The 115,343-nt window shown below is 71.8% G+C and carries 101 protein-coding genes, 1 tRNA gene, 1 pseudogene and 1 riboswitch (2 of these 104 cut by a window edge); of the genes and pseudogenes, 90 read left to right on the top strand and 13 right to left on the bottom strand.

What is annotated here, in order from left to right; all coding sequences use genetic code 11:
• The 8 genes from AB0950_RS22995 to AB0950_RS22960 form a co-directional block, all read left to right on the top strand.
• Positions 1-1,049, top strand: partial view of an extracellular solute-binding protein gene (locus AB0950_RS22995; RefSeq protein WP_360573933.1) — the 3' portion only. It extends 238 nt beyond the left edge of the window; the window shows 1,049 of its 1,287 coding nt (coding positions 239-1,287); its start codon lies off the left edge, out of view; the stop codon is at positions 1,047-1,049.
• Positions 1,050-1,060: 11 nt separating this feature from the next.
• Positions 1,061-2,020 carry a sugar ABC transporter permease gene (locus AB0950_RS22990; protein ID WP_361986937.1) on the top strand — a complete coding sequence of 320 codons (960 nt, stop codon included), beginning with the start codon at positions 1,061-1,063 and terminating at the stop codon, positions 2,018-2,020.
• On the top strand, positions 2,017-2,898 hold the full coding sequence (locus AB0950_RS22985; RefSeq protein ID WP_360573931.1) for a carbohydrate ABC transporter permease: 882 nt from the start codon (positions 2,017-2,019) through the stop codon (positions 2,896-2,898). The genes AB0950_RS22990 and AB0950_RS22985 overlap by 4 nt, the downstream gene beginning before the upstream one ends.
• An 11-nt stretch (positions 2,899-2,909) precedes the next feature.
• Positions 2,910-3,500: a hypothetical protein gene (locus AB0950_RS22980; RefSeq protein ID WP_360157353.1), complete on the top strand. Its 591-nt coding sequence runs from the start codon at positions 2,910-2,912 to the stop codon at positions 3,498-3,500.
• 86 nt (positions 3,501-3,586) lie between these two features.
• Positions 3,587-6,325: a Tat pathway signal sequence domain protein gene (locus AB0950_RS22975; RefSeq protein ID WP_360157356.1), complete on the top strand. Its 2,739-nt coding sequence runs from the start codon at positions 3,587-3,589 to the stop codon at positions 6,323-6,325.
• A 124-nt stretch (positions 6,326-6,449) separates the two neighbouring features.
• On the top strand, positions 6,450-6,896 hold the full coding sequence (locus tag AB0950_RS22970; RefSeq protein ID WP_360157359.1) for an SRPBCC family protein: 447 nt from the start codon (positions 6,450-6,452) through the stop codon (positions 6,894-6,896).
• Positions 6,897-6,935: 39 nt separating this feature from the next.
• Positions 6,936-7,007 (top strand) — tRNA-Val (locus tag AB0950_RS22965).
• 150 nt (positions 7,008-7,157) lie between these two features.
• Positions 7,158-8,867 (top strand): DUF2207 domain-containing protein, encoded by a 1,710-nt coding sequence (locus AB0950_RS22960; RefSeq protein WP_366779313.1) that lies wholly within the window; start codon positions 7,158-7,160, stop codon positions 8,865-8,867.
• A 42-nt stretch (positions 8,868-8,909) separates the two neighbouring features.
• Here the strand turns inward: AB0950_RS22960 and AB0950_RS22955 are convergent, their stop codons facing one another.
• Positions 8,910-9,635, bottom strand: a complete 726-nt coding sequence (locus AB0950_RS22955; protein ID WP_366779312.1) for a 3'-5' exonuclease — start codon at positions 9,633-9,635, stop codon at positions 8,910-8,912.
• Positions 9,636-9,803: 168 nt separating this feature from the next.
• Between AB0950_RS22955 and AB0950_RS22950 the strand changes: the two genes are divergently transcribed.
• The 4 genes from AB0950_RS22950 (at position 9,804) to AB0950_RS22935 (ending at position 14,343) form a co-directional block, all read left to right on the top strand.
• Positions 9,804-10,370 carry a DUF4365 domain-containing protein gene (locus AB0950_RS22950; RefSeq protein ID WP_360157368.1) on the top strand — a complete coding sequence of 189 codons (567 nt, stop codon included), beginning with the start codon at positions 9,804-9,806 and terminating at the stop codon, positions 10,368-10,370.
• On the top strand, positions 10,367-11,599 hold the full coding sequence (locus tag AB0950_RS22945) for a hypothetical protein (RefSeq protein ID WP_366779311.1): 1,233 nt from the start codon (positions 10,367-10,369) through the stop codon (positions 11,597-11,599). Before AB0950_RS22950 ends, AB0950_RS22945 begins: the two co-directional genes overlap by 4 nt.
• A gap of 121 nt (positions 11,600-11,720) precedes the next feature.
• Entirely contained in the window at positions 11,721-13,700 is a 1,980-nt protein-coding gene (gene thrS, locus AB0950_RS22940) for a threonine--tRNA ligase (RefSeq protein ID WP_360573923.1), read from the top strand.
• 85 nt (positions 13,701-13,785) lie between these two features.
• A complete protein-coding gene (locus AB0950_RS22935) occupies positions 13,786-14,343 on the top strand; it encodes an HIT domain-containing protein (protein WP_360157377.1) in 558 nt (185 codons plus the stop codon).
• 31 nt (positions 14,344-14,374) lie between these two features.
• Here AB0950_RS22935 and AB0950_RS22930 read toward each other — a convergent pair whose 3' ends face one another.
• Both AB0950_RS22930 and AB0950_RS22925 read right to left on the bottom strand, forming a co-directional pair.
• Positions 14,375-16,021, bottom strand: coding sequence for a hypothetical protein (locus AB0950_RS22930; RefSeq protein WP_360157379.1), 1,647 nt, complete (start codon positions 16,019-16,021; stop codon positions 14,375-14,377).
• Positions 16,022-16,230: 209 nt separating this feature from the next.
• Positions 16,231-18,429, bottom strand: coding sequence for an elongation factor G-like protein EF-G2 (locus tag AB0950_RS22925; protein ID WP_360573921.1), 2,199 nt, complete (start codon positions 18,427-18,429; stop codon positions 16,231-16,233).
• 242 nt (positions 18,430-18,671) lie between these two features.
• On the opposite strand from AB0950_RS22925, the gene pgsA reads away from it, so the two are divergent.
• The 15 genes from pgsA (at position 18,672) to relA (ending at position 34,568) form a co-directional block, all read left to right on the top strand.
• Positions 18,672-19,388, top strand: coding sequence for a phosphatidylinositol phosphate synthase (gene pgsA, locus AB0950_RS22920; RefSeq protein WP_360157741.1), 717 nt, complete (start codon positions 18,672-18,674; stop codon positions 19,386-19,388).
• On the top strand, positions 19,385-20,293 hold the full coding sequence (locus AB0950_RS22915; RefSeq protein WP_360157385.1) for a phosphatidylinositol mannoside acyltransferase: 909 nt from the start codon (positions 19,385-19,387) through the stop codon (positions 20,291-20,293). Before pgsA ends, AB0950_RS22915 begins: the two co-directional genes overlap by 4 nt.
• The gene (locus tag AB0950_RS22910) at positions 20,290-21,453 is read left to right on the top strand and encodes a glycosyltransferase family 4 protein (protein ID WP_360157388.1); all 1,164 of its coding nucleotides are present in this window, start codon (positions 20,290-20,292) and stop codon (positions 21,451-21,453) included. The genes AB0950_RS22915 and AB0950_RS22910 overlap by 4 nt, the downstream gene beginning before the upstream one ends.
• 120 nt (positions 21,454-21,573) lie before the next feature.
• Positions 21,574-22,116: a hypothetical protein gene (locus AB0950_RS22905; RefSeq protein ID WP_360573919.1), complete on the top strand. Its 543-nt coding sequence runs from the start codon at positions 21,574-21,576 to the stop codon at positions 22,114-22,116.
• 152 nt (positions 22,117-22,268) lie between these two features.
• Positions 22,269-23,174: a pyridoxal 5'-phosphate synthase lyase subunit PdxS gene (gene pdxS, locus AB0950_RS22900; RefSeq protein ID WP_360157394.1), complete on the top strand. Its 906-nt coding sequence runs from the start codon at positions 22,269-22,271 to the stop codon at positions 23,172-23,174.
• 30 nt (positions 23,175-23,204) lie between these two features.
• Positions 23,205-23,813, top strand: coding sequence for a pyridoxal 5'-phosphate synthase glutaminase subunit PdxT (pdxT, locus tag AB0950_RS22895; RefSeq protein ID WP_360157397.1), 609 nt, complete (start codon positions 23,205-23,207; stop codon positions 23,811-23,813).
• Between the two features lie 77 nt (positions 23,814-23,890).
• Positions 23,891-24,643, top strand: a complete 753-nt coding sequence (locus tag AB0950_RS22890; protein ID WP_360157400.1) for a YebC/PmpR family DNA-binding transcriptional regulator — start codon at positions 23,891-23,893, stop codon at positions 24,641-24,643.
• 127 nt (positions 24,644-24,770) lie between these two features.
• Complete coding sequence (gene ruvC / locus AB0950_RS22885) at positions 24,771-25,310, top strand: crossover junction endodeoxyribonuclease RuvC (protein ID WP_360573917.1); 540 nt, start codon at positions 24,771-24,773, stop codon at positions 25,308-25,310.
• Positions 25,307-25,909: a Holliday junction branch migration protein RuvA gene (ruvA, locus tag AB0950_RS22880; protein WP_360157406.1), complete on the top strand. Its 603-nt coding sequence runs from the start codon at positions 25,307-25,309 to the stop codon at positions 25,907-25,909. The genes ruvC and ruvA overlap by 4 nt, the downstream gene beginning before the upstream one ends.
• A 23-nt stretch (positions 25,910-25,932) precedes the next feature.
• Positions 25,933-27,027 (top strand): Holliday junction branch migration DNA helicase RuvB, encoded by a 1,095-nt coding sequence (gene ruvB, locus AB0950_RS22875; RefSeq protein ID WP_360157409.1) that lies wholly within the window; start codon positions 25,933-25,935, stop codon positions 27,025-27,027.
• Positions 27,028-27,216: 189 nt separating this feature from the next.
• Positions 27,217-27,720, top strand: coding sequence for a preprotein translocase subunit YajC (gene yajC / locus AB0950_RS22870; RefSeq protein ID WP_360157412.1), 504 nt, complete (start codon positions 27,217-27,219; stop codon positions 27,718-27,720).
• Between the two features lie 140 nt (positions 27,721-27,860).
• A complete protein-coding gene (gene secD / locus AB0950_RS22865) occupies positions 27,861-29,669 on the top strand; it encodes a protein translocase subunit SecD (RefSeq protein WP_360157415.1) in 1,809 nt (602 codons plus the stop codon).
• 3 nt (positions 29,670-29,672) lie between these two features.
• The gene (gene secF / locus AB0950_RS22860) at positions 29,673-30,773 is read left to right on the top strand and encodes a protein translocase subunit SecF (protein WP_360573915.1); all 1,101 of its coding nucleotides are present in this window, start codon (positions 29,673-29,675) and stop codon (positions 30,771-30,773) included.
• Positions 30,770-31,309 (top strand): adenine phosphoribosyltransferase, encoded by a 540-nt coding sequence (locus AB0950_RS22855; protein WP_360573913.1) that lies wholly within the window; start codon positions 30,770-30,772, stop codon positions 31,307-31,309. Before secF ends, AB0950_RS22855 begins: the two co-directional genes overlap by 4 nt.
• A 724-nt stretch (positions 31,310-32,033) precedes the next feature.
• Positions 32,034-34,568 (top strand): GTP pyrophosphokinase, encoded by a 2,535-nt coding sequence (relA, locus tag AB0950_RS22850; protein WP_366779310.1) that lies wholly within the window; start codon positions 32,034-32,036, stop codon positions 34,566-34,568.
• Positions 34,569-34,659: 91 nt separating this feature from the next.
• On the opposite strand, the gene AB0950_RS22845 is transcribed toward relA, so the two are convergent.
• Together AB0950_RS22845 and AB0950_RS22840 are read right to left on the bottom strand one after the other, a co-directional pair.
• On the bottom strand, positions 34,660-35,889 hold the full coding sequence (locus tag AB0950_RS22845) for a DUF349 domain-containing protein (protein ID WP_360157427.1): 1,230 nt from the start codon (positions 35,887-35,889) through the stop codon (positions 34,660-34,662).
• A 154-nt stretch (positions 35,890-36,043) separates the two neighbouring features.
• Positions 36,044-36,877 (bottom strand): peptidylprolyl isomerase, encoded by an 834-nt coding sequence (locus tag AB0950_RS22840; protein WP_360157430.1) that lies wholly within the window; start codon positions 36,875-36,877, stop codon positions 36,044-36,046.
• Between the two features lie 180 nt (positions 36,878-37,057).
• Here AB0950_RS22840 and AB0950_RS22835 point away from each other — a divergent pair, with 180 nt between their 5' ends.
• The 5 genes from AB0950_RS22835 (at position 37,058) to rpsD (ending at position 42,382) form a co-directional block, all read left to right on the top strand.
• Positions 37,058-37,771 carry an MBL fold metallo-hydrolase gene (locus tag AB0950_RS22835; protein WP_361986889.1) on the top strand — a complete coding sequence of 238 codons (714 nt, stop codon included), beginning with the start codon at positions 37,058-37,060 and terminating at the stop codon, positions 37,769-37,771.
• A 13-nt stretch (positions 37,772-37,784) separates the two neighbouring features.
• Positions 37,785-39,047 carry a histidine--tRNA ligase gene (hisS, locus tag AB0950_RS22830; RefSeq protein WP_360157436.1) on the top strand — a complete coding sequence of 421 codons (1,263 nt, stop codon included), beginning with the start codon at positions 37,785-37,787 and terminating at the stop codon, positions 39,045-39,047.
• Between the two features lie 359 nt (positions 39,048-39,406).
• Positions 39,407-40,063, top strand: a complete 657-nt coding sequence (locus AB0950_RS22825) for a vitamin K epoxide reductase family protein (protein ID WP_360157438.1) — start codon at positions 39,407-39,409, stop codon at positions 40,061-40,063.
• A gap of 44 nt (positions 40,064-40,107) precedes the next feature.
• On the top strand, positions 40,108-41,463 hold the full coding sequence (locus tag AB0950_RS22820; protein WP_366779309.1) for a replication-associated recombination protein A: 1,356 nt from the start codon (positions 40,108-40,110) through the stop codon (positions 41,461-41,463).
• Between the two features lie 304 nt (positions 41,464-41,767).
• Entirely contained in the window at positions 41,768-42,382 is a 615-nt protein-coding gene (rpsD, locus tag AB0950_RS22815) for a 30S ribosomal protein S4 (RefSeq protein WP_360157444.1), read from the top strand.
• A 113-nt stretch (positions 42,383-42,495) separates the two neighbouring features.
• Here rpsD and AB0950_RS22810 read toward each other — a convergent pair whose 3' ends face one another.
• The gene (locus AB0950_RS22810; protein ID WP_366779308.1) at positions 42,496-44,688 is read right to left on the bottom strand and encodes a regulator; all 2,193 of its coding nucleotides are present in this window, start codon (positions 44,686-44,688) and stop codon (positions 42,496-42,498) included.
• A gap of 152 nt (positions 44,689-44,840) precedes the next feature.
• Between AB0950_RS22810 and AB0950_RS22805 the strand changes: the two genes are divergently transcribed.
• From AB0950_RS22805 to nusB, 13 genes are all read left to right on the top strand, one after another.
• Positions 44,841-45,275, top strand: a complete 435-nt coding sequence (locus AB0950_RS22805) for a DUF948 domain-containing protein (protein ID WP_360157450.1) — start codon at positions 44,841-44,843, stop codon at positions 45,273-45,275.
• Positions 45,276-45,291: 16 nt separating this feature from the next.
• Positions 45,292-45,648 carry a hypothetical protein gene (locus AB0950_RS22800; RefSeq protein WP_360157453.1) on the top strand — a complete coding sequence of 119 codons (357 nt, stop codon included), beginning with the start codon at positions 45,292-45,294 and terminating at the stop codon, positions 45,646-45,648.
• Positions 45,648-48,320 carry an alanine--tRNA ligase gene (alaS, locus tag AB0950_RS22795; protein ID WP_366779307.1) on the top strand — a complete coding sequence of 891 codons (2,673 nt, stop codon included), beginning with the start codon at positions 45,648-45,650 and terminating at the stop codon, positions 48,318-48,320. The genes AB0950_RS22800 and alaS overlap by 1 nt, the downstream gene beginning before the upstream one ends.
• 26 nt (positions 48,321-48,346) lie before the next feature.
• On the top strand, positions 48,347-48,811 hold the full coding sequence (ruvX, locus tag AB0950_RS22790) for a Holliday junction resolvase RuvX (RefSeq protein ID WP_360157459.1): 465 nt from the start codon (positions 48,347-48,349) through the stop codon (positions 48,809-48,811).
• A 123-nt stretch (positions 48,812-48,934) separates the two neighbouring features.
• The gene (gene mltG, locus AB0950_RS22785; RefSeq protein ID WP_366779306.1) at positions 48,935-50,584 is read left to right on the top strand and encodes an endolytic transglycosylase MltG; all 1,650 of its coding nucleotides are present in this window, start codon (positions 48,935-48,937) and stop codon (positions 50,582-50,584) included.
• Positions 50,565-51,404 carry a shikimate dehydrogenase gene (locus AB0950_RS22780; protein WP_360157463.1) on the top strand — a complete coding sequence of 280 codons (840 nt, stop codon included), beginning with the start codon at positions 50,565-50,567 and terminating at the stop codon, positions 51,402-51,404. The genes mltG and AB0950_RS22780 overlap by 20 nt, the downstream gene beginning before the upstream one ends.
• A gap of 165 nt (positions 51,405-51,569) precedes the next feature.
• Entirely contained in the window at positions 51,570-52,754 is a 1,185-nt protein-coding gene (gene aroC / locus AB0950_RS22775) for a chorismate synthase (RefSeq protein ID WP_360157466.1), read from the top strand.
• Positions 52,755-52,786: 32 nt separating this feature from the next.
• A complete protein-coding gene (locus AB0950_RS22770; RefSeq protein WP_360157744.1) occupies positions 52,787-53,269 on the top strand; it encodes a shikimate kinase in 483 nt (160 codons plus the stop codon).
• The gene (gene aroB / locus AB0950_RS22765; RefSeq protein ID WP_366779305.1) at positions 53,266-54,357 is read left to right on the top strand and encodes a 3-dehydroquinate synthase; all 1,092 of its coding nucleotides are present in this window, start codon (positions 53,266-53,268) and stop codon (positions 54,355-54,357) included. The genes AB0950_RS22770 and aroB overlap by 4 nt, the downstream gene beginning before the upstream one ends.
• A gap of 182 nt (positions 54,358-54,539) precedes the next feature.
• A complete protein-coding gene (locus AB0950_RS22760; RefSeq protein ID WP_360157472.1) occupies positions 54,540-55,427 on the top strand; it encodes a Pro-rich N-terminal domain-containing protein in 888 nt (295 codons plus the stop codon).
• A 148-nt stretch (positions 55,428-55,575) separates the two neighbouring features.
• Positions 55,576-56,682 (top strand): aminopeptidase P family protein, encoded by a 1,107-nt coding sequence (locus AB0950_RS22755; RefSeq protein ID WP_360157475.1) that lies wholly within the window; start codon positions 55,576-55,578, stop codon positions 56,680-56,682.
• A 60-nt stretch (positions 56,683-56,742) separates the two neighbouring features.
• The gene (gene efp / locus AB0950_RS22750) at positions 56,743-57,309 is read left to right on the top strand and encodes an elongation factor P (RefSeq protein WP_070030057.1); all 567 of its coding nucleotides are present in this window, start codon (positions 56,743-56,745) and stop codon (positions 57,307-57,309) included.
• A gap of 2 nt (positions 57,310-57,311) precedes the next feature.
• Positions 57,312-57,746, top strand: a complete 435-nt coding sequence (gene nusB / locus AB0950_RS22745; RefSeq protein ID WP_360157478.1) for a transcription antitermination factor NusB — start codon at positions 57,312-57,314, stop codon at positions 57,744-57,746.
• A gap of 153 nt (positions 57,747-57,899) precedes the next feature.
• On the opposite strand, the gene bldD is transcribed toward nusB, so the two are convergent.
• Entirely contained in the window at positions 57,900-58,403 is a 504-nt protein-coding gene (gene bldD, locus AB0950_RS22740) for a transcriptional regulator BldD (protein ID WP_043498969.1), read from the bottom strand.
• A 253-nt stretch (positions 58,404-58,656) separates the two neighbouring features.
• Between bldD and pyrR the strand changes: the two genes are divergently transcribed.
• The 14 genes from pyrR to AB0950_RS22670 all read left to right on the top strand — a co-directional run bounded on the left by pyrR (position 58,657) and on the right by AB0950_RS22670 (position 75,316).
• Complete coding sequence (gene pyrR, locus AB0950_RS22735) at positions 58,657-59,235, top strand: bifunctional pyr operon transcriptional regulator/uracil phosphoribosyltransferase PyrR (RefSeq protein ID WP_360157482.1); 579 nt, start codon at positions 58,657-58,659, stop codon at positions 59,233-59,235.
• Positions 59,236-59,326: 91 nt separating this feature from the next.
• Positions 59,327-60,313: an aspartate carbamoyltransferase catalytic subunit gene (locus tag AB0950_RS22730; RefSeq protein WP_360157485.1), complete on the top strand. Its 987-nt coding sequence runs from the start codon at positions 59,327-59,329 to the stop codon at positions 60,311-60,313.
• A gap of 5 nt (positions 60,314-60,318) precedes the next feature.
• Positions 60,319-61,605: a dihydroorotase gene (locus tag AB0950_RS22725; RefSeq protein WP_360157488.1), complete on the top strand. Its 1,287-nt coding sequence runs from the start codon at positions 60,319-60,321 to the stop codon at positions 61,603-61,605.
• Complete coding sequence (locus tag AB0950_RS22720) at positions 61,602-62,162, top strand: hypothetical protein (protein WP_360157491.1); 561 nt, start codon at positions 61,602-61,604, stop codon at positions 62,160-62,162. Before AB0950_RS22725 ends, AB0950_RS22720 begins: the two co-directional genes overlap by 4 nt.
• A complete protein-coding gene (gene carA, locus AB0950_RS22715; RefSeq protein ID WP_360157494.1) occupies positions 62,159-63,301 on the top strand; it encodes a glutamine-hydrolyzing carbamoyl-phosphate synthase small subunit in 1,143 nt (380 codons plus the stop codon). Before AB0950_RS22720 ends, carA begins: the two co-directional genes overlap by 4 nt.
• Complete coding sequence (carB, locus tag AB0950_RS22710; protein ID WP_360573897.1) at positions 63,294-66,602, top strand: carbamoyl-phosphate synthase large subunit; 3,309 nt, start codon at positions 63,294-63,296, stop codon at positions 66,600-66,602. Before carA ends, carB begins: the two co-directional genes overlap by 8 nt.
• Positions 66,603-66,654: 52 nt before the next feature.
• A complete protein-coding gene (locus AB0950_RS22705) occupies positions 66,655-67,761 on the top strand; it encodes a quinone-dependent dihydroorotate dehydrogenase (RefSeq protein ID WP_366779304.1) in 1,107 nt (368 codons plus the stop codon).
• Entirely contained in the window at positions 67,758-68,603 is an 846-nt protein-coding gene (pyrF, locus tag AB0950_RS22700; protein WP_366779303.1) for an orotidine-5'-phosphate decarboxylase, read from the top strand. Before AB0950_RS22705 ends, pyrF begins: the two co-directional genes overlap by 4 nt.
• Positions 68,604-68,903: 300 nt before the next feature.
• The gene (locus tag AB0950_RS22695) at positions 68,904-69,227 is read left to right on the top strand and encodes an integration host factor (RefSeq protein WP_003977346.1); all 324 of its coding nucleotides are present in this window, start codon (positions 68,904-68,906) and stop codon (positions 69,225-69,227) included.
• 72 nt (positions 69,228-69,299) lie between these two features.
• Complete coding sequence (gene gmk / locus AB0950_RS22690) at positions 69,300-69,857, top strand: guanylate kinase (RefSeq protein ID WP_360157506.1); 558 nt, start codon at positions 69,300-69,302, stop codon at positions 69,855-69,857.
• Positions 69,858-69,908: 51 nt separating this feature from the next.
• Positions 69,909-70,181, top strand: a complete 273-nt coding sequence (gene rpoZ, locus AB0950_RS22685; RefSeq protein ID WP_003982715.1) for a DNA-directed RNA polymerase subunit omega — start codon at positions 69,909-69,911, stop codon at positions 70,179-70,181.
• A 115-nt stretch (positions 70,182-70,296) separates the two neighbouring features.
• Complete coding sequence (gene coaBC, locus AB0950_RS22680) at positions 70,297-71,499, top strand: bifunctional phosphopantothenoylcysteine decarboxylase/phosphopantothenate--cysteine ligase CoaBC (protein WP_360157509.1); 1,203 nt, start codon at positions 70,297-70,299, stop codon at positions 71,497-71,499.
• A gap of 242 nt (positions 71,500-71,741) precedes the next feature.
• Positions 71,742-72,950 carry a methionine adenosyltransferase gene (gene metK, locus AB0950_RS22675; RefSeq protein ID WP_360157512.1) on the top strand — a complete coding sequence of 403 codons (1,209 nt, stop codon included), beginning with the start codon at positions 71,742-71,744 and terminating at the stop codon, positions 72,948-72,950.
• 218 nt (positions 72,951-73,168) lie between these two features.
• Positions 73,169-75,316, top strand: a complete 2,148-nt coding sequence (locus AB0950_RS22670; protein ID WP_360157515.1) for a primosomal protein N' — start codon at positions 73,169-73,171, stop codon at positions 75,314-75,316.
• A gap of 162 nt (positions 75,317-75,478) precedes the next feature.
• Here the strand turns inward: AB0950_RS22670 and AB0950_RS22665 are convergent, their stop codons facing one another.
• Positions 75,479-76,021 (bottom strand): hypothetical protein, encoded by a 543-nt coding sequence (locus tag AB0950_RS22665; RefSeq protein ID WP_360157517.1) that lies wholly within the window; start codon positions 76,019-76,021, stop codon positions 75,479-75,481.
• Positions 76,022-76,277: 256 nt separating this feature from the next.
• Here AB0950_RS22665 and fmt point away from each other — a divergent pair, with 256 nt between their 5' ends.
• The 9 genes from fmt (at position 76,278) to AB0950_RS22620 (ending at position 85,679) form a co-directional block, all read left to right on the top strand.
• Positions 76,278-77,210 (top strand): methionyl-tRNA formyltransferase, encoded by a 933-nt coding sequence (gene fmt / locus AB0950_RS22660; RefSeq protein WP_366779302.1) that lies wholly within the window; start codon positions 76,278-76,280, stop codon positions 77,208-77,210.
• Between the two features lie 81 nt (positions 77,211-77,291).
• Positions 77,292-78,710 carry a transcription antitermination factor NusB gene (locus AB0950_RS22655; protein WP_366779301.1) on the top strand — a complete coding sequence of 473 codons (1,419 nt, stop codon included), beginning with the start codon at positions 77,292-77,294 and terminating at the stop codon, positions 78,708-78,710.
• 94 nt (positions 78,711-78,804) lie between these two features.
• Positions 78,805-79,488, top strand: coding sequence for a ribulose-phosphate 3-epimerase (gene rpe / locus AB0950_RS22650; protein WP_360157526.1), 684 nt, complete (start codon positions 78,805-78,807; stop codon positions 79,486-79,488).
• Positions 79,489-79,578: 90 nt separating this feature from the next.
• A complete protein-coding gene (locus tag AB0950_RS22645; RefSeq protein WP_360157529.1) occupies positions 79,579-80,622 on the top strand; it encodes a sugar-binding domain-containing protein in 1,044 nt (347 codons plus the stop codon).
• A gap of 452 nt (positions 80,623-81,074) precedes the next feature.
• Positions 81,075-81,482, top strand: a complete 408-nt coding sequence (locus AB0950_RS22640; RefSeq protein WP_360574030.1) for a ribonuclease — start codon at positions 81,075-81,077, stop codon at positions 81,480-81,482.
• Positions 81,479-81,817 carry a barstar family protein gene (locus AB0950_RS22635; protein ID WP_360157535.1) on the top strand — a complete coding sequence of 113 codons (339 nt, stop codon included), beginning with the start codon at positions 81,479-81,481 and terminating at the stop codon, positions 81,815-81,817. The genes AB0950_RS22640 and AB0950_RS22635 overlap by 4 nt, the downstream gene beginning before the upstream one ends.
• Positions 81,818-81,950: 133 nt before the next feature.
• A complete protein-coding gene (locus AB0950_RS22630; RefSeq protein ID WP_360157538.1) occupies positions 81,951-83,393 on the top strand; it encodes a GuaB1 family IMP dehydrogenase-related protein in 1,443 nt (480 codons plus the stop codon).
• A 318-nt stretch (positions 83,394-83,711) separates the two neighbouring features.
• A complete protein-coding gene (locus AB0950_RS22625) occupies positions 83,712-85,199 on the top strand; it encodes an amino acid permease (protein ID WP_366779300.1) in 1,488 nt (495 codons plus the stop codon).
• A 27-nt stretch (positions 85,200-85,226) separates the two neighbouring features.
• Entirely contained in the window at positions 85,227-85,679 is a 453-nt protein-coding gene (locus AB0950_RS22620; protein ID WP_030343799.1) for an Lrp/AsnC family transcriptional regulator, read from the top strand.
• Positions 85,680-85,771: 92 nt separating this feature from the next.
• Here the strand turns inward: AB0950_RS22620 and AB0950_RS22615 are convergent, their stop codons facing one another.
• Entirely contained in the window at positions 85,772-86,512 is a 741-nt protein-coding gene (locus AB0950_RS22615) for a GntR family transcriptional regulator (protein ID WP_360157543.1), read from the bottom strand.
• A 204-nt stretch (positions 86,513-86,716) separates the two neighbouring features.
• Between AB0950_RS22615 and AB0950_RS22610 the strand changes: the two genes are divergently transcribed.
• The 10 genes from AB0950_RS22610 to AB0950_RS22565 all read left to right on the top strand — a co-directional run bounded on the left by AB0950_RS22610 (position 86,717) and on the right by AB0950_RS22565 (position 98,600).
• Positions 86,717-87,877 (top strand): ABC transporter substrate-binding protein, encoded by a 1,161-nt coding sequence (locus AB0950_RS22610; RefSeq protein WP_366779299.1) that lies wholly within the window; start codon positions 86,717-86,719, stop codon positions 87,875-87,877.
• Positions 87,874-88,773, top strand: coding sequence for an ABC transporter permease subunit (locus AB0950_RS22605; protein ID WP_360157549.1), 900 nt, complete (start codon positions 87,874-87,876; stop codon positions 88,771-88,773). The genes AB0950_RS22610 and AB0950_RS22605 overlap by 4 nt, the downstream gene beginning before the upstream one ends.
• Positions 88,758-89,579 (top strand): ABC transporter permease subunit, encoded by an 822-nt coding sequence (locus AB0950_RS22600; protein ID WP_361990188.1) that lies wholly within the window; start codon positions 88,758-88,760, stop codon positions 89,577-89,579. Before AB0950_RS22605 ends, AB0950_RS22600 begins: the two co-directional genes overlap by 16 nt.
• Before the next feature lie 5 nt (positions 89,580-89,584).
• Positions 89,585-90,655 (top strand): ABC transporter ATP-binding protein, encoded by a 1,071-nt coding sequence (locus AB0950_RS22595; RefSeq protein WP_360157555.1) that lies wholly within the window; start codon positions 89,585-89,587, stop codon positions 90,653-90,655.
• Between the two features lie 14 nt (positions 90,656-90,669).
• The gene (locus tag AB0950_RS22590) at positions 90,670-92,133 is read left to right on the top strand and encodes an HAD-IA family hydrolase (protein WP_360157558.1); all 1,464 of its coding nucleotides are present in this window, start codon (positions 90,670-90,672) and stop codon (positions 92,131-92,133) included.
• Between the two features lie 94 nt (positions 92,134-92,227).
• Positions 92,228-95,032: a nitrate- and nitrite sensing domain-containing protein gene (locus AB0950_RS22585; RefSeq protein ID WP_366779298.1), complete on the top strand. Its 2,805-nt coding sequence runs from the start codon at positions 92,228-92,230 to the stop codon at positions 95,030-95,032.
• A complete protein-coding gene (locus tag AB0950_RS22580) occupies positions 95,022-95,459 on the top strand; it encodes a roadblock/LC7 domain-containing protein (protein WP_360573877.1) in 438 nt (145 codons plus the stop codon). The genes AB0950_RS22585 and AB0950_RS22580 overlap by 11 nt, the downstream gene beginning before the upstream one ends.
• A gap of 7 nt (positions 95,460-95,466) precedes the next feature.
• Positions 95,467-95,850, top strand: coding sequence for a DUF742 domain-containing protein (locus AB0950_RS22575; protein WP_360157567.1), 384 nt, complete (start codon positions 95,467-95,469; stop codon positions 95,848-95,850).
• Between the two features lie 214 nt (positions 95,851-96,064).
• A complete protein-coding gene (locus AB0950_RS22570) occupies positions 96,065-96,853 on the top strand; it encodes a carbon-nitrogen hydrolase family protein (RefSeq protein ID WP_360157747.1) in 789 nt (262 codons plus the stop codon).
• Between the two features lie 49 nt (positions 96,854-96,902).
• Complete coding sequence (locus AB0950_RS22565) at positions 96,903-98,600, top strand: NAD(P)/FAD-dependent oxidoreductase (RefSeq protein ID WP_360157570.1); 1,698 nt, start codon at positions 96,903-96,905, stop codon at positions 98,598-98,600.
• Positions 98,601-98,718: 118 nt separating this feature from the next.
• Here the strand turns inward: AB0950_RS22565 and AB0950_RS22560 are convergent, their stop codons facing one another.
• Together AB0950_RS22560 and AB0950_RS22555 are read right to left on the bottom strand one after the other, a co-directional pair.
• On the bottom strand, positions 98,719-99,405 hold the full coding sequence (locus tag AB0950_RS22560) for a DUF5995 family protein (protein WP_366779297.1): 687 nt from the start codon (positions 99,403-99,405) through the stop codon (positions 98,719-98,721).
• 163 nt (positions 99,406-99,568) lie between these two features.
• Positions 99,569-100,975, bottom strand: a complete 1,407-nt coding sequence (locus AB0950_RS22555; RefSeq protein ID WP_366779296.1) for a solute carrier family 23 protein — start codon at positions 100,973-100,975, stop codon at positions 99,569-99,571.
• A gap of 135 nt (positions 100,976-101,110) precedes the next feature.
• Here AB0950_RS22555 and AB0950_RS22550 point away from each other — a divergent pair.
• Positions 101,111-102,390: pseudogene (locus AB0950_RS22550) on the top strand (alginate lyase family protein).
• 77 nt (positions 102,391-102,467) lie between these two features.
• Positions 102,468-102,926, top strand: coding sequence for an acyl-CoA thioesterase (locus tag AB0950_RS22545; RefSeq protein ID WP_360157580.1), 459 nt, complete (start codon positions 102,468-102,470; stop codon positions 102,924-102,926).
• On the opposite strand, the gene AB0950_RS22540 is transcribed toward AB0950_RS22545, so the two are convergent.
• Positions 102,886-104,100 carry an MFS transporter gene (locus AB0950_RS22540; RefSeq protein WP_361984700.1) on the bottom strand — a complete coding sequence of 405 codons (1,215 nt, stop codon included), beginning with the start codon at positions 104,098-104,100 and terminating at the stop codon, positions 102,886-102,888. The genes AB0950_RS22545 and AB0950_RS22540 overlap by 41 nt on opposite strands.
• A gap of 129 nt (positions 104,101-104,229) precedes the next feature.
• Between AB0950_RS22540 and AB0950_RS22535 the strand changes: the two genes are divergently transcribed.
• The 10 genes from AB0950_RS22535 to AB0950_RS22490 all read left to right on the top strand — a co-directional run bounded on the left by AB0950_RS22535 (position 104,230) and on the right by AB0950_RS22490 (position 113,937).
• Positions 104,230-105,945 carry an ROK family protein gene (locus AB0950_RS22535; RefSeq protein WP_366779295.1) on the top strand — a complete coding sequence of 572 codons (1,716 nt, stop codon included), beginning with the start codon at positions 104,230-104,232 and terminating at the stop codon, positions 105,943-105,945.
• A gap of 335 nt (positions 105,946-106,280) precedes the next feature.
• Positions 106,281-106,411, top strand: a riboswitch (FMN riboswitch).
• 154 nt (positions 106,412-106,565) lie between these two features.
• Complete coding sequence (locus AB0950_RS22530; protein ID WP_360157589.1) at positions 106,566-107,174, top strand: riboflavin synthase; 609 nt, start codon at positions 106,566-106,568, stop codon at positions 107,172-107,174.
• Positions 107,171-107,812, top strand: coding sequence for a nicotinamide mononucleotide transporter family protein (locus AB0950_RS22525; protein WP_360157592.1), 642 nt, complete (start codon positions 107,171-107,173; stop codon positions 107,810-107,812). The genes AB0950_RS22530 and AB0950_RS22525 overlap by 4 nt, the downstream gene beginning before the upstream one ends.
• Positions 107,809-109,092, top strand: coding sequence for a bifunctional 3,4-dihydroxy-2-butanone-4-phosphate synthase/GTP cyclohydrolase II (locus AB0950_RS22520; protein WP_366779294.1), 1,284 nt, complete (start codon positions 107,809-107,811; stop codon positions 109,090-109,092). Before AB0950_RS22525 ends, AB0950_RS22520 begins: the two co-directional genes overlap by 4 nt.
• 29 nt (positions 109,093-109,121) lie before the next feature.
• On the top strand, positions 109,122-109,607 hold the full coding sequence (gene ribH, locus AB0950_RS22515; protein WP_360573865.1) for a 6,7-dimethyl-8-ribityllumazine synthase: 486 nt from the start codon (positions 109,122-109,124) through the stop codon (positions 109,605-109,607).
• A 34-nt stretch (positions 109,608-109,641) separates the two neighbouring features.
• On the top strand, positions 109,642-109,914 hold the full coding sequence (locus AB0950_RS22510) for a phosphoribosyl-ATP diphosphatase (RefSeq protein WP_023552153.1): 273 nt from the start codon (positions 109,642-109,644) through the stop codon (positions 109,912-109,914).
• A gap of 54 nt (positions 109,915-109,968) precedes the next feature.
• A complete protein-coding gene (gene hisG / locus AB0950_RS22505) occupies positions 109,969-110,817 on the top strand; it encodes an ATP phosphoribosyltransferase (RefSeq protein WP_360157601.1) in 849 nt (282 codons plus the stop codon).
• 15 nt (positions 110,818-110,832) lie between these two features.
• The gene (locus tag AB0950_RS22500; RefSeq protein ID WP_360157604.1) at positions 110,833-111,297 is read left to right on the top strand and encodes a PH domain-containing protein; all 465 of its coding nucleotides are present in this window, start codon (positions 110,833-110,835) and stop codon (positions 111,295-111,297) included.
• Between the two features lie 235 nt (positions 111,298-111,532).
• Positions 111,533-112,867 (top strand): hemolysin family protein, encoded by a 1,335-nt coding sequence (locus tag AB0950_RS22495; RefSeq protein WP_360157606.1) that lies wholly within the window; start codon positions 111,533-111,535, stop codon positions 112,865-112,867.
• The gene (locus AB0950_RS22490) at positions 112,864-113,937 is read left to right on the top strand and encodes a hemolysin family protein (protein WP_366779293.1); all 1,074 of its coding nucleotides are present in this window, start codon (positions 112,864-112,866) and stop codon (positions 113,935-113,937) included. Before AB0950_RS22495 ends, AB0950_RS22490 begins: the two co-directional genes overlap by 4 nt.
• A 104-nt stretch (positions 113,938-114,041) precedes the next feature.
• Here the strand turns inward: AB0950_RS22490 and AB0950_RS22485 are convergent, their stop codons facing one another.
• On the bottom strand, positions 114,042-115,343 hold the 3' portion of the coding sequence (locus tag AB0950_RS22485) for an AAA family ATPase (RefSeq protein ID WP_360157612.1). 564 nt of this gene lie beyond the right edge of the window; the window shows 1,302 of its 1,866 coding nt (coding positions 565-1,866); its start codon lies beyond the right edge, outside the window; its stop codon occupies positions 114,042-114,044.

The raw sequence follows: 115,343 nt of genomic DNA, 5'->3' as shown, positions 1-115,343 counted from the left end.
CGTACGCCTCCTTCTGGGAGAAGTTCCAGACGCAGGCCGCCGGCGGAAATCCCCCGGACGTTTTCCAAAACGCCGTCACCTTTCTCCGGAAGTACGACAAGCGCGGAATTCTCCTCGACCTCAAAACTCAGGTGCAGGCAGGTAATCTGACTCTGGATCACTTCCGGGACGGAGTGACGAAGGTCGGCGAGGTCGACGGAAAGCAGCTCGGAATTCCCGTCGGCTCCAACACCATGGCACTCGTCATCGACAAGAAGGTGTTCCAGAAGGCCGGCGTCGAGCCGCACCCGGGATGGACCTGGGACGACTACTTCAAGGCCCTGAAGACCGTCCACGACCGGACGAAGGTCCCCGGGGACACCGGCTACTTCACCATCATGTACCTGTACGACCTCTACCTTCGGCAGAACGGCAAGGCGTTCTTCACCAAGGACGGTCTCGGCTTCGACAAGGCCGATCTGACGGAGTGGTGGACCGACGGCTACAACCGCGTCAAGGCGGGCATCGTCACCGACCCGAAGGTCGTCCAGCAGGACCTGCCCAAGTCCTCCCTCTCCGCCGGTCACGGCGCCTCCGAGTTCACCTGGGACAACTTCACCGTCCGCTACCAGAGCGAGGGCGACAGCACCTACGGCCTCGCGCCGATCCCCACCACGGACGGCAAGCACACCGGGCAGTACCTCGCCTCGCTGATGCTCAGCGCCTCCGCCCGCACCGCGCACCCGAAGGAGGTCGCCCAGTTCATCGACTTCATGGTCCACGACCCCGAGGTCGGCAGGATCATGGGCTACGACCGGGGCATCCTCGCGAGCACCGAGCAGTACCAGGCGTACCAGCCGACGGACGCGGTCAACAAGGAGATCGCTCAGTACGAGGCCGACACCGCCAGGGCGGGCGTCCTCGGCACGATCACCCCGCACCCCTCGGGCGCCGACACCGTCGAGGCCGCCTTCCTGCGCATCGGCGGCGACCTCGGACAGGGCAAGACCAAGGTCGCGGACGCGGTGAAGCAGTTCTTCACCGAGTCCGAGGCCGCCTTCCAGGCCTGATGGGAACCGCCGTGACGCTCGTCAAGGACTCCGTGCCCGCGACCCGCACAGCACGCCCGGCCGCCACCGCCGCCTCGGGGCGGCCGGGCCGCCGGCGGGAGAACCTCGCCGGTTACCTCTTCATGTCCCCGTGGATCGCCGGCTTCCTGCTGCTGACCGCGGGCCCGATGGTCGCCTCGCTGTACTTCGCGTTCACCGACTACAACCTGTTCAACACCCCGAAGTGGGTCGGGCTGGACAACTTCACGAAGATGTTCCACGACCCCCGCTGGCAGAAGTCGGTGGAGGTGACCGCCAAGTACGTGATCATCGGCACCCCGCTCAAGCTGCTGCTCGCCCTCGGGGTGGCCCTCCTGCTCGCCCAGAGCCGTCGCGGCCAGGCCTTCTACCGGGCCGCCTTCTACGCCCCCTCGCTCATCGGCGCGAGCGTCTCGGTCGGCTTCGTCTGGCGGTCCCTGTTCTCCGACGGCGCGATCGTGGACCGTACCCAGACGTTCTTCGGCTGGCACGTCGGCGGCTGGGTCGGCAACGCCGACTGGGTGCTGTACTGCCTGGTCGCGCTGACGGTGTGGCAGTTCGGCGCGCCCATGGTCATCTTCCTGGCCGGCCTGAAGCAGGTGCCGAGGGAGCTGTACGAGGCGGCCGAGATGGACGGCGCCGGAACGTTCCGGAAGTTCTGGAACATCACCCTGCCGATGATCTCTCCGGTGCTGTTCTTCAACGTGCTCCTGGAGACCATCCACTCCTTCCAGATCTTCGGCTCGGCCTATGTCGTCTCCAACACCTCCTGCGGCCCGGCCGACGCCACGCTCGTCTACACCTGCTACCTGTACCAGCAGGGCTTCAGGAACGCCCAGATGGGCTTCGCCTCCGCCATGGCCTGGATGCTGCTGCTCGCCGTGGCCCTGGTGACGGCCGTCCTCTTCTGGTCCCAGAAGAAGTGGGTGCACTACGAGGAGGACGCCCGATGAGCGCGACCACCCCCACCAAGACCCTCGGCCGCGGCCTGGGACGCAAGCGCACCGGCTCCCTGGCCTGGCACCTCGGCGCCCTGCTGCTCCTGGCCGTCATCCTCTACCCGGTCGTCTGGGTGATCGGCGCCTCGTTCAAGCCCAGCAAGGACATCATCAACAGCCTCACGCTGCTCCCGTCCCACCCGATCCTGGCCAACTTCAAGGGACTCGCCGACGGCATCGCGGACGTCCGGATCTGGACCTTCTTCGAGAACTCGCTCTTCTACGCCCTCGGCGCCGTCGTCGGCGTCCTGATCTCCTGCTCGCTGACCGCGTACGCGTTCGCCCGCATCCGCTTCGCCGGCCGCAACCTGCTGTTCTCCCTGATGATCGGCACCCTCCTGCTGCCGTACCACGTGCTGCTGATCCCGCAGTACGTGATGTTCCAGAAGCTGGGCTGGATCAACACCTACACCCCGCTGCTGATCGGCAAGTACCTCGCCACGGACGCCTTCTTCGTCTTCCTGATGGTGCAGTTCATGCGGGCCCTGCCGCGCGAGCTGGACGAGGCGGCGCGGCTCGACGGCTGCGGGCACCTGCGCATCTACTGGTCGATCGTGCTGCCGCTGTCCCGGCCCGCGCTCATCACCAGCGCCATCTTCACCTTCATCAACGCCTGGAACGACTTCATGGGCCCACTGATCTATCTCAACGAGCCCGGCAAGTACACGGTCTCCCTGGGTCTGATGATGTTCCGCGACTCCGACGGCGTGGCCGCCAACTACGGCGGCATGATCGCGATGTCCCTGGTGGCGCTGCTGCCGGTGCTGCTGTTCTTCCTCGCCTTCCAGCGCTACCTCATCGACGGCATGGCGACCTCCGGACTGAAGGGCTGAGGCGACCCGGCATGGCCGAAGCACGCGTGAAACCGCGCAAGGAGTCCGTGTTCGCCGAGCGGTTCGCCCTCTTCGCCGAGTCCCTGCTGACCGGCGTCTGGATCGCGGTGGCCTCGCTCGGAGTCGTCACCTACCCGGCCGCCTTCGCCGCCGGCGCCCGGCATCTGCGCCGCCGTACCGGCCACCGCGCGGGCGGGTGGCGGGAGTTCGCCGCCGACTTCCGGGCAGCGCTGCGCGGGGGCTGGGCGGTGGGGCTGGCCGGCTGGACCGTCGCGGCGCTGGCCTGGGTGGACATGCGGGCCGTACGCGCCGGGCTGCCCGGCGGGCCGCTGATGGGGGCCGCCGGGCTGTTCGCGCTGATCGGGCTCGCCGTGGCCGGACTGCGCGCGGCGTCCCTGTGGGCGCCGGGGGAGCGCTGGCGGTCGCTGCTCGCCGCGGCCGGGCGCCGCACCGTACGCGACCCCGCGGGCTCCTTCCTGCTGGTCGGCGGGGCCGTCCTCGTCGTCTGCTCCGCTCTGCTCATCGCCCCGCTGGCGGTCCCCGTGCTCGGGGCCGTCGCGGCGGCGGCCGTCGCCGTGGAGGAGCGGTACCGGCGCCGCTGAGCCTGCGGTGCCCGCATTCAAGGTCGGCGCCCCGAGCGCCGCACCTCTCTCTGTCATGCCCCTGACCATCCCTTGGAAGGAAGGCCATGTCTCCCATCCCGCGCAGATCCCTCCTCAAGGCGGCCGCCGCGGCCGGCGCCGCCGCCCAGTTCAGCTGGGCGCTCGGCGCCCAGAACGCGCAGGCGGCGCCCGCCGCGGGGGCCGGCGGCGCCGACCCCGTGACCCTGGACTGGCTGGAGGACGGCGGCCTCGGCGCCGCGCCCGGCTCCACGGTCGGCGTGCCCTGGCCCATGGGCGCCTATCAGGAGGACCAGGCCTTCGCGCTCACCGACGAAGGCGGCAAGGCCGTCGCCGTACAGACCTGGCCGCTCGCCTACTGGCCCGACGGCTCCCTCAAGTGGACCGCGCACGCGGTGAGTTCGGGCAGCGGCAAGCTGACGCTGACGGCCGGCACACCCGCCGAGCCCGCGAAGAAGGTCACCGTCGACTCCGGCGGCGGCACCATCGACGTCTCCACCGGGGTCATCACCGCGAAGATCGGCAAGAACGGCGCCACCCTGATCAAGTCCGTCACCCGCGGCTCGACCGAGATCGCCAAGGACGGAAAGCTCGTCCTCGTCCGGCAGCCCGAGATCGAGGACGAGGACCAGGGCACGGTGAAGACCGAGCGGTTCGACGGCGCCATCGACGCGGTGACCGTCGAACAGGACGGCCCGGTCCGCGCGGTCGTCCGCATCGACGGCAAGCACCGCAAGGGCGACCGGAGCTGGCTGCCGTTCTCCCTCCGCCTGTACTTCTACGCCGGCGCCGACTCCTTCCGGATGGTGCACACCATCACCTACGACGGCACCCAGGAGCCCGGCAAGGCGAGCGGCGACTTCATCCGCGGACTCGGCGTCCGCTTCACCGTGCCGATGCGGGACGCGGCGTACGACCGGCACATCCGCCTCGGCGGCGAGGGCACCGGGCTGCTGCGCGAGGCCGTCCAGGGCATCACCGGACTGCGCCGCGACCCGGGCGCCGCCGTGCAAACGGCCCAGTACGAGGGCAAGAAGCTGCCCGACCCCGCCACCTGGGACCAGCGGGTCACCACCCGCCTGCAGTACATCCCGCACTGGGGCGACTACACCCTCTCCCAGCTCTCCGCCGACGGCTTCACCGTCAAGAAGCGCACCAGGAAGGGCTACGGCTGGATCGCCGCCGGCGGCGGCAGGCGGGCCTCCGGCTTCGGGTACGTCGGCGGCGCGAGCGGCGGACTCTCCTTCGGCCTGCGGGACTTCTGGGAGAAGTTCCCCGCCCAGCTCGACATCCGCGACGCCCACACCGACGCGGCCACCGTCACCCTCTGGCTCTGGTCGCCCGAGGCGCAGCCGATGGACCTGCGCTTCTACCACGACGGCATGGGCCAGGACACCTACGCCGAGCAGCTCGAAGGCCTCAACATCACCTACGAGGACTACGAGCCCGAGTTCGGCACCCCCTACGGCATCGCCCGCACCTCCGAACTCCTCTTCTGGGCCAACGACTCCACCCCCGACGCCGGCGCCCTCGCCGCGCAGGTCCAGGCGGTACGCGTGCTGCCGCAGCTCGCCGCCCCGCCCAAGCAACTCGTCAAGGCCAAGGTCTTCGGCCCCGGCCTGTTCTCCGAGCCCGACCGCTCCACCCCGGCCAAGGCCAAGATCGAGGACCACCTCGACTTCCTCTTCACCTACTACAAGGACCAGGTGGAGCAGCGCCGTTGGTACGGCTTCTGGGACTACGGCGACTTCATGCACACCTACGACACCGTGCGCCACCAGTGGCGCTACGACGTCGGCGGCTACGCCTGGGACAACTCCGAGCTCTCGCCGGACCTGTGGCTCTGGTACGCGTACCTGAGAAGCGGCCGCTCCGACCTCTTCCGCTTCGCGGAGGCGCTCACCCGGCACACCGGCGAGGTCGACGTCTACCACCTCGGCAAGTGGGCCGGTCTCGGCACCCGGCACGGCGTGCAGCACTTCGGCGACAGCGCCAAGCAGCAGCGCATCGCCAACACCACGTACCGGCGCTTCTACTACTTCCTCACCGCCGACGAACGCGTCGGCGACCTCATGCACGCCAACGTCGACTCCGACGAGACCTTCCTCGTCCTCGACCCGCAGCGCAAGGTCCGCACCGACCCCTACACCCCCGACCGGCACGCCCTGTCCATCGGCTTCGGCACCGACTGGAGCGGCCTGGTGTCGGCCTGGCTGACCGAGTGGGAACGCAAGGGCCCCAAGTGGGAGAAGGCCAAGGCGCGCGTGCTGTCCACGATGGAGGGCATCGCCGCCCAGCCCAACGGCTTCGTCCAGGGCAGCGGGCTGTACGACCTCGACACCGGGAAGTTCGCCGTCGCCGACCAGCCGGTGGTCTCCGTGTCCCACCTCTCCGCCGTCTTCGGCCTCAACGAGCTGTGCGCCGAGCTGATCCACCTCGTTGACATGCCCAGGTTCAAGGAGGTCTACCTGGACTACTGCCGCTACTTCAACGCCACCAAGGCCGAGCAGAAGGCCCGTTACGGCTCCGACTTCGGCAGCCTGCTGCTCTTCCAGGGCCACTCGCGCCTGGACGCCTACGCCGCCGTACAGACCGGTGACGCCGCCCTCGCCCAGCGCGCCTGGAGCAAGTTCTACACCTCGGACGGCTACACCGAGTCCGCGCCGTGGAAGACGGAGAAGCTGACCGGGCCCGTCACCCTGGTCGAGGGCAGCGAGGCGAGCTGGGTGTCCAGCAACGACACCGCGCTGTACGGCCTCGCGGCCATCGAGAACCTCGCGTTGCTCGGCGACAGGATGCCGTCGTAGCAGGTGGGTGAGGGAGCGCCGGCGCACGGGCGGCGGCGCTCCCCGAAGAGTGTGGCCCGCGTCACGGTACGGCGCCTGAGTACGCGTACTCAGGTTCACGCCTCCGGCCGGGCAGACTTCCGCCATGGACTGGAACCACTACCGCTTCCGCAGCCTGTGGCCCCTGCCCGTGCCGCCGGCCGCCGTGTACGCGGTGCTGGAGCGGCCCGAGGACTATCCGGCCTGGTGGCCGCAGGTGCGGTCGGTGACCAGGCGGGACGCCGACACCGGTGTGATCACCGTCCGGTCCGTCCTGCCGTACGCCATGACCTTCACCGCACGGCGGATCCGCCGCGACCCGGACGCCGGTGTGCTGGAGGTCACCCTGTCCGGTGACATCGAGGGCTGGGCGCGCTGGACCGTCACCGCCGAAGGCCCCGGAACCCTGGCCTGCTACGAGCAGGAAGTGGACGTGCGCAAGCCGCTGCTGCGCCGGCTCGCCGTACCCGGCCGTCCGGTCTTCCGCGCCAACCACCGCCTGATGATGCGCGCCGGGCGCCGCGGACTGCTCCGTCACCTGCAAGCGGTTTGAAGGATCGACGGCGGGGCCTGTATTGTTCAGTGCGTTCCCGGGCGATTAGCTCAGTGGGAGAGCGCTTCGTTCACACCGAAGAGGCCACTGGTTCGAACCCAGTATCGCCCACCCGGAAAAAGCCGGTCCGCAGCAGCGGACCGGCTCTTTTGATGCCATGGGGGGCGTCATGGGCAAGGAGCGGGGCGGGGAAGGACCGAGACCTGGCGCGCGGGTGCGCCGGTTCCGGGTCCGCAGTCTGACAGGATCTTCCTGCTGGCCGTGGTGCTGGGCGGCATCGTGGCGCTGGCCAGGATCACCTTCAACACCGAACGGGTCACCACGATGTGGGTCGGCGCGCGGATCGCCGCCGACGGCAGCGCCCGGATCACCGAGGTCGTCGACTACGACTTCGGCTACCCGCACACGGAACGGCACGGCATCTACCGCGACCTGCCGGAGCTGCCCTTCGACGAGGACCAGGCCCGCATCGCCGTCAGCATGGACGGCCGGCGCGTCCCCTGGGAACTCACGGTGGGCGACTCCTACACCGAGCCGAACGGCCACCGGGAGACCGCCACCCGCATCAGGATCGGCGACCCCGGCCGGGCCGTCACCGGCGTGCACCGCTACCGCGTCCGGTACACCCTGCAGGGCGTCGTGAAGAAGGGCCGGCTGGCCTGGGACGCGGTGGGCACCGGCTGGCGGGTCGACCGGTCCCGCGTCGAGATCCACATCCTGGCACCTCATCTGCTCACCGCCCCGCGCTGCGCGCACGGCACCGACGGCTCCGAGCGCGGCTGCGCCGTCGAGGCGACCGGACCCGGCCTGCTCACCGTCGAGCTGAACCGGCTCAAGGGCAAGGAAGGGCTGACTGTCTACGCCGGCCAGGGCCACCGCATCACCGGAACGGAGCCGATGCTGCCCGCGCCACCCGCCGGGAAGGCCGTCGGCACCACCGTGACCCATCCGCTGCTGATCGCCCTCCTCGCCGCCGGCCTCGCCCTCGCCGCCGCCCTGGCCACGATCGGGCTGCTCCGCCTCGCGGGCCGCGACCGGCCCGCACCGCCGGGCACCGCGGCGGCCCCTCAGACGCCGAGCGCCGCACCACCGCCGGGCCTCGGTCCGGCCCAGGGCGGGATCCTGGCCGACGAACGGGTCGCGCTCCGGCACCAGACCGCCTGGCTGCTCGGCGCCGTCGCCGACGGCGACCTGCTCCTCACGGGCGAGGAACACGCCCCGAGCCTGCGGCGCCGCACCAGGGACACGGGCTCCCCGGACCCGGTCACCGGCGAGGTCCTCGGGCACCTCTTCGGCGATCGCGACGAGATCACGCCGAGCCGGTACGACATGGCCTTCCAGGCGGGCTGGTCGCTGCTGGGCCGCCGCCTCGAGGAATGGCAGGCCGAGTGCGGTCTGTGGGACGCGGCGTCCGTGCGCCGAGCGCGCGCCGGACGGTACGCCGGCATCGCCGGCGCCGTGCTCGGTTTCGTCATCGCCGCGGTGGGCGCGGCCCTCGGCGGCGGCCGCCATGCGGCAGGAGGACCAGTGCTCGTCGCGGGCGCGGTCCTCTTCGGTGCCGGGCTCGCGACGGCGCGGCGCGCCTGGGAGCTGCACCGGCGCACCCCCGAGGGCAGCGCCCAGTGGCTGCGGGTCGAGGCGTTCCGGCGCTACCTCGCCGACCCCTCCGCCCACCCCGGCTCCGAACCGCCTGACGACGACCAGGTGCGGCTCTGCACGGCCTGGGCGGTCGCCCTCGGCCTGGACGACACCTGGCGGCATGCCGTCGAGACGACCGCCGTGCCCACTCGGCGGCCCTCGTCGCACGCCGTGCGGCTGGGCCCGGCGCTGGCCGCCGGACTCGTCGTCTCGGCCGAGCTCGCCTCCACGACGCCGTCCTCCGGCGGCGGCTCCGGCGGCAGTTCCGGCGGGGGAGGCTCCTCCGCAGGCGTCGGCGGGGGAGCGGGCGGCGGCGGAGGCGGCTCCTGGTGACCGCCGTACCACGCGCGGTGCCCGGGTCCCGTAACGCGGAGCCTATGCCGCGGCCGGCAGGTCCGGCCTGAGCGGCCAGTCCGTGCTGACGATCTCGTCCGAGCCGCTGCGCGCGAACCACGCCTGAAGACCGCGGGCCTGCGCCGCGTGCCAGCCGGCCTGCAGCGTGTGCAGCTCGGCCGGAGTCAGGCGCTCCAGACGGGTCGCGAACCGGCGGCCCAGGGCGCGCACGACGTCCAGCGCGGCCAGCGCGTCGGCCGCCGCGTCGTGCGCGCCCTGGAGTGTCACGTCGTAGTGCTGGCACAGGTCGGTCAGCGTGCGGCGGCCCTTGCGGTAGCGGTCCAGGTGCTTGTCCAGCACGCGCGGGTCCAGCACCCTGAGCGGCACCGACTGGAACCACCGGTCCAGCGAGGACGCCCGGTGCCGGCGCAACTCCCGGTCCAGCAAAGTGAGATCGAAGGGCGCGTTCATCACCACCAGCGGGCGGCCCATCGCCGCGTGCTCCGCCAGCTGCTCGGCTATCTCGTACATCACCGGCGCCGGCCAGCGGCCGTTGCGCTGCAGGTGATCCTCCGTCAGTCCGTGCACCGCCGTGGCCTCCTCGGGCACCGGCACACCCGGGTTCACCAGCCACCGGGTGACCCGGGGCCGGGTGCCCGGCGCGTCCTGGACGACGACGGCGGCCGACACGATCCGGTCGGTCTCGACGTCCACGCCCGTCGTCTCCGTGTCGAAGGCGGCCAACGGCCCCTCGTACCAGTACGTCATCCCAACCCAACTCCTCGTCCACCCGCGGCAGGTGACGTTCCGTCTTCTGCCCGTTTGGTGATACCCGGGCCGTTTGCGCCGTACGCCGGGCGGAGACAACAGGAGTACGGGTATTTGCAGTTCAGCGGCCCGTAGCGGGGAAACTCATTGCTTGGAAGGCTGTTGGTCATGGCCATAGCGCAGCCCGAGCGGGGCGGGCTGCTGCCCGATCGCACGGGCCCCCTTCGCGGCACGCTCGCCACCACCGCCTGCATGGAGACACTGCAGGTCGGCTATCTCCACGCGGTCGCCGCCGCGGCGGGATGCTCGCTGTCCCAGCCCTTCCCGGACAACGGCATCGACTGGCACGTCAGCCACAGCGCGCCCGGACACACCGTCGACGACGAGGTCACCATCAAGGTGCAGCTCAAGGCCACCTACCAGGTCGCGCCGAACCCTCCGGGACGCTCCTTCTCCTTCACCCTCGACAACGACCATCTGCGCAAGCTCGCCCGCACACCCGTCTCGGTGCACAAGATCCTGGTCGTCATGCTCGTCCCGCGCTCGCAGGACGACTGGCTGCGCGCCAGCCACGACCGGCTCGACCTCAGGCACTGCTGCTACTGGGTCAACCTGGCCGGCCACCCCATCACCGGCCGGCACCGGACCACCGTGCGGATCCCGACCTCGCGCATCTTCGACGACCGGGCGCTGTGCGAGATCATGACGCGGGTCGGGACGGGAGGCAGGCCATGAGGAGCCGTCCGTACGAGGAGCTGCCGCGCCAGGTCCGGCCGCATCCCGACGACCCCGCCTGGCAGCGGCCGCCCGACCCCGCCCAGGTCGACCCCGCCGTGCTCGGCGCCCTGCTGCACCGGCACGGCTGGCAGCGGCGCGGCGGGGCACCGGGACGCTACGGCCGCTGGACCCCGCCGGGGCCGGGCGGCGGCGGCATGAGCCTGCTGGTGCCGGAGAGCCGGGCCTTCCCCGACAGCGACGACCTGCTCGGCGAGGCCCTCGACGCCCTCGCCCGCAGCACGACGCCCGCCGCCCGCGAGGTGCTGATCCAGCTCGCCGTCCCCAGCGACGAGATCCGCTGGTGGCGCGACACCCCGAGCGGACCCGTCGGCGCCGCGCCCTGGACGGCCGACGAGCAACTGCGCGGCGCCGCACGGCAGATGCTGCTCGCCGCCGCGCTCGCCACACGCGCGCGTGCCGGCTACCACGGCGCCCGCCACCGCCGTGCGGCCGCCGCGCTCCTGGACGACGTCCTCGTCGGCCCCGCCGCCGAAGGCCGGCATCTCACCGCCTTCGTGCCCGTGCCCACCGGCCGCCCGCTCGCCGTCCGCCTCCACCAGGCCCTGTACGCCGCCCGCGAGGCCGTCGACTACCGGCGGGCCACCGGTCGTATGGACGCTTTCGACGGCGCGGTCGAGGCCGGCGTCAGCCGCGAGCTGACCGAGGCGCTGGCCGCGCTCGTCCGGGGCACCGAGGGCGCCCGGATCGCCGTCGCCTGGGCGCCCGGCGCCGGCGTGCCCGAGGGCTGCGCGGCCACCGGCGAACCCGTCGAGTTCTCACCCGGCGACCTGCCCGTCCTGCGCGAGGCCGCCGCCCGCTACCTGCGCGAGGAACCCTCCGTGCCGGTCCGGATCACCGGCGCCGTCGTCCGCATGCGCCGCTCCGGACCCGGCGGCGCGGGCACGGTGCGGCTGCGCGTCCTCGCGGGCGCGGACGTGCCGCACGTGCGCGTCACCCTGGACGAGGAGGACTACCGCATCGCCGGCCACGCCCACCTGGTCGGACTCCCGGTGCGGGTGCACGGCCGGCTGGAGCGGCGCGGCGGCTTCCGCAGGCTCACCGGCGCCTCCGGTGTCGTACCCGTGCAGGTCGACGAGGGGGAGCGGGACCGGCTGATGAAGTCCCTGCAGGAGAACCTCGACTTCTTCGAGGAGGCCTGCGGGGAGTCGTACGGGGAGGAGGACTGAGATCGTAGGGGGACGGGGACTGAGGGTGACCGTTTAGCGGTCGGCGCCGTCGGGTCGGTACGATCGCCTGTGCGCGCGCTCCTGGTATGGCGCCGCACCCACCTTCAGTCAGGAGAGACCGGTGTCAGACGTCCGTGTGATCATCCAACGCGATTCCGAGCGGGAAGAACGCGTGGTGACGACGGGCACTACGGCCGCCGACCTCTTCGCGGGCGAGCGCTCGATCATCGCCGCGCGCGTGGGCGGCGAGCTGAAGGACCTGGCGTACGAGCTGGCGGACGGCGACGAGGTCGAGGGCGTCGAGATCTCGTCCGAGGACGGCCTGAACATCCTGCGCCACTCCACCGCGCACGTCATGGCGCAGGCCGTGCAGGAGCTGTTCCCCGAGGCCAAGCTGGGCATCGGCCCGCCTGTCAAGGACGGCTTCTACTACGACTTCGACGTGGACAAGCCGTTCACGCCCGAGGATCTCAAGGCCATCGAGAAGAAGATGCAGGAGATCCAGAAGCGGGGCCAGCGCTTCTCCCGCCGTGTCGTCACCGACGACGCCGCCCGTGAGGAGCTGGCGAACGAGCCGTACAAGCTCGAGCTGATCGGCATCAAGGGCTCCGCCGCCTCCTCCGACGACGGCGCGGACGTCGAGGTCGGCGCCGGTGAGCTGACGATCTACGACAACCTGGACGCCAAGACCGGCGAGCTGTGCTGGAAGGACCTGTGCCGCGGTCCGCACCTGCCCTCGACCCGGCTGATCCCGGCGTTCAAGCTGATGCGCAACGCGGCCGCCTACTGGCGCGGCAGCGAGAAGAACCCGATGCTCCAGCGCATCTACGGCACCGCCTGGCCGTCCAAGGACGAGCTGAAGGCGTACCTCGACTTCCTCGCCGAGGCCGAGAAGCGCGACCACCGCAAGCTGGGCAGCGAGCTGGACCTGTTCTCCATCCCGGAGCAGATCGGCTCCGGCCTCGCGGTCTTCCACCCCAAGGGCGGCATCGTCCGCCGGGTCATGGAGGACTACTCGCGCCGCCGGCACGAGGAAGAGGGCTACGAGTTCGTCTACACCCCGCACGCGACGAAGGGGAAGCTCTTCGAGACGTCCGGGCACCTGGACTGGTACGCCGAGGGCATGTACCCGCCCATGCAGCTCGACGAGGGCGTGGACTACTACCTCAAGCCCATGAACTGCCCGATGCACAACCTGATCTTCGACGCGCGCGGCCGCTCCTACCGCGAACTGCCGCTGCGCCTCTTCGAGTTCGGGACCGTGTACCGGTACGAGAAGTCGGGCGTCGTGCACGGCCTGACCCGTGCCCGGGGCTTCACGCAGGACGACGCGCACATCTACTGCACCCGTGAGCAGATGTCCGAGGAACTGGACAAGACGCTCACCTTCGTCCTCGGTCTGCTGCGCGACTACGGCCTGACCGACTTCTACCTGGAGCTGTCCACCAAGGACCCGGAGAAGTTCGTCGGCTCCGACGAGGTCTGGGAGGAGGCGACCGAGACCCTGCGCCAGGTCGCCGAGAAGCAGGGCCTGCCGCTGGTGCCGGACCCGGGCGGCGCCGCCTTCTACGGCCCGAAGATCTCCGTCCAGACCAAGGACGCCATCGGCCGGACCTGGCAGATGTCGACCATCCAGCTCGACTTCAACCTGCCCGAGCGGTTCAACCTGGAGTACACCGGCCCCGACGGCTCCAAGCAGCGCCCGGTGATGATCCACCGCGCCCTCTTCGGCTCCATCGAGCGCTTCTTCGCCGTCCTGCTGGAGCACTACGCGGGCGCCTTCCCGGCGTGGCTGGCGCCGGTGCAGGCGCTGGGCATCCCGATCGGCGACGCGCACGTGGAGTACCTGGAGAAGTTCGCCGCGGCGGCCCGCAAGAAGGGCCTGCGCGTCGAGGTGGACTCCTCCTCGGACCGCATGCAGAAGAAGATCCGCAACGCCCAGAAGCAGAAGGTGCCCTTCATGGTCATCGCGGGCGACGAGGACATGTCCAACGGCTCGGTCTCCTTCCGCTACCGCGACGGCTCCCAGGAGAACGGCATCCCGTTCGACGAGGCCATCGCCAAGATCGCGAAGGTCGTGGAGGACCGGGTCCAGGTCTGATCCCCCCTTTGTGAAGAGCGCGAACAGGCCCCCGGGACCCGAGCGGATCCCGGGGGCCTTTCCCGGTCGGCGGGGGTGACGCCATATGCTGCACAGCATGACGAGTGAGCCGGAGCAGCAGATCGGAGTGGGGACGCAGGACGCGTTCCAGCGCCTGTGGACGCCCCACCGGATGGCCTACATCCAGGGCGAGGGCAAGCCGACCGGCCCGGGGGCCGACGACGGCTGTCCCTTCTGCACGATCCCGGCCAAGTCCGACGAGGACGGACTGATCGTCCGCCGCGGCGAGCACGTCTACGCGGTGCTCAACCTCTACCCGTACAACGGCGGCCATCTGATGACGGTCCCGTACCGCCATGTCGCCGACTACACGGAGCTGACCGGCCCGGAGACCGCCGAGCTGGCCGAGCTGACCAAGCAGGCCATGACCGCCCTGCGCACCGCGTCCGGCGCGCACGGCTTCAACATCGGCATGAACCAGGGCACGGTCGCGGGCGCCGGCATCGCCGCCCACCTGCACCAGCACATCGTCCCGCGCTGGGGCGGCGACACGAACTTCATGCCGGTGGTCGGCCACACGAAGGTACTGCCGCAGCTGCTGGCGGACACCAGGAAGATGCTGGCGGAGGCCTGGCCGGCCTAGTCGCTTCGGTGCCCTCTGCCGAGGGCACCGCTCACGCGTCGTACAGGTCGGCCTTCTTCGGCGTCGGGTCCTGCACCAGCCCGCTGAGGACGCCCGAGCGCGTGCCGAACTTCTCCGTGTCCACGCCGTTCTCCTCCAGCACCCTCATCGCCGCCGCGTGCACCACCCGCAGCACCGGCGTGGCCGCGCGCAGCGCGTCGTCGGCCATGAAGCGGTGCCGCCACGGCTGGTCGGCCCAGGCGTGCCGCAGGCCGAACGGCTCGGGCAGGACGAGCTGGCCGCCCAGCCAGTTGAGCAGCGGCGGATACCAGGCCAGCGGGGCGCGCGTGGCCAGCCGGACCACCTCGTCGGTGGTGACCAGCGGCAGCATGACCTTCCGGGTCTCCCACGGCTTGAGGGACTTGGCGACCTCCTTGCTCGGCGGCTCCGGCTTGGAGGTGAACAGCGGGTTCACCGGCCCCAGCGCGTGCCCGGTCACCTCGATGCGCAGCGTCTCGTGCAGCACCGTCACCGTGATCAGCATGGTGATGACCAGCTGCCCGTCCCACAGCGTCCACTGCACGCCCAGATAGTGCCGGTCGCCGCTGCCGAACTGCTGCTTGTTGCAGATCTCCTGGATCGCGTGCGGCTTGACCTGGAAGGCCTCGACGTCGGTGCCCTGCGGGCGGGACACCTCCGTGGCCTTCTCGCCGATCGGCGTGACGATCCAGTGCTTGATGGACGGCTTGGGGAAGCCGCCGGTGTGCAGCGGGCCGCGCTCCAGCAGGGCGAGCTGGTCGTGGATCGCGCGTATGACGTCCCAGCTGCGGAAGGGGTGGATCTCCCGGGACGGGTCGGCGGGCACCAGGTCCTCGGCGAGCTGCCAGGAACCCCAGCGGGTGCCCATGCCGAGTATGCCCTTGGGGCCGGCGTAGAAGACCGAGTTGGACTGCTGCTCGGCGCTGAGCCGGGCCAGCGACTGGCGCAGCTCCTCGGCCGCGGTCTGGTTCGGCCCGCGCGGCACCGCCTCCGGGACCTTGGCGCCGACGCTGGTGCCCGACAGCAGGCCGTCCCAGCGGGCCCGCAGATCCCTGGCGGTGCGTTCGCAGATCCGCTTGGCCCAGAGCCAGCCGAGGACGGGCACCACCACGCACGCGCGTGCGTACCACCCCCAGAATCCGCCGAACGGCATCTTGATCAGGAACAGCGCGGCGAGCAGGCCGACGCCGAGGAGGAGGACGGTGGCGAGCGCCCCCGCCCGTCGGTCCTCGCGCGTGGCGACGAACGTGCGCAGCTGGAAGACGAGCAGCCAGCCGAGCAGCCCGGGCAGGAAGAGCACCCCGCACAGGAGCGTCACGGCGGTCAGCCGGTTGTCGCGCTCGCGGCGGATGTTGTTGGCCGCGAGGCAGTGCTCGACGACGAACTGGGGCTCGGAGCCGAAGGACTGGATGAGCGGCTTGCGGCCGGGCGCGAGCATCCGGGTGATCACGGCGCGCGAGAACGCCTCACCGAGATTGGGCCGCAGCAGCGCGATCCTGCCGGGCTTGAGGGTGGACTCGTGCCACTCGTTGTCGGCCTTCTTGATCTCCTCCATCGGGCTGTCCCGGTACGCCGCGGAGGCCAGCGCGGCGGTCGCCGCCTGGCCCTCGTCGCCCGAGACGGGCACCTGGGGTCCGTCCCACTCCGTTCCCAACGACATTCCCGCCCCCATCGCCGCCGGTGTCGCTTCTGCGGCCTTCCCGACTTCCTCGCTCCGCACACCTGTTGAACAGGCCGTCGCGTCGATTACCCGTCACAACCGGACGGCTGCGGCACGACGCGATCAGGTGATCAGCGTAGTCGCCGCCACCGACAACCGGCGGGCGGACGGCCGAAGCCGCCCGCCCGCACACCCGGCCGGGTGCTGAACTACCCGTTCTCACCGGCCTGTTCACGGATCCTTTCGGCGATCTGCGGCGGCATCGGCTCGTGCCGGGCGTACGCGCGGTCGAACCGCGCCGTGCCGTGCGACAGCGAGCGCAGGTCGACGGCGTACCGGCCGATCTCGAACTCGGGCACCTCGGCTCGGATCAGGGTCCGCCCGGAGCCCACCTGCTCGGTGCCGAGGACCCGGCCGCGGCGGCTGGACAGGTCGCTCATCACGGCGCCCACGTAGTCGTCGCCGACCAGCACGGACACCTCGGCCACCGGCTCCAGCAGATGGATCTTCGCGCCCGCCGCGGCCTCGCGCAGCGCCAGCGCTCCCGCCGTCTGGAAGGCGGCGTCGGAGGAGTCCACCGAGTGCGCCTTGCCGTCCACCAGCGTGACCCGCACGTCCAGGAGCGGATACCCGGCGGCGACGCCCTTGGCGGCCTGCGCCCGCACGCCCTTCTCCACGGACGGGATGAACTGGCGCGGCACCGCGCCGCCGACCACCTTGTCCACGAACTCGATGCCCGAGCCGCCGGGCAGCGGCTCCACCTCGATCTCGCAGATGGCGTACTGTCCGTGCCCGCCGGACTGCTTCACGTGCCGGCCACGCCCGGTCGCCTTGTTCGCGAACGTCTCCCGCAGGGAGACCTTGTGCGGCACCACGTCGACCTGGACGCCGTAGCGGCTGCGCAGCCGTTCCAGGGCGACGTCCGCGTGGGCCTCGCCCAGGCACCACAGGACCACCTGGTGGGTGTCCTGGTTCTGCTCCAGGCGCATGGTCGGGTCCTCGGCCACCAGCCGGGCCAGGCCCTGGGAGAGCTTGTCCTCGTCGGCCTTGCTGTGTGCCTGGATGGCGAGCGGCAGCAGCGGGTCGGGCATCCGCCAGGGCTCCATCAGGAGCGGGTCGTCCTTGGCGGAGAGCGTGTCCCCGGTCTCGGCCCGGCCGAGCTTGGCCACGCACACCAGGTCGCCGGCGACGGCGTGCGTCACCGGGCGCTGCTGCTTGCCGAAGGGCATGGACAGCGCGCCGACCTTCTCGTCGACGTCGTGGTCCTCGTGCCCGCGGTCGGCGAGCCCGTGCCCGGAGACGTGGACCGTCTGGTCGGGGCGCAGGGTGCCGGAGAAGACACGGACCAGCGAGATCCGGCCGACGTACGGATCGGAGGAGGTCTTGACCACCTCGGCGACCAGCGGACCGCCGGTGTCGCACGGCTTCAGCTCGCGCGGCTTGCCGTCGACGGTCGTCACCTCGGGCAGCGGATGCTCGAACGGGGTCGGGAACCCGCGGGTGATCAGCTCCAGCAACTCCACCGTGCCGAGTCCCTGCTTGGCGCCCTCGGCCGCGGGGGCGGCCGCCAGGACGGGGAAGAACGAGCCGCGCGCCACGGCCCGCTCCAGGTCCTGGATCAGGGTCTTGACGTCGACCTCCTCGCCGCCGAGATAGCGGTCCATGAGGGTCTCGTCCTCGCTCTCGGCGATGATGCCCTCGATGAGCCGGTTGCGGGCCTCCTCGATGTCCGGCAACTGGTCCTCGCCGGGGTCGGACTCCTCGCGCTTGCCGGCCGAGTAGTCGAACAGCTTCTGCGTGAGCAGCCCGACCAGCCCCGTCACGGGCGCGTGCCCGTCGGGGCCCTCGGGGCCGCGCAGCGGCAGATACAGCGGCAGCACCGCGTCGGGGTCGTCCCCGCCGAAGGCCTCGGCGCAGATCCGGGTCATCTCCTCGAAGTCCGCGCGCGCGGCCTCCAGGTGCGTGATCACGATCGCGCGCGGCATGCCGACGGCCGCGCACTCCTCCCACACCATCCGGGTGGAGCCGTCCACGCCGTCCGAGGCAGAGACGACGAAGAGGGCCGCGTCCGCGGCGCGCAGACCGGCCCTGAGCTCACCGACGAAGTCGGCGTATCCGGGGGTGTCCAGCAGGTTGATCTTGATGCCGTCCCATTCGACCGGCACCAGGGAGAGCTGTACGGAGCGCTGCTGCCGGTGCTCGATCTCGTCGTAGTCGGAGACGGTGCCGCCGTCCTCCTTGCGGCCCGCCCGGTTCACCGCCCCCGCGGTCAGCGCGAGGGCCTCCACCAGAGTCGTCTTGCCCGAACCGGAGTGGCCGACCAGCACCACGTTCCGTACGGACGCGGGCTGGTCGGCCTCCAGAGCCCTGCCGGCGGCCCCAGGGTGTGTCTGAGTCTTGTCGCCCATGATCCTGCCTCCCGTGCACGGTGAGGTCACTGTGGGCGCGGACACGCGGGACCCGCGTGCACTGGCGGCTCCGGCGACGCCCGCGGTTATTCGAGCTTTCCACTCCCGTCACGCTGCGTCCATACGAACGACAGCCGCGGCCCCGCGACGCCGCCCCGCGCACCCCGCGCACGGTGGCGCGCACCGGTCCGCGCCACCGGCTGCGGGTGCCCGCCCGCCACGCACACGCGCGCGTGGCTACGATGGGCCAGCCGGAGGCCACCAGGGGCCACGGCGACACGACCGTCGGGAAGGCCATGCTGAACAAGTACGCGCGTGCATTCTTCACGCGTGTCCTCACACCGTTCGCCGCGTTTCTCATCCGCAGGGGCGTCAGCCCCGACACGGTCACGCTCATCGGCACGGCCGGTGTGGTCGCGGGAGCGCTGGTCTTCTACCCCCGGGGCGCGTTCTTCTGGGGCACGGTCGTGATCACCCTGTTCGTCTTCTCCGACCTGGTCGACGGCAACATGGCCCGCCAGCTGGGCCGTTCCAGCCGCTGGGGCGCCTTCCTCGACTCCACCCTCGACCGGGTCGCGGACGGCGCCATCTTCGGCGGTTTCGCGCTCTGGTACGCGGGCCACGGGAACAACAACGTCCTGTGCGCCGTCTCGATCTTCTGTCTCGCGAGCGGCCAGGTGGTGTCGTACACCAAGGCGCGCGGCGAGTCCATCGGGCTGCCGGTCGCCGTCAACGGGCTCGTGGAACGCGCCGAGCGGCTGGTGATCTCGCTGGTCGCAGCCGGTTTGGCGGGCCTGCACACATTCGGTGTGCCGGGTATCCAGTGGCTGCTGCCGATCGCCTTGTGGATCGTCGCCGCCGGCAGCCTGGTCACGCTGGTCCAGCGCGTCGTCACCGTCCGCCGCGAGTCCGCCGAGGCGGAGGCGGCCGCCCAGCACAGCGCCGAGGCGGCGAAGTGAGCGCCGGCGAACGGCTCACCGACGGGCTGTACGGGCTCGGCTGGAGCACCGTCAAGAAACTCCCCGAACCCGTCGCGGTCCGCCTCGGGCAGACCATCGCCGACCTCGCCTGGAGGCAGCGCGGCAAGGGCGTGCAGCGCCTGGAGTCCAACTACGCGCGCGTGCTGCCCGGCGCCGGCCCCGAGCGCCTGCGCGAGCTGTCCCGCGCGGGCATGCGCTCGTACCTGCGCTACTGGATGGAGTCCTTCCGGCTGCCGGCCTGGAGCCGCGAGCGCGTGAAGTCGGGCTTCGACCCCAAGGACCTGCACTTCCTCACCGACGGGCTGGCCGCCGGCAAGGGCGTGGTCCTGGCCCTGCCGCACATGGCCAACTACGACCTCGCCGGAGCCTGGGTCACCACCGCGCTGGAGACGCCGTTCACGACGGTCGCCGAACGGCTGAAGCCCGAGACGCTGTACGACCGCTTCGTCGCCTACCGCGAGGGCCTCGGCATGGAGGTCCTGCCGCACAGCGGCGGCTCCGCGTTCGGCACCCTGGCCCGCAGGCTGCGCGACGGCGGCCTGGTCTGCCTGGTCGCCGACCGCGACCTGTCCGCCTCCGGCGTCGAGGTCGAGTTCTTCGGCGAGAAGACCCGGATGCCCGCGGGACCGGCCCTGCTCGCCCAGCAGACCGGCGCGCTGCTGCTGCCGGTCACCCTCTGGTACGACGGCTCGCCCGTCATGCAGGGCCGTGTGCACCCCCCGGTCGAGGTACCCGAGTCAGGTACGCGCGCCGAGAAGACGTCTGTCATGACACAGGCGCTGGCCGACGCCTTCGCCGGCGGCATCGCCGAGCACCCGGAGGACTGGCACATGCTCCAGCGGCTGTGGCTCGCCGACCTCGACCCCGCGAAGGGACCCTCGTGAGAATCGGGATCGTCTGCCCGTACTCCTGGGACGTGCCCGGTGGCGTCCAGTTCCACATCCGCGACCTCGCCGAGTACTTCCTGCGGCTCGGCCACGACGTCTCCGTCCTGGCCCCGGCCGACGACGACACCCCGCTGCCGCCGTACGTCGTCTCGGCCGGCCGCGCGGTGCCGGTGCCGTACAACGGCTCCGTGGCCCGCCTGAACTTCGGCTTCCTGTCGGCCGCGCGGGTACGGCGCTGGCTGCACGACGGCGCCTTCGACGTGGTCCACATCCACGAGCCGACCTCGCCCTCCCTGGGCCTGCTGACCTGCTGGGCGGCCTCCGGCCCGATCGTGGCCACCTTCCACACCTCCAACCCCCGCTCGCGCGCGATGATCGCCGCGTACGCGATCCTGCAGGCCGCCCTGGAGAAGATCAGCGCGCGGATAGCGGTCAGCGAGTACGCCCGCCGGACGCTGGTGGAGCACCTGGGCGGGGACGCGGTGGTCATCCCCAACGGCGTCGACGTGGACTTCTTCGCCAAGGGCGAGCCGAAGCCGGAGTGGCAGGGCGACACCATCGGCTTCATCGGCCGCATCGACGAGCCCCGCAAGGGCCTGCCGGTGCTGATGAAGGCCCTGCCGAAGATCCTGGCGGCCCGCCCGCGGACCCGGCTGCTGGTCGCCGGCCGGGGAGACGAGGAGGCGGCCGTGGCGGACCTGCCCGCCGAACTGCGCGCGCGGGTGGAGTTCCTCGGCATGATCAGCGACGAGGACAAGGCCCGCCTGCTGCGCAGCGTCGACCTGTACGTCGCCCCCAACACCGGCGGTGAGAGCTTCGGCATCATCCTGGTCGAGGCGATGTCGGCGGGCGCCCCGGTGCTCGCCTCCGACCTGGACGCCTTCGTGCAGGTCCTCGACCAGGGCGAGGCGGGCGAGCTGTTCGCCAACGAGAACGCCGACGCGCTCGCCGAGGCCGCCCTACGGCTCCTGGAGGACCCGGCCCGGCGCGCGGAGCTCCGCCGGCGCGGGAGCGCCCACGTGCGCCGCTTCGACTGGTCCACGGTCGGCGCCGACATCCTCTCCGTCTACGAGACGGTCACGGCCGGCGCGGCTGCGGTCGCGGCGGACGACCGCACGACGGGGCTGCGGGCCCGGTTCGGCCTGGCCCGCGACTGAGGCCGCGGGGACGGTACGGCCCCACCCGGAGCCCGGCCCGGACGAGACGCCTCCGAAGGGGCCGGAGGCGGTGCGGGATCGCCCTGAAGGGCGGCTGGCGGCAGCCGATAGCCTTCGGCCGTGACCGCAACCCTGATCTGGATCCTCGTCGTGCTCGTCGCGATCGGCGTGTACCTGAGCTGGACCGCCGGGCGGCTGGACCGGCTGCACGTGCGGATGGACGCCGCCAGGGCCGCGCTCGACGCCCAGCTGCTGCGCCGGGCCTCCGTCGCGCAGGAACTGGCCACCTCGGGCGTGCTGGACCCGGCCGCCTCGATCGTGCTGTACGAGGCCGCGCACGCGGCCCGGCAGGCCGAGGAGGAGCAGCGCGAAGTCGCCGAGAGCGAGCTGAGCCAGGCGCTGCGCGCGGTCTTCGGGGAGCCGGCCCAGGTGGAGGCCGTACGGGAGGCCCCAGGAGGCGAGGAGGCGGCCCGTGAGCTGGCGGAGGCGGTCCGCAGGGTCCCGATGGCCCGCCGCTTCCACAACGACGCCGTGGGAGCCGCTCGCAGGCTCCGCGAACACCGGAAGGTGCGCTGGTTCCGGCTGGCCGGCCACGCGCCGTTCCCGCTGGCCTTCGAGATGGACGACGAGCCCCCCGCGGCCCTGGTGGAGCGGGTCTCCTGAGCGGACGTCCTGCACGGGTCTCCTGAACGCCGGGCGAACCCGCCCGGTCCGAAAAGGATCCACCGGCTTGCCATTGGCCCTTGCTGTGGCCTGGTCCACTCGCGTTTCCTCGTCAGTGCACAAAACCCTCTTTCCCATCAGTGAGGTCACCCGTGTCCACCATCGAGAACCAGGCTCCCGAGACCGGCACCGCGCGCGTGAAGCGCGGCATGGCCGAGCAGCTCAAGGGCGGCGTGATCATGGACGTCGTCACGCCGGAGCAGGCGAAGATCGCCGAGGACGCGGGCGCCGTCGCCGTCATGGCCCTGGAGCGGGTCCCGGCCGACATCCGCAAGGACGGCGGCGTGGCCCGTATGTCCGACCCGGACATGATCGAGGGCATCATCGACGCCGTCTCGATCCCCGTCATGGCCAAGTCCCGCATCGGCCACTTCGTCGAGGCCCAGGTCCTGCAGTCCCTCGGCGTCGACTACATCGACGAGTCCGAGGTCCTCACCCCGGCCGACGAGGTCAACCACTCCGACAAGTGGGCCTTCACCACCCCGTTCGTGTGCGGCGCCACCAACCTGGGCGAGGCCCTGCGCCGCATCTCCGAAGGCGCCGCGATGATCCGCTCCAAGGGCGAGGCCGGCACCGGCAACGTCGTGGAGGCCGTCCGCCACCTGCGCCAGATCAAGGGCGACATCGCCCGCCTGCGCGGCCTGGACAACCACGAGCTGTATGCCGCCGCCAAGGAGCTGCGCGCTCCGTACGAGCTGGTCAAGGAGGTCGCCGAGCTGGGCAAGCTCCCGGTGGTCCTCTTCTCCGCCGGCGGCGTGGCCACCCCGGCCGACGCGGCCCTGATGCGCCAGCTCGGCGCCGAGGGCGTGTTCGTCGGCTCCGGCATCTTCAAGTCCGGCGACCCGGCCAAGCGCGCCGCCGCCATCGTGAAGGCCACCACCTTCTACGACGACCCGAAGATCATCGCGGACGCGTCCCGCAACCTCGGCGAGGCCATGGTCGGCATCAACTGCGACGTCCTCCCCGAGTCCGAGCGCTACGCGAACCGCGGCTGGTAATCCCCACCCTCAGAGGACTGCACGAAACACATGACTGACGCACCCGTCATAGGCGTCCTGGCCCTCCAGGGCGACGTACGGGAGCACCTCATCGCCCTGGCCGCGGCCGACGCCGTGGCCAGGCCGGTGCGGCGCCCCGAGGAACTCGCCGAGGTCGACGGCCTCGTGCTGCCCGGCGGCGAGTCCACCACCATCTCCAAGCTGGCCGTCCTGTTCGGCGTGATGGAGCCCCTCCGCGCGCGCGTGCGTGACGGCATGCCCGTCTACGGCACCTGCGCCGGCATGATCATGCTCGCCGACAAGATCCTCGACCCGCGCTCGGGCCAGGAGACCATCGGCGGCATCGACATGATCGTGCGCCGCAACGCCTTCGGACGGCAGAACGAGTCCTTCGAGGCCGCGGTCGACGTCACGGGCATCTCGGGCAACCCCGTGGAGGGCGTCTTCATCCGCGCCCCCTGGGTGGAGTCCGTGGGCGCCGGGGCCGAGGTGCTCGCCGAGCACGACGGCCACATCGTCGCCGTCCGCCAGGGCAACGCGCTCGCCACCTCGTTCCATCCGGAGCTGACCGGTGATCACCGCGTGCACTCACTTTTCGTGGACATGGTGCGCGCCAACCGGACCGCGGAGTCCTTGTAGGATCTCCGGGGGTCCCCCCAGCCGTTCAGGCCTGGGGGAGTTCGTTCAGAGATGGGTTACGCGAAGGAGACAGGCAGATGTCCGGCCACTCTAAATGGGCCACGACGAAGCACAAGAAGGCCGTGATCGACGCCAAGCGCGGCAAGCTCTTCGCGAAGCTCATCAAGAACATCGAGGTCGCGGCCCGGATGGGCGGTGCCGACCCGGAGGGCAACCCGACGCTGTACGACGCCATCCAGAAGGCGAAGAAGTCGTCGGTCCCGAACAAGAACATCGACTCCGCGGTCAAGCGCGGCGCGGGCCTGGAGGCCGGCGGCGCCGACTACGAGACGATCATGTACGAGGGCTACGGCCCGAACGGCGTCGCGGTGCTCATCGAGTGCCTCACCGACAACCGCAACCGCGCCGCCTCCGAGGTCCGCGTCGCCATGACCCGCAACGGCGGCTCCATGGCCGACCCGGGCTCGGTGTCGTACCTGTTCAACCGCAAGGGCGTGGTCATCGTCCCCAAGGGCGAGCTGACCGAGGACGACGTGCTGGGCGCCGTCCTGGACGCCGGCGCGGAGGAGGTCAACGACCTCGGCGAGAACTTCGAGGTCATCAGCGAGCCGACCGACCTCGTCGCGGTCCGCACCGCGCTCCAGGAAGCCGGCATCGACTACGAGTCCGCCGAGGCCAACTTCGTCCCGACCATGCAGGTCGAGCTGGACGAGGAGGGCGCCAAGAAGATCTTCAAGCTGATCGACGCGCTCGAGGACAGCGACGACGTGCAGAACGTCTTCGCGAACTTCGACGTCAGCGACGACATCATGGAGAAGGTCGAGGCGTAGCACGCACGGCTTGCCGGCGGGCCGACGGGACACACCCCGTCGGCCCGCCGCTTTGTCAGTGCCACCCGATAGCCTGCACGAACAGGCGATCGGCAGGGGATCGGCAGGCCGTCGGAGGGAGGGGCGCGTGCGCGTTCTGGGGGTGGACCCGGGACTGACCCGGTGCGGTGTCGGCGTCGTCGAAGGCGTCGCCGGCCGCCCGCTCACCATGCTCGGCGTCGGCGTGGTCCGCACACCCGCGGACGCCGACCTCAGCCACCGCCTCCTCGCCGTCGAGCAGGGCATCGAGCAGTGGCTCGAGGAGCACCGGCCCGAGTTCGTCGCCGTCGAGCGCGTCTTCAGCCAGCACAACGTGCGCACGGTGATGGGAACCGCCCAGGCCAGCGCCGTCGCCATGCTGTGCGCCGCCCGGCGCGGCATCCCCGTGGCGCTGCACACCCCCAGCGAGGTCAAGGCCGCCGTCACCGGCTCCGGACGGGCCGAGAAGGCACAGGTCGGCGCCATGGTCACCCGGCTGCTCCGGCTCTCCGCCCCGCCGAAGCCCGCCGACGCCGCCGACGCCCTCGCGCTCGCCATCTGCCACATCTGGCGTGCGCCCGCCCAGAACCGGCTCCAGCAGGCGGTCGCCCGCCACACACTCCACGCAACGAAAGGCCGTACGGCATGATCGCCTTCGTCAGCGGCACGGTCGCCGCGCTCGCCCCCGACGCCGCGGTCGTCGAGGTCGGCGGCGTCGGCATGGCCGTCCAGTGCACGCCGAACACGCTGTCCACGCTCCGCGTCGGCCAGAGCGCCAAGCTGCACACCTCGCTCGTCGTCCGCGAGGACTCGCTGACCCTGTACGGCTTCGCGGACGACGACGAGCGCCAGGTCTTCGAACTGCTGCAGACCGCGAGCGGCGTCGGCCCGCGCCTCGCCCAGGCCATGCTCGCCGTGCACACCCCCGACGCGCTGCGCCGCGCCGTGGCCACCGGTGACGAGAAGGCCCTCACGGCCGTCCCCGGCATCGGCAAGAAGGGCGCGCAGAAGCTGCTGCTGGAGCTGAAGGACCGGCTCGGCGAACCCGTCGGCGCCCCCGCGGTCGGCGCCCCGGTCGCCCAGGGCTGGCGCGACCAGCTGCACGCGGCCCTCATCGGCCTCGGCTACGCCACCCGCGAGGCCGACGAGGCCGTCGCCGCGGTCGCCCCCCAGGCCGAGGCCGACGGCGCCCCGCAGGTCGGCCGGCTGCTCAGAGCCGCGCTGCAGACCCTGAACCGCGCCCGCTGACCCCGAGCCGAAGGCACACGCACATGAACTGGGACGACACGACCGGCACGCCCGCCCCCGAGCCGCTCGTCGGCCCCGCCGCGGAGCGGCTGGTGGGCTCTGTCGCCGACCGGGAGGACCAGGCCGTCGAGGCCGCGCTGCGGCCCAAGGACCTCGGCGAGTTCATCGGCCAGGAGAAGGTCCGCGAACAGCTCGACCTCGTGCTGCGGGCCGCACGCGCGCGGGGTGCCACCGCCGACCACGTGCTCCTCTCCGGCGCGCCCGGCCTGGGCAAGACCACCCTGTCGATGATCATCGCGGCCGAGATGGGCGCCCCCATCCGCATCACCTCCGGCCCCGCCATCCAGCACGCCGGCGACCTCGCCGCGATCCTGTCCTCCCTCCAGGAGGGCGAGGTCCTCTTCCTCGACGAGATCCACCGCATGTCCCGGCCCGCCGAGGAGATGCTGTACATGGCGATGGAGGACTTCCGCGTCGACGTCATCGTCGGCAAGGGCCCCGGCGCCACCGCCATCCCGCTGGAGCTGCCCCCCTTCACCCTGGTCGGCGCCACCACGCGCGCGGGCCTGCTGCCGCCCCCGCTGCGCGACCGCTTCGGCTTCACCGCGCACATGGAGTTCTACGAGCCGCACGAGCTGGAGCGGGTCGTGCACCGCTCGGCGAGACTGCTGGACGTCGAGATCGAGCCGGACGGCGCCGCCGAGATCGCCGGCCGCTCCCGGGGCACGCCCCGCATCGCCAACCGCCTGCTGCGCCGCGTCCGCGACTACGCGCAGGTCAAGGCGGACGGGCTGATCACCCGTGACATCGCCGCGGCGGCCCTCGCCGTGTACGAGGTCGACGCGCGCGGCCTCGACCGGCTCGACCGCGCCGTCCTCGAAGCCCTGCTGAAGCTGTTCGGCGGCGGCCCGGTCGGCCTGTCCACGCTCGCCGTGGCGGTGGGGGAGGAGCGGGAGACCGTCGAGGAGGTCGCCGAGCCGTTCCTCGTCCGCGAGGGGCTGCTCGCCCGCACCCCCCGGGGCCGGGTCGGCACGCCCGCCGCCTGGGCGCATCTCGGCCTCACCCCGCCCCGCTCGGCGACCGGCGGAAACGGACAACAGGACCTGTTCGGGAGCTGACCGCGCGATGATGGATACGGGACGGCGCAGACATTGGCCCGAGCAGGAACTCAGGTGCCATGCTGAGCGTTGTTCCATGCGCGCGGACTCGCTTAGACTCCGCCGATGCCGCCCTTGCGGGCGGCGCCGACCCACACCCCCATCAACAGGCCGCTCTCCGTCGCGGTCGCGCGAAGGAAACCCCGTCCCGTGAATGCCTTTACCCTTCTCCCCTTCATCGTGCTCATCGCGGCCATGTTCCTGATGACGCGCTCGGCCAAGAAGAAGCAGCAGCAGGCCGCCCAGATGCGCAACGAGCTGCAGCCCGGCTCCGGTGTCCGCACGATCGGGGGTATCTACGCGACGGTCAAGGAGGTCAACGAGGAGACAGTCCTCCTCGACGCCGGGCCGGGCGTCGAGCTCCTCTTCGCCAAGAACGCGATCGGCGCCGTCCTCAGCGACGACGAGTACAACCGCATCGTCCACGGCATCGAGCACGACCTGAAGTCCGACACCGACATCGTCCCGGACGACGCCTCCTCCCTCACCGAGACCGACGACTCCGACTCGCCCGCTGCCGCCGCCTCCGACGACAAGGCCGTCGACCTCGGTAAGAAGGACGCCGACGAGGGCGACACCGACGCGGCCGAGGCCGCCGAGGCCAAGGCGGAGGACGCTCCGAAGAAGACCGACGGCGACTCCGACGCGAAGTAGTCACGCCCCGGTGGTGCGCTGCGCGGCATAATCCGCCCCGCGCACCACCGGGCGTATGTTTCCCGCACGGAGCAGCCCGACACCATGTGATGGCCGTCCGCGCCCACCGGCGCGAGCGGCCCGAGAGGGAGTACGAGAAGGTGGCAGCACCTAAGAGGGGCCGGAGCGCGAGCGCCCAGAGCAAGCCAGGGCGCTCGCTGGCCCTCATCCTGATCGCCATCGTGGCGCTCACCGGAGGCATGTTCCTCTCCGGAAACACCACTCCGCGTCTCGGCATCGACCTCGCCGGTGGTACGAGCATCACGCTCAAGGCGAAGGCCGACCAGGGGTCCGCGATCAACAAGGCCAACATGGACACCGCGGTCGACATCATGAACCGCCGTGTCAACGGCCTCGGCGTCTCCGAGGCGGAGGTGCAGACCCAGGGGACCGACAACATCATCGTCAACATCCCCAAGGGCACCAACTCCAAGGAGGCCCAGCAGCAGGTCGGCACCACCGCCAAGCTGTACTTCCGCCCGGTCCTCGCCAGCGAGCCCAGCGGCGGCGCCGCGCAGAGCCCCTCGCCGAGCGCCTCCCCGAGCGGCAGCTCCAAGCCGAGCCCGAGCCCCAGCGCCTCCAAGGAGAAGGCGTCCTCGTCCTCCACCGCGTCCCCCACGGCATCGGCGACCTCCCAGGGCCGCGCCGTCACCGACGCGCTGAAGGCCGGCTCCACCCCGTCGCCGAGCACCTCCGCCTCGGGCGGCTCCTCCCCGTCGCCGAGCACGTCGGCCTCGGGCAGCGCCAAGCCGTCGGCCACTCCCTCGGCCTCCTCCAGCGCCGGTTCCGCCGCCGCCAAGCTCCAGGCCCAGTACGCCGCCCTGGACTGCTCCAAGCCCGCCGAGCGGGCCAAGGTCGGCGGCGCCGCCAAGCCCGGCGACCCCACGGTCGCCTGCGGCCAGATCCGGGGCGCCTGGTACAAGTACGTCCTCGGCCCGGCCGCCGTCGACGGCACCGAGGTGAAGAAGGCGCAGGCCGTCTTCGACACCCAGGGCGCCTCCGGCTGGCAGGTCCAGATGAACTTCAGCTCCAGCGGCGCCAAGAAGTTCGCGGACATCACCGGCCAGCTGGCGAAGAACCAGTCCCCGCAGAACGAGTTCGGCATCGTCCTCGACGGCGAGGTCGTCTCCAGCCCGTACGTCAGCCAGGCCATCACCGGCGGCCAGGCGGAGATCACCGGCAGCTTCACCCAGCAGGACGCCCAGAGCCTCGCCAACATGCTGTCGTACGGCGCCCTGCCGCTGTCCTTCCAGGAGCAGTCCGTCACCACCGTCACCGCCGCGCTCGGCGGTGAGCAGCTGCACGCCGGTCTGCTCGCCGGTGCGATCGGCCTCGCCCTGGTCGTGATCTACCTGGTCGTCTACTACCGGGGCCTGTCGCTCGTCGCCATGGCCTCGCTGGTGGTTTCCGCGATCCTCACCTACGTGATCATGTCGCTGCTCGGCCCGGCCATCGGCTTCGCGCTGAACCTGCCCGCCGTCTGCGGCGCCATCGTCGCCATCGGTATCACCGCGGACTCGTTCATCGTGTACTTCGAACGCATCCGGGACGAGATCCGCGAGGGCCGCTCGCTGCGCCCCGCCGTCGAGCGGGCCTGGCCGCGCGCCCGGCGCACCGTCCTCGTCTCCGACTTCGTGTCGTTCCTCGCCGCCGCCGTCCTGTTCATCGTGACCGTCGGCAAGGTCCAGGGCTTCGCGTTCACGCTCGGCCTGACCACCCTGCTCGACGTCGTCGTCGTCTTCCTGTTCACCAAGCCGCTGATGACGCTCCTCGCCCGCCGCAGGTTCTTCGCGAGCGGCCACAAGTGGTCCGGCCTGGACCCGAAGAGCCTGGGTGCCAAGCCGCCGCTGCGCCGCACCCGCCGCCCCGCCGGTCCCGTCACCGGCCCTGTCGACCCGAAGGAGGTCTGAGCGATGTCGAAACTCGGCAACCTCGGCGCTCGACTGCACCGCGGCGAGATCTCGTACGACTTCGTCGGAAAGCGCAAGATCTGGTACGGCGTCTCCATCCTGATCACCATCACGGCCATCGTCGGCCTGGCGGTGCGCGGCCTGAACATGGGCATCGAGTTCAAGGGCGGCGCGGTCTTCACCACGCCGACCCACATGAGCACCTCGGTGACCCAGGCGGAGAACTACGCCAAGGACGCCTCCGGCCATGAGGCGATCGTGCAGAAGCTCGGCAACGGCAGCCTGCGCATCCAGATCGCCGGCATCGACACCGGCCAGTCCGACAGGATCAAGCAGGAACTGGCCCAGGACCTGAAGCTCAACCCCGAGAAGCTCGCCGCCGACCTGGTCGGCCCGAGCTGGGGCCAGCAGATCGCCAACAAGGCCTGGGAGGGCCTGGGCATCTTCATGGTGCTCGTGGTGATCTACCTGGCCATCGCCTTCGAGTGGCGGATGGCCATCGCGGCCCTGGTCGCGCTGATCCACGACATCACCATCACCACCGGTATCTACGCCCTCGTCGGCTTCGAGGTCACGCCGGGCACGGTGATCGGTCTGCTGACCATCCTCGGTTACTCGCTCTACGACACGGTCGTCGTCTTCGACAGCCTCAAGGAGCAGACGAGGGACATCACCAAGCAGACCCGCTGGACGTACAGCGACATCGCCAACCGGTCGATCAACGGCACCCTGGTCCGCTCCATCAACACCACGGTCGTCGCCCTGCTGCCGGTGGCCGGCCTGCTGTTCATCGGCGGTGGCTTCCTCGGCGCCGGCACGCTGAACGACATCTCGCTGTCGCTGTTCGTCGGCCTCGCCGCCGGTGCCTACTCGTCGATCTTCATCGCCACCCCGCTCGTCGCCGACCTCAAGGAGCGCGAGCCTGCGATGAAGGCCCTCACCAAGCGGGTCATGGCCAAGCGCGCCCAGGCCGCCGCGGAGGAGGACCTCGCCGCCGACAGCGCCGACGACTCCGAGGACGCGGCCCCCGCCGTCGTGGGCCCCCGCAACCAGCCCGCCTCCCGCACCCGGGGCCGCGGCCGACCCTCGGGGAAGCGCCGATGACGGAGATCAGGGACCTGCTGCTCAGCCGTATCCGGGACGTCGCCGACTACCCCGAGCCGGGCGTGATGTTCAAGGACATCACCCCGCTCCTCGCGGACCCGGCCGCGTTCACGGTGCTCACCGACGCGCTGGCCGAGATCGCCGCGAACACCGGCGCGACGAAGGTCGTCGGCCTGGAGGCCCGGGGCTTCATCCTGGGCGCCCCGGTCGCCGTCCGGGCGGGCCTGGGCTTCATCCCGGTCCGCAAGGCGGGCAAGCTCCCCGGAGCGACGCTGCGCCAGGCGTACGACCTGGAGTACGGCTCGGCGGAGATCGAGGTGCACGCCGAGGACCTCGCCTCCGGCGACCGCGTCCTCATCGTGGACGACGTCCTCGCCACGGGCGGTACGGCCGAGGCCGCGATCCATCTGATCCAGCGCGCCGGCGCCGAGGTCTGCGGCCTGGCCGTCCTGATGGAACTGGGCTTCCTGGGCGGCCGGCCCCGCCTGGAGCCGACCCTGGCCGGCGCCCCGCTGGAAGCGCTGCTCCAGGTCTGAACGGATGCGCACCAAGCGGCCCGGGCCACGGCCCGGGCCGCTTCACGTGCCCCACCGCCCGCGCCGCCGGAGAGAGCCAGCAGAGACCGCCCGCACCCGGCGACGGCGAGGACCCACGGGGGGGCCGCCCGCACCCGACGACGGCGGGTCCGCAGTGTGCGCCCGGCCGCACCCGACGACGGCGGGGCCGCAGTGTGCACCCGGCCGCACCCGGCTGACGGCCAGGGTTAGCAGAGACCGCCCGCACCCGGCTGACGGCCAGGGCCCGCACGAGGGCGCCCGCTCCCGGCGACAGCGAGAGCCCGCAGGGGGGCCGCCCGCACCCGGCGGCGAGGGTCCGCGGTGTGCGCCCGCACCCCCTGACGGCCAGGGTTCGCAGAGGCCGCCCGCACCCCGCTGACGGCCGGGCCCCCAGAGACCGCCCGCACCCCGCCGACGGCCAGAGCCCCCAAAGGCCGCCCGCACCCAATCCACGGCCAGGGCCCCCAGAGGCCACCCGCGCCCGCCGACGGCGAAGACGCCCCTCGTGGGACACCCGCACGACATCCTCCGGCCGCCCCCGAATCACCCCGGAATCCGTCTCCCGGAATCCGGTGGGAGTCTCTCGTGTTTCACAGGTAGGCGGTTCTCACTTCCGGCTGAGGGCGATGACCAGCCGCAGGATCGCTACCATGGGATCTCCGGAGCCTGACCGGGGGACCCGGATCGCGCACGAGGAGTCCTCTTGCCAGACGAGGCCCAGCACCTGACCGCCGCAAAGCCCGAGTCCGCCTCGGCCGCCGCGGCGAAGCCCGCGCCGAACGTGTCCAACGCGAAGAACGACACCCGCGGGCCGATCGAGCACGCCCAGTCCGCGCCCGTCGAGAAGGCAGCCGAGGCCTCGCGTCCCAAGCCGGCCCCGCCCGAGCGCCCGGCACAGCCCCCCGTGGTCCGCCAGCCCGCCGCGCAGCCCCGCACCGGTTCCTCCAACCGCGTCCGCGCCCGTCTGGCCCGTCTCGGCGTGCAGCGCGCGAACCCCTACAACCCGGTGCTCGAGCCGCTGCTGCGGATAGTGCGCAGCAACGACCCGAAGATCGAGAACTCCACCCTGCGCCAGATCGAGCGCGCCTACCAGGTCGCCGAGCGCTGGCACCGCGGCCAGAAGCGCAAGAGCGGCGACCCGTACATCACGCACCCGCTCGCCGTGACGACCATCCTCGCCGAGCTGGGCATGGATCCGGCCACCCTGATGGCGGGCCTGCTGCACGACACCGTCGAGGACACCGAGTACGGCCTCGACCAGCTGCGCCGCGACTTCGGCGACACCGTCGCCCTGCTCGTCGACGGCGTCACCAAGCTGGACAAGGTCAAGTTCGGCGAGGCCGCGCAGGCCGAGACCGTGCGCAAGATGGTCGTGGCGATGGCCAAGGACCCGCGCGTGCTGGTCATCAAGCTCGCCGACCGCCTGCACAACATGCGCACCATGCGCTACCTGAAGCGCGAGAAGCAGGAGAAGAAGGCGCGCGAGACGCTCGAGATCTACGCGCCGCTCGCCCACCGCCTCGGCATGAACACCATCAAGTGGGAGCTGGAGGACCTCGCCTTCGCGATCCTCTACCCCAAGATGTACGACGAGATCGTACGGCTGGTGGCCGAACGGGCGCCGAAGCGCGACGAGTACCTGGCCATAGTGACCGACGAGGTCCAGGCCGACCTGCGCGCCGCCCGCATCAAGGCGACCGTCACCGGCCGCCCGAAGCACTACTACAGCGTCTACCAGAAGATGATCGTCCGCGGCCGTGACTTCGCGGAGATCTACGACCTGGTGGGCATCCGTGTCCTCGTCGACACGGTCCGCGACTGCTACGCCGCCCTCGGCACCGTGCACGCGCGATGGAACCCGGTCCCCGGCCGGTTCAAGGACTACATCGCGATGCCCAAGTTCAACATGTACCAGTCGCTGCACACGACGGTCATCGGGCCCAACGGCAAGCCGGTCGAGCTGCAGATCCGCACCTTCGACATGCACCGCCGCGCCGAGTACGGCATCGCCGCGCACTGGAAGTACAAGCAGGAGGCCGTCGCCGGCGCCTCCAAGGTCCGCACGGACGCGCCCAGGACGTCCGCGAAGGACAAGGACGCCATCAACGACATGGCGTGGCTGCGGCAGCTGCTGGACTGGCAGAAGGAGACCGAGGACCCGGGCGAGTTCCTGGAGTCCCTGCGCTTCGACCTGTCCCGCAACGAGGTCTTCGTCTTCACCCCCAAGGGCGACGTCATCGCGCTGCCCGCGGGCGCCACCCCCGTCGACTTCGCGTACGCCGTCCACACCGAGGTCGGCCACCGCACCATAGGAGCGCGGGTCAACGGCCGCCTCGTACCGCTCGAATCCACCCTGGACAACGGCGACTTGGTGGAGGTCTTCACCTCCAAGGCGCCCGGCGCCGGACCGTCCCGCGACTGGCTCGGATTCGTCAAGTCGCCCCGGGCGCGCAACAAGATCCGCGCCTGGTTCTCCAAGGAGCGCCGGGACGAGGCGATCGAGCAGGGCAAGGACGCCATCGTCCGGGCGATGCGCAAGCAGAACCTGCCGATTCAGCGCATCCTCACCGGCGACTCCCTCGTCACGCTCGCGCACGAGATGCGCTACTCGGACATCTCCGCCCTGTACGCGGCGATCGGCGAGGGCCATGTCTCCGCGCAGAACATCGTGCAGAAGCTCGTCCAGGCCCTCGGCGGCGAGGAAGCGGCCACCGAGGAGATCGACGAGACCGTCCCGCCGTCCCGCAGCCGGGGCCGCAAGCGCCGCTCCACCGCCGACCCGGGCGTCGTGGTCAAGGGCGTCGAGGACGTGTGGGTCAAGCTGGCCCGCTGCTGCACGCCCGTGCCGGGCGACCCGATCATCGGGTTCGTCACGCGCGGCAGCGGCGTCTCGGTGCACCGCAGCGACTGCGTGAACGTCGACTCGCTCTCCCGCGAGCCGGAGCGCATCCTCGACGTCGAGTGGGCGCCCACCCAGTCCTCGGTCTTCCTGGTCGCCATCCAGGTCGAGGCGCTGGACCGCTCCCGGCTGCTCTCGGACGTCACCCGCGTGCTGTCCGACCAGCACGTCAACATCCTCTCCGCGGCCGTCCAGACCTCCCGCGACCGGGTGGCCACCTCCCGCTTCACCTTCGAGATGGGCGACCCCAAGCACCTCGGGCACGTCCTGAAGGCCGTACGGGGCGTGGAGGGCGTGTACGACGTCTACCGCGTGACCTCGGGACGCAGCCGGTCGTAACGCCGTCAACGCGTCCGTCGACGCGTCCGTCGACAGCCACGGAAAAGGCCCCGTACGCGCCTACGGGGCCTTTCGCCTGTGGGGCGGGGGATCAGCCGCCGAACTCCTGCAGGCCCTTCAGAGCCTGGTCCAGCAGCGCCTGGCGGCCCTCCAGCTCACGCTCCAGCTTCTCGGCCCTGGCGTTGTTGCCCTGGCCGCGAGCCTGCTCGATCTGCGCCGTCAGCTTGTCGACGGCGGCCTGCAGCTGACCGGTCAGCCCCTCGGCACGCGCGCGTGCCTCCGGGTTCGTGCGGCGCCACTCGGCCTCCTCGGCCTCCTGGAGCGCCCGCTCGACCGCGTGCATCCGGCCCTCGACCTTGGGACGCGCGTCGCGCGGCACATGGCCGATGGCCTCCCAGCGCTCGTTGATCGAGCGGAAGGCGGCCCGAGCGGCCTTCAGGTCGCCGATCGGCAGAAGTTTCTCGGCCTCCTCGGCCAGCTCCTCCTTCAGCTTCAGGTTCTCCGACTGCTCCGCGTCCCGCTCGGCGAACACCGAGCTGCGGGCCGCGAAGAACACGTCCTGAGCGCCGCGGAAGCGGTTCCACAGATCGTCCTCGTGCTCGCGCTGGGCGCGGCCGGCGGCCTTCCACTGCGCCATCAGCTCGCGGTAGCGGGCCGCCGTCGGACCCCAGTCCGTCGAACCGGACAGCGCCTCGGCCTCCGCGACCAGCCGCTCCTTCGTCCGGCGGGCCTCCTCGCGCTGCGCGTCCAGCTGCGCGAAGTGCGCCTTGCGCCGCTTGGAGAACGCCGACCGGGCGTGCGAGAAACGGTGCCAGAGCTCGTCGTCGGACTTGCGGTCCAGACGCGGCAGACCCTTCCAGGTGTCCACCAGCGCCCGCAGCCGCTCACCGGCGGCCCGCCACTGGTCGGACTGCGCCAGCTGCTCGGCCTCGGCGACCAGGTCCTCCTTGGCCTTGCGGGCCTCGTCGGACTGCCTGGCCCGCTGCGCCTTGCGCTCCTCGCGGCGCTTCTCGACGGTCTCCACCAGCTTGTCCAGCCGCGCCCGCAGCGCGTCCAGGTCGCCGACCGCGTGGTGCGCGTCCACCTGCTCGCGCAGGTGGCCGATCGCGGCCATGGCGTCCTTCGACGACAGGTCGGTGGTCCGCACTCGCTTCTCGAGGAGGCCGATCTCGACAACCAGGCCCTCGTACTTGCGCTCGAAGTAGGCCAGCGCCTCCTCGGGGGAGCCGGCCGCCCAGGAGCCGACGACCTTCTCGCCGTCGGCCGTACGCACGTACACGGTCCCCGTCTCGTCGACGCGGCCCCACGGGTCGCTGCTCACAGCGCCTCCTCCACATGATGCCTGCGCAGGGCCTCAGCGCCCCGGGGCATCGTCCACAGTTTCGTCACGGCCAACATAGGCGACCAGCGGGTTGCCTGTCCGCATCCAGCGCGACCGAAATTCCGCAGTTGGCCGTCCTTGACCGACATTGCCGTCAGGACTTCGTCACCGTCGCCTTGTTGATCACCACGGTCGCGTTGGGAGCGGTGTTGCCGGAGGTCGGATCGGCCGGCTGGGCGCCGGCGGCGGCGATCTTCTGGAGCACCTTCATGCCGGCCGGCGACACCGTGCCGAACGGCGTGTAGCTGGGCGGCAGCGGGCTGTTCTTGTAGACCAGGAAGAACTGGCTGCCGCCGGTGTGCTTCTGGCCGGTGTTGGCCATCGCCACCGTGCCCGCCGGGTAGGTGTTGCCCTTCAGGCTCTTGTCCTTCAGGTTCTCGTCCGGGAGCGTGTAGCCCGGCCCGCCCATGCCGGTGCCCTGCGGGTCCCCGCACTGCAGCACGAAGATCCCGTCCGTGGTCAGGCGGTGGCACTTGGTGTGGTCGAAGAAGCCCTGGCCCGCCAGGAAGTTGAACGAGTTCACCGTGTGCGGGGCCGCCGCCGTCTTCAGCGCGATGTCGATGTCACCGCACGTCGTGGCGAGCTTCATCGTGTACTTCGCCGACGTGTCGATCGTCATCGCCGGCTCCTTCTTCCAGCTCAGCTTCTTCGCCGAGCCGGCCGCCGGCTTCGCGCACGGGTCCGGGGCCTTGCTGGTCGGGGAGGCGCTGGGTTTGACGTCCGCGGCGGTGTCGGTCTTTTTGTCGTCGCCGCCCTTGAGCACATCGGTCGTGTACAGCACGACACTTCCGATGACGACGATGCCCAGTACCGACGCGATCACGGAGTTGCGCACGCGGGCCTTGCGGCGCGCCTGAGTGCGCCGCTGCTGCTGCCGCAAGAACTTCTCCCGGGCGAGCTGACGCCGCCGCTGCTCCTGGCTGACCACCGGGTTCTCTCCTCGTGCTTGTCGATGCGTGTCGTGTGCCGACCGGTACGCCTGCGTGCTCGTGAGCCGACCGCTGTGTGTAGCCCCGTACCGTATATGGGTTCGCTGAGGAAACGGCAGCGCCGGTAGGCTCTGGACCACAGCTTGTGGTCACCCGTATCGACACAACGAAGGACGATCGTGCTCATTGCCGGGTTCCCCGCCGGGGCCTGGGGGACGAACTGTTATCTCGTCGCCCCCGCCGCCGGTGAGGAGTGCGTGATCATCGACCCCGGCCACCAGGCCGCCGAAGGCGTCGAGGAAGCACTGAAGAAGCATCGGCTCAAGCCCGTCGCCGTCGTCCTCACCCACGGGCACATCGATCACGTGGCCTCGGTCGTCCCGGTGTGCGGCGCGCACGACGTGCCGGCCTGGATCCACCCCGAGGACCGGTACATGATGAGCGACCCCGAGAAGGCGCTCGGCCGGTCCATCGGCATGCCGCTGATGGGCGAGCTGACCGTGGGGGAGCCGGACGACGTCCGCGAGCTGGCGAACGGCACCACCCTCGACCTGGCCGGCCTGGAGTTCTCCGTCGCGCACGCCCCGGGCCATACCAAGGGGTCGGTGACCTTCCGGATGCCCGAGACCGCCGACATCCCGTCGGTGTTCTTCTCCGGGGATCTGCTGTTCGCCGGCTCCATCGGACGCACCGATCTGCCGGGCGGATCCATGGCGGACATGCTCGAGTCGCTGGCGCGCGTGTGCCTGCCGCTCGACGACTCCACCGTGGTGCTGTCCGGTCACGGCCCCCAGACGACCATCGGCCAGGAGCGCGCCACCAACCCCTATCTGCGGCAGGTGGCGGCCGGCCAGGGAGCGGACGCGAGCACCGCTCCCCGACGAGGAATGTGACGAGAGAGCTTTCGTGAGTACCTTCCAGGCCCCCAAGGGCACCTATGACCTGATCCCGCCGGACTCGGCCACGTACCTGGCGGTCCGCGAGGCGATCGCCGCTCCGCTGCGCAACTCCGGCTACGGCTACATCGAGACGCCCGGCTTCGAGAACGTCGAGCTGTTCGCGCGCGGGGTCGGCGAGTCCACCGACATCGTGACCAAGGAGATGTACGCCTTCGAGACCAAGGGCGGCGACAAGCTCGCCCTGCGCCCCGAGGGCACCGCCTCCGTCCTGCGCGCGGCCCTGGAGGCCAACCTGCACAAGGCGGGCAACCTCCCGGTCAAGCTGTGGTATTCGGGCTCGTACTACCGCTACGAGAAGCCGCAGAAGGGCCGCTACCGGCACTTCTCCCAGGTCGGCGCCGAGGCGATCGGCGCGGAGGACCCGGCGCTGGACGCCGAGCTGATCATCCTGGCCGACCAGGCGTACCGCTCGCTGGGACTGAGCCGGTTCCGGATCCTGCTGAACAGCCTGGGCGACAAGGAGTGCCGCCCGGTGTACCGGAGCGCGCTGCAGGACTTCCTGCGCGGCCTGGACCTGGACGAGGACACCCGGCGCCGCGTCGACATCAACCCCCTGCGGGTACTGGACGACAAGCGCGAGTCGGTGCAGAAGCAGCTCACCGGCGCCCCGCTGCTGCGCGACTACCTGTGCGACGCCTGCAAGGCGTACCACGAGGAGGTCCGCGAGCTGATCACCGCGGCGGGCGTGGCCTTCGAGGACGACCCGAAGCTGGTGCGCGGCCTGGACTACTACACCCGCACCACCTTCGAGTTCGTGCACGACGGACTGGGCTCGCAGTCCGCGGTCGGCGGCGGCGGCCGCTACGACGGCCTGTCCGAGATGATCGGCGGCCCCGCGCTGCCGTCGGTCGGCTGGGCCCTCGGCGTCGACCGCACGGTCCTCGCCCTGGAGGCGGAGGGCGTGGAACTGGACCTGCCGTCCACCACGTCGGTCTACGCGGTCCCGCTCGGCGAGGAGGCCCGCCGCGTGCTGTTCGCCAAGGTCACCGAGCTGCGCAAGGTCGGCATCGCGGCGGACTTCAGCTACGGCGGCAAGGGCCTGAAGGGCGCCATGAAGAACGCCAACCGCAGCGGCGCCCGGTACACGATCGTGGCCGGCGAGCGCGACCTCGCCGAGGGCGTCGTCCAGCTCAAGGACATGGACTCCGGCGAGCAGACGGCGATCGGCGTGAACGAGATCGTGGCGGAACTGGAGTCCCGGCTCGGCTAGTCGAGCGCTACGAGAGGGCGCCGGGGACCCGGCGCCCTCGGCGCCCGTCAACTGCGCGGGCGTCGGTTCCTCCTGCCGGACGTTTCCCCCACGGGATCTCCACGCGCGCGTGGCCGTCGCCGAGTCCGTGCCGAGGACGGACGCCGGTGACGTCCCCGTACGGCTCGCGCGGCCCCGCACATCCGCCGCGTGTTCGTTCATGCGTGCCGGTATCCCCGTCGATCAGCGGCCGGAACCGAACGCTCCGTGGCCGCCGTGCGTACCTCCTTATGTGCTCCGAACGGTGCACATACACATGCGTGCGGCACAATGAGCCGTGCCCGAAGATGGTCCAGCTCTCAAGTGACGGAATCGGCGTGATGAGCAAGACGACAGTCAACGACGTCTCCACGGAGTCGGGTCCCGAGCGTGCCGCCGACGGCCCGCGCACGGTGGGCGGCAGCCGTGCCCTCGCCCTGCTGCTCGTGATCACCGGAGCGGCCGGGCTGCTGGCCGCCTGGGTCATCACGCTCGACAAGAACAAGATCCTCGAGGCGAAGCTCGCCGGGAAGACGTTCACGCCGGGGTGCAGCGTCAACCCGATCGTGTCCTGCGGCAGCGTCATGGAGAGCAAGCAGGCGGCGGCGTTCGGCTTCCCGAACCCCTGGCTCGGCCTGGTCTGCTACGGCATCGTGATCTGCGTCGGCATGAGCCTGCTCGCCCGCGTCCGCTTTCCGCGCTGGTACTGGCTGACCTTCAACTTCGGCACGCTGTTCGGCGTCGCGTTCTGCACCTGGCTGCAGTTCCAGTCCCTGTACCGGATCAACGCGCTGTGCCTGTGGTGCTCGCTGGCCTGGGTCGCCACGATCACCATGTTCTGGTACGTCACCTCGTTCAACGTCCGCAACGACTTCCTGCCCGCACCGCGCTGGCTGAAGTCGTTCTTCGGCGAGTTCACCTGGGTGGTGCCGGTCACGCACTGCGGCATCATCGCCATGCTGATCCTGACCCGGTGGGGCAGCCAGCTCTGGGCCTGACCGGGCCGCGCGGCGTTGTCAGTGCCGTGATTTAGGGTTTCAGCGTGGAACCCGACCTGTTCACCGCCGCAGCAGAAGAACGCCAGGAGAAGGACCCGGCCGCGAGCCCCCTGGCGGTGCGGATGCGCCCGCGCACGCTGGACGAGGTGGTGGGCCAGCGGCATCTCCTGGGACCCGGCTCCCCGCTGCGCCGGCTGGTCGGCGAGGGCTCCGGCGGCCCGGCCGGCCCCTCCTCGGTGATCCTCTGGGGCCCGCCCGGCACCGGCAAGACCACGCTGGCGTACGTGGTCTCCAAGGCGACGAACAAGCGGTTCGTGGAGCTGTCCGCGATCACCGCCGGCGTCAAGGAGGTCCGCGCGGTCATCGACGGCGCCCGCCGCGCCACCGGCGGCTTCGGCAAGGAGACCGTCCTCTTCCTGGACGAGATCCACCGTTTCAGCAAGGCCCAGCAGGACTCCCTGCTCCCCGCGGTGGAGAACCGCTGGGTCACCCTGATCGCGGCCACCACCGAGAACCCGTACTTCTCGGTGATCTCCCCGCTGCTGTCCCGCTCGCTCCTGCTCACCCTCGAACCCCTCACCGACGACGACATCCGCGGCCTGCTCAGGCGCGCCCTGACCGACGAGCGCGGCCTGAAGAGCGCCGTCGGACTGCCCGCGGACACCGAGGAGCACCTCCTGCGCATCGCCGGCGGCGACGCCCGCCGGGCCCTGACCGCCCTGGAGGCCGCCGCGGGAGCCGCCCTGGACCAGGGCGAGAGCGAGATCAGCCTGGAGACGCTGGAGCAGACGGTCGACCGGGCGGCGGTGAAGTACGACCGCGACGGCGACCAGCACTACGACGTCGCCAACGCCCTGATCAAGTCCATCCGGGGCTCCGACGTGGACGCGGCCCTGCACTATCTGGCCCGCATGATCGAGGCCGGCGAGGACCCCCGCTTCATCGCCCGGCGCCTGATGATCTCCGCCAGCGAGGACATCGGCCTGGCCGACCCGCACGCGCTGCCCCTCGCGGTCGCCGCCGCCCAGGCCGTCGCCATGATCGGCTTCCCCGAGGCGGCCCTCACCCTCAGCCACGTGACCATCGCCCTCGCGCTCGCCCCGAAGTCGAACTCGGCGACGATGGCGATCGGCGCCGCCATGGAGGACGTACGCAAGGGCCTGGCCGGCCCGGTGCCGCCCCATCTGCGCGACGGGCACTACAAGGGCGCGGCCAAACTCGGCCACGCGCAGGGCTACGTCTACCCGCACGACCTGCCCGAGGGAATCGCCGAGCAGCAGTACGCTCCGGACGCCCTGAAGGACCGCGAGTACTACACCCCGCGCCGGCACGGCACCGAGGCGCGGTACGCGGACGCGGTGGAATGGACCCGCAAGCACCTCGGTCGCAGGCGGTCCTGAGCGCCCTGTAGACTTGCCCGAAGTGCTGAGTCCCGTGCAGTCAGAGCGGGACACCCAGCCGGAACCGCGGCCGTGAGGACGCGCGGTTCCAGGAGCGTCGCGCACCGTCGAACGGTGTCGCGGGCAGCCCACCACCACTCGGAGTCCCGGGACGGTCGGTGGGCCACTCGCGTGCTGCACGTATGTGCCCAGACCAGGGGAGCGGCTGCCCGGCAGGTCCGAGCGGACCCGGCGGGTTTCCCCGGCTGCGGATGCGACCTCCCTCAACACTGACGAGCCGAACACTACGAAAGAGATTGAGACAGTGGCGAACCAGTCCCGCCCGAAGGTCAAGAAGTCGCGTGCCCTCGGCATCGCGCTGACCCCGAAGGCCGTCAAGTACTTCGAGGCCCGCCCCTACCCGCCGGGTGAGCACGGCCGCGGCCGCAAGCAGAACTCGGACTACAAGGTCCGTCTGCTGGAGAAGCAGCGTCTGCGCGCGCAGTACGACCTCTCCGAGCGCCAGCTCGTCCGCGCCTACGAGCGTGCCTCCAAGGTGCAGGGCAAGACCGGTGAGGCCCTGATCGTGGAGCTCGAGCGCCGTCTCGACGCCCTGGTGCTGCGTTCGGGCATCGCCCGCACCATCTACCAGGCCCGGCAGATGGTCGTCCACGGCCACATCCAGGTCAACGGCCAGAAGGTCGACAAGCCGTCCTTCCGTGTCCGTCCGGACGACGTCGTTCAGGTCCGCGACCGCTCCAAGGACAAGACGCTCTTCCAGATCGCCCGCGAGGGTGGCTTCGCCCCCGAGGGTGAGACCCCGCGCTACCTGCAGGTGAACCTCAAGGCCCTGGCGTTCCGCCTGGACCGCGAGCCGAACCGCAAGGAGATCCCGGTGATCTGCGACGAGCAGCTCGTCGTCGAGTACTACGCCCGCTGACCCAGGCGACCGCGTAATACTTCCGCCCGCCGTCTCCCCGCCCTCCGGGCGTGGGAGGCGGCGGGTTCGCATAGGGCGGACCCCGGCGTCCGCCGTGGGCAGGACGGTCGTTCTCAGGGTGCGGGCCGGTGGGGACTGGGCGCGCCGCGCGGCGGAGCCGTATCGCGCCGCGGCCCCGCGTCCCTTCGGGGCGCCCTGTCCGACGGCGCCGCTCCCCGCGGGGACGGCAGCGCCCCCAACGGCCGTACCGCACCCCGCTGCAGCGCACGGGCCACGGCCTCCGCGCGCTCCAGCAGGGCCCCTTCCCGTACGCACTCCTCGTACCGCGCGTCCCCCAGCGCTTGCCGTGAGAGCGCCTCGCAGCGTTCGTGCGGGGCGTTGTAGTACGCCGAGCCGAACAGCGGCAGCCCCACCGACGGCCACATCCGGCCCGCCGCGCCCTGGAGCCGCGCCGCCTCGGCCGGCTCGCCCTGAGCCGCCGTCACCAGCGCCAGCAGCTCCAGCGCCAGCACCGAGCCGAGCAGGTCGTGGAAGGCGTGGGCGTTGCGCAGGCACTCCGCGAGCAGTTCCCGCGCCCTGTCCTGCGCGCCGTCCTGCCAGGCCGCGTACGCCAGCACGTACAGCGCGTACGAGCGGGCCCAGCGCTCCCCGTGGTCCTCGCACACCCGGCGCACGTCCTCGCACAACCGGACCGCGTCCGCGAGGTCGCCCTGGAAGGCCCGTGCCATCGCCAGCTCCACCTGGCCCATCAGCACATTGCTGTTGAGCTCGCCGATCTCGTGATAGCGCGCGAGCGCCGACCGCAGCAGCGTCTCCGCGCGGGCCATGTCGTCGGTGACCAGAGCCAGACAGCCGGTGCGGTGCTCGGCGTACGCCACCGCCGTGGCGTCCGCGACCCGCTCGGCCTGCTCCCGGCACTCCCGCAGTGCCGTCAGCGCGAGCACGGTGTCGCCCTGGAGGATCGCCACGTACCCGAGCACCCACAGCGCCTTCAGCCGTGACTGCTCGTACCCCGACTCCAGCTCCACGCTGCGCGTCAGCCAGCGGCGGCCCTCCGCGAGCCGTCCGCAGCCGGCCCAGCAGAACCACAGCGACCCCGCCAGGTACTGCCCGAGATGGGCCTCCTCCGGCTCGGTCAGACAGAACTCGAGCGCGTCCCGCAGATTGGGCAGCTCCGCCTCGATCCGCGCGGCGACCTCGCCCTGCCGGGGCGAGAACCAGTCCAGCTCGCACCAGGTCGCCAGGCCCAGGTACCAGTCCCGGTGCCGTCTGCGCAGCCGGCCCGCGTCCCCGATCGCCTCCAGCCACTCGGCGCCGTAGGCCCGGACCGTGTCCAGCATCCGGTAGCGGGGCCCGGCCGGGCTCTCCTCCCGGGTCACCACGGACTGGCACACCAGCTCCGACAGCACGTCCAGGACGTCCTCGGCGGGCAGCCCGTCCCCGCTGCACACGTACTCGGCCGCCTCCAGGTCGAAGGTCTGCGCGAACACTGAAAGACGCGCCCACAGCAGCCGCTCGGCCGGCGTGCACAGCTCATGGCTCCAGCCGATCGCCGTGCGCAGCGTCTGATGGCGCGCCGGAGGCCCGCCGGGCACGGACTGCGGTCCGGAGCCCGCCGTCAGCAACCGGAACCGGTCGTCCAGCCGCTGCAGCAGCTGCGCCGGGGACAGGGCCCGCAGCCGCCCGGCCGCAAGCTCCAGCGCCAGCGGGATCCCCTCCAGACGCCGGCACAGCTTCCGCACCGCCGGGCCGTCGGCCACCTCCAGGCCCTGCTCCCGGGCCCGGTCCGTGAACAGCCGCACCGCGTCGTCCTCGCCGAGCGGCGCCAGCGGGAACAGCCGCTCGCCCGCCAGCCCCAGCGGACGCCGGCCCACGCCCAGCACGCGCAGGTCCGGCAGCTTCCGCAGCAGCTCCGCCGCCAACTCGGCGCAGGCGTCCGCCAGATGCTCGAACCCGTCCAGCACCAGCAGGACCGGCCGGCCGGCCAGATGCTCCAGCAGCGTCTGCCGGGGCGACCGGGAGGTGTGGTCGGTCAGCCCCAGCGCCTCCACCACCGCGTACTCCACGAACTGCGGGTCGCGCACCGGGGCCAGCACCACCCGCCCGGAGACGGACTTCCACCCGGCGGTGACCTGCGCGGCCAGCCGGGACTTGCCGATCCCGCCGACCCCGGTCACCGTGACCAGCCGCGCTCCGGCGAGCGCGTCCGTCAGTCCGGCCAGCTCGGCCGAGCGCCCGACGAAGGTGGTCAGTTCCAGGGGCGGATCGCCGTCGGAGAGGGGGTGTGGGCGCTGAGGTCCTTGCATGGGACACGGAGCGTACTGAACCGTGTGCACCGCGTACAATCGCTTCCTGCAACTCCGTCCCCGCCACCCGGTAATCCGGTACGGAGCCCAGGCCCCGGCGCGATAGGCTCGGACTCGACTTTTTCGATGGTGAGGCACGTTTCAGGGAGCGGGTGCGCACAGTGTCCGGTGGAGAGGTGGCCGGGATCCTGGTGGCCGTCTTCTGGGCGATCCTGGTCTCCTTCCTCGCGGTGGCTCTCGCGAGGCTGGCCCAGACGCTCAGGGCGACCACCAAGCTGGTGGCGGACGTGACCGACCAGGCCGTCCCGCTGCTCGCCGACGCCTCCCAGGCGGTGCGATCCGCGCAGACCCAGATCGACCGCGTCGACGCGATCGCCTCGGACGTCCAGGAGGTCACGTCCAACGCCTCCGCGCTGTCGACCACGGTCGCCTCCACCTTCGGCGGCCCGCTGGTCAAGGTCGCGGCCTTCGGCTACGGCGTCCGCCGGGCGCTCGGCGGCCGCAAGGAGGACGTGCCCGCGAAGGCGCCCCGGCGTACCGTGATCGTGGGCCGGACGGTCCCTGCCGCGCGACGCAAGCGGAAGTAAGGACTGAGACCGAGCGATGTTCCGCCGTACGTTCTGGTTCAGCACCGGTGTCGCCGCCGGTGTGTGGGCCACCACCAAGGTCAACCGCAAGCTGAGGCAGCTGACCCCGGAGAGCCTCGCCGCGACCGCGGCGAACAAGGCCCTGGAGACCGGTCAGCGGCTCAAGGACCGCGCGGTGGGCTTCGCGCTCGACGTCCGCGACAACATGGCCCAGCGGGAGGCCGAGCTGGAGGAGGCCCTGGGGATCCACGCGAACCCCGAGCTGCCCTCGCCCCGCCGCTACACCGCCATCGAGAACGACAGCGACAACCGCAGCACACCGAAGTACATCGAAGCCCCGATGCACTCGTACAACCGGAATGAGGACCACTGATGGAGTCGGCCGAGATTCGCCGCCGCTGGCTGAGCTTCTTCGAGGAGCGCGGGCACACCGTCGTCCCTTCGGCGTCGCTCATCGCGGACGACCCGACTCTGCTCCTCGTCCCCGCCGGCATGGTGCCCTTCAAGCCTTACTTCCTGGGTGAGGTCAAGCCGCCGTTCCCGCGCGCCACCAGCGTGCAGAAGTGCGTGCGCACGCCCGACATCGAAGAGGTCGGCAAGACCACGCGGCACGGCACGTTCTTCCAGATGTGCGGCAACTTCTCCTTCGGCGACTACTTCAAGGAAGGCGCCATCAAGCTCGCCTGGGAGCTGCTCACCAGCCCCCAGGACAAGGGCGGTTACGGCCTCGACCCCGAGCGCCTGTGGATCACCGTCTACAAGGACGACGACGAGGCCGAGCGCATCTGGCACGAGGTCGTCGGCGTGCCCATGGAGCGCATCCAGCGCCTGGGCATGAAGGACAACTTCTGGTCCATGGGCGTCCCCGGCCCGTGCGGCCCCTGCTCCGAGATCAACTACGACCGCGGCCCCGAGTTCGGCGCCGAGGGCGGCCCCGCCGTCAACGACGAGCGGTACGTGGAGATCTGGAACCTCGTCTTCATGCAGTACGAGCGCGGCGAGGGCACCGGCAAGGACAACTTCGAGATCCTCGGGGACCTGCCGAGCAAGAACATCGACACCGGTCTCGGCCTCGAGCGGCTCGCCATGATTCTGCAGGGCGTGCAGAACATGTACGAGATCGACACCTCCATGGCCGTCATCGACAAGGCCACCGAGCTGACCGGCGTCCGCTACGGCGACGCCCACGACTCGGACGTGTCCCTGCGCGTGGTCACCGACCACATGCGCACCGCCACGATGCTCATCGGCGACGGCGTCACCCCCGGCAACGAGGGCCGCGGCTACGTCCTGCGCCGCATCATGCGCCGCGCCATCCGCAACATGCGGCTGCTCGGCGCCACCGGTCCGGTCGTCAAGGACCTCATCCACACCGTGATCGGCATGATGGGCCAGCAGTACCCCGAGCTGATCACCGACCGCGAGCGCATCGAGAAGGTCGCCCTCGCCGAGGAGAACGCCTTCCTCAAGACGCTGAAGGCCGGCACCAACATCCTCGACACCGCCGTCACCGAGACCAAGCAGTCCGGCGGCACGGTCCTGTCCGGCGACAAGGCCTTCCTGCTCCACGACACCTGGGGCTTCCCGATCGACCTCACCCTCGAGATGGCCGCCGAGCAGGGCCTGTCCGTGGACGAGGAGGGCTTCCGCCGCCTGATGAAGGAGCAGCGGGAGCGCGCCAAGGCCGACGCCCAGGCCAAGAAGACCGGCCACGCCGACATGGGCGCCTACCGCGAGATCGCCGACACCGCCGGCGCGACCGACTTCATCGGCTACACCGACACCGAGGGCGAGTCCACGATCGTCGGCCTCCTGGTGGACGGCGTCTCCTCGCCGGCCGCCACCGAGGGCGACGAGGTCGAGGTCGTCCTCGACCGCACCCCGTTCTACGCCGAGGGCGGCGGCCAGATCGGCGACACCGGCCGGATCAAGGTCGACTCCGGCGCCGTGATCGAGGTCCGCGACTGCCAGAAGCCGGTGCCGGGCGTGTACGTCCACAAGGGCGTCGTCCAGGTCGGCGAGGTGACCGTCGGCGCCAAGGCCCACGCCTCGATCGACTCGCGCCGCCGCAAGGCCATCGCCCGCGCCCACTCGGCCACCCACCTGACCCACCAGGCCCTGCGCGACGCCCTCGGCCCGACGGCCGCCCAGGCCGGTTCCGAGAACCAGCCCGGCCGCTTCCGCTTCGACTTCGGCTCCCCGTCCGCCGTGCCGACGGCCGTGATGACCGACGTCGAGCAGAAGATCAACGAGGTGCTCGCCCGCGACCTCGACGTCCGCGCCGACATCATGGGCATCGACGAGGCCAAGAAGCAGGGCGCCATCGCCGAGTTCGGCGAGAAGTACGGCGAGCGCGTCCGCGTGGTCACCATCGGCGACTTCTCCAAGGAGCTGTGCGGCGGCACGCACGTGCACAACACCGCCCAGCTGGGCCTGGTGAAGCTGCTCGGCGAGTCCTCCATCGGCTCGGGTGTGCGCCGTATCGAGGCCCTGGTCGGCGTCGACGCCTACCACTTCCTCGCCCGCGAGCACACGGTGGTCAACCAGCTGACCGAGCTGCTCAAGGGCCGCCCGGAGGAGCTGCCGGAGAAGGTCTCCTCGATGCTCGGCAAGCTGAAGGACGCCGAGAAGGAGATCGAGAAGTTCCGCGCCGAGAAGGTGCTCCAGGCCGCCGCCGGTCTCGCCGAGTCCGCCAAGGACGTGCGAGGCGTGGCCGTGGTCACCGGCCAGGTGCCGGACGGCACCACGCCGGACGACCTGCGCAAGCTGGTCCTCGACGTGCGCGGCCGGATCCAGGGCGGACGGGCCGCCGTGGTCGCTCTCTTCACGGTCAACAACGGCAAGCCGCTGACCGTCATCGCCACCAACGAGGCCGCCCGCGAGCGCGGTCTCAAGGCCGGTGACCTGGTCCGCGCCGCCGCCAAGACCCTCGGCGGCGGCGGTGGCGGCAAGCCGGACGTGGCCCAGGGCGGCGGCCAGAACCCGTCCGCCGTCGGCGAGGCCGTGGACGCCGTCGAGCGCCTGGTCGCCGACACCGCCAAGTAAACGGGCACGTAAGGAAACGGTCGGACATGCGCAGAGGGCGTCGGCTCGCGATCGACGTCGGGGACGCCCGGATCGGGGTCGCCTCGTGCGACCCCGACGGGATCCTCGCCACCCCGGTGGAGACGGTCCCGGGCCGGGACATCCCAGCCGCCCACCGCCGGCTGCGGCAACTGGTGGAGGAGTACGAGCCGATCGAGGTCGTCGTCGGACTCCCTCGCTCCCTCAAGGGGGGCGAGGGCCCGGCCGCCGTCAAGGTCCGCGCCTTCGCCCAGGAACTGGCCAAGGGCGTCAAGCCGGTGCCGGTGCGGCTGGTCGACGAGCGGATGACGACGGTCACCGCCAGTCAGGGACTGCGCGCCTCGGGCGTGAAATCGAAGAAGGGCCGCGCGGTCATCGACCAGGCGGCGGCGGTCATCATCCTCCAACAGGCCCTGGAATCCGAACGCGCGTCAGGTAAAGCACCCGGCGAGGGCGTCGAAGTGGTCACCTGATCGCGATACGGTAACGTTCCGCGCGATGTGCCGGTGTTCGAACAGCGGGCGCACAGCAAGAGGCGGAACGGAAGCGGGCCGGCCGGCCACGTGACCGGTCGGCCTCGCGGCTCTAGGGGATCGATGACTGAGTATGGCCGGGGCCCAGGCCCCCAACCGTGGCATCCGCAGGACCCGTTGTACGGGGACGGCGGATGGGAAGGGCAGCAGGCCCCCGACGGCCATCAGCCTGCCTACGGCGGCCAGCCGCAGCAGTACTACCCGCAGCAGCCGCAGCACCCGCAGTACGACGACTGGAACCAGCAGCCCCAGCCCGGCTACGGGCACGAGCAGTACCCGTACTACGACGAACAGGGCCATCAGCAGCAGTACCCCGGCCACGCCCAGCAGCCGTACCCGGAGCAGGGCGGCTGGGACGCGTCCGGCGGCCACGGCCAGATGCCGTACGGCGCCGACCCCGGTGACCCCTACGGCCGGCAGCCCGACTACTACGGCGCCGAGGACTCCTACCCTCCGCCGCAGCCGCCCGGCCACGGGCATCCCGAGGCGGAACCGGAGCACGAGGCTCCGCCCGAGGAGGAGGACCACGCCTTCTTCGCGGGAGGCGGCGACGACGAGGACGACGAGGGACACGAGGTCCAGAGCCGCCGCGAGCGGCGCCTCAAGGGAAACAAACCAGGCAAGAAGGGCCGGAAAGGCCGCAACGGCGTCGCCTGCCTGGTCGTCGTCCTGGTCCTCGGCGGCGGCATCGGCACGGTCGGCTACTTCGGCTACAAGTTCTACCAGAACCGTTTCGCCCCGGCTCCCGACTACACGGGCGACGGCATCGACCAGACCGTGAGCGTCGAGATCCCCAAGGGCGCGGGCGGCTGGGACATCGGCAACCGCCTGAAGCAGGCCGGGGTCGTCAAGAGCGCCGAGGCCTTCGTGCACGCGCAGAGCGACATCCCGGGCGGCAACGGAATCCAGGCCGGCGCCTATCTGCTGAAGAAGCAGATGTCCGCCGCCAGCGCCGTCAGGATGATGCTCGATCCGAAGAGCCAGCGCTATGTCATCGTGAAACCGGGCGAACGCAACGCGCATGTCTACGAGGACATCGACAAGAAACTCGCACTCTCCGCGGGTACCACCCGGAAGGTCGCCGAGGAGGAATACGACAACCTCGGCATGCCCGCCTGGGCGCAGAAGAGCGGCGAGATGAAGGACCCGCTCGAAGGCTTCCTCTTCCCGGGCAGCTACCCGGCCGCCAAGGGCATGAAGCCGGACACCCTCCTCAAGCAGATGGTCGCCCAGGCCACGTCCAAGTACGACGCCTACGGCCTTACGGCGAAGGCCCGGTCCCTGGGCCTGAAGAACGCGTTCCAGCTGGTCACGGTCGCGAGCCTGGTGCAGGCGGAGGGCAAGACGCATGACGACTTCCGCAAGATGGCCGAGGTCGTCTACAACCGCCTCAAGCCCACCAACACCGAGACGAACCAGCTGCTGCAGTTCGACTCGACCTACAACTACATACAGGGCACCAGCAATATCCGGATCTCCCTCAAGGAGATCCAGAGCAACACCAGCCCGTACAACACCTACAAGTACAAGGGACTCCCGCCCGGTCCGATCGGCAACCCCGGCGAGGACGCGCTCAAGGCGGCACTGAATCCGACCCACGACGGCTGGATCTATTTCGTGGCGACCGACGGCGTGAACAACACCGAATTCGCCAAGACCTACGCCGAATTCAAGCAACTCAAGGAAAAGTTCGATGCCAGCTCGGGCAACTGACGCCCGCCGGGCCGCCGTACTCGGCAAGCCCATCGCCCACTCCCTCTCCCCGGTGCTGCACCGGGCCGCGTACGACGAACTGGGGCTCACCGGCTGGTCGTACGACCGCTTCGAGGTGGACGAGGCCGGGCTGCCCGGCTTCCTGGAGGAGCTGGGGCCCGAGTGGGCGGGGCTGTCGCTGACCATGCCGCTGAAGCGGGCGGTCATCCCGCTGCTGGACGAGATCAGCGAGACGGCCGCCTCCGTCGACGCGGTCAACACCGTCGTCTTCACCGAGGACGGCCGCCGGCTCGGCGACAACACCGACATCCCGGGCATGGTGGCCGCGTTGCGCGAGCACGGCATCGAGCAGATCGACTCCGCCGCGATCCTCGGCGCCGGCGCCACCGCCTCCTCCGCGCTCGCCGCCCTCTCGAGGATCTGCACCGGCGAGGTCGTCGCCTACGTCCGCAGCGAGGCCCGCGCCGCCGAGATGCGCCGCTGGGGCGAACGCCTCGACGTGGACGTCCGTACGGCCGACTGGGCCGACGCCGAGCAGGCGCTGCGCGCCCCGCTGGTGATCGCCACCACGCCCGCCGGCACCACCGACGCCCTCGCCGCCGCCGTGCCCGAGCGGCCCGCCGCCCTCTTCGACGTGCTCTACGAACCCTGGCCCACCGAGCTGGCGGCCCGCTGGTCCATGTTCGGCGGAGCCGTGGTCAGCGGCCTCGACCTGCTGGTCCACCAGGCCGTGCTCCAGGTCGAGCGGATGACCGGCCGCTGTCCGGCCCCCCTGGACGCCATGCGCCGCGCCGGCGAGAAGGCGCTCGCCGCCCGCTGACCGCCGCCCGCGCGTCCGCCTTGTGGACCTGTGGCCGGTTTCCGGCCCCGGACGTGGGAGGATCGGAAGGTGGCGGGCCGGGGTCGCGCACCCGGTCGCGCCGTCGCCGTACGCGAGGACGCGCGTACGCCGGGCAGTACCGGGCGCGAACACGGAGGAGCACCGTTGAGCAGGCTGCGTTGGCTGACCGCGGGGGAGTCCCACGGTCCGGCACTTGTCGCGACGCTGGAGGGGCTGCCCGCCGGCGTGCCGATCACCACGGAGATGGTGGCGGACCACCTGGCGCGGCGGCGGCTCGGCTACGGCCGCGGTGCGCGGATGAAGTTCGAGCAGGACGAGATCACCTTCCTGGGCGGCGTCCGGCACGGCCTCACCCTCGGCTCCCCGGTCGCGATCATGGTGGGCAACACCGAGTGGCCCAAGTGGGAGCAGGTCATGGCGGCCGACCCGGTGGATCCGGAGATCCTCGCCGGGCTCGCCCGCAACGCCCCGCTGACCCGCCCGCGCCCCGGCCACGCCGACCTCGCCGGCATGCAGAAGTACGGCTTCGACGAGGCCCGCCCGGTCCTGGAGCGCGCCTCCGCCCGGGAGACCGCGGCCCGGGTGGCCCTCGGCGCGGTCGCCCGCTCCTACCTGAAGGAGACCACGGGCATCGAGATCGTCTCCCACGTCGTCGAGCTGTGCTCGGTGAAGGCCCCGCAGGGCGTGTACCCCACCCCGGCCGACGTCGAGAAGCTGGACGCCGACCCGCTGCGCTGCCTGGACGCCGACACCTCGAAGGCGATGGTCGCGGAGGTCGACCAGGCCCACAAGGACGGCGACACCCTCGGCGGCGTGGTCGAGGTGCTGGCGTACGGCGTCCCGGTCGGCCTCGGCTCGCACGTGCACTGGGACCGCAAGCTGGACGCCCGGCTGGCCGGCGCCCTCATGGGCATCCAGGCGATCAAGGGCGTCGAGATCGGCGACGGCTTCGAGCTGGCCCGGGTGCCGGGCTCGAAGGCGCACGACGAGATCGTGAACACCCCCGAGGGCATCAGGCGCGTCTCCGGCCGCGCCGGCGGCACCGAGGGCGGCCTGAGCACCGGTGAGCTGCTGCGGGTGCGGGCCGCGATGAAGCCGATCGCCACCGTGCCCCGGGCGCTGCGCACCGTGGACGTCACCACCGGCGAGGCCACCCAGGCCCACCATCAGCGCTCCGACGTCTCCGCCGTGCCGGCCGCCGGCATCGTCGCCGAGGCGATGGTCGCGCTGGTCCTCGCGGACGCGGTCGCCGAGAAGTTCGGCGGCGACTCGGTGGCCGAGACCCGCCGCAACGTGCGGTCGTACCTCGACAACCTGCGGATCCGGTGAGCGCCGTGCCCGCCGTCGTACTCGTCGGCCCGATGGGCGTCGGCAAGTCCACCGTCGGCCGGCTGCTCGCCGAGCGCCTCGGGCTCGGCTACCGGGACACCGACGAGGACATCGTCGCCGCCGAGGGCCGCACCATCGCCGAGATCTTCGTCGACGAGGGGGAGCCCGCCTTCCGCGCCATCGAGAAGCGGGCCGTGCACACCGCGCTCGCCGAGCACGAGGGCGTCCTCGCGCTCGGCGGCGGGGCGATCCTCGACGCCGACACGCGAGCCCTGCTCGCCGGGCACCGGGTGGTCTACCTGTCGATGGACGTGGAGGAGGCCGTCAAGCGCACCGGCCTCAACGTGGCCCGGCCGCTGCTCGCGGTCAACCCGCGCAAGCAGTGGCGCGAGCTGATGGAGGCCCGGCGGCACCTGTACGAGGAGGTCGCCACCGCCGTCGTCGCGACGGACGGCCGCACCCCCGAAGAGGTCACCCAAGCAGCGCTGGACGCACTGGAGTTGAAAGAAGCATGAGCGAGGCAGTCACCCGCATCCAGGTCGCCGGCACCGCGGGCACCGACCCCTACGAGGTGCTGGTCGGACGCCAACTCCTCGGCGAGCTGGCCGGGTTGATCGGCAGCAAGGCCAAGCGGGTCGCGGTGCTCCACCCGGAGGCGCTGGCCGAGACCGGTGACGCGCTCCGCGCGGACCTGGCCGAGCAGGGTTTCGAGGCGATCGCCATCCAGGTGCCCAACGCCGAGGAGGCCAAGACCGCCGAGGTCGCCGCCTACTGCTGGAAGGCGCTGGGCCAGTCGGGCTTCACCCGCTCCGACGTCGTCGTCGGCGTGGGCGGCGGGGCCACCACCGACCTCGCCGGTTTCGTCGCCGCGACCTGGCTGCGCGGGGTGCGCTGGATCGCGATCCCCACCACCGTCCTCGCCATGGTGGACGCGGCCGTCGGCGGCAAGACCGGCATCAACACCGCCGAGGGCAAGAACCTCGTCGGCGCCTTCCACCCGCCGGCCGGCGTCCTGTGCGACCTCGCCGCGCTGGACTCCCTCCCGGTCAACGACTACGTCTCCGGGCTCGCCGAGGTCATCAAGGCCGGCTTCATCGCCGACCCGGTGATCCTCGACCTGATCGAGTCCGACCCCGAGGCCGCGCGGATCCCGGCGGGCCCGCACACGGCCGAGCTGATCGAGCGCTCGATCCGGGTGAAGGCGGACGTGGTCTCCTCGGACCTGAAGGAGTCGGGTCTGCGCGAGATCCTCAACTACGGCCACACGCTGGGCCACGCCATCGAGAAGAACGAGCGCTACAAGTGGCGGCACGGCGCGGCCGTCGCGGTCGGCATGCACTTCGCGGCCGAACTGGGCCGTCTGGCGGGCCGGTTGGACGACGCGACGGCGGACCGCCACCGCACGGTCCTGGAGGCCGTCGGCCTGCCGCTGCACTACCGCTACGACCAGTGGCCCAAGCTGCTGGAGGCGATGAAGATCGACAAGAAGTCCCGCGGCGACCTGCTGCGCTTCATCGTCCTCGACGGCCTGGCCAAGCCGACGGTCCTGGAGGGGCCGGACCCGGCCGTGCTGCTCGCCGCGTACGGCGAAGTGGGCCAGTAAGTCCCCGGCTGCTGCGTCGGCCCGGTTCGCGGCCCCGATTTCCTTTGCGGAACGGGCACTTCGGGCCGCCCCCGGCCGTTTCACCAGACGACGGCGGGGGACGGTACCGTTCGGTAGGCAGCAGGGCCCGGCCCTGCTGCCAGCACGAACGAGCCGTAGACGACGAGACGGAGTGGCCACGGATGCAGCACGCAGTGGGGTCTCCGCTGCCGCCGCCCCACCAGCCGGGGCAGGGGCCGCACGCCCGCTGGGCCCCGGCCGCACACCACCCGGGCCCGCACCCGGGAGCCCCCCAGGGGCCCGCCCCCGTGCCCCCGCCGCCGGGCTTCCCGGCCCCGGCAGGCGCCGTCCCGCCGACGCCCCCGCAGCCGCCGCTGCCCCAGCCCCCGGCCCCGCAACCCGCCGCCGGACAGCCGGCTCCCGATACCACCGGTCATGTCCCGCTGCCGCCCGGCGGCCCGGTCGGCGTGCCCATGGCGCCCCCGGCGCCCGCCGCGGCCGCCGACCCGACGACCACCACCCTGGCCGTCCTGCTGATCGGCCCCGCCGGCGCCGGCAAGACCAGCGTCGCCAAGTACTGGGCGGACCACCGCCGGGTGCCCACCGCGCACATCAGCCTGGACGACGTCCGCGAATGGGTCCGCTCCGGCTTCGCCGACCCCCAGTCCGGCTGGAACGACAACTCCGAGGCCCAGTACCGTCTGGCCCGCCGCACCTGCGGCTTCGCCGCCCGCAACTTCCTCGCCAACGGGATCTCCTGCATCCTGGACGACGCCGTCTTCCCCGACCGCCCGGTCGTCGGCCTGGGCGGCTGGAAACGCCATGTGGGCCCCGGCCTGCTGCCCGTCGTCCTCCTGCCCGGCCTGGACATCGTCCTGGAGCGCAACGCCGAACGCACCGGCAACCGCCGCCTCACCGACGAGGAGGTCGCCCGCATCCACGGCCGCATGGCCGGCTGGTACGGCTCGGGCCTGCCGATCATCGACAACTCCCAGCTGGACATCCCGGGCACGGCGAGAGTCCTGGACGAGGTCCTGGCGAGGGCCATAGCGAGCCCCCCGAGCTGGTGAGCGGGGCGAGCCGCTCTGCCGCAGCACGCCCGAGCACCGCCTCCGCGCCGCGTCCGGTGATCCACGGGCACCGCCCCCCACCTGCTCCGCAACCCCACTCGGCCCCCACGAATCGGCATAACCGGCACAAAACTCCTACGCTCATCTCATGTCAGAGGTGTACGCGACCCGCCGATCCCGGCTGAGAGACCACTTCACCGCGGCCGGCACCGCGGCAGCGCTCGTCACCCGCCCCGCCAACGTGCGCTACCTCGCGGGCGCGGCCCCGCACGGCGCCGCCCTGCTGGTGGGCAAGCGCGACGACCTGCTGGTCTGCACCGGTCCGCCCGAGGACCGGCCGTACGAAGGCCGGCCCGACGAGAACCTGCGCCTGCACGTCCTGCCGGCGAACAACGGCGACCCCGCCATCGAGGCCGCCGCCCATGCCGCGAGCCAGGACGCCGACTCCCTCGCCGTCGAGGAACACCACCTCACCGTGGCCCGCCACAGAGCCCTCGCCGAGGCGGTCCCGGCGCTCCGCCTCACCGATCTCGGCGCGGCCGTGGAGCAGCTCAGGGTGGTCAAGGACGAGGAGGAGATCTCCTGCCTGCGGATCGGCGCCGAGATCGCCGACCAGGCCCTCGGCGAGCTGCTGGAGTCGATCCTGGTCGGCCGCACCGAACGGCACCTCGCGCTGGAGCTGGAGCGGCGCCTGGTCGACCACGGCGCCGACGGCCCGGCCTTCCCCACCTCCGTCGCCACCGGGCCCAACTCCGGCCGGCGCGGGCACCGCCCCACCGACCGGCGGGTGGAGGAGGGCGACTTCCTCTCCGTGTGCCTGGGCGCGACCTACCGCGGCTACCGCTGCGAGATCGGCCGTACCTTCGTGATCGGCACCTCGCCCGCGGACTGGCAGGTCGAGCTGTACGACCTGGTGTTCTCCGCCCAGCGCGCCGGACGCGAGTCCCTGGCGCCCGGCGCCGCCTACCGCGACGTGGACCGCGCCGCCCGCCAGGTGCTGGACTCCGCGGGCTATGCGGAAGCCCTGCCACCGCTGACCGGACACGGTGTCGGACTCGAAATCGACGAGGACCCGCAGTTGGCCCCCGCGGCCATGGGTAAACTGGACGCTTGCGTGCCGGTCACCGTCGAACCGGGGGTCCACCTCCCGGGCCGGGGCGGTGTCCGGATCGATGACACGCTCGTCGTACGCCCCGAGGCGGACGGCGGACCCGAGCTACTCACCATCACGACCAAGGAGCTGCTCGCGCTGTAGCGGCAACCCACCGCGGCGCCTGCCCCGGGGTCGTACGTCAGTCCAGGAGATTCCGCAACCGTGGCTTCCACGAACGACCTCAAGAACGGCATGGTGCTCAAGCTCGAAGGCGGCCAGCTCTGGTCCGTCGTCGAGTTCCAGCACGTCAAGCCCGGCAAGGGCCCGGCCTTCGTGCGCACCAAGCTCAAGAACGTGCTGTCCGGCAAGGTGGTCGACAAGACCTTCAACGCCGGCGTCAAGGTCGAGACGGCCACTGTCGACAAGCGCGACATGCAGTTCTCGTACATGGACGGCGACTACTTCGTCTTCATGGACATGGAGACCTACGACCAGCTGATGGTCGACCGCAAGGCCGTCGGCGACGCCGCCAACTTCCTCATCGAGGGCTTCACGGCCACCGTCGCCCAGCACGAGGGCGAGGTGCTCTTCGTCGAGCTGCCGGCCGCCGTCGAGCTGACCGTCCAGGAGACCGAGCCGGGCGTCCAGGGCGACCGCTCCACCGGCGGCACCAAGCCCGCCACCCTGGAGACCGGCCACCAGATCCAGGTCCCGCTCTTCATCACCACCGGTGAGAAGATCAAGGTCGACACCCGCACCAGCGACTACCTCGGCCGGGTGAACAGCTAACCGTGGCTGCCCGCAACACGGCCCGCAAGCGCGCCTTCCAGATCCTCTTCGAGGGCGACCAGCGCGACGCCGACGTCCTGACCGTCCTCGCGGACTGGATCCGGCTGTCCAGGTCCGACACCCGGCAGCCGCCGGTCAGCGAGTACACGATGCAGCTCGTCGAGGGCTACGCGGAGCACGCGAAGCGCATCGACGAGCTGATCGCCCAGTACGCGGTCGGCTGGACGCTGGACCGGATGCCGGTCGTGGACCGCAACATCCTGCGGCTCGGCGCGTACGAGCTGATCTGGGTGGACGAGACCCCGGACGCCGTCGTGCTGGACGAGATGGTGCAGCTGGCGAAGGAGTTCTCCACCGACGAGTCGCCGTCGTTCGTCAACGGCCTGCTGGGCCGCCTGAAGGAACTCAAGCCGTCCCTGCGCCGGGACCAGGCGTAGAAGCCGGTACGACATCGTCTGAGGGCCCGCAGCACGCCGGTGCTGCGGGCCCTCAGGCGTACTGCCGCCGGCCGCGAGAACGGCGCCGGGGTGGCCGGAACCGCAAAGTTCCGGCCACCCCGGCGGCACGTTTCTGCTCGGGTGTCGAGCGGCTCAGCTCTCCTCGTGCGCGGCCACCGCGCGGCGGGCGTCCGCGTCCAGCACGCCCCAGCTGATCAGCTGCTCCGTGAGGACCGAGGGGGACTGGTCGTAGATGACGGCGAGTGTGCGCAGGTCGTCCTGGCGGATGGAGAGCACCTTGCCGTTGTAGTCGCCGCGCTGGGACTGGATCGTCGCCGCGTAACGCTGCAGGGGTCCCGCCTTCTCGGCCGGCACGGTGGCCAGCCGCTCCAGGTCCAGGACCAGCTTCGGCGGCGGCTCGGCGGCGCCGCCCGGCGTGGTGCCCGGCAGCAGCTCCTGCACCGGAACGCCATAGAAATCGGCCAGCTCGGCGAGCCGCTGGACGGTCACCGCACGGTCGCCACGCTCGTAGGACCCGACCACCACGGCCTTCCAGCGCCCCTGGGACTTCTCCTCGACACCGTGGAGGGAAAGGCCCTGCTGGGTGCGGATGGCCCGGAGCTTGGCCCCGAGCTGTTTGGCGTATTCGCTGGACATATAGCTCCCCGGACACTGTGTCGACGCGACTGGGATGGGTTCCCGCCGCGCGGCTGGTAACTCACTGTGAGGTTACGCAGCGTGATTCTTCTGCGTCAAGCCGAATGGTCCACACCGACTCTTCCGTGGTAGTGGCAACCGGTTGGGCCAGGGGGGTGACCGAGGCCCTCCGAACGACCTGCTACGGTGGATGGCGCAAATCAGGCGTCCTTTAAGGTCCGTCCCGTGAGGCGGAGAAGGAGGTCCTTTTCCTATGGACAAGCACGACTCGCACGCGACTCCGCCTGCGTCCGATGCGCGGCCCGTTCTCGAGGGCCCCGACATCGCGCGGGTGCTGACCCGCATCGCCCACGAGATCGTCGAGCGCGCCAAGGGCGCCGACGACGTGGTGCTCCTCGGCATCCCCACCCGGGGTGTCTTCCTCGCCCAGCGGCTCGCCGCCAAGCTGGTGCAGATCACCGACCGCAAGATCCCGGTCGGCTCCCTCGACATCACCATGTACCGCGACGACCTGCGCATGCACCCGCCGCGTGCGCTGGCCCGCACCGAGATCCCCGGTGACGGCATCGACGGCAAGCTGGTCGTCCTCGTCGACGACGTGCTGTTCTCCGGCCGCACCATCCGCGCCGCCCTCGACGCCCTGAACGACATCGGGCGCCCCCGTGCGGTCCAGCTCGCGGTCCTGGTCGACCGCGGCCATCGCGAACTGCCCATCCGCGCCGACTACGTCGGCAAGAACCTCCCCACGTCGCTGCGGGAGACGGTCAAGGTCCAGCTCGCCGAGGAGGACGGTCGCGACACCGTGCTGCTCGGTGTGAAGGCCGACCAGTAGCACGGCAGGCGCGGGGTGCGCTTCGGCGTACCCACGCGCGCGCCCGTCTGCCCCGAATCTCCCGAATGAACTGCCTTACGGAGCCTGACAGATGCAGCGTCATCTCATCTCGGCCGCCGACCTCACCCGCGACGACGCCGTCCTGATCCTCGACACCGCCGAGGAGATGGCCCGGGTGGCCGACCGGCCGATCAAGAAGCTGCCGACCCTGCGCGGCCGCACCATCGTCAACCTCTTCTTCGAGGACTCCACGCGCACGCGGATCTCCTTCGAGGCCGCCGAGAAGCGCCTGTCCGCCGACGTCATCAACTTCTCCGCCAAGGGCTCCAGCGTCTCCAAGGGCGAGTCCCTGAAGGACACCGCCCAGACGCTGGAGGCCATGGGCGTCGACGCCGTCGTCATCCGGCACGGCGCCTCCGGAGCGCCGTACCGCCTGGCGAACTCCGGCTGGATCGACGCCGTGGTCATCAACGCCGGCGACGGCACCCACCAGCACCCCACCCAGGCCCTGCTGGACGCCTTCACCATGCGCCGCCGGCTCATCGGCCGGGACGCCGGGCTCGGCCAGGACCTGTCCGGCCGCCGGATCACCATCGTCGGCGACGTCCTGCACAGCCGGGTCGCCCGCTCCAACGTCGACCTGCTGCACACCCTCGGCGCCGAGGTCACCCTCGTCGCCCCGCCCACCCTGGTGCCGGTCGGCGTCGAGACCTGGCCGTGCGAGGTGTCGTACGACCTCGACAGCACGCTGCCCAAGTGCGACGCGGTGATGATGCTCCGCGTCCAGCGCGAGCGGATGAACGCCGCCTTCTTCCCGACCGAGCGCGAGTACTCCCGCCGCTACGGCCTCGACGGCGACCGCATGGCCAAGCTGCCCGAACACGCCGTCGTGATGCACCCCGGCCCGATGGTCCGCGGCATGGAGATCACCGCCGAGGTCGCCGACTCCGACCGCTGCACCGCCGTCGAGCAGGTCGCCAACGGCGTCTCCATCCGGATGGCCGTCCTGTACCTGCTGCTCGGCGGCAACGAGCCCGCCGTCACCCACGCCCGCCCCACCGGTTCCGAGGAGAAGTAACCCGCATGAGCAAGACCCTGATCCGTGGTGCGAAGGTGCTCGGCGGCGAACCGCAGGACGTGCTGATCGACGGCGAGACCATCGCCGAGGTGGGCACCGGGCTCTCCGTTGAGGGCGCCGAGGTCGTGGAGGCCGGCGGCAAGGTGCTGCTGCCGGGCCTGGTCGACCTGCACACCCACCTGCGCGAGCCCGGCCGCGAGGACTCCGAGACCGTCCTGACCGGCACCCGCGCGGCCGCGTCCGGCGGCTACACCGCCGTGTTCGCCATGGCCAACACCTTCCCCGTCGCCGACACCGCCGGCGTGGTCGAGCAGGTGTGGCGGCTCGGCCAGGAGCACGGCTACTGCGACGTGCAGCCCATCGGCGCCGTCACCGTCGGCCTGGAGGGCAGGAAGCTCGCCGAGCTGGGCGCCATGCACGACTCGGCTGCCGGCGTCACCGTCTTCTCCGACGACGGCAAGTGCGTGGACGACGCGGTGATCATGCGCCGCGCGCTGGAGTACGTGAAGGCCTTCGGCGGGGTCGTCGCCCAGCACGCGCAGGAGCCGCGGCTGACCGAGGGCGCCCAGATGAACGAGGGCGTCGTCTCCGCCGAGCTGGGCCTGGGCGGCTGGCCGGCCGTCGCCGAGGAGTCGATCATCGCCCGGGACGTGCTGCTCGCCGAGCACGTCGGCTCCCGCGTCCACATCTGCCACCTGTCGACCGCCGGCAGCGTCGAGATCGTCCGCTGGGCCAAGTCCCGCGGCATCGACGTCACCGCCGAGGTCACCCCGCACCACCTGCTGCTCACCGACGAGCTGGTGCGCACCTACAACCCCGTCTACAAGGTCAACCCGCCGCTGCGCACCGAGCGCGATGTGCACGCCCTGCGCGAGGCCCTGGCGGACGGCACGATCGACATCGTCGCCACCGACCACGCCCCGCACCCGCACGAGGACAAGGACTGCGAGTGGGCCGCCGCCGCCATGGGCATGGTCGGCCTGGAGACCGCGTTGTCAGTGGTGCAGGAGACCATGGTCGACACGGGCCTGCTGGACTGGGCCGGCGTCGCCGACCGGATGTCCTTCAAGCCCGCGCAGATCGGACAGGCCACCGGACACGGCCGTCCCGTCTCGGCTGGTGAGCCCGCCAACCTCACCCTCGTCGATGCGGCATACCGTGGCCAGGTGGACCCCGCGGGCTTCGCCTCGCGCAGCCGCAACACCCCGTACGCGGGACGTGAGCTGCCGGGCCGTGTGACGCACACGTGGCTGCGGGGCAAGGCCACGCTCGTCGACGGGAAGCTCACGTGACACCTGTAATCCTGCTGGCCGCGGCGGAGAAGTCGGCCCCGGTCACCGACTGGCCGGCCCGCATCGGCTGGCTCGTCGGGCTCGCCCTCTTCCTCGCGCTCGTCTACTGGCTGATGCGCGAGGGCTGGAAGTGGCGCGGCACGCTCCAGAGCGACCTGCCCGCGCCGCCCAGCGCGCCGGAGGAGACCGGCCCGGTGAAACTGAGCATGAGCGGCCGCTACCACGGCTCCACCACGGCCGGCCAGTGGCTGGACCGCATCGTGGCCCATGGCCTCGGCACCCGCAGCCGGGCCGAGCTGACCCTGACCGACGCGGGCCTGGAGGTCGAGCGCCCCGGCGCGAGCGACTTCTTCGTCCCCGCCGCCGCACTGCGCGGCGCCCGGCTGGACAAGGGCATCGCCGGCAAGGTCCTCACCGAGGGCGGACTGCTGGTGGTGACCTGGGCGCTGGGCGACAAGCTGATCGACTCCGGCTTCCGCTCCGACCACGCGGCCGAGCACACCGAGTGGGTCGACACCCTGAACCAGATGACCAACGACACGGAAGGCGCACGATGACGACCTCCACAAGGGGAGCTGACAGGGTTCCCGCCGTACTCGTCCTGGAGGACGGCCGCCTCTTCCGCGGCCGTGCCTACGGGGCCGTGGGGGAGACCTTCGGCGAGGCCGTGTTCTCCACCGGCATGACCGGCTACCAGGAGACCCTCACCGACCCGTCGTACGACCGCCAGATCGTCGTCGCGACCGCCCCCCAGATCGGCAACACCGGCTGGAACGACGAGGACGACGAGTCCGGCCGCATCTGGGTCTCCGGCTACGTCGTGCGCGACCCCGCGCGCGTGCCGTCCAACTGGCGCGCCAAGCGCTCCCTGGACGACGAGCTGGAGCGCCAGGGCGTGGTCGGCATCTCCGGCATCGACACCCGGGCGCTCACCCGCCACCTGCGCGAGCGCGGTTCCATGCGCGCCGGCATCTTCTCCGGCGAGGCGATCGCCGCCGAGTCCGAGCTTGTCGCGCGCGTGCAGGCCCAGCCGCACATGAAGGGCGCGAGCCTGTACGAGGAGGTCGCGACCAAGGAGGCGTACGTCGTCCCCGCGATCGGCGAGAAGAAGTTCACGGTCGCCGCGATCGACCTCGGCATCAAGGGCATGACCCCGCAGCGCATGGCCGAGCGCGGCATCGAGGTGCACGTCCTGCCCGCCACCGCCACGGCCGACGAGGTCTTCGCGATCGGCCCGGACGGCGTGTTCTTCTCCAACGGCCCCGGCGACCCGGCGACCGCCGACGGCCCGGTGGCCCTCATGACGGCCGTCCTGGAACGCAGGACGCCCCTGTTCGGCATCTGCTTCGGCAACCAGATCCTCGGCCGCGCCCTCGGCTTCGGCACCTACAAGCTGAAGTACGGCCACCGGGGCATCAACCAGCCGGTCCAGGACCGTACGACCGGCAAGGTCGAGGTCACCGCGCACAACCACGGCTTCGCCGTGGACGCGCCGCTCGACAAGGTCAGCGAGACCAAGTTCGGCCGCGCCGAGGTCTCGCACGTCTGCCTGAACGACAACGTCGTGGAGGGGCTGCAGCTGCTCGACCAGCCGGCCTTCTCCGTCCAGTACCACCCCGAAGCGGCAGCGGGACCGCACGACGCCGCCTACCTGTTCGACCGCTTCGTCTCCCTGATGGAGGGCCAGCGTGCCTAAGCGCACCGATATCCAGTCCGTCCTGGTCATCGGCTCCGGCCCGATCGTCATCGGCCAGGCCGCCGAGTTCGACTACTCCGGCACCCAGGCGTGCCGCGTGCTCAAGGCCGAAGGCCTGCGCGTCGTCCTCGTCAACTCCAACCCGGCGACGATCATGACCGACCCGGAGATCGCCGACGCCACCTACGTCGAGCCGATCACCCCGGACTTCGTCGAGAAGATCATCGCCAAGGAGCGCCCCGACGCCCTGCTGCCCACCCTGGGCGGCCAGACGGCCCTGAACACCGCCATCGCCCTGCACGAGAACGGCGTCCTCGCCAAGTACGGCGTGGAGCTGATCGGCGCCCGGCCCGAGGCGATCCACAAGGGCGAGGACCGCGACCAGTTCAAGGAGGTCGTGGAGGAGGTCCGCAGGAAGATCGGGCACGGCGAGTCCGCCCGCTCGGTCATCTGCCACTCCATGGACGACGTCCTCAAGGGCGTCGAGACCCTCGGCGGCTACCCCGTCGTGGTCCGCCCGTCCTTCACCATGGGCGGCGCCGGCTCCGGCTTCGCGCACGACGAGGAGGAGCTGCGCCGCATCGCCGGGCAGGGCCTCACGCTCTCCCCGACCACCGAGGTGCTCCTGGAGGAGTCCATCCTCGGCTGGAAGGAGTACGAGCTGGAGCTCATGCGCGACAAGAACGACAACGTCGTGGTCGTCTGCTCCATCGAGAACTTCGACCCGATGGGCGTGCACACCGGTGACTCGATCACCGTCGCGCCCGCGATGACCCTGACCGACCGCGAGTACCAGATCCTGCGGGACATCGGCATCGCCGTCATCCGCGAGGTCGGCGTCGACACCGGCGGCTGCAACATCCAGTTCGCGGTCAACCCCGAGGACGGTCGCGTGATCGTCATCGAGATGAACCCGCGCGTGTCGCGCTCGTCGGCCCTGGCCTCCAAGGCCACCGGCTTCCCGATCGCCAAGATCGCCGCCAAGCTGGCCGTCGGCTACACCCTGGACGAGATCCCGAACGACATCACGCAGGAGACCCCGGCCTCCTTCGAGCCCACGCTCGACTACGTCGTCGTCAAGGCGCCGCGGTTCGCCTTCGAGAAGTTCCCGCAGGCCGACTCCACGCTGACCACCACCATGAAGTCGGTCGGCGAGGCCATGGCCATCGGCCGCAACTTCCCCGAGGCCTTCCAGAAGGCGCTGCGCTCGCTGGAGAAGAAGGGCAGCCAGTTCACCTTCGTGGGCGACCCCGGCGACAAGGAGGCGCTGCTCCGCGAGGCGGTACGGCCCACCGACGGCCGCATCAACACCGTCATGCAGGCCATCCGCGCGGGCGCCACGGCCGAGGAGGTCTTCGAGTACACGAAGATCGACCCGTGGTTCGTGGACCAGCTCTTCCTGATCAAGGAGATCGCGGACGAGCTGGCCGAGGCCCCCGAGCTGACCCGCGACCTGCTCGCCGAGGCCAAGCGGCACGGCTTCTCCGACCAGCAGGTCGCCGACATCCGCGGCCTGCGCGAGGACGTCGTCCGCGAGGTCCGGCACGCGCTCGGCATCCGCCCGGTCTACAAGACGGTCGACACCTGCGCCGCCGAGTTCGCCGCGAAGACGCCGTACTTCTACTCGGCCTACGACGAGGAGTCCGAGGTCGCGCCCCGCGAGAAGCCGGCCGTCATCATCCTGGGCTCCGGCCCGAACCGCATCGGCCAGGGCATCGAGTTCGACTACTCCTGCGTCCACGCCTCCTTCGCGCTGTCCGACGCCGGGTACGAGACCGTGATGGTCAACTGCAACCCGGAGACCGTCTCCACCGACTACGACACCTCCGACCGGCTGTACTTCGAGCCGCTCACGCTGGAGGACGTGCTGGAGATCGTCCACGCCGAGCAGCAGGCCGGACCGGTCGCCGGTGTGATCGTGCAGCTGGGCGGCCAGACCCCGCTCGGCCTGTCGCAGGCCCTGAAGGACAACGGCGTGCCGATCGTCGGCACCTCCCCGGAGGCCATCCACGCCGCCGAGGACCGCGGCGCCTTCGGGCGGGTCCTCGCCGAGGCGGGCCTGCCCGCCCCGAAGCACGGCACGGCCACCACGTTCGCCGAGGCCAAGGCCATCGCCGACGAGATCGGCTACCCGGTCCTGGTCCGGCCGTCGTACGTCCTCGGCGGCCGCGGCATGGAGATCGTCTACGACGAGACCCGCCTCGCCGCCTACATCGCCGAGTCCACCGAGATCAGCCCCTCCCGGCCGGTCCTCGTCGACCGGTTCCTGGACGACGCCATCGAGATCGACGTCGACGCCCTCTACGACGGCGAGGAGCTGTACCTCGGCGGCGTCATGGAGCACATCGAGGAGGCCGGCATCCACTCCGGCGACTCGGCGTGCGCCCTGCCCCCCATCACCCTCGGCGGCTTCGACATCAAGCGGCTGCGCGCCTCCACCGAGGCCATCGCGCGCGGTGTCGGGGTGCGCGGCCTGATCAACATCCAGTTCGCGATGGCCGGCGACATCCTCTACGTCCTGGAGGCCAACCCGCGCGCCTCCCGTACGGTCCCCTTCACCTCGAAGGCGACCGCGGTGCCGCTGGCGAAGGCCGCCGCCCGGATCTCGCTGGGCGCGACCATCGCCGAGCTGCGCGCCGAGGGGCTGCTGCCGAAGAACGGCGACGGCGGCGAGCTGCCGCTGGACGCGCCGATCTCCGTCAAGGAGGCCGTCATGCCGTGGTCGCGCTTCCGCGACATCCACGGCCGCGGCGTCGACACCGTCCTCGGCCCGGAGATGCGCTCCACCGGCGAGGTCATGGGCATCGACTCCGTCTTCGGCACGGCGTACGCCAAGTCGCAGGCGGGCGCGTACGGCCCGCTGCCCACCAAGGGACGGGCGTTCATCTCGGTCGCCAACCGCGACAAGCGCTCGATGATCTTCCCGGCGCGCGAGCTGGTCGCGCACGGCTTCGAGCTGCTGGCCACCTCCGGCACCGCCGAGGTCCTCAAGCGCAACGGCATCAACGCCACGGTCGTGCGCAAGCAGTCCGAGGGCACCGGCCCGAACGGCGAGCGGACCATCGTCCAGCTCATCCACGACGGCGAGGTCGACCTCATCGTCAACACCCCGTACGGCACCGGCGGCCGCCTCGACGGCTACGACATCCGTACGGCGGCCGTGGCCCGCTCGGTGCCGTGCCTGACGACCGTCCAGGCCCTCGCAGCGGCCGTCCAGGGCATCGACGCCCTCAACCACGGCGACGTGGGCGTGCGCTCGCTCCAGGAACACGCGGAGCACCTGACCGCAGCCCGCGACTAGCAGCCCTTGAGGGGGACACCGGAAACGGTGTCCCCCTCTTCGTGAGGACACCATGTACAAGATTTTTTTCAACCTGGTCTTCCAGCGCATGGACCCCGAGAAGGCCCACCACCTCGCCTTCCGCTGGATCCGCCTCGCCGTCCGCATCCCCGTGCTGCGCACCTTCCTCGCCGCCGCCCTCGCGCCCCGCTACAAGGAGCTGCGCACCGAGGCCTTCGGGCTGCGCATGCACGGCCCGTTCGGGCTGGCCGCCGGCTTCGACAAGAACGCGGTCGCCATCGACGGCATGTCGATGCTGGGCTTCGACCATGTGGAGATCGGCACGGTCACCGGCGAGCCGCAGCCGGGCAACCCGAAGAAGCGGCTGTTCCGCCTGGTCGCCGACCGCGCGCTGATCAACCGCATGGGCTTCAACAACGACGGCTCCCTTGCCGTCGCCGCCCGTCTGGCCACCCGCGAGCCGGTGTTCAAGACCGTCGTCGGCGTCAACATCGGCAAGACCAAGGTCGTCCCGGAGGCGGAGGCCGTCGGCGACTACGTGAAGTCGGCCGAGCGCCTCGCGCCCTACGCGGACTACCTGGTCGTCAACGTCTCCTCGCCGAACACCCCCGGCCTGCGGAACCTGCAGGCCACCGAGGCGCTGCGCCCGCTGCTGACCGCCGTCCGCGAAGCCGCCGACCGCGTGGTCGCCAACCGGCGCGTCCCGCTTCTGGTGAAGATCGCCCCCGACCTCGCCGACGAGGACATCGACGCCGTCGCCGACCTGGCCGTGGAGCTGGGCCTGGACGGCATCATCGCCACCAACACCACCATCGCCCGCGACGGGCTCGGCCTGACGTCCGCACCCTCGCTGGTGAAGGAGACCGGCGGTCTGTCCGGCGCCCCGCTCAAGGCGCGCTCCCTGGAGGTCCTGCGCCGCCTGTACGCGCGCGTGGGCGACCGGATCACCCTGGTGGGCGTCGGCGGCGTCGAGACCGCCGAGGACGCCTGGCAGCGCATCCTGGCCGGCGCCACGCTGGTCCAGGGCTACAGCGCCTTCATCTACGAGGGCCCCTTCTGGTCCCGCGCGATCCACAAGGGCCTCGCCGCCCGCCTGCGCACCAGCCCCTACGCCACCCTCGCCGACGCGGTCGGCGCCGACGTGAGGAAGCCCGCATGAGCCCGATGGAGCCCTTCGGCGCCCGCCTGCGCCGCGCCATGGACGAGCGCGGCCCGCTGTGCGTCGGCATCGACCCGCACGCCTCCCTGCTCGCCGAGTGGGGCCTGAACGACGACGTGGCCGGTCTGGAGCGGTTCAGCCGCACGGTCGTCGAGGCCGTCGCCGGCCGGGTCGCCGTGATGAAGCCGCAGAGCGCCTTCTTCGAGCGCTTCGGCTCACGCGGGGTCGCCGTGCTGGAGAAGGTCGTCCAGGAGGCGCGCGCGGCCGGCGCCCTCGTCGTGATGGACGCCAAGCGCGGCGACATCGGCTCGACCATGGCCGGGTACGCCGAGGCCTACCTGCACAAGGACGCCCCGCTGTTCTCCGACGCCCTGACCGTCTCGCCGTACCTCGGCTACGGCTCGCTCGGCCCGGCCGTGGCGCTGGCCCGGGAGAGCGGCGCCGGTCTGTTCGTGCTGGCGCTGACCTCCAACCCGGAAGGGCCCGAGGTCCAGCACGCGGTCCGCGCGGACGGCCGGAGTGTGGGCGCGATCATGCTGGCCCACCTGGCCGCCGAGAACGCAGGGGAGGAGCCGCTGGGCTCCTTCGGCGCCGTCGTCGGCGCCACGGTCGGCGACCTGTCGTCGTACGACCTCGCGATCAACGGTCCGCTCCTCGCGCCCGGCGTCGGCGCGCAGGGCGCCACGGCGGCCGATCTTCCGAAGGTCTTCGGGGCGGCGGTGCGCAACGTCGTGCCGAACGTCAGCCGGGGTGTGCTGCGGCACGGTCCCGACGTCGGGGCGCTGCGCGCGGCCGCGGAGCGCTTCGCGGAGGAGGTCCGGGCGGCCGTTTCCGGCGCCTGAGACCACCGAGGAGCGCTCGGCTGAGCGGCCTGGCGGCGACTTGAGTGTGAATACATCCTCAAATCGGGGGCAGAATGTCGGAAATGTCCGGCCTGGCGGAGGCTGACCAGGACTTTTCCGCTGTTCTCGCTGACTCTGGCGGCCTTGACCGCTAGTCTCCGAGCTGTGGGGACACCCCCACACCCATGAGGTAGTGGGGGAGAACGGGCGAAGCGTGTTGCTCGTAGCTCCCCAGGTGTGGGGCGACTAGGTTCCTCACCGGTCCGTATCCGACAGTTCGACATCCGAGGTGACGTAGGCGTGGCTCTTCCGCCCCTTACCCCCGAACAGCGCGCAGCCGCGCTCGAAAAGGCCGCCGCGGCTCGCCGGGAGCGGGCCGAGGTCAAGAATCGACTCAAGCACTCCGGCGCCTCCCTGCACGAGGTCATCAAGCAGGGCCAGGAGAACGACGTCATCGGCAAGATGAAGGTCTCCGCACTGCTCGAGTCGCTGCCGGGCGTGGGCAAGGTCCGCGCCAAGCAGATCATGGAGCGTCTGGGCATCTCCGAGAGCCGCCGCGTGCGCGGTCTCGGTTCCAACCAGATCGCTTCCCTGGAGCGTGAGTTCGGCAGCACCGGCTCCTGAGCTCGTCTCCCCGCGCAGGGGGAGTCGGACCGGGAGTCCCGGGCACACCGGGATTGCTGGAATAATCGCTGCATGAGTGAACGTCCGCGGCTGACCGTGCTCTCCGGCCCCTCGGGGGTCGGCAAGAGCACGGTCGTCGCCCATATGCGCAAGGAACACCCCGAGGTCTGGCTCTCGGTGTCGGCCACCACCCGCAAGCCGCGCCCCGGCGAGAAGCACGGAGTCCACTACTTCTTCGTCACCGACGACGAGATGGACAAGCTGATCGCCAACGGCGAGCTGCTGGAGTGGGCCGAGTTCGCCGGCAACCGCTACGGCACGCCCCGCGCGGCCGTGCAGGAGCGGCTGGAGAAGGGGGAGCCGGTCCTGCTGGAGATCGACCTCCAGGGCGCCCGGCAGGTGCGGGAGTCCATGGCGGACGCCCAGCTGGTGTTCCTGGCTCCGCCCTCCTGGGAGGAGCTGGTGCGCAGGCTGACCGGCCGGGGCACCGAGCCGCCCGAGGTCATCGAGCGCCGCCTGGAGGCGGCCAGGACCGAGCTGGCGGCCGAGCCGGAGTTCGATACGACCTTGGTCAACACCTCCGTCGAGGACGTGGCGCGCGAGCTGCTAGCCTTGATGGATGTTGTGTGATCACGTTGCGTGGTCATGAATGGTCTTTTCCCACCCATCGGAAGGTAGAGCGTGTCCTCTTCCATCACCGCGCCCGAGGGCATCATCAACCCGCCGATCGACGAGTTGCTTGAGGCCACCGACTCGAAGTACAGCCTCGTGATCTACGCGGCCAAGCGGGCCCGCCAGATCAACGCGTACTACTCGCAGCTCGGCGAGGGCCTGCTCGAGTACGTCGGTCCCCTCGTCGACACCCACGTCCACGAGAAGCCGCTGTCGATCGCCCTGCGTGAGATCAACGCCGGCCTGCTGACCTCCGAGGCCGTCGAGGGCCCGGCGCAGTAGCACTTCGCGGTCGTATGGTCAGACTGCGATCGACTTGTCCACAGGCCCGGCAGTCACTCTGCCGGGCCTGTGGTGTGTCATGGGGTGTGCAGGGTTCCGAGTCCGGGGAGTGAGCGTGGACAAGCCGAAGGTCGTTCTGGGCGTCAGCGGCGGCATCGCCGCCTACAAGGCCTGTGAGCTGCTGCGCAGATTCACGGAGTCGGGCCATGACGTGCGCGTGGTGCCCACCGCCTCCGCGCTGCACTTCGTCGGCGCCGCCACCTGGTCCGCCCTGTCCGGCAACCCGGTGGCGACGGACGTCTGGGACGACGTCCACGAGGTCCCGCACGTCCGCATCGGCCAGCACGCCGACCTGGTCGTGGTCGCGCCCGCCACCGCCGACATGCTCGCCAAGGCCGCCCACGGCCTCGCCGACGACCTGCTGACCAACACCCTCCTCACCGCCCGCTGCCCGGTCGTCTTCGCGCCCGCGATGCACACCGAGATGTGGGAGCACCCGGCCACCCAGGAGAACGTGGCCACGCTGCGCCGCCGCGGCGCCGTCGTCATCGAGCCCGCCGTCGGCCGGCTCACCGGCGTCGACACCGGCAAGGGCCGGCTGCCCGATCCGGTGGAGATCTTCGAGGTCTGCCGCCGGGTGCTGGCCCGGGGCGTCACCGAGCCCGACCTGAAGGGGCGGCATGTCGTCGTCTCCGCCGGCGGCACCCGCGAGCCCCTGGACCCGGTGCGCTTCCTCGGCAACCGCTCCTCCGGCAAGCAGGGCTACGCCCTCGCCCGCACCGCCGCCGCCCGCGGCGCCCGGGTCACCCTGATCGCCGCCAACGCAGGTCTGCCCGACCCGGCGGGCGTGGACGTCGTACCGGTCGGCACGGCCGTCCAGCTGCGCGAGGCCGTCCTGAAGGCGGCGGCGGACGCCGACGCGGTCGTCATGGCCGCCGCCGTCGCCGACTTCCGCCCCGCGGCCTACGCGACCGGCAAGATCAAGAAGAAGGACGGCCAGGACCCCGACCCGGTCGTCCTGGTGCGCAACCCCGACGTCCTCGCGGAGATCTCCGCCGAGCGCGCCCGCCCCGGCCAGGTGGTCGTCGGCTTCGCCGCCGAGACCGACGACGTCCTCGCCAACGGACGCGCCAAGCTCGCCCGCAAGGGCTGCGACCTGCTCGTGGTCAACGAGGTCGGGGAGCGCAAGACGTTCGGCTCCGAGGAGAACGAGGCCGTGGTGCTGGGCGCCGACGGCAGCGAGACCCCCGTGCCGCACGGACCCAAGGAAGCCCTCGCCGACGTCGTCTGGGACCTCGTCGCCCAGCGCCTGGGCTGAGGTCCGCCCGGCGTCGGCGGCAGGTGCACGTCAGGCTCAATTCGGGTGTGGCGGCCCTGGCCAATGCCGCCCGGCATTGGGCAGAATGCCCGTGCCGCAGGTCACAGCGCTCCCGAGAGGCGAGACAGGTGGCCCATCGGCCGAGTGCGACCGATAAACTGTTCACGGCCGACGCCGGGCGCAGCCTCCGTGCGTCGACCGCAAATGATCAGCCAGCAGCCGCTGCAACCCCAGGGAGCGTTGTGTCCCGTCGCCTGTTCACCTCGGAGTCCGTGACCGAGGGTCACCCCGACAAGATCGCTGACCAGATCAGCGACACCATTCTCGACGCGCTTCTGCGCGAGGACCCGACCTCCCGGGTCGCCGTCGAGACGCTGATCACCACCGGCCTGGTGCACGTGGCCGGCGAGGTGACGACCAAGGCCTACGCGGACATCGCGACCCTGGTCCGCAGCAAGATCCTCGAGATCGGCTACGACTCCTCCAAGAAGGGCTTCGACGGCGCCTCCTGCGGTGTGTCGGTCTCCATCGGCGCGCAGTCCCCGGACATCGCGCAGGGCGTCGACGCGGCGTACGAGGCCCGGGTCGAGGGCGACGACGACGAGCTGGACCGGCAGGGCGCCGGCGACCAGGGCCTGATGTTCGGCTACGCCTCGGACGAGACGCCGACCCTCATGCCGCTGCCGATCTTCCTGGCCCACCGCCTGTCCAAGCGGCTGTCCGACGTGCGCAAGAACGGCACCATCCCCTACCTGCGCCCGGACGGCAAGACGCAGGTCACCATCGAGTACGACGGCGACAAGGCCGTCCGTCTCGACACGGTGGTCGTCTCCTCGCAGCACGCCTCCGACATCGACCTGGAGTCGCTGCTCGCCCCCGACATCCGCGAGTTCGTCGTGGAGCCGGAGCTGAAGGCGCTGCTGGACGAGGGCATCAAGCTCGACACCGAGGGCTACCGCCTGCTGGTCAACCCGACCGGCCGTTTCGAGATCGGCGGCCCGATGGGCGACGCCGGCCTGACCGGCCGCAAGATCATCATCGACACCTACGGCGGCATGGCCCGCCACGGCGGCGGCGCCTTCTCCGGCAAGGACCCGTCCAAGGTGGACCGCTCGGCGGCGTACGCGATGCGCTGGGTCGCCAAGAACGTGGTGGCGGCGGGCCTGGCCTCCCGCTGCGAGGTCCAGGTCGCCTACGCGATCGGCAAGGCCGAGCCGGTCGGCCTGTTCGTGGAGACCTTCGGCACCGCCAAGGTCGACTCCGAGAAGATCGAGAAGGCGATCGACGAGGTCTTCGACCTCCGTCCGGCCGCCATCATCCGCGACCTCGACCTGCTCCGCCCGATCTACGCCCAGACGGCCGCCTACGGCCACTTCGGCCGCGAGCTGCCCGACTTCACCTGGGAGCGCACGGACCGCGTGGACGCCCTGCGCGCAGCCGTGGGCCTGTAAACCGCCCGCTCACAACGAGGCCCGGCTCCCGTCTTGGGGGCCGGGCCTCGGCGCGTCTTGGGGCCCGGGCCTTGGCCTTTCGGGTCTCAGTCGGCCGGGGTCAGCCGGATCCGGCGGCCGTGCCCGTCGTCAGCTCCCCTGCCAGGTGGGGGCGCTGTCCGCGGGGCCTGTTCGTCGGCGGAGGCCGGTTGTCGGTGGGGTTTGGTAAGAATGCAAGGGTGAGCAGCGAGAACGAGCCGGGGGGCGGCGGGGCCGAAGGGGCGCCGCCGGAGCAGCTCGCGCTGATCCGGGAGAGCGTGCGCAAGGCGCGGGCGCCGCGGGCCAAGCCGCGCACCTGGCGGGGGGCCGCGCTCGCCGAGGAGCTGCCCGTCGCCCGGGTGCTCGTCGACAAGGGCGTGCTGCACCTCGACCGGTACTTCGACTACGCGGTCCCCGCCGAGCTGGACGCCGACGCACAGCCGGGCGTGCGGGTGCGGGTGCGGTTCGGGGCCGGGCGGCACCGGGTGCGCGAGGGGCGCCGTGAGGGCGGCGGGCTCATCGACGGCTTCCTCGTCGAGCGCCGCGCCGAGTCCGACTACAGCGGGCCGCTGGCCGCACTGGCCCAGGTCGTCTCCCCGGAGCGCGTGCTGAGCGAGGAGCTGCTCAATCTCGCGCGAGCCGTCGCCGACCGGTACGCCGGAAGCCTCGCCGACGTCCTCCAGCTGGCCGTGCCGCCCCGCAACGCACGAGCGGAGCAGCGGCCGTCCCCCGCGCCGCTGGCCCCGCCCGAAGCGCCCGAGACGGGCTCCTGGGGGCGCTACGAGCACGGCAGCGCCTTCCTCCACGCCCTCGCCACCGGCGGAGCGCCCAGGGCCGTCTGGAACGCGCTGCCGGGCCCGCTGTGGAGCGAGGAACTGGCCCGCGCCGTCGCCGCCACGCTCGCCTCCGGACGCGGCGCCCTGGTCGTCGTACCGGACGGGCGGGCCGCCGCGCGCGTCGACGCCGCGCTCACCGCGCTGCTCGGCGCCGGCCGGCACGCGCTGCTCACCGCCGACGCCGGGCCCGAGAAGCGGTACGCACAGTGGCTCGCCGTACGGCGGGGGTCCGTACGGGCCGTGGTCGGGACCCGGGCCGCCATGTTCGCGCCCGTGCAGGACCTGGGGCTCGTCGCCATCTGGGACGACGGCGACGACAGCCACAGCGAGCAGCACGCCCCGCAGCCGCACGCGCGCGACGTGCTGCTGCTGCGCGCCGCGCTGGACAAGTGCGCCTTCCTGCTCGGCGGCTTCGACTGCACCGTCGAGGCCGCCCAGCTCGTCGAGAGCGGCTGGGCCCGGCCGCTGGTCGCCGGCCGCGACCAGGTGCGCCGGACCGCGCCGCTCGTCCGCACCGTCGGGGACGGCGACCTCGCGCGCGACGAGGCCGCCCGCGCCGCCCGGCTGCCCACCCTCGCCTGGCAGACGGCCCGCGAGGGGCTGCGGCACGGACCCGTGCTGGTCCAGGTGCCCCGGCGCGGTTACGCACCCCGCATGGCCTGCGCGCAGTGCCGGGCCCCCGCCCGCTGCCGGCACTGCTCAGGCCCGTTGCAGGGGCAGGACGCGGGCGTGCTGCGGTGCGGCTGGTGCGGGCGCGAGGAGAGCGCCTGGCACTGCCCCGAGTGCGGCGGGTTCCGGCTGCGCGCCCAGGTCGTCGGGGCCCGGCGTACGGCCGAGGAGCTGGGGCGGGCCTTCCCCGCCGTCCCGGTGCGCACCTCGGGGCGGGAGCACGTGCTGGACACGGTGCCGGGCACGCCCGCGCTGGTGGTGAGCACACCGGGGGCCGAACCGGTCGCCGAGGGCGGATACGCGGCGGCCCTCCTGCTGGACGGCTGGGCCATGCTCGTACGACCGGACCTGCGGGCCGGCGAGGACGCGCTGCGCCGGTGGATCGCGGCGGCAGCGCTGGTACGGCCGCAGAGCGAGGGCGGCACGGTGGTCGTGGTGGCCGAGCCGACCCTGCGGCCGGTGCAGGCGCTGGTGCGCTGGGACCCCGTCGGGCACGCGGTGCGCGAACTGGCCGAACGCGCCGAACTGGGCTTCCCGCCCGTGTCGCGGATGGCGGCGGTGTCCGGGACGTCCGCGGCCGTCGCCGAGTTCCTCGCGTCGGTCGAACTGCCGCCGGACGCGGAGGTGTTGGGGCCAGTGCCGATACCGCCGGCGCCGCCCGGCGGGCCCCGCAGGCCGGGAGCGCCGCCGCCGGGTGAGCACTGGGACCGGGCGCTGGTCCGGGTCCCACCGGGCAGCGGGTCCGCGCTGGCCTCCGCGCTGAAGACCGCGCAGGCCGCGCGTATGGCGCGGGGGAGCGGGGAGGCGGTGCGGGTGCGGATCGATCCGCCGGACATCGGCTGAGCGGCCGGCAGACCTGCTGCCGGTCGCGGCGCCCGCCGGTGGCTGGCTGGCCGGTGGGCGCGGGTGACAAGTTCCTCTTCCGCACGCCTGCCCTGCTGCGCACGTCTGCCCTCCCGGATGTCCGGGAGGGCAGGGAGGAGACGGCGGACGGTCCGCCGTGGATCAGGGGTTGCGCGGGCCGGGGAAGGCCGTCGGGCGGGCGTCGTCGCGCAGGCACTGGCTGCCCGCGGTCGGCTGCGTCGGCATGGAACGGGCCGCGGGGACCGTCGGGACCGTGGGCAGACCGGTGTTCACGTTGACCGTGCGGGTGCCGGACGGCTCCGTGGCCCGCTCGGCCTCGGCCGCCGCCTGGGCCGCGGCGCGGCGTGCGCCGTAACGGCGGTGCACCGCCTGCTTGGTGACGCCGAGCGCCGAGCCCACCGCGTCCCACGAGAAGCCGAGGGAGCGGTCGAAGTCCACGGCCGCCGTGACGAGGGTCTCGACGCTGTCCCGGAGTTCCTGGGCGAGGCGCACCGTCGGGGCGGGGGCGCGTCCGTAGACGACGAAGCCCGTGGACGGGCCGGAGCGGCGCGGGCGGTAGACGTTGCCCAGCTGGGCGGTGAGCGTGCGCAGTGCGTCCACCTGCCGGCGGACCCGCTCGATGTCCCGCACCAGCAAGTGCAGGCTGGCCCGGGCCTGGGCGTCGTGGGTTGCGTGGTCGGCCATGAACAAGCCTCTCGAACCGGCGTTGAAAGGAATCGGGCCGAGAAAGCGGCCCTATGTGGTCAACTCTTTCTTGACCAACGCGTGGGCGCTCCGCTGGTCACGGGCTGGGGGCGTACGGGCATATGCATACGCCGGTGCGGGCTGGTGTGCGCCGCCCGTGGTGTGCGGTTTGTGCTCCCGCCCGCGGTTCCTCTTCCGGGGTCATAGACTGGTGCGCTGCCCGGTCAACCCCCGCCCGAGAGGCCCGATCCCGCCCATGAAGCTTGTCTTCGCCGGTACCCCCGAGGTCGCCGTTCCCGCCCTGGACGCTCTGATCGCCTCCGGGCGGCACGAGGTCGCCGCCGTCGTCACGCGGCCCGACGCGCCGGCCGGGCGCGGGCGCAGGCTGGTCGCGTCGCCCGTGGCCGAGCGGGCGGAGGAGGCCGGGATCGAGGTGCTGAAGCCGGTCAAGCCGAGGGATCCCGAGTTCCTCGAGCGGCTCAGCGAGATCGCCCCGGACTGCTGCCCGGTCGTCGCCTACGGCGCCCTGCTGCCCCGCGTCGCCCTCGACATCCCCGCCCACGGCTGGGTCAACCTGCACTTCTCGCTGCTGCCCGCGTGGCGCGGGGCGGCGCCGGTGCAGCACGCCATCATGGCCGGCGACGAGATCACCGGGGCGTCGACGTTCCTCATCGAGGAGGGCCTGGACTCCGGGCCCGTCTACGGCACCGTGACCGAGGCAATCCGGCCCACCGACACCAGTGGCGACCTGCTCACCCGGCTCGCCTTCGCGGGCGCGGGACTGCTCGCCGCGACCATGGACGGCATCGAGGACGGCACCCTGAAGGCCGTGCCGCAGCCGGCCGAGGGCATCACCGTCGCACCGAAGATCACCGTCGAGGACGCCCAGGTCGACTGGGCCGCGCCCGCGCTGCGCGTGGACCGGGTCGTGCGCGGCTGCACCCCGGCGCCCGGTGCCTGGACCACCTTCCGCGGCGAGCGGCTCAAGCTCATCCAGGTCACGCCCGTGCCCGAGCGCACCGACCTCGCGCCCGGACAGCCGGCCGTCGGGAAGAACAGCGTGCACGTCGGCACCGGTTCGTACGCCGTCGAGCTGCTGTGGGTGCAGGCCCAGGGCAAGAAGCCGATGCGCGCCGCCGACTGGGCGCGCGGCGTGCGCATCGGCGAGAGCGAGACGCTCGGCGGCTGAGCCCCGGCAGCAGGAGGCGGGGACGCGCCGACGTACGCTGGAAAGGCGCATCCCCTTCTTCACATCCGGAGCACCTTTTTCGTGAGCGAGCAGTCCCGGCGCCCCCGCAGGCCCGCCAAGCCCTACCGCCGTCCGCAGAAGGACCCCGTCCGCATCCTCGCCTTCGAGGCGCTGCGCGCGGTCGACGAGCGGGACGCCTACGCCAACCTCGTGCTGCCTCCGCTGCTGCGCAAGGCCCGCGAGAAGGGCGACTTCGACGCGCGGGACGCCGCCCTCGCCACCGAGCTGGTGTACGGCACGCTGCGGCGGCAGGGGACGTACGACGCGGTGATCGCCGCCTGCGTCGACCGGCCGCTCGGCGAGGTCGACCCGCCGGTGCTCGACGTGATCAGCCTCGGCGTGCACCAGCTGCTGGGCACGCGGATCCCGGCCCACGCCGCCGTGTCGGCCACGGTCGAGCTGGCGCGGGTGGTGCTCGGCGACGGGCGCGCCAAGTTCGTCAACGCCGTCCTGCGCAAAGTCGCCCGGGAGGACCTGGACGGATGGCTGGAGAAGGTCGCCCCGCCCTACGACGAGGACCCCGAGGACCATCTCGCCGTCGTGCACTCGCATCCCCGCTGGGTCGTCTCCGCGCTCTGGGACTCCCTCGGCGGCGGGCGCGCCGGCATCGAGGACCTGCTGGAGGCCGACAACGAACGGCCCGAGGTGACCCTGGTGGCGCGGCCGGGGCGGGCCACCGCCGAGGAACTGCTGCGCGAGGACGCCGCCGTAGCGGGGCGCTGGTCGCCGTACGCCGTGCGGCTCGCCGAGGGCGGCGAGCCCGGTGCGGTCGAGGCCGTGCGCGAGGGACGGGCCGGAGTGCAGGACGAGGGCAGCCAGCTGGTCGCCCTGGCACTCGCCAACGCGCCCCTCGAAGGGCCCGACAGCACCTGGCTCGACGGGTGCGCGGGGCCCGGCGGCAAGGCCGCGCTGCTGGCCGCCCTCGCCGCCGAACGCGGCGCCACCCTGCTCGCCTCCGAGAAGCAGCCGCACCGGGCGGGGCTGGTCGCCAAGGCGCTGGCCGGCAACCCGGGGCCGTACCAGGTCATCGCCGCCGACGGGACCCGGCCCCCATGGCGGCCCGGCGCCTTCGACCGCGTGCTCATGGACGTCCCGTGCACCGGACTCGGCGCACTGCGCCGGCGCCCCGAGGCCCGCTGGCGGCGGCGCCCCGAGGACCTGGACAACTTCGCCCCCCTCCAGCGCGCCCTCCTGCGCACCGCCCTCGACTCGGTGCGCGTCGGCGGGATCGTCGGCTACGCCACCTGCTCCCCACATCTGGCCGAGACCCGAGCGGTCGTCTCCGACGTCCTCAAACAGCACCCGGACACCGAGCTGATCGACGCCCGTCCCCTGCTGCCCGGCGTACCGGACCTGGGCGACGGCCCCGACATCCAGCTCTGGCCCCACCTCCACGGCACGGACGCGATGTACCTGGCCTTGATCCGCAGAACTGCTTGACGCCGGTGGGGGCAGCGCCCCTCACCCGCAGCCGAACCACAACCGATACCAACCGCCGTTACAGCCCAGCGCAGCGGCATGGCAGGCTTGGGGCATGGCCCAGATCAACCCCAGCATCCTGTCCGCCGACTTCGCCCGCCTCGCGGAGGAGGCCAAGGCGGTCCAAGGCGCCGACTGGCTCCATGTCGATGTCATGGACAACCACTTCGTCCCGAACCTCACGCTCGGCGTGCCGGTCGTGGAGTCCCTGGCGCGAGCGACGGACACCCCGCTGGACTGCCATCTGATGATCGAGGACCCCGACCGCTGGGCGCCCCAGTACGTCGAGGCGGGCGCCTCCTCCGTCACCTTCCACGTGGAGGCGGCCGCCGCTCCCGTGCGGCTGGCCCGGGAGATCCGCGCCAAGGGCGCCCGCGCGTCCATGGCGCTCAAGCCGGCGACGCCGATCGAGCCGTTCGAGGACCTGCTGCCGGAACTCGACATGCTGCTGATCATGACGGTCGAGCCCGGCTTCGGCGGCCAGGCGTTCCTCGACATCATGCTGCCCAAGATCCGCCGGACCAGGGAGCTGATCGACAAGCACGGCCTGCAGTTGTGGCTCCAGGTCGACGGCGGCGTCTCGGCCTCGACGATCGAGCGGTGCGCGGACGCGGGAGCGGACGTCTTCGTGGCAGGCTCGGCCGTCTACGGCGCCAAGGACCCGGCGGAAGCGGTCCGGGCACTGCGCGCGCAGGCGGAGGCGGCCACCGCGCAGGCGTCCTGGGCATGCGACCACTGAGCCACAGCTACGTGAACGGTTAAGTGAAGGCCGCCCTACAGGGCGGATCACCAGCGCCGAATCTGCAAGGATGAACGGCGAATCCAGAGTGTGAACAGCAGTGAGGAGATCGCCGTGTCGGGTATGTCGGCGGGCCGGTCAGCCATGCGGATGGGACCCGCTGAGCTGGTGCAGGCGGCGGCCATGGCCCGCCGCTTCTACCTCGAGGGCAAGTCCAAGATCCAGATCGCGGAGGAGTTCGGCGTCAGCCGCTTCAAGGTGGCCCGGGTCCTGGAGACGGCCCTCGAACGGGATCTCGTGCGCATCGAGATCCGTGTCCCGGCCGAGCTGGACGCCGATCGCTCCGACGCGCTGCGCGCCCGCTACGGCCTGCGGCACGCCGTCGTGGTCGAGTCCCCGGCCGACGCCGAGGAGACCCCCGACCCCGAGAACCTCGGCGAGGTCGCCGCCGACCTGCTCGGCGAGCTCGTCAACGAGGGGGACGTGCTCGGGCTGGCCTGGGGCCGGTCCACGATCCACATGGCGGCGGCGCTGGACCGGCTGCCGCCGTGCACGGTGGTGCAGCTGACGGGTGTGTACGACGCCGGTACCTCGGAGCGCGGCTCGGTCGAGGCCGTACGGCGTGCGGCCCAGGTGTCGGGCGGCGACGCCCACCCGATCTACGCGCCGATGCTGCTGCCGGACGCGGCCACCGCCGCGGCGCTGCGCAACCAGACCGGGATCGCGCGGGCCTACGAGTACTTCGACAAGGTCACGGTCGCCTGCGTCTCCATCGGCTCCTGGGAGCCGGGTATCTCGACCGTCCACGACATGCTCAGCGACGAGGAGCGGGCGCACTACGCCTCGCTCGGTGTCGCCGCCGAGATGGCCGCGCACCTCTTCGACGCCGAGGGACGCCGGATCGGGCGGGACCTGGGGGAGCGGTGCATCACGGTCAAGGCCGATCAGCTGCGCCGTATCCCGGAGGTCGTCGCGATCGCCGGCGGGCAGCGGAAGGCGGCCGCGATCGACGCGGTCCTGCGCTCCGGGCTGGTCACCAGCCTGGTCACGGACACGTCGGCGGCGGACTACCTGATGACGGCGGGCCCCACCCCCAAGCCGGCCCTCAGCCGAGCGGACCCCGACGGCCACTGACGGGACCACGGCGACCGGTGGGGGAGCACGGGAGGTGTTGGCGGGGCGGTGCCCGTACGTCGCGAGGCGGGGCGGCGTTCCCGAGCGGGGGCAGTACTCGTCGCGCGTCCGCGGGACGGCGCGGCCGGCGGCCATGGTGAACCCCGGTGGTGATCGCGTGGCCGGGCCGGGAACGGCGAGCGCGTCGCGGCCGGCCCCGGCGGGTCGTGGCGCCGTGGGCGCGGGACGGCCGTGGCAGCATCGTCGGCATGTTGCCGCGGTTCGTCACCCACAGGCCCAGACGGTCCCTCGTACCGCACCAAACGGCCGGACCAGCCCTGACGTCGCTCCCCGGGTCCGCAGGGTCTCCGGGGCCGGCCTGCCCGCCCGGACCGTCGCCGACGCCGCCCCGTACGCCCGGACCATCCCCGGCCTCGCCCCCCGCCCCCGGACTGACATCGGCCCTGTCGCGCCTGCTCGTGGCGCTGCTGGCCGGCCTGTTCGTGCTGGTGCTCGCGGGGTGCTCGTCCGGTTCCGGGGCGGGGACGAGCGCGGGGACGCACGCGTCCGGGGCGAGCGCGTCCGCGCCGGTGTGGGCGCGGGGGATGGGCACCGTCAACGCGTCCCAGTTGCCGGCCGAGGCTCGCAGGACGCTCGTGCTGATCGACAAGGGCGGACCCTTCCCGTACGCCAGGGACGGGGTCGTCTTCGGGAACTTCGAGGGGCATCTGCCCAAGCATCCGCGCGGCTACTACCACGAGTACACCGTCCCGACGCCCGGCTCCGGCGACCGCGGTGCCCGGCGCATCGTCACCGGCCAGGGCGGGGAGATCTACTACACCGATGATCACTACAACTCCTTCCGGGCGGTGCTGAGATGAGCGGGGACCTGACGGATCTGACCGGGCGGCTCGTGGTCGACCTGGACCTCGGCGGAGTCACCGGCAAGGCCGGTCTGATGGACCGCGCCGCCCGCGCCCTGACGCTGCCGGACTGGTTCGGCCGCAACTGGGACGCGCTCGCCGACTCCCTCGCCGACCACACGGTCTGGCCGGAGGGCGCCGTCGAACAGGGGCTGCTGATCGTCGTGCGCGGCTGGCAGCCGTACGCCGAGGCGAATCCGGGCGAGTGGCGGACCGCCCAGGACGTGTTCACCGAGGCCGTGGACCGCACGCCCGCTCTCGCCGTCGTGCTGGCCCTTGGAGGATCCGCCTAGGTGATCGGCGCGCACCCTGGACGTTCCGTCGGGGCGTGCCGGCCACCCCGACATGGGACAATGAAGTACGTGCTCTTTTCCCCCCGGCGCACCCGTCGGGGGGTCACCTCTGATCGACTGGGATGTGCAGCACGTGCGTTTCCTCAATGACATCCAGCCCGCGTACGACCTGACGTACGACGACGTGTTCATGGTGCCGAGCCGCTCCGCGGTGGGCTCCCGTCAGGGCGTGGACCTCAGCTCGCCGGACGGCACGGGCACCACCATCCCGCTCGTCGTGGCCAACATGACCGCCATCGCCGGCCGCCGCATGGCCGAGACGGTGGCCCGGCGCGGCGGCCTGGTGGTCATCCCGCAGGACATCCCGATCGACGTCGTCACCGATGTCATCTCCTGGGTGAAGAGCCGCCACCTGGTGCTGGACACCCCGATCGTGCTGGCCCCGCACCAGACCGTCGCCGACGCCCTGGCGCTGCTGCCCAAGCGCGCCCACAACGCCGGTGTGGTCGTCGACGAGGAGCAGCGGCCCGTCGGCGTCGTCACCGACGCGGACCTCACCGGCGTCGACCGCTTCACCCAGCTCGAAGTGGTCATGTCCAAGGACCTGCTGCTCCTCGACGCGGACATAGACCCCCGCGAGGCCTTCAACACCCTCGACCACCACAACCGGCGCTACGCCCCGGCCGTCGACAAGGACGGCAAGCTGGCGGGCATCCTGACCCGCACGGGCGCGCTGCGCGCCACCCTGTACACCCCGGCCGTCGACGCCGACGGCAAGCTGCGGATCGCCGCCGCCGTCGGCATCAACGGCGATGTGGCCGGCAAGGCCAAGCAGCTGCTGGACGCGGGCGTGGACACGCTCGTCATCGACACCGCGCACGGCCACCAGGAGTCGATGATCAGCGCGGTCAGGCTGGTGCGCGCGCTCGACCCGCAGGTGCCGGTCGTCGCGGGCAACATCGTCTCCGCCGAGGGCGTCAAGGACCTCGTCGACGCGGGGGCGGACATCATCAAGGTCGGTGTGGGCCCCGGCGCCATGTGCACCACCCGCATGATGACCGGCGTGGGCCGGCCGCAGTTCTCCGCGGTGCTGGAGTGCGCCGCCGAGGCGAAGAAGTACGGCAAGCACGTGTGGGCCGACGGCGGTGTCCGCCACCCGCGCGACGTGGCCATGGCGCTCGCGGCCGGCGCGTCCAACGTGATGGTCGGCTCCTGGTTCGCGGGGACGTACGAGTCGCCCGGCGACCTGCAGCACGACGCCAACGGCCGTGCGTACAAGGAGTCGTTCGGCATGGCCTCCGCGCGTGCCGTGGCCAACCGCACCTCGGAGGAGTCGGCGTACGACCGTGCCCGCAAGGCGCTGTTCGAGGAGGGCATCTCCACCTCCCGCATGTTCCTCGACCCGGCCCGCCCGGGCGTCGAGGACCTGATCGACTCGATCATCGCGGGCGTCCGCTCCTCGTGCACCTACGCCGGCGCCGCCACCCTGGAGGAGTTCGCCGAGAAGGCCATCGTCGGCATCCAGAGCGCGGCCGGCTACGCGGAGGGCAAGCCGCTGCACGCCAGCTGGAACTGATCGCACCCGCCTCCGCACGGCCCCCGTTCCCCCCGCCCGCCGGGAGGACGGGGGCCGTTGCCGTGCAAGGGTCGTCAGCGGGCGCACAACGATTTGTCATTCCGGCCCGAGGAACGCAATGATCATGCGGGGACGCGCAAGGTTGCTGCATTACGTCCGTGAAGGCCACCCCCGTAAGGTGCTGCGCTGTACGTGGCGTGGCGGGGACCCCGCTCGATGGTTCCTGCCGTCCGCAGGCTCCCTCGGTCCCCTCCACGAGGCCCGGCAAAGGCGCCGGCCCGTCCCATGTGACCGACGGCAGCGAGAAGGAGCCAGCGCGTGCTCGATCAAGGCGCACCCCCGCACGACCGCACAGCGACCGCCCCCGCGTCCCCGGGCGTCGCCGCGCGCCTCATGCGGCGCAAGCCCGTGGAACGCCTGGTCGCGGAGGGCGGCCACGGCGAGGGAGGAACGCTGCGGCGTTCCCTCGGGCTGTGGCAGCTGACCATGATCAGCATCGGTGCCACGCTCGGCACCGGCATCTTCGTCGTCCTCGGCGAGGCCGTCCCGAAAGCGGGCCCGGCCGTCACCCTCTCCTTCGTGATCGCCGGTCTCACCGCGCTGTTCTCGGCCCTGTCCTACGCCGAGCTGGCGGGCACCATCCCGGTCTCCGGTTCCTCGTACTCGTACGCGTACGCAACGATGGGCGAACTGATCGCCTGGGTCTGCGGCTGGTGCCTGCTGCTGGAGTACGGCGTCTCGGTCGCCGCCGTGGCCGTCGGCTGGGGCGAGTACCTCAACGAGCTGCTCAGCGGCACCATCGGCGTCACCATCCCGCAGGCCCTGTCGGCCCCGCCCGGCGACGGCGGCGTCTTCAACCTGCCCGCGCTGATCGTCGTGCTCCTCGCCATGCTGTTCCTGCTCGGTGGCGCCAAGGAGTCCGCGCGGGCCAACACCGTCATGGTGTGCGTGAAGATCGCCGCGCTCATCCTGTTCTGCGCCATCGGCTTCATGGGCTTGAAGTCCGGCAACTACTCCCACTTCATGCCGCTCGGCATGGCGGGCGTCAGCGCGGCCGGCGCCACGCTGTTCTTCTCGTACATCGGCTTCGACGCCGCCTCCACCGCCGGTGAGGAGGCGAAGGACGCCCAGCGCGACCTGCCGCGCGCGATCATGCTGTCGCTGGTCATCGTGACCGCGCTGTACGTGCTGGTCGCGGCCGTCGCCGTCGGCGCCAAGCCGTGGCGGACCTTCAACGACTCCGAGGCCGCGCTCGCCCAGATCATGAAGGACGTCACCGGGCAGAGCTTCTGGGGCACCCTGCTGGCCTTCTGCGCGGTCATCGCCATCGCGAGCGTCGTGCTGACCGTGCTCTACGGCCAGACCCGCATCCTGTTCGCCATGTCCCGCGACGGACTCGTGCCCAAGATCTTCGCCAAGGTCAACCCGAAGACCGGCGCTCCGCGCGCCAACACCGTCATCGTCTCGGTGTTCTGCGGGGTGCTCGCCGCCGCGATCCCGCTGGGCCAGCTGGCCGACGCCACCAGCATCGGCACGCTGTTCGCCTTCGCGCTGGTCAACATCGCGGTCGTGGTGCTGCGCCGGACCCGCCCGCACATGAACCGCACCTTCCGCGTCCCGCTGTCGCCGGTGCTGCCCGCGCTGGGCTTCGCCTTCTGCGTGTGGATGATGGGCAGCCTGTCGACCGTCACCTGGATCGTGTTCGGTGTCTGGATGGCCGTCGGGCTCGTGTTCTACTTCCTGTACGGCTATCGCCGTTCCCGTCTCGCGGCCGGTGAGGACGTCGCGGCGACGGCAGCGAAGTGACCTGACCGAAGAAGTGAAACACCCCCAGTGCTGAACGATCTCGACGAACGCATCGTGCACGCCCTCGCCGAGGACGCCCGCCGGTCCTACGCGGACATCGGGCAGATGGTCGGCCTGTCCGCGCCCGCGGTGAAGCGGCGCGTGGACCGGCTGCGGGCCACCGGAGCGATCACCGGGTTCACCGTCCGGGTGGATCCGGCGGCGCTCGGCTGGGAGACCGAGGGGTACATCGAGATCTACTGCCGGCGCAACACCTCGCCGGAGACCATTCAGCGGGGGCTGGAGCGGTACCAGGAGGTCGTGGCCGCGTCCACCGTCACCGGGGACGCGGACGCGATCGCCCAGGTCTTCGCCTCCGACATGCGCCATTTCGAGCGGGTGCTCGAGCGGATCGCCGGGGAACCGTTCGTGGAGCGGACCAAGTCGGTGCTGGTGCTGTCGCCGTTGCTGCGGCGTTTTTCCTCCGGGGCGCCGGGGTAGGGGCGGATTCCGGCTGGGGGCGGATCGCCGTATGCCGGGTGCGGGTCGTCCGTGGCTTGTCGCGCGGTTCCCCGGGCCCCTTCGGGGCGCTTCTATTCCGCCGTCTTTCTGGCCAGCGCGTTGTTATCAATGGAGTTGTGCACGCTGAAGCTCACCGCGTCCGAGCGGTAGCGGTCGTCCGACCATTCCACCGGGCGTCCTTCGCGTGTCGTCGTCACGCGCCGTACCCGCAGCAGCGGGCTCGTGCGGCGGACCCCCAGCAGCTCGGCGTCCTGGGCGCCCGCGGCGACCGCGTCGATGATGTGCTCGCCGTAGGCGAAGACCAACCCCGTGTCGTCGTAGAGGCGTTGGGTGACCGAGGGGCAGTCGGGCTCGATGGACGCGACCGCCGGGGCGATCCAGTCGGCGTACACCGTGCGTTCCAGCAGCACCGGTTCGCCGTCCAGGCCGCGCACCCGCAGGACGTGCAACACCTGGGCACCGACGGGCAGTTGGAGCCGTACGGCGTCCTCGTGGGTCGCCGGGCGGTACTCCTGGGCCACCACGCGGCCCGTGGCCTCGCGGCCCATCGCGCGGGCCCACTGGGCGAAGCTGCGCAGTTCCTCGAAGCTCTGGCTGCGGCGGCTGGCGAGGACCACGCGCCGGGCGCCCTGACGGGAGCCGATCAGCCCCTCGGCGGTCAGGGCCGCGACGGCCTGGCGGACCGTGCCGCGCGAGACGCCGTAGTGCGCGGCCAGCTCCGACTCCGAGGGCAGCCGGCTGCCGACCGCGTACTCCTCGCGGTCGATCGCCCGCCGCAGCTCGTCGGCGATCTCCTCGTGTCGCGCCGTCATGCTTCCCCTCTGCTCAGGTCACTGTGCACAGCGTGACCAGCCTAATCGAGACCTGAGCGTGATCTGCCAGGGTCTGGATTGTGCAGCCAACCAGGGCCCAGAGTTTCGCTCCCGTTTACAGACAGGACACTGTGAGCGGGCGTACTGTGACGCAACTTGTTCAGACAAGTTCTCCGCAACCCTCGTGCGCCCCCTGGAGAGACCGTGATCGTGTCCCTGCCGAGAAACGCCGCACTCGGCGGCTGCATCGCCGTCGTCGCCGCGCTCGCGCTCAGCGCCTGCGGCGCCGCCCCCGACAACGCGTCGACCACCACCAAGGACGGCAAGAACGCCGCCACCGCCACCTCCGCGGCCGACTTCGGCGGCATGGACGCCCTGGTCAAGGCGGCCAAGAAGGAAGGCACGCTGCACATCATCGCCGTGCCCCGCGACTGGGCGAACTACGGCGCGATCATCGACGGCTTCCAGAAGAAGTACGGCATCAAGATCCAGGACGAGAGCCCCGACGGCAGCAGCCAGGACGAGATCAACGCCGTCACCACCCGCAAGGGCCAGGACCGCGCCCCCGACGTCCTCGACCTGGGCTCCTCGTTCGCGCTGAGCGCCGCCCAGCAGGGCCTGCTCGCGCCGTACAAGGTGGCCTCCTTCGCCGGCATCCCCGCGGCTCAGAAGGACCCGCAGGCCCGCTGGTACAACGACTACGGCGGCTATGTCTCCATCGGCTGCGACGCCAAGCGGGTCAAGGAGTGCCCGACCAGCTTCAAGGACCTGCTCAAGCCCGAGTACAAGGGCCAGGTCGCGCTCAACGGCAACCCCACCAAGTCCGGTTCGGCCTTCGGCGGCGTCTACGCGGCGGCGCTCGCGAACGGCGGCTCCTTCGACGACATCCAGCCCGGCCTGGACTTCTTCGCCAAGCTGAAGAAGAACGGCAACTACACGCCCGTCGAGTCCACCCCGGCCACCGTCGAGAAGGGCGAGACGCCGATCTCGATCGACTGGGACTACCTGAACGCCGGTTACGCCGACGAGTTCAAGTCCAAGGGCCTCGACTGGAAGGTCGCCATCCCGAGCGACGGCCAGTACGCCCAGTACTACTCCCAGGCCATCAGCAAGGACGCCCCGCACCCGGCGGCCGCCCGGCTGTGGCAGGAGTACCTGTACAGCACCGAGGGCCAGAACCTGTGGCTCAAGGGGTACGCCCGCCCGGCCCTGATGGCCGCCATGGAGAAGGCCGGGACGCTGGACAAGACCGCCGCCGCCAAGCTGCCCGAGGTCACCGGCACGCCGTCCTTCCCGACCGAGGCCCAGCAGAGCAAGGCCAAGACGGTCATCGCGCAGGGCTGGGGGAAGGCCGTCTCCGGATGACCGCCACCCTCCCCCGCGCGGACGTGGCGCCCGTCGCTTCACACAAGCGGCGGCGCCGCGCCCCCGGCTGGCTCGCCGTGGCACCGCTGCTGGCGTTCACCGCCGTCGCCTTCGGCCTGCCCGCGCTGGCCATCGTGGGCGGCGCCTTCTCCGTCGACGACGCCACCACGGGCGCCACCACCTACACCGGCGCCAACATGACGGCCTCCCTGCAGGGCCCGTACCTCACCGCCCTGCTCGGCAGCGTCAAACTGTCCGCGATCTCCGCCGCGCTCGGCGCCCTGATCGGCCTGCCGCTCGCCCAGGCCGTGGTCTCCTCCCGCTCCCGACGGCTGCGCGAGGCCGTGCTCACCGCCTCCGGCGTGCTCGCCAACTTCGGCGGCGTGCCGCTGGCCTTCGCCTTCGTCGCCACCCTCGGCAACGCGGGCGTCCTCACCGTGCACCTCGGCCTGAAGGACAGCGGCTGGGACCTCTACAGCTTCTGGGGCCTGGTCCTCGTCTACCTGTACTTCCTCATCCCGCTCATGGTCCTGACCATCACCCCCGCGCTGGACGGCCTGCGCGCGCAGTGGCGCGAGGCCGCGCTGAACAACGGCGCCACCGGCGTGCAGTACTGGCGGCACGTGGCGCTGCCCGTGCTCGCGCCCTCGCTGCTCGGCGGCCTGGTGCTGCTGTTCGGCAGCGCCTTCTCCGCCTACGCCACCGCCGCCGCCATGGTCGGCAGCGCGGTCCCGCTGGTCACCCTGCAGATCGCCGACGCCCTGTCCGGCAACGTGCTGGTCGGCCAGGAGAACGTCGCCCTCGCCCTCAGCCTCGACATGGTGCTGGTGGCGGGCCTGGTGATGGCCGTGTACCTGCCCCTTCAGCGAAGGAGCGCCCGATGGCTCGACGCCTGACCCCGTGGCGCTGGGCCGTCCTCGGCCTCGCCGCCCTGTACTTCCTGGTGCCGCTCGCCGCCTCCGTCGTCTTCACGGTGGACGTGCCCGGCCAGGGCCTCACCTTCGACGCCTACACGAAGATCCTCTCCGCCGACGGCTTCGTCTCCAGCCTGCTGCTCTCGCTGGAGCTGGCCGTGGCCACCGTCGCGGTCGTGCTGCTGCTGACGGTGCCCGCCGTGGTAGCCCTCCGGCTCGGCGCGCCCCGGCTGCGTCCCGTGGTGGAGGTGGTGTGCTCGCTGCCGCTCGTGGTACCGCCCATCGCGTTCGTCGCCGGGATCGCCACCGTCCTGAAGTGGGGCCCGGAGCATCTGTCCCGCACGCCGCTGTTCGAGACGTTCGTGGTGGTCCAGAACGACCGCTTCCCCCTCGTGCTCGTCCTCGCCTACGTCGTGATGGCCCTCCCGTTCGTCTACCGGGCCCTGGACGCCGGCCTGCGCGCCATCGACGTACGGACCCTGGCCGAGGCGGCCCGCAGCTGCGGCGCCTCCTGGCCCAAGGCCCTGGTGCGTGCCGTGCTGCCCAACCTGCGCGGCGCCCTGCTGAACGCCTCCTTCCTCACCCTGGCCCTGGTCCTCGGCGAGTTCACGGTCTCCCACCTGCTGGGCTACGCGCCCTTCGCCGTGTGGATCTACGACGTCGGCGGCGAGCAGGCCCAGATGTCCGTCGCCGTGTCCGTGCTCAGCCTGCTCGTCACCTGGGCCCTGCTCCTCGCGCTCGCCGGTGCCGGCGGCGGACGCACCCGAACCGCTCCTCCCCGGGGATGACCTGAATGACCGCCACCCTGCCCGAGACCCGCACCCAGGCCACTACCGTCGAATTCCGCTCTCTGCGAAGGGAGTTCGGCCCCACCGTCGCCCTCGACGGGCTCGACCTGACCGTCCGCCCGGGGGAGCTCCTGGCCCTGCTCGGCCCCTCCGGCTGCGGCAAGACCACCGCCCTGCGCATGCTCGCCGGGTTCGAACACCCCGACTCCGGAGCCGTCCTGGTCGACGGCGAGGACGTCACCCACGTCCCGGCCCACCGCCGCGACGCCGGCATGGTCTTCCAGTCGTACAGCCTCTTCCCGCACCTGAACGCCGTCGACAACGTCGCCTTCGGGCTGCGCATGCGCGGCGTCCGTACGGCCGAACGGCGCGCCCGCGCCGCCGAGTTGCTGGACCTGGTCGGGCTCGCCGACAAGGGCGAGCGCTATCCGCACCAGCTCTCCGGCGGCCAGCAGCAGCGCATCGCGCTGGCCCGCGCCCTGGCCCTGCGCCCGCGCGTGCTCCTGCTCGACGAGCCGCTGTCCGCGCTGGACGCCAAGGTGCGGCTCACCCTGCGCGAGGAGATCCGCCGGCTCCAGCAGGAGCTGGGCATCACGACGCTGTTCGTGACGCACGACCAGGAAGAGGCGCTGTCCGTCGCCGACCGGGTCGCCGTGATGCGCGCCGGACGCCTCGAACAGTGCGCCGAGCCCGCCGAGTTGTACGGCCGCCCCGCCACCGCGTTCGTCGCCGAGTTCGTCGGCACCATGAGCCGGATCCCGGGCGAGCTGAAGGACGGCACGGCCGAGGTGCTCGGGCAGCGGCTGCCGGCCGACGGCGAGGCGCCCGACGGCCCGGTGGACGTGCTGGTGCGGCCCGAGGCCGTCCATGTGCGCCCGGACGAGCAGGGCGGCGCCCGGGTCGTCGCGACGGCCTTCCTCGGCGCGGTCGTCCGCGTCACCGTACGGCTCGCCGACGGCACCGAGGCCAAGGCCGACCTGCCCGCCCACGAGGCCGCGGCGCTCGGCGCCGGAACCCCGGTCGGCCTGTCCCTGCCGGAGCGGCCGGTGCTCGTGGCCGAACGCACCCAGAAGTGAGGAACAACCCGAACATGACCCCCCACACCGCCCTCCAGGCGGTTCTGTTCGACATGGACGGCACGCTCGTCGACACCGAGCGACTGTGGTGGGAGGCGGTCCAGCAGGTCGCCGGACGCCCGCTGACCGAGGCCGACCAGCCGGACGTGCTCGGCCGCCCGGTGGAGCACACCGCCGCCTGGCTCGCGGCGGCCACCGGCCGGCCGGCCGCCGGACTCGCGGCCGGCCTGCACCGGGAGTTCGCCGAGCGGGTCCGCACCGGGATCGTGCCCCGCCCCGGCGCCCTTGACCTGCTGGACGCGCTGGCCGCCCACGGCGTCCCCGTCGCCCTGGTCACCGCGTCCCCGCGCGCGGTCGCCGGCATCGTCCTCGACGCCCTGGGCGCGGAGCGCTTCGCGGCCTCCGTCACCGCCGACGACACCGCCCGCACCAAGCCCGCCCCCGACCCCTACCGGGCCGCCTGCCGCGCCCTCGGCGTCGACCCGGCCGCCTGCGTGGCCGTCGAGGACACCGAGACCGGTGTGGCGTCGGCGGAGGCCGCCGGCTGCGCCGTCCTCGCCGTGCCGTCCCTCGCACCGATCGGCGCCGCGCCCGGCCGGACCGTGCGGGACAGCCTCGCCGGGGTGACGATCGAGGAACTGCGGCGGATGATCGAGCCCGAGCTGCGGGTGATGAGCTGGAACCTGTGGCTCGGCGGCAGCGAGGTCGACGACCACCGCGCCAAGCAGCTCAAGGTCATCCTGGACAGCGGCGCCGACGTCGTCGGACTCCAGGAGACCGGCGGCACCGCCGCCCAGGAACTCGCCGAGGCGCTCGGCTGGCACCACCACCGGGCCGGCGAGAACCTCGGCGTCATCAGCCGCCACCCCATCACCGCCCGCCTCGGCGACCCGGGTGTCGGCTTCTACGGCGCCGCGGGTGTCCGGATCGCCGTGGCGCCCGGCCGCGAGGTCGACGTGTGGACCGCCCACCTGCACTACACGCCGTACGGCCCCTACGAATCCGTCTTCGACGGGCTGCCGGCAGCCGAGCTGATCGCCCACGAGGAGCTGCGGCTGAGCCAGATGCGGGAGGCGCTGGACCGCATCGCCGAGACCTCGCGCGACGGCGTCCCGGTCGTCCTCGTCGGCGACTTCAACTGCCCTTCCCACCTGGACTGGCCGGACGTGGCCTGGCCGGTGACGCGGGCCGCCGAGGAGGCGGGCTTCGCCGACTCCTACCGCCAGGCCCACCCCGACCCCGCCGCCGAGCCCGGCCACACCTGGTCGCCGGTCCACCCGGTGCACGAGGACGGCAGCGGCCGGCCCGAACCGCAGGACCGGATCGACTACGTGCTGCACCGGGGCCTGACCGTGCGGGACGCGCGCACCCTCGTCACCGGCAGCCCGCGGCCCTGGCCGGACGTCGCGGACAACGACTGGCCCTCCGACCACGCGGCGGTCCTCACCACCTTCGCGCTGCCGCCGAGGCGCGCCTGACCGGGAGTTACCGAAGGTCACCATTGCGGTACGCGGTGGCGTCCCGTAGGTTGTGCCGCACTTTCTACTCACTGGTAACACCGGTAGGTGCCCCATGCGCTGGCCCCTCGGCCGTCCCACCACCGTCCGCACGCGGATCGTGGCGCTCGCGCTCGCGCCGGCCGTCGCGCTGATGGCGCTGTGGAGCTTCGCCATGTGGTCCGTCACCGGTGAGACCCGCGCGCTGATCCGGCTCCAGGGGGTGTACGAGGACTTCGGCACCCCCGTGGACACCGCGGTCGGGCAGATCCAGATCGAGCGCCGGATGTCCGCGGCCTACCTCGGCGCCCGCCTCGACACGGCGACGGCCGGCCGGCTGCTGGAACAGCAGCGCCGTACCGACCGGGCCGTGGACGCCATGCGGCAGGCGATCCGGGGCGGTGGCCGCGGCCGGCTCACCGCACGGCAGCGGCAGGCGCTGGACGCCATGGACGCGGCCACCGGGAAGCTGGACGGGCTGCGCGCACGGGTGCTGTCCCGGCGTATCACCTGGGACCGCGCCGTGGACGACTACAGCGCGCTGGTGGAGCCCGGCTTCGACGTACAGTCCACGCTCACCGCACTGCAGGCCGGACAGCTCGCCCGCGAGGCACAGGTCGTCATCGAGCTGGTGCGGGTACGCGAGTTCGTCTCCCGCGAGGACGCGCTGGTCGCCGGGGCGCGGGCGGCGGGCACGCTGACCGGCCGGCAGTACGGCACGCTGACCGCGACCATCGAGGACCGGCGGGTCTTCCAGAGGACCTACGTACCGGACCTGCCCGCCGACTCGCGCGCGCTGTTCGAGGACTTCCAGCGGGGGGACCTGTACGGCTCGCTGGTGCGCGGCGAGGACGCGCTGCTGCGGGCCGGGGCCGCCGGTGCCGGGAAGGCCGTCGCGGCGGGGACCTGGCGGTCCACCACCGACCGGGCCGTGCAGCGGTACATGCGGCTGTGCACGCGCTCCGCCGAGAACTCCGCCGCGCGCGGCCGGGCCTTCGCCTACCGGGAGCTGACCAAGGCCGCCGTCGTCGGGGTGGCCGGCCTCGCCGCCGCAGGACTGTCGCTGTGGTTCGCCGTGCGCGGCGCGCGGCGCGTCTCACGGCGCCTGGAGACCCTGCGGGACGCGGCCGATCTACTGACGCAGCGTCAGCTTCCGGACGTCATGCGCCGGTTGAGCGCCGGGGAGGAGGTGGACGCGGCGGCTCAGGCACCGCCGCTGGCCGCCGACGAGGTGCGCGACGACGAGATCGGGCAAGTCGGCCGGTCCTTCAACGCCGCGCGGCTCGCCGCCGTCGAGGCCGCCGTCAGACAGGCGACCCTGCGCCGGGGCCTGTTCGCGGTGCTGCTCAACATCGCCCGCCGCAACCAGGCGCTGGTGCACCGGCAGCTGAAGCTCGTCGACACCCTGGAGCGGCGCACCGACGACCCCGACGTCCTGCGCGAGCTGTTCCGCATCGACCACCTGACCACGCGCATGCGCCGGCACGCGGAGAGCCTGATCATCCTCTCCGGGGCCGCACCCGGCCGCCGCTGGCGCCGGCCCGTGCCGGTCGCGGACGTCGTCGCCTCGGCCGTCGGCGAGATCGAGGACTACGCGCGCGTGGTGGTGCCGCCGATGCCGGAGACCGGCGTGGCGGCGGACGCCGTCGCCGACGTCGTCCACCTCCTCGCCGAACTCCTGGAGAACGCCACGGTGTTCTCGCCCCCGCACACCCAGGTCACCCTGCGCACCGGGCGGGCCGGGGGCGGCTTCGTCCTGGAGATCGACGACCGCGGCCTCGGCCTCGACACCGAAGCCCGCGCCCGGGCCCAGGCCACCCTCACCGACCCCGACACCTTCGACCCCACCCGCCACGACCGCCTCGGCCTGTACGTCGTCGGCCGCCTCGCCGCCCGCCACGCCATCGAGGTGAGCCTGCGCGATTCCCCCTACGGCGGTACGACGGCGGTGGTGCTCCTGCCGGATGCGGTACTGGCACCGGTCGAGCCGCGCACACCCGGGGCGGCGGTACGGGAGCTGCCGCCGAGGAGGCGTGCGACCGTCGCGCCCGCGGAGGCCCTTTCCTCACGGCAACGGCTCGCGTCCGTGCCGGCACCGGGTGCCGGAGGCGTGACCCGGAGCCCGTCGTCTCCGGGTGGCTGTGAGCGGGGAGGTGGGCAGGACGGGCAGGCGACCGGAGCCGGCGGCGCTTCGCGTGCCGGTTCGGCACCGTCGGTCGGGAAGAGGCCGGCGTCCATGTCCGGGTCTGGGGAGCGCTCGGCGTCGTTGCCCGCGCGCGGAGAGCGGCCGGTGTCCTTGCCTGCGCCAGGTGAAGGGTCAGCGTCCTCATCGGCGCCCGGGGAGCGGCCGACGTCCGTGCCCGCGCCCGGACAGCGGCCGGCGACCCCGCCCGCCCCCGGCCGTCAGGCCGTGTCCGAGTCGCCGGTGCGCCCGCCGGCCCTCCCCACCCGGACCCGGCAGGCCTCTCTCGCGCGGGAGCTGCGGGATCAGCCGGCGGCTCCGGAGAACGGCGCCGGGACGCGGCTCGACGCCGAGGAGATGCGGGCGGTCTTCGGCGCCTTCCAGCGGGGCCTGGACCGCGGCCGCAAGGGCCTGCCGGTGAGCGGGGAGGCGCCGGCGGACGCGGCTGCCCAAGGGCCCGGCATCAGCGGGCCGGCGGACGCGACGGCCCGAGATCCCGGCACCCGCAGGCCGACGGAACGGCGGCTCCCGCCGGCGGGCGCGGGCGACGGTGCAACCCGCGCCCGCCCCTCCGCACCCGGCCAGGGCCCCGGATCCGCCAATGAACCCGCCCCCGCCCACAACGCGCTCGCCGACCCCGACCCCGAACCCCTGACCAGCCACCCCGACGAAGGGACCGACGCCGATCATGAACGGTGACGACCGCACCCCGGAGCCGCAGGAGCCGTCGGCCGCAGGGCTCGGCACGGACCTCGGCTGGCTGCTGGACGACCTGGTGGCGCGCACGGACCATGTGCGCCAGGCCGTGCTGCTGACCGCCGACGGCCTGCCGCTCAGCACCTCGGAGGGGATGCGCCGGCGGGACGTCGAGCACCTGGCCGCCGTCTGCTCCGGTTTCCACGGCCTGGCCCGCTCGGCGGGGGAGCGGTTCGCCGCGGGCGAGGTGCGGCAGACCATGGTGATGCTCGACGACGCCTACCTCTTCATCACCCCGGCCGGGCACGGCAGCCGGCTCGCCGTCCTCAGCGAGGCCGGCACCGATGTCGGCCAGCTCGCCCACGAGATGGCCCTGCTCGTGCGCCGCCTCGGCCGTCACCTGGACGCGGCCGCCCGCACCGCCAGATGATCCCGCGGTGAGCGACGAGCACTGGTACGAGGACGAGACCGGGCCGATGGTGCGCCCCTACACGGTGACCAGGGGCCGTACGCGGCCCTCGGCAGCCCTCGCCGTCGACCTGATGTCCCGCGTCACCGCGCTGGACACCGGCGCGCCCGCACCGGCCGTCGACCACGCCGGTGCCGCCCTGCTCGAGCTGGTCCGGCGCGGCCCGCGGCCCGTCGTGGAGCTGGCGGCCGACGCCGATCTGCCCCTGACCGTCCTCAGGGTCCTGCTCGGCGACCTGGCCGAGGCGGGCCTGATCCGCATCGACGCCCCCCGTCGCCACCCGGCCGGCGACGACCCGGCGACCGATCCCGGGCTGCTGCGGGAGATCATGGAGCGCCTGAAGGAGCTGTAGCCGGCCGGGGCCCGGTCAGCGGCGCCCAGGCCCGGGGCACGCCGCCGGTGTGCGCAACGAATCGCCGTCCCAGGCCCGCCGTACGCAACAAACCGCGCACGGACGCGCAACGGCTCCTTCTTGTCCGGCCGAGCGCGCCGACCGTACCTTCTTCATGGCCCCGAAAAACGTCGCGGCCGCCCCCCGACAAGCCTCTTTCCGGTGAGGACCCCGCATGCGCACCGCCCTGCTCCAGAGCTCCGGCCGCCCCGGCTCCGTCGCCGAGAACCTGAAGGTCCTCGACGATGCCGCGGGCCGTGCCGCGGCCGCGGGCGCCGCGCTGCTCGCCGCACCGGAGATGTTCCTGACCGGGTACGCGATCGGCGACGCCATCGCGCGCCTCGCCGAGCCCGCCGACGGCGACTCGGCCGACGCGATCGCCGAGACCGCCACCCGGCACGGCATCGCGATCGCCTACGGCTACCCGGAGCGCGACGGCGAGACGGTGTACAACTCGGCCCAGCTGATCGCCGCCGACGGCACCCGCCTCGCGAACTACCGCAAGACCCACCTCTTCGGCTGCGCCGAGCGCGACCACTTCACGCCGGGCGAGCAGTCCCTCGTCCAGGCCCGGCTGGGCGGCCTGACCGTCGGCCTCATGATCTGCTACGACGTCGAGTTCCCCGAGAACGCGCGCGCCCACGCCCTGGCCGGCACCGACCTGCTCGTCGTGCCCACGGCGAACATGCACCCGTTCCAGTTCGTGGCCGAGGCCATGGTGCCGGTGCGCGCCTGGGAGAACCAGATGTACGTCGCGTACGTCAACCGGGTCGGGCACGAGGGCGAGTTCGAGTTCTTCGGCCTCTCCGCCCTCGCCGGCCCCGACGGCATCGCCCGCGCCCGCGCCGGCCGCGGCGAGGAACTGGTGGTCGCCGACGTCGACCCCGCCTTCCTGGCCGCCTCCCGCGAGGCGAACCCGTACCTGATGGACCGCCGCCCCGGTCTGTACGGGTCCCTCGTCTGAACCCCACAGCCCTCCCCGAGTCACCCCCCGCGCAAGGAGTCCGTACCCCATGACGTCCACGGTGCCCAACGCCGTCGAGCACACCGACGAGCAGCAGCCGCCGATCACCATGTTCGGCCCGGACTTCCCGTACGCCTACGACGACTTCCTCGCCCACCCGGCGGGCCTCGGCCAGATACCCGCGACCGAGCACGGCACCGAGATCGCGATCATCGGCGGCGGCCTGTCCGGCATCGTGGCCGCGTACGAGCTGATGAAGATGGGCCTCAAGCCCGTCGTCTACGAGGCCGACCAGATCGGCGGCCGGCTGCGCACCGTCGGCTTCGACGGCTGCGACGAGTCGCTGAACTGCGAGCTGGGCGCGATGCGCTTCCCGCCGTCCTCCACCGCCCTCCAGCACTACATCGACATGGTCGGCCTGGAGACCAGGCCCTTCCCGAACCCGCTGGCCGAGGCCACCCCCTCGACCGTCGTGGACCTCAAGGGCGAGTCGCACTACGCCGAGACCATCGACGACCTGCCCCAGGTGTACCGGGACGTCGCCGAGGCCTGGAACAAGTGCCTGGAGGAAGGCGCCGACTTCTCCGACATGAACCGCGCCATGCGCGAGCGGGACGTCCCGCGCATCCGCGAGATCTGGTCGAAGCTGGTCGAGAAGCTCGACAACCAGACCTTCTACGGCTTCCTCTGCGACTCGGAGGCCTTCAAGTCCTTCCGGCACCGCGAGATCTTCGGCCAGGTCGGCTTCGGCACGGGCGGCTGGGACACCGACTTCCCGAACTCCATCCTGGAGATCCTGCGCGTCGTCTACACCGAGGCGGACGACCACCACCGCGGCATCGTCGGCGGCTCGCAGCAGCTGCCGCTGCGCCTGTGGGAGCGCGAGCCGGAGAAGATCGTCCACTGGCCGTACGGCACCTCGCTGAAGTCCCTGCACGTGGACGGCGAGCCGCGCCCGGCCGTGACCCGGCTGCACCGCACCGCCGGCAACCGGATCACGGTGACGGACGCGAACGGCGACATCCGCACCTACAAGGCGGCGATCTTCACCGCCCAGTCCTGGATGCTGCTGTCCAAGATCGAGTGCGACGACTCGCTGTTCCCGATCGACCACTGGACCGCGATCGAGCGCACCCACTACATGGAGTCCAGCAAGCTCTTCGTGCCCGTCGACCGGCCGTTCTGGCTGGACAAGGACGAGGAGACCGGCCGGGACGTCATGTCGATGACGCTCACCGACCGCATGACCCGCGGCACCTACCTGCTCGACAACGGCCCGGACGAGCCCGCCGTGATCTGCCTGTCGTACACCTGGTGCGACGACAGCCTGAAGTGGCTGCCGCTGTCCGCGAACGAGCGGATGGAGGTCATGCTGAAGTCGCTCGGCGAGATCTACCCGAAGGTCGACATCAGGAAGCACATCATCGGCAGCCCGGTGACGGTCTCCTGGGAGAACGAGCCCTACTTCATGGGCGCGTTCAAGGCCAACCTGCCCGGCCACTACCGCTACCAGCGCCGCCTGTTCACGCACTTCATGCAGGACCGGCTGCCCGAGGACAAGCGGGGCATCTTCCTCGCCGGCGACGACATCTCCTGGACCGCCGGCTGGGCCGAGGGCGCCGTCCAGACCGCGCTGAACGCGGTCTGGGGCGTCATGCACCACCTCGGCGGCGAGAGCGACCCGGCCAACCCCGGCCCGGGTGACGTGTACGACGAGATCGCCCCTGTGGAGCTGCCCGAGGACTGACCGGAACAACGAGCAAGGACCAAGGCGCGGGCGGCCGGAGTCGGACTCCGGCCGCCCGCGCCTTTTCCCGCTGCCCGATTCCGTGCGCCGCCGGAGACGGGGACGGCATCCGGGCGGGTCAGTCGGTGAGCGGTGTCAGCAGCATCCGCCCGGCGAACCCGACGACGGCGTCCAGCCGTTCGGTGAACTCCTCGGCCATGTCGCCGCAGTGGCGCAGCGTCCACAGGGTCCGGGCCGCGACCCAGGCGGCGTCCCGGGCCCGCTCCAGGCTCCAGCAGCCCAGCAGGTGGGTGAGCGGATCGGCGAGCTGGAGCTGGTCGGGGCCCGGCATCAGATCCTCGCGGACGCGCTCCTCCAGCGCGACGAGGAGATCGCCCACGCGGTCGAACTCGTCCTCCAGATCGGGCGGTTCGCAGCCGAGGGCGCGGCAGGCGTCCACCACCGCGAGCGCCAGGTCGTGCCCGATGTGCGCGTTGATGCCGGCGAGGGCGAACTGCAGCGGCCGTACCCCGGGGTGGCGGCGCAGTTGGAACAGCGGGCGCCAGCAGGCGGGCGGTCGGCGGTCGGCGGCGGCCGCGTCCACCGCCGCGAGATAGCGCTCGGCGAACCGCACGTCCAGCGCGATCGCGGCGCGCGGGTCCGGGAACGCCCCGGTGTCCACGCGCCGGTCGATCTCCTCGGTGACGGTGAGGTAGACGCGGTTGAACACGGCGACGCCGTCCCGCTCGGGCAGCGTCGCGTCGAGGGCGCGCATCCGGGAGACGACCGCGTCGACGGGAGTGGTGAGGTGTTCCAACTGCGCCATGGGGGAAGGGTCGCAGGCCCGGGACGGCGGGCGCGCCCGCCGTCCCGGTGCTTCGCCGGAACGGGGGAACGGACCGCCGCGGCGCGGATGCGAGGGCGGTCGGACGCGCGAGGGGGAGCCGCACCGTCGGGCGCGGCCCGCACCCTTCCTGCCGTCGTGGGTCCTACGGCTTGGCGCGCGGTGCCTGCGGGTCGGCGGCCTGTGTGTCGTAGGCGGACGTGCCCTCGTCCAGCAGCGGTTCCTGCGTCTTCAGGTGGGCCGGTGCGAAGGCGCGCAGCGCGTGGTAGCCGGTGATGACGACCAGGGTGCCGAGGGCGATGCCGCTGAGCGAGAAGGTGCTGGTGAACTTCATGCTCACGTTGCCGACGCCGATGATGATGCCCGCGGCGGCCGGCACCAGGTTCAGCGGGTTGCGCAGGTCCACCTTGGCGCGCAGCCAGATCTGCGCGCCGAGCAGGCCGATCATGCCGTAGAGGATCACGGTGATGCCGCCGAGGACACCACCCGGGATCGCGGCCACGACCGCCCCGAACTTGGGGCACACGCCGAAGAGCAGGGCGAAGCCGGCGGCGGCCCAGTAGGCGGCGGTGGAGTAGACGCGGGTCGCGGCCATCACGCCGATGTTCTCGGAGTAGGTGGTGTTCGGCGGGCCGCCCACCGCGGTGGACAGCATGGATCCGATGCCGTCCGCCGAGATCGCCGTACCGAGCTTGTCGTCCAGTGGGTCGCCGGTCATCTCGCCGACCGCCTTGACATGGCCCGCGTTCTCCGCGACCAGGGCGATGACGACCGGCAGCGCGACGAGGATCGCCGACCACTGGAAGGACGGCCCGTGGAAATGCGGCAGCCCGATCCAGTCGGCCTTGGAGACACCGGAGAGGTCGAGCCGCCAGTGGTCGGTGACCTTGCCGCCGGGGCTCATGGAGTGGATCCTGCCGAAGATCCGGTCGAAGGCCCAGGAGATGCCGTAGCCGAAGACCAGCCCGAGGAAGATCGCGATACGGGACCAGAAGCCGCGCAGACAGACCACGGCCAGCCCGGTGAACAGCATGACCAGCAGGGCGGTCCACTGGTCCTGGGGCCAGTAGGTGGAGGCGGTGACCGGGGCGAGGTTGAAGCCGATCAGCATGACGACCGCGCCGGTGACGATCGGCGGCATGGCCGCGTGGATGATCCGCGCCCCGAAGCGCTGCACCGCGAGCCCCACGAGGAACAGCACCACGCCGACGACGAACACCGCGCCGGTCACCGTGGCACTCGTGCCGCCCTGGGCGCGGATGACGGCGGCCACACCCACGAACGACAGGGAACAGCCCAGGTAGCTCGGCACCCGTCCGCGGGTGGCGAGCAGGAAGATCACGGTCGCGACGCCCGACATCATGATGGCCAGGTTCGGGTCCAGGCCCATCAGTACGGGCGCGACGAAGGACGCGCCGAACATCGCGACCACGTGCTGGGCGCCCAGGCCCACCGTGCGGGGCCAGGAGAGCCGTTCGTCGGGGCGTACCACCGCTCCGGGCGCGGGCGTGCGCCCGTCACCGTGCAGTTTCCAGCGCACGCCGAGGTCCATGGTGGGGTTTCGCTTTCTTACGTACGTGAAGACGGTCCGAACCATTGTCAGGGGTAACGAGCGGTTCTACGCTCACACGGTCCCACTCATGAACTGTGTTCACATATCTGATCCACTGGATGATCGGAGTGCTCGATGAGCGGAAGACCCCGCGTGGCCGTGCTGCTGGCCGCGGTGGTGACCTTCACCGCCGTGCTGGTCCCGTCCGCGCAGGCCGCGTACGCCCGGTCCGCGCAGGCCGTGCCCAAGGTGCCGCGGACCGCCGTCCTTGACGGTGCCCGCCTCCAGCGAACCCGCGCCCGCCTGGGCCGGGACCCGCTGCTCCAGCGCGCGCTGCGGGATCTGACAGCCCGCGCCGACACCTGGCTGGACCAGGGCCCCTGGACGGTCGTCGACAAACCGCGGCCCGCACCCGGCGGCGACGTCCACGAGTACCTGAGCCAGGCCCCCTACTGGTGGCCCACGACCACCCCCACCGCCGACAACCCCTGGGGCTGCCCCTACGTCCAGCGCGACGGGCAGCGCAACCCCGAGGTGGACAGCGGCACGGACCGGCAGGACGCCGAGAAGGTCTTCGACTCCACGTACGACCTCGCGCTCGCCTGGTACTACACCGGCAAGCGGGCCTACGCCGAGAAGGCCGGGCAGATCCTGCGCACCTGGTTCCTAGACCCGGCCACCCGGATGAACCCCGACCTGAACCACGCCCAGTTCATCCCCTGCAAGTACGACGGCCGGGCCATCGGCATCATCGACTTCTCCCAGTCGTACACCAGCGTCCTCACGCCCAGGCACTCCTCGCCGCCGGCGCCCCCGGCTGGAGCGCCGGGGACCGCACGGCGATGGAGAAGTGGAACGCCGACTTCCTGGACTGGCTGAAGAACAGCGCCTTCGGAAAGGAGGAGGGCGCCGCCGCCAACAACCACGGCACCTTCTACGACATGCAGCTCGCCGCGCTCGCCTACGCCACCGGCGACACCGCCCTGGCCCGGCGGACCGTGCTCGACGCACGCGCCAGGCGGATCGACCCGCAGATCGCGGGAGACGGCAGCCAGCCGCAGGAACTCGCCCGCACGCGCAGCTGGCACTACTCCACCTTCGACCTGGTCGCCTACACCCGGCTCGCGGCCATCGGCCGGCACGTGGGCGTGAACCTGTGGGCGTACGAAGGCCCGGACGGGCAGAGCCTGTTCAAGGCGGTCGACTATCTGCTGCCGGCCGCGACCGGCGCCGCCGCGTGGCCGCACCCGGAGCTGGAGTTCCACCGGTACGCGGCCGCCGACGTCGTGCACGCGGCGGCCGACGCCGGGGACCCGGCGGCCCGGGCGGCCGTGGCGAAGCTGGAGGCGCCGCCCGGGGGAGACCTGTGGGCGCTGCGGCCGGCCGCCGAGCAGCTGGACTCCATCGCGGGCTGAACAGGTCATCGGCCAGGGCTTCTGAGCGGTCGCTTAGTATGGATCGTCAGCACCAGCGATGCTCAGGAACCCCACCCGTGACCGCCGAAGCCCCGACCGCCCCCGTCGTCTCCTACGGCCGGCTGATCCCCGTCACCGTGCACTTCGACGACCTCGACGCGCTCGGCCTCCTGCACAACGCCCGCTACCCGCTGCTGGTCGAGCGGGCCTGGACCGAGCTGTGGAGCGCGTACGGCGTCCGCTTCGACGGCGACTGGCACGCGGCCGGCGACGCCTGCAACGCCGTCCGCGAACTGCGCATCAGTTACGAGGCGCCGGTGACCAGCCCCGGCACCTATGCTGTCCACCTCTGGCTGGACCGGCTCGGCACCACGGGCCTGACCTACGGCTTCCGCTTCTGCTCGGCCGACGGGACGCTGACCTACGCCCAGGGCGCCCGGGTGCTCGTCCGGCTGGACGCCACCACGCTGCGCCCGGCGCCCTGGTCCGACGCCTTCAGGGCCGTGGGTCGGGAACTGCTGCGGCCGGCCGGCTGACCTCGCTCCGGCCGCCGCGCTCGGCGCTGCGCAGCACGCCCGCGAACACGGTGAGTCCGCAGGCCAGCGCCGTCACCACGCAGAACGACACCACCAGGCTGGTCGCCTGCGCCACCCCGCCGATCAGGCTCGGCGCGATCAGCCCCGAGGTGTAGGTGATCGTCGCCACACCGGCGATGGCCTGGCTGGGGTTGGGTCCCGCGTGCCCGGCCGCCGCGAAGCACAGCGGTACGACCACCGCGATGCCGAGCCCCATCAGCGCGAACCCGCCCATCGCCACCGCCTCGTGCCCGGCGCTCACGATGAGCAGCCCGCCCAGCACCGCCAGCACGCCGCCGGCCCGGACGGTACGGACCGCGCCGAACCGGTTCACCATCGCGTCTCCGGCGATCCGGGCCACGGCCATCGTCAGCATGAACCCGGTCGTGCAGGCCGCCGCCAGCCCGGCCGAGCTGCCCAGCCGGTCCCGCAGGAACACCGCCGACCAGTCCAGGCTCGCGCCCTCCGCGAACACCGCACAGAAGCCGACCGTGCCGATCAGCAGCGCCGAGCGGGGCGGCAGCGCGAACCTCGGCGGCGGCTCCTCGTCCTCGGCGGGCTGCAGGTCCAGCACCCACGTGCAGGCCGTCAGGCCGAGCGCGGTGAGCACGGCCGCGGCGAGCGCGAAGTGCAGCCGGGCGTCCGAGCCGAGATGGGCCGCCAGGGTGCCGGCCGCGGAGCCGACGAGGGCGCCCGCGCTCCACATGCCGTGCAGCCCCGACATGATCGACCGGCCGAGCAGCCGCTCGATCTCGACGCCCAGCGCGTTCATCGCCACGTCGGCCATGCCCGCGCTCGCGCCGTAGGTGAACATCGCCAGGCACAGGGTGTACAGGTTCGGCGCGAGGGACGGCAGGACCAGGGCGAGGGTCCACAGCGCGATCAGCCCGCGCAGGGCCGTACGGCTGCCGAAGCGGTGGCTGATCCGGCCCGCCAGCGGCATCGAGCACGAGGCGCCGAACGCGGTGAAGGCCAGCGCGAAGCCCAACTGGCCCGCGCCGAGCGAGGCGTGGTCCTGGATCCACGGCACCCGGGTGGCGAACGAGCCGGTCACGGCGCCGTGCACGGCGAACACGGCCGCCACGGCGTACCGGGCGCGCCTGACCTCACCGCGCGCGTCACTCAGATCACTCATGCTGTGTCCCTCCCCGGGAGTTCCCAGCCCGCCTCGACTCCACGCGCCGTAAACTATCAGGGACCCTGCCTGATAGATAGCGGATTTCAGGGCCGCCGTCGGCGCGCGTCGATCTGGGAGGATCCCGTCATGCCCGCATCACCCAGCACCGCCCGGGCCATCAACGACCGCCTGGCCCTGCGCCTGCTGCAGCAGGAAGGCCCGCTCACCGCGGGCCAACTGAAGCAGCTGACGGGTCTGTCCCGGCCGACGGTCGCCGACCTCGTGGAACGGCTCACCGCCGCCGGACTGATCACCGTCGTCGGCGAGTCCGGCGAGCAGCGCCGCGGCCCCAACGCCCGCCTCTACGGCATCGTCGCCGACCGGGCCCATCTGGCCGCGCTCGACGTCCGTACCGGCGGTGTCGTCGTCCTGGTGTCCGACCTGGTCGGCCGGGTGCTGGCCGAGGCGTCGGTACCGATCGGCGGGGACACCGGCACCGGGCCCGCCGTCGAGCAGGCGGTGGCCGCGGTGGAGCGGACCGCGAAGGAGGCCGGTGCCGACCGGCTGCACACCGTCGGCATCGGTGCGCCCGGCCTGATCGACCCGGCCACCGGCGACCTTAGGGACTCCGGGGGCCTGCCCGCCTGGCACCGCAGCCTGGCCACGGCCCTGCAGGACCGGCTGCCGGGCGCCCGGGTCACCGTGGAGAACGAGACCAACCTCGCCGCCCTGGCCGAGCAGCGCGAGGGCGCCGCCCGCGACCGGGACACCTTCGTTCTGCTATGGCTCGGCCACGGCGTCGGCGCGGCGGTCGTCCTCGACGGCACCCTCCGCCGCGGCGCCTCGGGCGGCACCGGCGAGATCGGCTTCCTGCCCGTCCCGGGCACCGCCTCACTCCCCTCGGCCCGCGACTGCGACGGCGGCTTCCACTCCCTGGCGGGCGCGTCGGCGATCGGCGCCCTGGCCGCGGAGCACGGTTTGCCGATCCCGCCCGCGATGGACGGCCCGGGGGCGGCGGCGGTGGTCGAGAGAGCGGTGGGGGAGACGGAGAACGCGGGAGCGGTGCCTTCGGGTGCGGTGGCTTCGGGTGCGGCGCGGGCGGGGGCGGTGGCTCCGGGGGCAGAGGCGGTGGCCGCGGGCGCGGGGGCGCCGGGTGCGGAAGCGGTGGCTCCGGGTGTGGCGCGTGCGGAGGCGGTTGCTCCGGGTGTGGCGCGTGCCGAGGCGCTGGACTTGGGCGCGGCGACGCCGGGTGGGAAGCATGTGGAGGGGGTGGCTTGGCGTGGGGTGACGCCGGGTGTGGCGCGCGCGGGGGAGGCGGCTTCGGATGCGGCGCGGGCGGGGACGCCGGGTGTGGCGCGTGCGGGGGCGGTGGACCTGGGCACGGGGCCGGCGTGGGCGGGGGAGGCGGCTTCGGGTGCGGACCGAGCGGAGACGCCGGGTGCGTTGCGTTCGGAGGGGGTGGCTCCGGCTGTGGCGACGCCGGGGTCGGAGGCGGTGGCTCCGGGTGTGGCGCGGGCGGGGACGCCGGGTGCGGCGCGGGCGGGGACGCCGGGTGCGGCCCGGGCGGACGGGCAGCGGCGCGCCGGAGCCTTCCTCCATGCCCTCGCCGACCGGATCGCCGTCGGCGCCGCGTCCGTCGTCGCCGTACTCGACCCGGGCTGCGTGGTGCTCGGCGGAGAGGTCGGGCAGGCCGGCGGCCCGGTGCTGGCCGGGCTCGTCGAGGACCGCCTGAGCCGTATGTCGCCCCTGGTCACAGAGGTGCGCGCGAGCACCCTCGGCGGCGCCGCGGTCCTGCGCGGGGCGCTGCTGACGGCCCGGGACCGAGCCCAGGACGACCTCTTCGCACCCCCGGACCGCACCTGACGCCCTACCCGGCCCGCTCTCGGCGAGTCAGGTCCGCACCGGGCGATCAGCCTGTCCTGGCGTACGGAGGCCCCGCGCCCCGGCGCGTCCGGCCGTTCTGGCGGTCCGGCGGCGGGCAAGGGCCGTCGTCACCGCCGCCGGACCCGCCCGCACGATAAAAGGACTAGACCAGTTGGGTCAATGGGTGTGAGTCAAGGTCAACTGGCTCTGCGGACCCGTGAGTTATGCGCTCCGGCTGCGGCGCGCAAGGCCGGTGACACGCACTGTGAGGGAGCCCACACCCTCCGCCTGTCTGGAGGGCCGCCCGGCGTGGCAGACTGGGCCTGTACCAGAAGCAGCGCACTCCGGGGTCGGTGAAAGTCCGAACCGGCGGTTACAGTCCGCGACCCGGTCGCTTCCAGCGGCCGGTTGACCAGGTGAAATTCCTGGACCGACGGTTAAAGTCCGGATGGGAGGCAGTGCGCGGCGGGCGGGCACACACCTGTGCGCGTCGCCGTATCTGGGGCTGGTCCGTACGCGGACGGCCCTTTTTCGGCGTCGCCCGGCGTGCTCACCCGTACGTTCTGTCGTCATCGACAGGCCCCGGAGTCCGTGCCCCAAGAGGCAGGAGGACCCGGGAAGTGTTCACCGGAATCGTCGAAGAGCTGGGTGAGGTCACCGCCGTCGAGAACCTCGGCGACGCCTCCCGCTTCCGGCTCCGCGGCCCCGTGGTGACCGAGGGCGCGCGGCACGGCGACTCCATCGCCGTGAACGGGGTCTGTCTCACCGTCGTGGAGCACGAGGGCGAGGAGTTCACCGCCGATGTGATGGCGGAGACCCTGCAGCGTTCCAGCCTCGGCGCGCTCACCGTAGGCTCCCGCGTGAACCTCGAACGCCCCATGGCCGTGGGCGCGCGCCTCGGCGGGCACATCGTGCAGGGCCATGTCGACGGCACCGGAGAGGTGCTGGAGCGCAAGCCCTCGGAGAACTGGGAGATCGTGAAGATCTCCCTCCCGGCCGACCTCTCCCGCTACGTCGTCGAGAAGGGCTCCATCACCGTCGACGGCATCAGCCTCACGGTCGTGGACGCCGGTCCCGACTACTTCACCGTCAGCCTCATCCCGACCACCCTCGCCCTGACCACGCTCGGCCACAAGCAGCCCGGCGACCCGGTCAACCTCGAGGTCGACGTCGTCGCCAAGTACGTCGAGCGGCTGCTCGGCGACCGCGCCCAGGGGGCCGCCCAGTGAACTGGCTGAACTCCGAGGCCTTCACCCTCTTCGGCCAGCGCATCATCTGGTCGGACATGACCGGCAACATCCTCGGCCTGATCACCCTCGCCCTCGGCTGGCGCCGCTCCCTGTGGACCTGGCCCGTGCAGTTCCTCTCCGGGCTCGTCCTGTTCGCCGCCTTCTACGGCCATCTGACCGGCAGCGCCGGCAAGCAGGCCGTCGTCATGGCCGTCGCCCTCTACGGCTGGTGGCAGTGGCGGCGCAACAAGAACCGCTCGGACGACGGTCACATCGCCCCCCGCTTCGCCACCTGGCGCGAGCGCGCGGCCATGCTCGGCGCGGCCGCCGCCGGCACCGTCGCCGTGGCCCTGCTCTTCACGGCCTACCCGTCGCTGTCCTGGGACCCCTGGCCCGACGCCTACATCTTCGTCGGCACCATCGTGGCCATGTACGCCCAGGCCAAGGGCATGGTCGAGTTCTGGATCGCCTGGCTGCTGGTCGACCTCGTCGGCGTGCCCCTCAACTTCGCCAACGGCTACGCCTTCTCCGGTTTCGTCTACGTCATCTACGGCGCACTCGTCCTGTGGGGCATGCGCGACTGGTGGCTGCGCTCCCGCAAGAGCACGCAGCCCGTCCTGGAAGGAGCCCCGGCATGACCTCGGCACCGCCCCTGTACGACACCGACGCCATCGAGAACTTCGGCCTCGACCCCGTCGAGCAGGCCATCGCCGACATCGCGGCCGGCCGCCCGGTCGTCGTCGTGGACGACGAGGACCGGGAGAACGAGGGCGACCTCGTCATCGCCGCCGAGAAGGCGACCCCTGAGATCGTCGCGTTCATGATGAGCGAGTGCCGGGGACTGATCTGCGCGCCCATGGAGGGCGGGGAACTGGACCGGCTCCAGCTCCCGCAGATGGTCCAGGACAACACCGAGTCGATGAAGACCGCGTTCACCGTCTCGGTGGACGCCTCGGCCGCGCACGGTGTGAGCACCGGCATCTCGGCCTCCGACCGCGCGACCACGCTCCAGCTGCTCGCGAGCGGCACGGCCGAGCCCGCCGACTTCGTCCGGCCCGGCCACATCTTCCCGCTGCGCGCCAAGCCCGGCGGGGTACTCGTCCGCAACGGCCACACCGAGGCCGCCGTCGACCTCGCCCGGCTCGCGGGCCTGCGCCCGGCCGGCGCCATCGTGGAGATCGCCGGCGAGGACGGCCGGATGCTCCGCCTGCCCGAGCTGATCCCGTTCGCCCGCAAGCACGGCCTGACGATCATCTCCATCGAGGACCTGATCGCCTACCGCCGCGGCAGCGAGCCCACCGTCCGCCGCGAGGCCGAGACCCGCCTGCCCACCCGGCACGGCACCTTCACCGCCTACGGCTACCGCTCCACCGTCGACGGCGTCGAGCACGTCGCCCTCGTCCACGGCCAGATCGGCGCCGGCGAGGACGTCCTGGTCCGCGTCCACTCCGAATGCCTCACCGGGGACGTCTTCGGCTCCCTGCGCTGCGACTGCGGCCCCCAGCTGGACACCGCCCTGCGGCGCATCCAGGAGGAGGGCCGGGGCGTGGTGGTCTACCTGCGCGGCCACGAGGGACGCGGCATCGGCCTGCTGTCCAAGCTCCGCGCGTACGAACTCCAGGAGCGGGGCCGCGACACCCTCGACGCCAATCTCGAACTCGGCCTGCCCGCCGACGCCCGCGACTACGGCGCGGGCGCGCAGATCCTCGCCGACCTCGGCGTGCGCAGCGTCCGGCTGATGACCAACAACCCCGACAAGACCGACGCGCTGCTGCGGCACGGCCTGAAGGTCACCGGCCGCGAGTCGATGCCGGTCCAGGCCGGCGAGCACAACCTGCACTACCTGCGCACCAAGCGCGACCGTATGGGACATGACCTGCCCTGGCTGGACACGCCGGCCGTGGCGGCCAACCAGTAAGCACGACAGCAAGGCACTTGAGGAGACACGTGAGCGGCAAGGGTGCACCGGAGTTGTCCGTACGCAACGCGAGCGACCTGAGGGTCGCCGTCATCGCGGCGCAGTGGCACGAGAAGGTGATGGACGGTCTGGTGGACGGCGCCCTGCGCGCCCTGCGCGAGCTGGGGATCGACGAGCCGACCCTGATCCGGGTCCCGGGCAGCTTCGAACTCCCGGTCGCGGCCAAGGTGCTGGCCGGGCGCGGCTACGACGCCGTGGTCGCCCTCGGCGTCGTCATCCGCGGCGGCACCCCGCACTTCGACTACGTGTGCCAGGGGGTCACCGCCGGCCTCACCCAGGTCAGCGTCGAGACCGGCGTGCCCGTCGGCTTCGGCGTGCTCACCTGCGACACCGAGGAGCAGGCTCTGGACCGGGCCGGCCTGGAGGGCTCGAACGAGGACAAGGGCCACGAGGCGGTGACCGCGGCGGTGTCGACCGCCGCCACGCTGCGCTCGGTATCCGAACCCTGGCACTGAGGCACCGGCCGGAGCGCGTAGGGTAAGGACCACCATGTCCAAGAAGACGTTCGAGGAGCTCTTCACCGAGCTCCAGCAGAAGGCCGCCCACGGCGACCCCGCCACCTCCCGCACCGCAGAGCTGGTAGGCAAGGGCGTCCATGCCATCGGCAAGAAGGTCGTCGAAGAGGCCGCCGAGGTCTGGATGGCCGCCGAGTACGAGGGCAAGGAGGCGGCCGCCGAGGAGATCTCCCAGCTGCTGTACCACGTCCAGGTGATGATGGTCGCCCGCGGGATCTCCCTGGACGACGTCTACGCCCACCTGTAACCCGCCCGCCGCACAAGCCGTAGAAAACCCCTTCACGCAAAGGAAGCCGACCTCATGCTGCGCATCGCCGTCCCCAACAAGGGTTCACTGTCCGGCCCTGCGGCGGAGATGCTGCATGAGGCCGGCTACCAGCAGCGCCGGGAGTCCAAGGAGCTGCGGATCGTCGACCCGGGCAACGAGGTGGAGTTCTTCTACCTCCGCCCCCGCGACATCGCGATCTACGTCGCCTCCGGCCGCCTCGACCTGGGCATCACGGGCCGCGACCTGCTGATCGACTCCGGCGCCGGCGCCGAGGAGATCCTGCCGCTCGGCTTCGCCCGCTCCACCTTCCGCTTCGCCGCCAAGCCGGGCACCGCGAACGGCATCGAGGACCTCAAGGGCAAGACGGTCGCCACCTCCTACGAGGGCATCGTCGCCGGGCACCTCGAGGAGCGCGGCGTCGACGCCTCCGTCGTCCACCTGGACGGCGCCGTGGAGACCGCGATCGAGCTGGGCGTCGCCGAGGTCATCGCCGACGTCGTCGAGACCGGCACCAGCCTGCGCAACGCCGGCCTGGAGGTCTTCGGCGAGCCGATCATGAAGTCCGAGGCGATCGTCATCCGCCGCACCGGCGCCGGCGCCGAGGAGCCGAAGGTCCAGCGGTTCCTGCGCCGCCTCCAGGGCGTCCTGGTCGCCCGGACGTACGTGATGATGGACTACGACTGCCGGGTGGAGCAGCTCGAGAAGGCCGTCGCGCTCACCCCGGGCCTGGAGTCCCCGACCGTCTCCCCGCTGCACAACGAGGGCTGGGTCGCGGTCCGCGCCATGGTCCCCGCCAAGGAGGCGCAGCGGATCATGGACGACCTGTACGCCATCGGCGCCCGCGCGATCCTGACCACGGCCATCCACGCCTGCCGCCTGTAAGGGGTGCGCACCGAGATGTCCGACACGCCCACCCTTCCCGCCCTCCCCGTCACCTTCCGGCCGGGCCACACCCGGGCCATCCTGCTCACCGCCGGGGTGCTGATCTTCCTGACCATCTCCGGGATCGCGCTGCTGCTGGAGCAGCTCGGCCCGGGGGAGCGGGCCAGCTTCATTGTCACCGGGGCGCTGATCTTCTGGGTGCTGGCCCGGATCTCCCGGGTGAAGGTCGTCGCCGACGAGTCCGGCGTGACCGTGGTGAACATCGCAAGCCGGCGGCGCCTGGAATGGCCGGAGATCCTTCAGGTGAACCTCCGTCCGGGGGATCCCTGGGTCTTCCTCAACCTCAGCGACGGCACCAGCCTGCCCGCGCTCGGCATCCAGCCGGGGCTCGCCAAGCAGCGCGCCATCGCCGACGCGCGGGCCCTGCGGGCCCTTGCCGAAGCCCGTGCGACGGCCCACCCGGCGGACGGCCGGGGCTGACTCGGGGCAGCGTCAGGGGTGATTCCGGGCTCACTCCGGGTCGCCCACCCTGCCCCCTGGGCGCCGTCTTGATTAATCTGGTGACGGAGGCCCTTTCGCCGGGCCTTCGCCCCTGGACGCCAGCCGGCGCACAGGGGTTCCTGCTACCCGAGGAGTGACTCCCTCCAGCGATGGACGGATCGTCCTGTAGTACCTGCGCCGCCCCGACCCGACATACCGGGAAGGCGGTGGCAGCGTGACCATCTCTTTGCTGCTCCTGGGAGCGGCTTTCCTGCTGATCCTCGCCAACGGCTTCTTCGTGGCCGCCGAGTTCGGCCTGGTGACCGTCGAGGCGACGGAGGCCGAGAAGGCTGCCGCCGAGGGCGACCGACGGGCCCGCAGGGTCGCCGAGTCGCTCAAGGAGCTGTCCTTCCAGCTGTCCGGCACCCAGCTCGGCATCACCATCACCTCCCTGGTCGTCGGCATGCTCGCCGAGCCCGCCCTGGCCCGCCTGCTGCGGGGCCCGTTCGCCGCGCTCGGCATCCCGGGCGGTGCCGTCTCCGGTGTCGCCGTGGTCGTCGGCATGCTGCTGGCCTCCGCGGTCCAGATGGTGATCGGCGAGCTCGTGCCCAAGAACTGGGCGGTGTCCAAGCCGCTGCCGGTCGCCCGGTTCGTGGCCGGCCCGCAAGCCGGCTTCTCCCGCCTGTTCCGCCCGGTGATCGCCGCGCTCAACACGGTCGCCAACCGTCTGGTGCGGGCCCTCGGCGTCGAACCCGCCGTGGAACTGGCCTCCGCCCGCACCCCGGGCGAACTCGTCTCCCTGGCCCGCCACTCCGCGCAGGCCGGAGCCCTGGAGCAGGACACGGCCGACCTGTTCGTACGCACCCTGTCCCTGGGCGAGCTGACCGCACAGCACGTCATGACCCCGCGGGTGAAGGTCAGCGCCCTCCAGGACACGGCCACCGCCGAAGACGTCGTCAACCTCACCCGGGCCACCGGCCTGTCCCGCTTCCCGGTCTACCGGGAGAAGATCGACGAGATCGTGGGCATGGCCCATCTGAAGGACGCCCTCGCCGTCCCCGTGCACGACCGCCTGCGCACCCCCGTCGGCCGTATCGCCCGCAAGGCGCTGCTGGTCCCGGAGACCCTGCCGGTCCAGCCCCTGCTGACCCGGCTCCGCTCCGAGCAGCCCATCGCGGTCGTCGTCGACGAGTACGGCGGCACGGCCGGCGTGGTCACCCTGGAGGACATCGTCGAGGAGCTCGTCGGCGAGGTGCGCGACGAGCACGACGCCAAGGACATGCCCGAGCTGGCCCCCGCCCCGCCGGAGGACGGCCGGCCCGCCTGGGACGCCGACGGCAGCTGCCGCGTCGACATTCTCCAGCGCATAGGCCTCGACGTGCCCGAGGGGCCGTACGAGACGGTCGCCGGACTCGTCGCCGACCTGCTGGGCCGCATCCCCGCCCCCGGCGACCGGGCGGAGCTGCCCGGCTGGCGCCTCTCGGTCCGCCAGGTCGGCCACTACCGCGCCGAGCGGGTCCGCCTGGTCCGTACGGCCCCGGCGGCCAACGTGATGGAGGCCGCCCGATGAGCGTCCTCCAACTGGTCTTCGCGGCGCTGCTCGTGCTCGCCAACGGCTTCTTCGTCGGCGCCGAGTTCGCGCTCGTCTCGGTGCGCCGCAGCCAGATCGAACCGCTCGGCACCGCCCGCGCCCGCCAGGTGATCCACGGCCTGGAGCGGCTGCCGCAGATGATGGCCGCGGCCCAGTTCGGCATCACCGTCTGCTCGCTGACCCTCGGCGCGGTGGCCGAGCCGACGGTGGCGCATCTGCTGGAGCCGGTGTTCGCCGCGGTCCACCTCCCCGACGGCATGGTCCACCCGCTGGGCTACGTCATCGCGCTGGCCGCGGTGGTCTTCTTCCACCTGGTCATCGGCGAGATGGTGCCGAAGAACCTCGCGATGGCGGCCCCCGAGAAGGTGGCGCTCTGGCTCAGCCCCGGCCTGGTCTGGTTCGCCCGCGTCTGCAGGCCGATCACCGTGGCCCTCGGCGCCTGCGCCCAGGCCATCCTGCGGCTCTTCCGGGTCGAGCCCAGGGACGAGGTCGAGGCCGTCGTCACCACCGAGCAGCTCAACCGCCTGCTGGAGGACTCCGGCCAGGCCGGCCTGCTCGACCCCGAGGAGCGGGAGCGCCTGGAGGACGCCCTGGAACTGGGCTCCCGCCCGGTGACGGACGTCCTGCTGCGCCGGGAGTCCCTGGTCACGGTGACGCCGGCGGTCACCCCCGGCGAGATCATCGAGCTGACGGCCCGCACCGGGTACTCCCGCTTCCCGGTCGCCGCGTCGGACAAGGGCCCCTTCATGGGGTATCTCCATGTCAAGGACGTGCTGGACCTGGAGCACTCCGACCGCGCCGTCCCGCAGGACGTCTGGCGCCCCATGACCACCTTGCGGGCGGAGCTGCCGCTCGACGACGCGCTGACGGTCATGCGGCGAGCGGCCACGCACCTGGCGCAGGTCGCCGACGCCTCCGGCAAGGTGCTGGGGCTGGTGGCCCTGGAGGACGTCCTGGAGCTGCTGGTGGGCGAGGTCCGCGACCCGGCCCACCGGGAGATGCCGGAGCCGCGGGTGAGCGGGGAACCGGAGCAGGTGCTCGCTTCCTAGCCCGGGTGGTGCGGGAGCTGCGCGGGTGCAGCCCGGCGGTGGGCGGGTCGTACCCGCGCGGCGGAGCCGCACGGCGAACGCGGCCCCGCGCCCCTTCGGGTGCATCACATACCCGACGGATCGTGCGGCCCCCGCCCCGAGAGCACCTCGCCGTACGCCTGCATGAGATCCGGCAACCGCAGCGTGGCCAGGTCCTCCCGGGACAGGGAACCCGGGTACGTCGACAGCCTCAGATCCCGGTACGCGCAGCTCTTCTCGTACAGGGTCCTGAGGAACCGCCCGTTGCCCAGCTCGTCGATCCAGCCCTGTTCGACCACGTGCCCGGCGATCGAGCGCAGCTCCTCCAGTGCCTCCTCGTCCCACACGTCCCCGTTCTCCCCGGCCAGCACCTTGCCGATCTCGGTGAGTTCCTGCGGACGGTAGGAGGGAAAGTCGACGCGGGTGGTGAAACGGGAGGACAGCCCGGGGTTCGCGGCCAGCAGCCGGTCCATGCCCTCCGGGTAGCCGGCGAGGATCACCACCAGATGGTCCCGGTTGTCCTCGGCCCGCTTCAGCAGCACCTGCAGGGCCTCGTCGCCGTACGCGTCCCCCTTGCCGTACCCGGAGTTGGACAGCGAGTACGCCTCGTCCACGAACAGCACGCCGCCGATCGCGGAGTCGATCAGCTCGTTGGCCTTCACGGCCGTCTGCCCGAGGTACTCGCCGACCAGATCCGCCCGCTGGGCCTCCACCAGATGGTCGCCGCCGAGCAGCCCGAGCGCGTAGAACACCCGGCCCAGGATCCGGGCCACCGTCGTCTTGCCGGTGCCCGAGGGGCCGGAGAAGACGAAGTGCCGTTTCGGCGGCTGCACCGGCAGCCCCTGACCGGCCCGCAGCCGCGCCATGTTCAGCTGCGCGGACAATGCCTTGACCTGGCGTTTCACCGGTTCCAGGCCCACCATCCGCTCGAGTTCGGCGAGCGCCTCCTCCAGGAGGGCGGGGTCGGTCGGACCGGCCGGGATCGGCGAGGAGGAGGACAGGCCGGTCTTCATGCGCACCGCCGGATCGGACACCGACGGCAGGGGACCCGTCGGCAGATCCGGCTCCGGCAGCCGCAGATCACGCCCCTCGGTGCCGAAGATCGGATCGAAACCGTCGGGGCCGTCCACGCTGTCCTGCCCCGCGCCGGTCAGCGTGATCGCGGCGAGGTCGGCGGTGTCGTCGTACCCGTCGCCCTCGGCGATCGCCGCCAGCCGCGCCGAGGTGTCCATGAAGGCGGGGTCGACGCGGTGCACGGCCCGGTACAGGGGGAGGGCGGCCGCCGAGCGTCCCGTGCCCTCGTGCGCCCGCGCCAGCCAGTAGCGCAGCTCCTTGCGCTGCGGCTGCTCGCTGCGGCAGCGCATCAGCGCCGCCGACAGCAGGGGTTC

This window comes from Streptomyces sp. NPDC007189 (assembly GCF_040703635.1).
GTDB lineage: Bacteria > Actinomycetota > Actinomycetes > Streptomycetales > Streptomycetaceae > Streptomyces.
The sequence above is the reverse complement of the archived record's forward strand: the minus strand, read 5'-3'. Positions and strand labels throughout refer to the sequence as shown.

Excerpts from the sequence above, each read along its gene's own strand:
- AB0950_RS22985 (WP_360573931.1), top strand. The coding sequence starts at position 2,017 with ATGAGCGCGACCACCCCCACCAAGACCCTCGGCCGCGGCCTGGGACGC.
- AB0950_RS22980 (WP_360157353.1), top strand. The coding sequence starts at position 2,910 with ATGGCCGAAGCACGCGTGAAACCGCGCAAGGAGTCCGTGTTCGCCGAG.
- AB0950_RS22975 (WP_360157356.1), top strand. The coding sequence starts at position 3,587 with ATGTCTCCCATCCCGCGCAGATCCCTCCTCAAGGCGGCCGCCGCGGCC.
- AB0950_RS22970 (WP_360157359.1), top strand. The coding sequence starts at position 6,450 with ATGGACTGGAACCACTACCGCTTCCGCAGCCTGTGGCCCCTGCCCGTG.
- AB0950_RS22955 (WP_366779312.1), bottom strand. The coding sequence starts at position 9,635 with ATGACGTACTGGTACGAGGGGCCGTTGGCCGCCTTCGACACGGAGACG.
- AB0950_RS22950 (WP_360157368.1), top strand. The coding sequence starts at position 9,804 with ATGGCCATAGCGCAGCCCGAGCGGGGCGGGCTGCTGCCCGATCGCACG.
- AB0950_RS22945 (WP_366779311.1), top strand. The coding sequence starts at position 10,367 with ATGAGGAGCCGTCCGTACGAGGAGCTGCCGCGCCAGGTCCGGCCGCAT.
- AB0950_RS22935 (WP_360157377.1), top strand. The coding sequence starts at position 13,786 with ATGCTGCACAGCATGACGAGTGAGCCGGAGCAGCAGATCGGAGTGGGG.
- AB0950_RS22930 (WP_360157379.1), bottom strand. The coding sequence starts at position 16,021 with ATGTCGTTGGGAACGGAGTGGGACGGACCCCAGGTGCCCGTCTCGGGC.
- AB0950_RS22925 (WP_360573921.1), bottom strand. The coding sequence starts at position 18,429 with ATGGGCGACAAGACTCAGACACACCCTGGGGCCGCCGGCAGGGCTCTG.
- pgsA (WP_360157741.1), top strand. The coding sequence starts at position 18,672 with ATGGGCCAGCCGGAGGCCACCAGGGGCCACGGCGACACGACCGTCGGG.
- pdxT (WP_360157397.1), top strand. The coding sequence starts at position 23,205 with ATGACTGACGCACCCGTCATAGGCGTCCTGGCCCTCCAGGGCGACGTA.
- AB0950_RS22890 (WP_360157400.1), top strand. The coding sequence starts at position 23,891 with ATGTCCGGCCACTCTAAATGGGCCACGACGAAGCACAAGAAGGCCGTG.
- ruvA (WP_360157406.1), top strand. The coding sequence starts at position 25,307 with ATGATCGCCTTCGTCAGCGGCACGGTCGCCGCGCTCGCCCCCGACGCC.
- ruvB (WP_360157409.1), top strand. The coding sequence starts at position 25,933 with ATGAACTGGGACGACACGACCGGCACGCCCGCCCCCGAGCCGCTCGTC.
- secF (WP_360573915.1), top strand. The coding sequence starts at position 29,673 with ATGTCGAAACTCGGCAACCTCGGCGCTCGACTGCACCGCGGCGAGATC.
- AB0950_RS22855 (WP_360573913.1), top strand. The coding sequence starts at position 30,770 with ATGACGGAGATCAGGGACCTGCTGCTCAGCCGTATCCGGGACGTCGCC.
- AB0950_RS22825 (WP_360157438.1), top strand. The coding sequence starts at position 39,407 with ATGAGCAAGACGACAGTCAACGACGTCTCCACGGAGTCGGGTCCCGAG.
- AB0950_RS22810 (WP_366779308.1), bottom strand. The coding sequence starts at position 44,688 with ATGCAAGGACCTCAGCGCCCACACCCCCTCTCCGACGGCGATCCGCCC.
- AB0950_RS22800 (WP_360157453.1), top strand. The coding sequence starts at position 45,292 with ATGTTCCGCCGTACGTTCTGGTTCAGCACCGGTGTCGCCGCCGGTGTG.
- alaS (WP_366779307.1), top strand. The coding sequence starts at position 45,648 with ATGGAGTCGGCCGAGATTCGCCGCCGCTGGCTGAGCTTCTTCGAGGAG.
- ruvX (WP_360157459.1), top strand. The coding sequence starts at position 48,347 with ATGCGCAGAGGGCGTCGGCTCGCGATCGACGTCGGGGACGCCCGGATC.
- mltG (WP_366779306.1), top strand. The coding sequence starts at position 48,935 with ATGACTGAGTATGGCCGGGGCCCAGGCCCCCAACCGTGGCATCCGCAG.
- AB0950_RS22780 (WP_360157463.1), top strand. The coding sequence starts at position 50,565 with ATGCCAGCTCGGGCAACTGACGCCCGCCGGGCCGCCGTACTCGGCAAG.
- AB0950_RS22770 (WP_360157744.1), top strand. The coding sequence starts at position 52,787 with ATGGGCGTCGGCAAGTCCACCGTCGGCCGGCTGCTCGCCGAGCGCCTC.
- aroB (WP_366779305.1), top strand. The coding sequence starts at position 53,266 with ATGAGCGAGGCAGTCACCCGCATCCAGGTCGCCGGCACCGCGGGCACC.
- AB0950_RS22760 (WP_360157472.1), top strand. The coding sequence starts at position 54,540 with ATGCAGCACGCAGTGGGGTCTCCGCTGCCGCCGCCCCACCAGCCGGGG.
- AB0950_RS22755 (WP_360157475.1), top strand. The coding sequence starts at position 55,576 with ATGTCAGAGGTGTACGCGACCCGCCGATCCCGGCTGAGAGACCACTTC.
- bldD (WP_043498969.1), bottom strand. The coding sequence starts at position 58,403 with ATGTCCAGCGAATACGCCAAACAGCTCGGGGCCAAGCTCCGGGCCATC.
- pyrR (WP_360157482.1), top strand. The coding sequence starts at position 58,657 with ATGGACAAGCACGACTCGCACGCGACTCCGCCTGCGTCCGATGCGCGG.
- AB0950_RS22730 (WP_360157485.1), top strand. The coding sequence starts at position 59,327 with ATGCAGCGTCATCTCATCTCGGCCGCCGACCTCACCCGCGACGACGCC.
- AB0950_RS22725 (WP_360157488.1), top strand. The coding sequence starts at position 60,319 with ATGAGCAAGACCCTGATCCGTGGTGCGAAGGTGCTCGGCGGCGAACCG.
- carA (WP_360157494.1), top strand. The coding sequence starts at position 62,159 with ATGACGACCTCCACAAGGGGAGCTGACAGGGTTCCCGCCGTACTCGTC.
- AB0950_RS22705 (WP_366779304.1), top strand. The coding sequence starts at position 66,655 with ATGTACAAGATTTTTTTCAACCTGGTCTTCCAGCGCATGGACCCCGAG.
- pyrF (WP_366779303.1), top strand. The coding sequence starts at position 67,758 with ATGAGCCCGATGGAGCCCTTCGGCGCCCGCCTGCGCCGCGCCATGGAC.
- gmk (WP_360157506.1), top strand. The coding sequence starts at position 69,300 with ATGAGTGAACGTCCGCGGCTGACCGTGCTCTCCGGCCCCTCGGGGGTC.
- AB0950_RS22665 (WP_360157517.1), bottom strand. The coding sequence starts at position 76,021 with ATGGCCGACCACGCAACCCACGACGCCCAGGCCCGGGCCAGCCTGCAC.
- fmt (WP_366779302.1), top strand. The coding sequence starts at position 76,278 with ATGAAGCTTGTCTTCGCCGGTACCCCCGAGGTCGCCGTTCCCGCCCTG.
- rpe (WP_360157526.1), top strand. The coding sequence starts at position 78,805 with ATGGCCCAGATCAACCCCAGCATCCTGTCCGCCGACTTCGCCCGCCTC.
- AB0950_RS22635 (WP_360157535.1), top strand. The coding sequence starts at position 81,479 with ATGAGCGGGGACCTGACGGATCTGACCGGGCGGCTCGTGGTCGACCTG.
- AB0950_RS22615 (WP_360157543.1), bottom strand. The coding sequence starts at position 86,512 with ATGACGGCGCGACACGAGGAGATCGCCGACGAGCTGCGGCGGGCGATC.
- AB0950_RS22605 (WP_360157549.1), top strand. The coding sequence starts at position 87,874 with ATGACCGCCACCCTCCCCCGCGCGGACGTGGCGCCCGTCGCTTCACAC.
- AB0950_RS22600 (WP_361990188.1), top strand. The coding sequence starts at position 88,758 with ATGGCTCGACGCCTGACCCCGTGGCGCTGGGCCGTCCTCGGCCTCGCC.
- AB0950_RS22595 (WP_360157555.1), top strand. The coding sequence starts at position 89,585 with ATGACCGCCACCCTGCCCGAGACCCGCACCCAGGCCACTACCGTCGAA.
- AB0950_RS22590 (WP_360157558.1), top strand. The coding sequence starts at position 90,670 with ATGACCCCCCACACCGCCCTCCAGGCGGTTCTGTTCGACATGGACGGC.
- AB0950_RS22585 (WP_366779298.1), top strand. The coding sequence starts at position 92,228 with ATGCGCTGGCCCCTCGGCCGTCCCACCACCGTCCGCACGCGGATCGTG.
- AB0950_RS22580 (WP_360573877.1), top strand. The coding sequence starts at position 95,022 with ATGAACGGTGACGACCGCACCCCGGAGCCGCAGGAGCCGTCGGCCGCA.
- AB0950_RS22570 (WP_360157747.1), top strand. The coding sequence starts at position 96,065 with ATGCGCACCGCCCTGCTCCAGAGCTCCGGCCGCCCCGGCTCCGTCGCC.
- AB0950_RS22565 (WP_360157570.1), top strand. The coding sequence starts at position 96,903 with ATGACGTCCACGGTGCCCAACGCCGTCGAGCACACCGACGAGCAGCAG.
- AB0950_RS22560 (WP_366779297.1), bottom strand. The coding sequence starts at position 99,405 with ATGGCGCAGTTGGAACACCTCACCACTCCCGTCGACGCGGTCGTCTCC.
- AB0950_RS22555 (WP_366779296.1), bottom strand. The coding sequence starts at position 100,975 with ATGGACCTCGGCGTGCGCTGGAAACTGCACGGTGACGGGCGCACGCCC.
- AB0950_RS22540 (WP_361984700.1), bottom strand. The coding sequence starts at position 104,100 with ATGAGTGATCTGAGTGACGCGCGCGGTGAGGTCAGGCGCGCCCGGTAC.
- AB0950_RS22535 (WP_366779295.1), top strand. The coding sequence starts at position 104,230 with ATGCCCGCATCACCCAGCACCGCCCGGGCCATCAACGACCGCCTGGCC.
- AB0950_RS22520 (WP_366779294.1), top strand. The coding sequence starts at position 107,809 with ATGACCTCGGCACCGCCCCTGTACGACACCGACGCCATCGAGAACTTC.
- AB0950_RS22510 (WP_023552153.1), top strand. The coding sequence starts at position 109,642 with ATGTCCAAGAAGACGTTCGAGGAGCTCTTCACCGAGCTCCAGCAGAAG.
- hisG (WP_360157601.1), top strand. The coding sequence starts at position 109,969 with ATGCTGCGCATCGCCGTCCCCAACAAGGGTTCACTGTCCGGCCCTGCG.
- AB0950_RS22500 (WP_360157604.1), top strand. The coding sequence starts at position 110,833 with ATGTCCGACACGCCCACCCTTCCCGCCCTCCCCGTCACCTTCCGGCCG.
- AB0950_RS22490 (WP_366779293.1), top strand. The coding sequence starts at position 112,864 with ATGAGCGTCCTCCAACTGGTCTTCGCGGCGCTGCTCGTGCTCGCCAAC.